The organism is Xanthomonas sp. CFBP 8151, from assembly GCF_011761885.1.
Taxonomy (GTDB): domain Bacteria; phylum Pseudomonadota; class Gammaproteobacteria; order Xanthomonadales; family Xanthomonadaceae; genus Xanthomonas; species Xanthomonas arboricola_B.
Genome location: NZ_JAASQZ010000001.1, coordinates 516,918 through 632,260, shown reverse-complemented (window position 1 = coordinate 632,260; position 115,343 = coordinate 516,918). Strand labels below are relative to the sequence as shown.

The 115,343-nt window shown below is 66.2% G+C and carries 96 protein-coding genes, 2 other RNA genes and 1 pseudogene (2 of these 99 cut by a window edge); 42 read left to right on the top strand and 57 right to left on the bottom strand.

What is annotated here, in order from left to right; genetic code table 11:
* The 6 genes and pseudogenes from FHT08_RS02715 to cysD form a co-directional block, all read right to left on the bottom strand.
* Nucleotides 1-26, bottom strand: a pseudogene (locus tag FHT08_RS02715) (GNAT family N-acetyltransferase); its annotated part reaches 112 nt to the left of the window's first position; the annotation flags it as partial.
* 109 nt (nt 27-135) lie between these two features.
* Nucleotides 136-2,811 carry a M1 family metallopeptidase gene (locus FHT08_RS02710; protein ID WP_166774211.1) on the bottom strand — a complete coding sequence of 892 codons (2,676 nt, stop codon included), beginning with the start codon at nt 2,809-2,811 and terminating at the stop codon, nt 136-138.
* A gap of 295 nt (nt 2,812-3,106) precedes the next feature.
* Nucleotides 3,107-6,232 carry an efflux RND transporter permease subunit gene (locus FHT08_RS02705; RefSeq protein WP_166774210.1) on the bottom strand — a complete coding sequence of 1,042 codons (3,126 nt, stop codon included), beginning with the start codon at nt 6,230-6,232 and terminating at the stop codon, nt 3,107-3,109.
* The gene (locus FHT08_RS02700) at nt 6,229-7,302 is read right to left on the bottom strand and encodes an efflux RND transporter periplasmic adaptor subunit (protein ID WP_047130381.1); all 1,074 of its coding nucleotides are present in this window, start codon (nt 7,300-7,302) and stop codon (nt 6,229-6,231) included. Before FHT08_RS02700 ends, FHT08_RS02705 begins: the two co-directional genes overlap by 4 nt.
* Before the next feature lie 257 nt (nt 7,303-7,559).
* Nucleotides 7,560-9,476, bottom strand: a complete 1,917-nt coding sequence (gene cysN, locus FHT08_RS02695; protein ID WP_243848929.1) for a sulfate adenylyltransferase subunit CysN — start codon at nt 9,474-9,476, stop codon at nt 7,560-7,562.
* A 59-nt stretch (nt 9,477-9,535) separates the two neighbouring features.
* Nucleotides 9,536-10,444, bottom strand: a complete 909-nt coding sequence (cysD, locus tag FHT08_RS02690; protein WP_166774208.1) for a sulfate adenylyltransferase subunit CysD — start codon at nt 10,442-10,444, stop codon at nt 9,536-9,538.
* Between the two features lie 178 nt (nt 10,445-10,622).
* Here cysD and FHT08_RS02685 point away from each other — a divergent pair, with 178 nt between their 5' ends.
* The 3 genes from FHT08_RS02685 (at nt 10,623) to FHT08_RS02675 (ending at nt 15,007) form a co-directional block, all read left to right on the top strand.
* Nucleotides 10,623-12,470 carry an assimilatory sulfite reductase (NADPH) flavoprotein subunit gene (locus tag FHT08_RS02685; RefSeq protein ID WP_166774207.1) on the top strand — a complete coding sequence of 616 codons (1,848 nt, stop codon included), beginning with the start codon at nt 10,623-10,625 and terminating at the stop codon, nt 12,468-12,470.
* 108 nt (nt 12,471-12,578) lie between these two features.
* Nucleotides 12,579-14,285: an assimilatory sulfite reductase (NADPH) hemoprotein subunit gene (cysI, locus tag FHT08_RS02680; protein WP_166774206.1), complete on the top strand. Its 1,707-nt coding sequence runs from the start codon at nt 12,579-12,581 to the stop codon at nt 14,283-14,285.
* Nucleotides 14,282-15,007 (top strand): phosphoadenylyl-sulfate reductase, encoded by a 726-nt coding sequence (locus FHT08_RS02675; protein WP_166774205.1) that lies wholly within the window; start codon nt 14,282-14,284, stop codon nt 15,005-15,007. Before cysI ends, FHT08_RS02675 begins: the two co-directional genes overlap by 4 nt.
* A gap of 129 nt (nt 15,008-15,136) precedes the next feature.
* Here FHT08_RS02675 and FHT08_RS02670 read toward each other — a convergent pair whose 3' ends face one another.
* The 3 genes from FHT08_RS02670 to FHT08_RS02660 form a co-directional block, all read right to left on the bottom strand.
* A complete protein-coding gene (locus FHT08_RS02670) occupies nt 15,137-16,657 on the bottom strand; it encodes a PepSY domain-containing protein (RefSeq protein WP_166774204.1) in 1,521 nt (506 codons plus the stop codon).
* On the bottom strand, nt 16,657-18,660 hold the full coding sequence (locus FHT08_RS02665; RefSeq protein WP_166774756.1) for a TonB-dependent receptor: 2,004 nt from the start codon (nt 18,658-18,660) through the stop codon (nt 16,657-16,659). Before FHT08_RS02665 ends, FHT08_RS02670 begins: the two co-directional genes overlap by 1 nt.
* Nucleotides 18,661-18,854: 194 nt before the next feature.
* Nucleotides 18,855-19,289 carry a DUF2946 family protein gene (locus tag FHT08_RS02660; RefSeq protein WP_166774755.1) on the bottom strand — a complete coding sequence of 145 codons (435 nt, stop codon included), beginning with the start codon at nt 19,287-19,289 and terminating at the stop codon, nt 18,855-18,857.
* 282 nt (nt 19,290-19,571) lie between these two features.
* Between FHT08_RS02660 and FHT08_RS02655 the strand changes: the two genes are divergently transcribed.
* A complete protein-coding gene (locus tag FHT08_RS02655; protein ID WP_104536149.1) occupies nt 19,572-20,768 on the top strand; it encodes a GAF domain-containing sensor histidine kinase in 1,197 nt (398 codons plus the stop codon).
* A 239-nt stretch (nt 20,769-21,007) separates the two neighbouring features.
* Here the strand turns inward: FHT08_RS02655 and FHT08_RS02650 are convergent, their stop codons facing one another.
* On the bottom strand, nt 21,008-21,289 hold the full coding sequence (locus FHT08_RS02650) for a hypothetical protein (RefSeq protein ID WP_104536150.1): 282 nt from the start codon (nt 21,287-21,289) through the stop codon (nt 21,008-21,010).
* 199 nt (nt 21,290-21,488) lie between these two features.
* On the bottom strand, nt 21,489-22,472 hold the full coding sequence (locus tag FHT08_RS02645) for a LysR family transcriptional regulator (RefSeq protein ID WP_104536151.1): 984 nt from the start codon (nt 22,470-22,472) through the stop codon (nt 21,489-21,491).
* A 162-nt stretch (nt 22,473-22,634) separates the two neighbouring features.
* On the opposite strand from FHT08_RS02645, the gene cobA reads away from it, so the two are divergent.
* From cobA to FHT08_RS02625, 4 genes are all read left to right on the top strand, one after another.
* Nucleotides 22,635-23,840: a uroporphyrinogen-III C-methyltransferase gene (gene cobA, locus FHT08_RS02640; RefSeq protein ID WP_104536152.1), complete on the top strand. Its 1,206-nt coding sequence runs from the start codon at nt 22,635-22,637 to the stop codon at nt 23,838-23,840.
* A gap of 16 nt (nt 23,841-23,856) precedes the next feature.
* Nucleotides 23,857-24,816: a cysteine synthase A gene (gene cysK, locus FHT08_RS02635; protein ID WP_166774203.1), complete on the top strand. Its 960-nt coding sequence runs from the start codon at nt 23,857-23,859 to the stop codon at nt 24,814-24,816.
* A gap of 225 nt (nt 24,817-25,041) precedes the next feature.
* Nucleotides 25,042-25,548, top strand: coding sequence for an isoprenylcysteine carboxylmethyltransferase family protein (locus tag FHT08_RS02630; protein WP_104536154.1), 507 nt, complete (start codon nt 25,042-25,044; stop codon nt 25,546-25,548).
* Between the two features lie 196 nt (nt 25,549-25,744).
* Nucleotides 25,745-26,284: an O-acetyl-ADP-ribose deacetylase gene (locus FHT08_RS02625; protein WP_166774202.1), complete on the top strand. Its 540-nt coding sequence runs from the start codon at nt 25,745-25,747 to the stop codon at nt 26,282-26,284.
* A 162-nt stretch (nt 26,285-26,446) separates the two neighbouring features.
* On the opposite strand, the gene FHT08_RS02620 is transcribed toward FHT08_RS02625, so the two are convergent.
* The 8 genes from FHT08_RS02620 to gap all read right to left on the bottom strand — a co-directional run bounded on the left by FHT08_RS02620 (nt 26,447) and on the right by gap (nt 37,693).
* The gene (locus tag FHT08_RS02620; protein ID WP_104536156.1) at nt 26,447-27,451 is read right to left on the bottom strand and encodes a class I fructose-bisphosphate aldolase; all 1,005 of its coding nucleotides are present in this window, start codon (nt 27,449-27,451) and stop codon (nt 26,447-26,449) included.
* A 293-nt stretch (nt 27,452-27,744) separates the two neighbouring features.
* Nucleotides 27,745-29,211 carry a pyruvate kinase gene (pyk, locus tag FHT08_RS02615; RefSeq protein WP_104536158.1) on the bottom strand — a complete coding sequence of 489 codons (1,467 nt, stop codon included), beginning with the start codon at nt 29,209-29,211 and terminating at the stop codon, nt 27,745-27,747.
* A gap of 344 nt (nt 29,212-29,555) precedes the next feature.
* Nucleotides 29,556-30,203, bottom strand: coding sequence for an HAD family hydrolase (locus tag FHT08_RS02610; RefSeq protein WP_104536159.1), 648 nt, complete (start codon nt 30,201-30,203; stop codon nt 29,556-29,558).
* On the bottom strand, nt 30,200-31,375 hold the full coding sequence (locus FHT08_RS02605; protein WP_104536160.1) for a phosphoglycerate kinase: 1,176 nt from the start codon (nt 31,373-31,375) through the stop codon (nt 30,200-30,202). The genes FHT08_RS02610 and FHT08_RS02605 overlap by 4 nt, the downstream gene beginning before the upstream one ends.
* 309 nt (nt 31,376-31,684) lie before the next feature.
* Nucleotides 31,685-33,043, bottom strand: coding sequence for a DUF3999 domain-containing protein (locus FHT08_RS02600; protein WP_166774201.1), 1,359 nt, complete (start codon nt 33,041-33,043; stop codon nt 31,685-31,687).
* Complete coding sequence (locus FHT08_RS02595) at nt 33,040-35,820, bottom strand: DUF2339 domain-containing protein (protein ID WP_166774200.1); 2,781 nt, start codon at nt 35,818-35,820, stop codon at nt 33,040-33,042. The genes FHT08_RS02600 and FHT08_RS02595 overlap by 4 nt, the downstream gene beginning before the upstream one ends.
* 183 nt (nt 35,821-36,003) lie before the next feature.
* Nucleotides 36,004-36,474 (bottom strand): hypothetical protein, encoded by a 471-nt coding sequence (locus tag FHT08_RS02590; protein WP_104536163.1) that lies wholly within the window; start codon nt 36,472-36,474, stop codon nt 36,004-36,006.
* A 217-nt stretch (nt 36,475-36,691) separates the two neighbouring features.
* Nucleotides 36,692-37,693 carry a type I glyceraldehyde-3-phosphate dehydrogenase gene (gene gap, locus FHT08_RS02585; protein ID WP_166774199.1) on the bottom strand — a complete coding sequence of 334 codons (1,002 nt, stop codon included), beginning with the start codon at nt 37,691-37,693 and terminating at the stop codon, nt 36,692-36,694.
* A gap of 234 nt (nt 37,694-37,927) precedes the next feature.
* Between gap and FHT08_RS02580 the strand changes: the two genes are divergently transcribed.
* The 9 genes from FHT08_RS02580 to FHT08_RS02540 all read left to right on the top strand — a co-directional run bounded on the left by FHT08_RS02580 (nt 37,928) and on the right by FHT08_RS02540 (nt 44,316).
* Nucleotides 37,928-38,344, top strand: a complete 417-nt coding sequence (locus FHT08_RS02580; RefSeq protein ID WP_166774198.1) for a hypothetical protein — start codon at nt 37,928-37,930, stop codon at nt 38,342-38,344.
* A gap of 99 nt (nt 38,345-38,443) precedes the next feature.
* Nucleotides 38,444-39,067, top strand: a complete 624-nt coding sequence (locus FHT08_RS02575) for an OmpW family outer membrane protein (RefSeq protein WP_104536165.1) — start codon at nt 38,444-38,446, stop codon at nt 39,065-39,067.
* A 119-nt stretch (nt 39,068-39,186) separates the two neighbouring features.
* Nucleotides 39,187-39,801: an OmpW family outer membrane protein gene (locus FHT08_RS02570; protein ID WP_166774197.1), complete on the top strand. Its 615-nt coding sequence runs from the start codon at nt 39,187-39,189 to the stop codon at nt 39,799-39,801.
* A gap of 89 nt (nt 39,802-39,890) precedes the next feature.
* The gene (locus tag FHT08_RS02565) at nt 39,891-40,706 is read left to right on the top strand and encodes a S1/P1 nuclease (protein ID WP_166774196.1); all 816 of its coding nucleotides are present in this window, start codon (nt 39,891-39,893) and stop codon (nt 40,704-40,706) included.
* Between the two features lie 13 nt (nt 40,707-40,719).
* Nucleotides 40,720-41,544 (top strand): MBL fold metallo-hydrolase, encoded by an 825-nt coding sequence (locus FHT08_RS02560; RefSeq protein WP_104536726.1) that lies wholly within the window; start codon nt 40,720-40,722, stop codon nt 41,542-41,544.
* Between the two features lie 75 nt (nt 41,545-41,619).
* Entirely contained in the window at nt 41,620-42,396 is a 777-nt protein-coding gene (gene modA / locus FHT08_RS02555; protein WP_104536168.1) for a molybdate ABC transporter substrate-binding protein, read from the top strand.
* A gap of 15 nt (nt 42,397-42,411) precedes the next feature.
* Entirely contained in the window at nt 42,412-43,098 is a 687-nt protein-coding gene (gene modB / locus FHT08_RS02550) for a molybdate ABC transporter permease subunit (protein WP_181126213.1), read from the top strand.
* Nucleotides 43,098-43,712 carry a molybdenum ABC transporter ATP-binding protein gene (gene modC, locus FHT08_RS02545; protein ID WP_104536170.1) on the top strand — a complete coding sequence of 205 codons (615 nt, stop codon included), beginning with the start codon at nt 43,098-43,100 and terminating at the stop codon, nt 43,710-43,712. Before modB ends, modC begins: the two co-directional genes overlap by 1 nt.
* Nucleotides 43,713-43,758: 46 nt before the next feature.
* Nucleotides 43,759-44,316, top strand: a complete 558-nt coding sequence (locus tag FHT08_RS02540; RefSeq protein ID WP_104536171.1) for a flavin reductase family protein — start codon at nt 43,759-43,761, stop codon at nt 44,314-44,316.
* An 18-nt stretch (nt 44,317-44,334) separates the two neighbouring features.
* Here the strand turns inward: FHT08_RS02540 and FHT08_RS02535 are convergent, their stop codons facing one another.
* The 4 genes from FHT08_RS02535 to FHT08_RS02520 all read right to left on the bottom strand — a co-directional run bounded on the left by FHT08_RS02535 (nt 44,335) and on the right by FHT08_RS02520 (nt 46,719).
* On the bottom strand, nt 44,335-44,889 hold the full coding sequence (locus FHT08_RS02535) for a hypothetical protein (protein WP_243848928.1): 555 nt from the start codon (nt 44,887-44,889) through the stop codon (nt 44,335-44,337).
* A gap of 27 nt (nt 44,890-44,916) precedes the next feature.
* A non-coding RNA gene (locus FHT08_RS02530) (sX9 sRNA) lies at nt 44,917-44,992 on the bottom strand.
* A gap of 70 nt (nt 44,993-45,062) precedes the next feature.
* Nucleotides 45,063-46,361 (bottom strand): TonB family protein, encoded by a 1,299-nt coding sequence (locus tag FHT08_RS02525; RefSeq protein WP_166774194.1) that lies wholly within the window; start codon nt 46,359-46,361, stop codon nt 45,063-45,065.
* The gene (locus FHT08_RS02520) at nt 46,351-46,719 is read right to left on the bottom strand and encodes a BlaI/MecI/CopY family transcriptional regulator (protein ID WP_104536174.1); all 369 of its coding nucleotides are present in this window, start codon (nt 46,717-46,719) and stop codon (nt 46,351-46,353) included. Before FHT08_RS02520 ends, FHT08_RS02525 begins: the two co-directional genes overlap by 11 nt.
* Before the next feature lie 151 nt (nt 46,720-46,870).
* On the opposite strand from FHT08_RS02520, the gene FHT08_RS02515 reads away from it, so the two are divergent.
* The 3 genes from FHT08_RS02515 to FHT08_RS02505 all read left to right on the top strand — a co-directional run bounded on the left by FHT08_RS02515 (nt 46,871) and on the right by FHT08_RS02505 (nt 51,038).
* Nucleotides 46,871-48,829 carry an acetyl-CoA hydrolase/transferase C-terminal domain-containing protein gene (locus FHT08_RS02515; RefSeq protein WP_166774193.1) on the top strand — a complete coding sequence of 653 codons (1,959 nt, stop codon included), beginning with the start codon at nt 46,871-46,873 and terminating at the stop codon, nt 48,827-48,829.
* Between the two features lie 509 nt (nt 48,830-49,338).
* A complete protein-coding gene (locus FHT08_RS02510; RefSeq protein ID WP_166774192.1) occupies nt 49,339-50,319 on the top strand; it encodes a L,D-transpeptidase in 981 nt (326 codons plus the stop codon).
* 2 nt (nt 50,320-50,321) lie between these two features.
* Nucleotides 50,322-51,038 carry a M23 family metallopeptidase gene (locus FHT08_RS02505; protein ID WP_166774191.1) on the top strand — a complete coding sequence of 239 codons (717 nt, stop codon included), beginning with the start codon at nt 50,322-50,324 and terminating at the stop codon, nt 51,036-51,038.
* Nucleotides 51,039-51,093: 55 nt separating this feature from the next.
* On the opposite strand, the gene FHT08_RS02500 is transcribed toward FHT08_RS02505, so the two are convergent.
* Entirely contained in the window at nt 51,094-51,855 is a 762-nt protein-coding gene (locus tag FHT08_RS02500; protein ID WP_166774190.1) for an SDR family oxidoreductase, read from the bottom strand.
* 101 nt (nt 51,856-51,956) lie between these two features.
* Here FHT08_RS02500 and FHT08_RS02495 point away from each other — a divergent pair, with 101 nt between their 5' ends.
* On the top strand, nt 51,957-52,928 hold the full coding sequence (locus FHT08_RS02495) for a LysR family transcriptional regulator (RefSeq protein ID WP_166774189.1): 972 nt from the start codon (nt 51,957-51,959) through the stop codon (nt 52,926-52,928).
* A 285-nt stretch (nt 52,929-53,213) separates the two neighbouring features.
* Here the strand turns inward: FHT08_RS02495 and fhuE are convergent, their stop codons facing one another.
* From fhuE to FHT08_RS02425, 14 genes are all read right to left on the bottom strand, one after another.
* Nucleotides 53,214-55,406, bottom strand: a complete 2,193-nt coding sequence (fhuE, locus tag FHT08_RS02490) for a ferric-rhodotorulic acid/ferric-coprogen receptor FhuE (protein ID WP_166774188.1) — start codon at nt 55,404-55,406, stop codon at nt 53,214-53,216.
* Nucleotides 55,407-55,848: 442 nt separating this feature from the next.
* On the bottom strand, nt 55,849-57,849 hold the full coding sequence (gene tkt, locus FHT08_RS02485) for a transketolase (RefSeq protein ID WP_166774187.1): 2,001 nt from the start codon (nt 57,847-57,849) through the stop codon (nt 55,849-55,851).
* Nucleotides 57,850-58,107: 258 nt separating this feature from the next.
* The gene (locus FHT08_RS02480) at nt 58,108-59,388 is read right to left on the bottom strand and encodes a dicarboxylate/amino acid:cation symporter (RefSeq protein WP_208408809.1); all 1,281 of its coding nucleotides are present in this window, start codon (nt 59,386-59,388) and stop codon (nt 58,108-58,110) included.
* Nucleotides 59,389-59,927: 539 nt separating this feature from the next.
* Nucleotides 59,928-61,661, bottom strand: a complete 1,734-nt coding sequence (locus tag FHT08_RS02475; protein ID WP_166774186.1) for a BatD family protein — start codon at nt 61,659-61,661, stop codon at nt 59,928-59,930.
* Complete coding sequence (locus FHT08_RS02470) at nt 61,658-63,511, bottom strand: tetratricopeptide repeat protein (protein WP_166774185.1); 1,854 nt, start codon at nt 63,509-63,511, stop codon at nt 61,658-61,660. Before FHT08_RS02470 ends, FHT08_RS02475 begins: the two co-directional genes overlap by 4 nt.
* On the bottom strand, nt 63,508-64,515 hold the full coding sequence (locus FHT08_RS02465) for a VWA domain-containing protein (protein WP_046344106.1): 1,008 nt from the start codon (nt 64,513-64,515) through the stop codon (nt 63,508-63,510). The genes FHT08_RS02470 and FHT08_RS02465 overlap by 4 nt, the downstream gene beginning before the upstream one ends.
* On the bottom strand, nt 64,512-64,973 hold the full coding sequence (locus FHT08_RS02460; RefSeq protein WP_104536728.1) for a DUF4381 domain-containing protein: 462 nt from the start codon (nt 64,971-64,973) through the stop codon (nt 64,512-64,514). Before FHT08_RS02460 ends, FHT08_RS02465 begins: the two co-directional genes overlap by 4 nt.
* 2 nt (nt 64,974-64,975) lie before the next feature.
* Entirely contained in the window at nt 64,976-65,938 is a 963-nt protein-coding gene (locus FHT08_RS02455; protein ID WP_166774184.1) for a DUF58 domain-containing protein, read from the bottom strand.
* A gap of 22 nt (nt 65,939-65,960) precedes the next feature.
* Nucleotides 65,961-66,980 (bottom strand): MoxR family ATPase, encoded by a 1,020-nt coding sequence (locus FHT08_RS02450; RefSeq protein ID WP_046344109.1) that lies wholly within the window; start codon nt 66,978-66,980, stop codon nt 65,961-65,963.
* 313 nt (nt 66,981-67,293) lie between these two features.
* The gene (locus FHT08_RS02445; protein WP_046344111.1) at nt 67,294-69,240 is read right to left on the bottom strand and encodes a type IV pilus secretin PilQ family protein; all 1,947 of its coding nucleotides are present in this window, start codon (nt 69,238-69,240) and stop codon (nt 67,294-67,296) included.
* 19 nt (nt 69,241-69,259) lie between these two features.
* Nucleotides 69,260-69,793 (bottom strand): pilus assembly protein PilP, encoded by a 534-nt coding sequence (locus FHT08_RS02440; RefSeq protein ID WP_104536187.1) that lies wholly within the window; start codon nt 69,791-69,793, stop codon nt 69,260-69,262.
* A complete protein-coding gene (locus tag FHT08_RS02435; protein ID WP_104605025.1) occupies nt 69,790-70,455 on the bottom strand; it encodes a type 4a pilus biogenesis protein PilO in 666 nt (221 codons plus the stop codon). Before FHT08_RS02435 ends, FHT08_RS02440 begins: the two co-directional genes overlap by 4 nt.
* A complete protein-coding gene (locus FHT08_RS02430; protein WP_166774183.1) occupies nt 70,452-71,210 on the bottom strand; it encodes a PilN domain-containing protein in 759 nt (252 codons plus the stop codon). Before FHT08_RS02430 ends, FHT08_RS02435 begins: the two co-directional genes overlap by 4 nt.
* Entirely contained in the window at nt 71,210-72,268 is a 1,059-nt protein-coding gene (locus tag FHT08_RS02425) for a pilus assembly protein PilM (protein ID WP_104536190.1), read from the bottom strand. Before FHT08_RS02425 ends, FHT08_RS02430 begins: the two co-directional genes overlap by 1 nt.
* Nucleotides 72,269-72,485: 217 nt before the next feature.
* Here FHT08_RS02425 and FHT08_RS02420 point away from each other — a divergent pair, with 217 nt between their 5' ends.
* Both FHT08_RS02420 and FHT08_RS02415 read left to right on the top strand, forming a co-directional pair.
* Nucleotides 72,486-74,912 carry a penicillin-binding protein 1A gene (locus FHT08_RS02420; protein ID WP_166774182.1) on the top strand — a complete coding sequence of 809 codons (2,427 nt, stop codon included), beginning with the start codon at nt 72,486-72,488 and terminating at the stop codon, nt 74,910-74,912.
* A 215-nt stretch (nt 74,913-75,127) separates the two neighbouring features.
* On the top strand, nt 75,128-75,778 hold the full coding sequence (locus FHT08_RS02415) for a hypothetical protein (protein ID WP_166774181.1): 651 nt from the start codon (nt 75,128-75,130) through the stop codon (nt 75,776-75,778).
* A gap of 102 nt (nt 75,779-75,880) precedes the next feature.
* On the opposite strand, the gene FHT08_RS02410 is transcribed toward FHT08_RS02415, so the two are convergent.
* The 9 genes from FHT08_RS02410 to FHT08_RS02370 all read right to left on the bottom strand — a co-directional run bounded on the left by FHT08_RS02410 (nt 75,881) and on the right by FHT08_RS02370 (nt 85,900).
* Nucleotides 75,881-77,170 carry a citrate synthase gene (locus FHT08_RS02410; protein ID WP_024938127.1) on the bottom strand — a complete coding sequence of 430 codons (1,290 nt, stop codon included), beginning with the start codon at nt 77,168-77,170 and terminating at the stop codon, nt 75,881-75,883.
* A gap of 230 nt (nt 77,171-77,400) precedes the next feature.
* Nucleotides 77,401-77,643 (bottom strand): type B 50S ribosomal protein L31, encoded by a 243-nt coding sequence (locus FHT08_RS02405; protein WP_024938126.1) that lies wholly within the window; start codon nt 77,641-77,643, stop codon nt 77,401-77,403.
* A 71-nt stretch (nt 77,644-77,714) separates the two neighbouring features.
* Nucleotides 77,715-78,653, bottom strand: a complete 939-nt coding sequence (locus FHT08_RS02400) for a nucleoside hydrolase (RefSeq protein ID WP_166774180.1) — start codon at nt 78,651-78,653, stop codon at nt 77,715-77,717.
* A gap of 111 nt (nt 78,654-78,764) precedes the next feature.
* Nucleotides 78,765-80,909 carry an ATP-dependent DNA helicase RecG gene (gene recG, locus FHT08_RS02395; RefSeq protein ID WP_166774179.1) on the bottom strand — a complete coding sequence of 715 codons (2,145 nt, stop codon included), beginning with the start codon at nt 80,907-80,909 and terminating at the stop codon, nt 78,765-78,767.
* 29 nt (nt 80,910-80,938) lie between these two features.
* Nucleotides 80,939-81,319, bottom strand: coding sequence for a RidA family protein (locus FHT08_RS02390; protein WP_024938123.1), 381 nt, complete (start codon nt 81,317-81,319; stop codon nt 80,939-80,941).
* Between the two features lie 270 nt (nt 81,320-81,589).
* Complete coding sequence (locus tag FHT08_RS02385) at nt 81,590-83,761, bottom strand: bifunctional (p)ppGpp synthetase/guanosine-3',5'-bis(diphosphate) 3'-pyrophosphohydrolase (RefSeq protein WP_104536195.1); 2,172 nt, start codon at nt 83,759-83,761, stop codon at nt 81,590-81,592.
* A gap of 127 nt (nt 83,762-83,888) precedes the next feature.
* Nucleotides 83,889-84,188, bottom strand: coding sequence for a DNA-directed RNA polymerase subunit omega (gene rpoZ / locus FHT08_RS02380; RefSeq protein WP_002812428.1), 300 nt, complete (start codon nt 84,186-84,188; stop codon nt 83,889-83,891).
* Between the two features lie 127 nt (nt 84,189-84,315).
* Complete coding sequence (gmk, locus tag FHT08_RS02375) at nt 84,316-84,927, bottom strand: guanylate kinase (protein WP_104536196.1); 612 nt, start codon at nt 84,925-84,927, stop codon at nt 84,316-84,318.
* 112 nt (nt 84,928-85,039) lie between these two features.
* A complete protein-coding gene (locus FHT08_RS02370; RefSeq protein ID WP_024938120.1) occupies nt 85,040-85,900 on the bottom strand; it encodes a YicC/YloC family endoribonuclease in 861 nt (286 codons plus the stop codon).
* A gap of 109 nt (nt 85,901-86,009) precedes the next feature.
* On the opposite strand from FHT08_RS02370, the gene rph reads away from it, so the two are divergent.
* From rph to FHT08_RS02330, 8 genes are all read left to right on the top strand, one after another.
* The gene (gene rph / locus FHT08_RS02365) at nt 86,010-86,735 is read left to right on the top strand and encodes a ribonuclease PH (protein WP_166774178.1); all 726 of its coding nucleotides are present in this window, start codon (nt 86,010-86,012) and stop codon (nt 86,733-86,735) included.
* Nucleotides 86,732-87,124: a VOC family protein gene (locus tag FHT08_RS02360; protein ID WP_166774177.1), complete on the top strand. Its 393-nt coding sequence runs from the start codon at nt 86,732-86,734 to the stop codon at nt 87,122-87,124. The genes rph and FHT08_RS02360 overlap by 4 nt, the downstream gene beginning before the upstream one ends.
* Nucleotides 87,121-87,720, top strand: a complete 600-nt coding sequence (gene rdgB / locus FHT08_RS02355) for an RdgB/HAM1 family non-canonical purine NTP pyrophosphatase (protein WP_166774176.1) — start codon at nt 87,121-87,123, stop codon at nt 87,718-87,720. The genes FHT08_RS02360 and rdgB overlap by 4 nt, the downstream gene beginning before the upstream one ends.
* A 16-nt stretch (nt 87,721-87,736) precedes the next feature.
* On the top strand, nt 87,737-88,894 hold the full coding sequence (gene hemW / locus FHT08_RS02350) for a radical SAM family heme chaperone HemW (RefSeq protein ID WP_166774175.1): 1,158 nt from the start codon (nt 87,737-87,739) through the stop codon (nt 88,892-88,894).
* A gap of 224 nt (nt 88,895-89,118) precedes the next feature.
* Nucleotides 89,119-91,542, top strand: coding sequence for a DUF1631 domain-containing protein (locus tag FHT08_RS02345; protein WP_166774174.1), 2,424 nt, complete (start codon nt 89,119-89,121; stop codon nt 91,540-91,542).
* On the top strand, nt 91,539-91,886 hold the full coding sequence (locus tag FHT08_RS02340; RefSeq protein WP_104536201.1) for a PilZ domain-containing protein: 348 nt from the start codon (nt 91,539-91,541) through the stop codon (nt 91,884-91,886). The genes FHT08_RS02345 and FHT08_RS02340 overlap by 4 nt, the downstream gene beginning before the upstream one ends.
* A gap of 67 nt (nt 91,887-91,953) precedes the next feature.
* Nucleotides 91,954-93,279: a Xaa-Pro dipeptidase gene (gene pepQ, locus FHT08_RS02335; RefSeq protein WP_166774173.1), complete on the top strand. Its 1,326-nt coding sequence runs from the start codon at nt 91,954-91,956 to the stop codon at nt 93,277-93,279.
* Between the two features lie 28 nt (nt 93,280-93,307).
* Nucleotides 93,308-93,706 (top strand): XVIPCD domain-containing protein, encoded by a 399-nt coding sequence (locus FHT08_RS02330; RefSeq protein WP_104536203.1) that lies wholly within the window; start codon nt 93,308-93,310, stop codon nt 93,704-93,706.
* Between the two features lie 175 nt (nt 93,707-93,881).
* On the opposite strand, the gene FHT08_RS02325 is transcribed toward FHT08_RS02330, so the two are convergent.
* Together FHT08_RS02325 and FHT08_RS02320 are read right to left on the bottom strand one after the other, a co-directional pair.
* Complete coding sequence (locus tag FHT08_RS02325) at nt 93,882-95,222, bottom strand: aminopeptidase P N-terminal domain-containing protein (RefSeq protein WP_166774172.1); 1,341 nt, start codon at nt 95,220-95,222, stop codon at nt 93,882-93,884.
* 13 nt (nt 95,223-95,235) lie between these two features.
* Nucleotides 95,236-95,778 (bottom strand): YecA family protein, encoded by a 543-nt coding sequence (locus FHT08_RS02320; protein WP_104605045.1) that lies wholly within the window; start codon nt 95,776-95,778, stop codon nt 95,236-95,238.
* 236 nt (nt 95,779-96,014) lie between these two features.
* Here FHT08_RS02320 and FHT08_RS02315 point away from each other — a divergent pair, with 236 nt between their 5' ends.
* The 8 genes from FHT08_RS02315 to FHT08_RS02280 all read left to right on the top strand — a co-directional run bounded on the left by FHT08_RS02315 (nt 96,015) and on the right by FHT08_RS02280 (nt 100,436).
* Nucleotides 96,015-96,236 (top strand): TIGR02449 family protein, encoded by a 222-nt coding sequence (locus FHT08_RS02315; RefSeq protein ID WP_024938110.1) that lies wholly within the window; start codon nt 96,015-96,017, stop codon nt 96,234-96,236.
* The gene (locus FHT08_RS02310; RefSeq protein WP_016903560.1) at nt 96,233-96,532 is read left to right on the top strand and encodes a cell division protein ZapA; all 300 of its coding nucleotides are present in this window, start codon (nt 96,233-96,235) and stop codon (nt 96,530-96,532) included. Before FHT08_RS02315 ends, FHT08_RS02310 begins: the two co-directional genes overlap by 4 nt.
* A gap of 96 nt (nt 96,533-96,628) precedes the next feature.
* Nucleotides 96,629-96,813: non-coding RNA, 6S RNA (ssrS, locus tag FHT08_RS02305), on the top strand.
* 276 nt (nt 96,814-97,089) lie between these two features.
* Nucleotides 97,090-97,680 carry a 5-formyltetrahydrofolate cyclo-ligase gene (locus FHT08_RS02300; protein WP_166774171.1) on the top strand — a complete coding sequence of 197 codons (591 nt, stop codon included), beginning with the start codon at nt 97,090-97,092 and terminating at the stop codon, nt 97,678-97,680.
* On the top strand, nt 97,677-98,147 hold the full coding sequence (locus tag FHT08_RS02295; RefSeq protein WP_104536207.1) for an EVE domain-containing protein: 471 nt from the start codon (nt 97,677-97,679) through the stop codon (nt 98,145-98,147). The genes FHT08_RS02300 and FHT08_RS02295 overlap by 4 nt, the downstream gene beginning before the upstream one ends.
* A gap of 106 nt (nt 98,148-98,253) precedes the next feature.
* Complete coding sequence (rpiA, locus tag FHT08_RS02290; RefSeq protein WP_104536208.1) at nt 98,254-98,901, top strand: ribose-5-phosphate isomerase RpiA; 648 nt, start codon at nt 98,254-98,256, stop codon at nt 98,899-98,901.
* Nucleotides 98,902-99,064: 163 nt separating this feature from the next.
* Nucleotides 99,065-99,514 carry a DUF192 domain-containing protein gene (locus FHT08_RS02285; RefSeq protein ID WP_166774170.1) on the top strand — a complete coding sequence of 150 codons (450 nt, stop codon included), beginning with the start codon at nt 99,065-99,067 and terminating at the stop codon, nt 99,512-99,514.
* A 40-nt stretch (nt 99,515-99,554) separates the two neighbouring features.
* Nucleotides 99,555-100,436, top strand: coding sequence for a SirB1 family protein (locus FHT08_RS02280; protein ID WP_046344164.1), 882 nt, complete (start codon nt 99,555-99,557; stop codon nt 100,434-100,436).
* Nucleotides 100,437-100,527: 91 nt separating this feature from the next.
* Here FHT08_RS02280 and FHT08_RS02275 read toward each other — a convergent pair whose 3' ends face one another.
* Nucleotides 100,528-100,767 (bottom strand): rubredoxin, encoded by a 240-nt coding sequence (locus tag FHT08_RS02275; RefSeq protein ID WP_104536211.1) that lies wholly within the window; start codon nt 100,765-100,767, stop codon nt 100,528-100,530.
* 23 nt (nt 100,768-100,790) lie between these two features.
* Here FHT08_RS02275 and thiE point away from each other — a divergent pair, with 23 nt between their 5' ends.
* The gene (gene thiE, locus FHT08_RS02270; protein WP_166774169.1) at nt 100,791-101,414 is read left to right on the top strand and encodes a thiamine phosphate synthase; all 624 of its coding nucleotides are present in this window, start codon (nt 100,791-100,793) and stop codon (nt 101,412-101,414) included.
* A 900-nt stretch (nt 101,415-102,314) separates the two neighbouring features.
* Here the strand turns inward: thiE and FHT08_RS02265 are convergent.
* Nucleotides 102,315-105,491: a TonB-dependent receptor gene (locus tag FHT08_RS02265; protein WP_166774168.1), complete on the bottom strand. Its 3,177-nt coding sequence runs from the start codon at nt 105,489-105,491 to the stop codon at nt 102,315-102,317.
* Nucleotides 105,492-105,799: 308 nt separating this feature from the next.
* Here FHT08_RS02265 and hemL point away from each other — a divergent pair, with 308 nt between their 5' ends.
* Together hemL and FHT08_RS02255 are read left to right on the top strand one after the other, a co-directional pair.
* Nucleotides 105,800-107,089, top strand: a complete 1,290-nt coding sequence (gene hemL, locus FHT08_RS02260; protein ID WP_166774167.1) for a glutamate-1-semialdehyde 2,1-aminomutase — start codon at nt 105,800-105,802, stop codon at nt 107,087-107,089.
* Nucleotides 107,090-107,554: 465 nt separating this feature from the next.
* The gene (locus FHT08_RS02255; protein ID WP_166774166.1) at nt 107,555-110,329 is read left to right on the top strand and encodes a LuxR C-terminal-related transcriptional regulator; all 2,775 of its coding nucleotides are present in this window, start codon (nt 107,555-107,557) and stop codon (nt 110,327-110,329) included.
* 344 nt (nt 110,330-110,673) lie between these two features.
* Here the strand turns inward: FHT08_RS02255 and azu are convergent, their stop codons facing one another.
* The 6 genes from azu to FHT08_RS02220 all read right to left on the bottom strand — a co-directional run.
* On the bottom strand, nt 110,674-111,123 hold the full coding sequence (gene azu, locus FHT08_RS02245) for an azurin (protein ID WP_166774165.1): 450 nt from the start codon (nt 111,121-111,123) through the stop codon (nt 110,674-110,676).
* 91 nt (nt 111,124-111,214) lie between these two features.
* The gene (locus FHT08_RS02240; RefSeq protein WP_104536215.1) at nt 111,215-112,417 is read right to left on the bottom strand and encodes a pyridoxal phosphate-dependent aminotransferase; all 1,203 of its coding nucleotides are present in this window, start codon (nt 112,415-112,417) and stop codon (nt 111,215-111,217) included.
* 30 nt (nt 112,418-112,447) lie between these two features.
* Entirely contained in the window at nt 112,448-112,951 is a 504-nt protein-coding gene (locus FHT08_RS02235; protein ID WP_039519172.1) for a RidA family protein, read from the bottom strand.
* 31 nt (nt 112,952-112,982) lie between these two features.
* A complete protein-coding gene (locus tag FHT08_RS02230) occupies nt 112,983-113,408 on the bottom strand; it encodes a cytochrome c (RefSeq protein WP_024938098.1) in 426 nt (141 codons plus the stop codon).
* A complete protein-coding gene (locus FHT08_RS02225; protein ID WP_166774164.1) occupies nt 113,405-115,012 on the bottom strand; it encodes a flavin monoamine oxidase family protein in 1,608 nt (535 codons plus the stop codon). The genes FHT08_RS02230 and FHT08_RS02225 overlap by 4 nt, the downstream gene beginning before the upstream one ends.
* Before the next feature lie 87 nt (nt 115,013-115,099).
* On the bottom strand, nt 115,100-115,343 hold the 3' end of the coding sequence (locus FHT08_RS02220; RefSeq protein ID WP_180969623.1) for a TonB-dependent receptor. Its footprint extends 2,039 nt past the window's final position; 244 of the gene's 2,283 nt are visible here — the last part of the coding sequence; its start codon lies off the right edge, out of view; its stop codon occupies nt 115,100-115,102.

Sequence of the window (115,343 nt, the reverse complement as noted above, 5' to 3'; positions counted from 1 at the left end):
AGCAGCACCTTGGCCGATGCCGGATGGTCCCGCCGCGCCCGCTGGCGGAACATGCAGTTGCTTGTCGCCGTTCTTGATGTGATGTGCGCGGTATCGACACTGCCGATACCGCACACCCGGGCCGCAGGCCGCGGCTCAGCGCCTGGCGGTTTGTGCCTGCTTGAGCGCGGCGCACAGGCGGATGGTCTCGCCGGTCTGCGCCATGCCGCGGTCGGCGCCGCTGAGCGTGGCCAGGCGCGGCTTGAAGAACGCATCCAGGCGGTCGGCTTCTTCCACGCTGCAGCCGCCGGACGCACCCAGCGCCGGCAATCCGCCGCCGTCGAACGAGCCGCTGCGCTGCACGATACGGTCGAAGTTGGCGGTGAACCACGGCCACATCGACGCATGCGAGGCCTCGTCACTATGACCGCGCATCAGCAGGCTCTTCATCTCGCCCACCTTGATCGCATCGGTCAGCGCGAAATCACGCACCTGCTTGAGCAGCGCCGGGTCCTGCAGCGTGCCCAAGGCGGCGATCATGGCGTTGCGCTGCGCCGGGTCGGCATGCGTGCGCAGTGCACCGATCAGGCTCTGCACCGCCGGTGCGCCGCGCTCCTGCGCGGTCACCGCCAGTGCGGTGCCGAGCAGATCCGGATTGGCTTTGGAGAAGTCCAGTGTGCCGTTGCCGCCGGCCAGCACCGCATCGCCCTGCGCCAGCAGTGCCTTGCGCACTTCCGCATTCTGCAGACGCAGCGCCATCAGCCCGGCCAGCGCCGAGCGCAAGCTGGTGTCGTCGATCGACTCGCCGCTACGCCGCGTGTAACCCAGCTGACGCAGACGCGGCAGATACGCCTGTTCGGCCGCCTTGCGCAGCGCGCCGCGCTGGGCCTCGCTGGTGGCCTGGTAGCGCCAGATCCACACGAAACGGTCCAGCAGCGCCGTGGACACATCTGAAGATTCGGACGGCGCCAACTGCTGGAGCGCTGCCAGCACGGCGTCGCCGTCGGTATCGCCGTGGCGGTAGGCCGCATCGATCGCATCGGCGTAGGCCAGCCGTTCGTTGTCGTCGAGCTGGCCGACCTGCTTGCCCAGTTCAGCCAGCTGCTTCTTGGGCAGGCTGAAACGGTAGTAGCCGGCGCCACGCGCGTTCGGGAACACCCAGGTGTTCTTGCCGGCGCCGTCCAGCACGATGCTGCCGCTGCCGTCTGCAAGCATCTGGCAGGCGGTGCCGACCTGGTTCTTGCCCTTGCCGTACTTGACGCACACCGGCACACCCCATTGCTGCGCAGTGGAACCGGTGGAGCCCAGCGGCAGGTAGCGTTGCTGCTGCAGCTTGACCACGGTCTTGCCGCCTTCGCGGGCGAGCTGGGTCTGCAGATACGGTACGCCCGGCTGATTGAGGAAGCTGCGGAATGCGGCCTTGAATTCCTCGCCCTTACCGGCGGCATCGGCGATCGCATCGACCAGATCGTCGGCAGTGGCGCTGCCGAAGGTGTGCTTGGCGATATAGGCGCGCATGCCTTGGCGGAACACGTCTTCGCCGACGAAGGCCTCGAACATCGCCAGCACCGCCGCACCCTTCTGGTAGGTGATGCCGTCGAAGGCAGTCTCGATATCGCCGTTGCCGGTGATCGGCTGGCGGATCTTACGCGCGCTGACCAGGCTGTCGTTGTCCATCGCATGCTGCGCGCCGCCGATGCGGTCCAGATTGGCGCGGTATTCCGGGTGCAGCTGCATGGTGATCTTCTGCTGCATCCAGGTGGCGAACGCCTCGTTCAACCACAGGTCGTCCCACCATTCCATGGTGACGGCGTCGCCGGTCCACTGGTGGGCCAGCTCATGTGCGTTGGTGTTGAAGGAGCGCTGCACGTTCTCGGCCGGCGAGTCCTTGTCCAGCAACAGCAGCCAGTCGCGGAAGGTGACAAACCCCGGGTTTTCCATCGCACCGGCGCTGAAGTCCGGGGCGGCGACCAGATCGAGCTTGTCGAACGGATAACCGAAAGCGTAATAGTCCTCCAGCGCGGCGATGATCGCCGGGGTCTGGTCCAGCGCCGGGGTGATGCGCGGGCCCTGGCCCTTGGCGGCAATGCCGCGCAACGGGGTCGGGTTGGGGCGCTGCGGGGTGGCCGGCATGGCCGGCACGTCCACCACATCCCAGGGTCCGGCGGCGTAGGCGACCAGATAGGTCGGCAGCGGCACGGTCGGGGCGAAGGTCACCATCTTCCAGCCCTTGCCGGCCGGCTTGGTCGAGGTGGCAATGGTATTGGCCAGTGCCTGGTCGTCGGTGGGCACGGTCAGGCTGAGGTCGAACGGGGTCTTGAATGCGGGTTCGTCGAAACCGGGGAACGCGTAGCGCGCGCTGATCGGCTCCATCTGCGTCATCGCATAGGCCTGGCCCTGGTACTTCACCTGATACAGACCCTGCAGCTGCTGGTTGAGCGGTGCGCTGTAGACGATGTCCACGGTGAGCGTCTGCGGCTGCAGCGTACGGCCGAAATCCAGTCGCACCACACCGGCCTGCGCATCGGCTTCCACATAGCGGGCGGTCAGCGCCTTGCCCTTGACCGGCTTGACCGTGACCTTGCTGACCTTCAGCTCCTTGCCGTGCAGCCAGAGGTGATCGGAGGCCTGCTTGAGCTGCACGCGGATGCTGGTGCGCCCGCTGAACTCGCTCTGGTCCGGATCGATCTTGAACGACAGGCTGTAGCGCTCGGGCACCGCCCAGGTCGGCAGGCGGCCATTGGGCACCGGCTCGCCGGAGGACTGCGCCAGCGCGGTGCCGCAGCACAGCGCAAGGAGAGAGGGTGCAAGCAGGCAGGCGAGACGACGCATTGGCGATTCCGGGCAGGGTAACCGCCGAAGTCGACCACAGCCGGGCATGCCTGTCATGTGACCTTAGTCATTGCGCTGCCGACGCGGTGGGCGCGCCGCCCGCAAGGGCAACCGGCCGCGCTGCGGCGTCGCATCAATCGCGCTGGCCTGGCGCTGCCGCGCCCGCTGGGCACAGCCTGCGCCCCGCTGTTGGATTTTGTTCGCAATGCAGCCGCATGCAAACGCCGCGATCAAGGCCGGCCGCAGCATCCCGCGTCGCCGACAACCGGCAGCAGCGCACCGCTGCCGGTATCACTCAGGCGTGCCCACCCACCGACGGCGTCTGCGCCTCTAGGGTCTCCAGTTCGCGCGCCACCGCTTCGGGCGACTTGGTGAATGGCGCGATCAGGCTGTAGAACGCCGGCACCACGTACAGCGACAGCAACGTGGACAGCGACACGCCGAAGATCACCACCACGCCGATCGTGGCGCGACTGGCCGAGCCGGGCCCGCCGGCCACCACCAGCGGAATCGCGCCGACCACGGTGGCGATCGAGGTCATCAGGATCGGACGCAGGCGCACCGATGCCGATTCCACGATCGCCTCATGCACGCTGCGGCCTTCGTCGCGCAACTGATTGGCGAACTCCACGATCAGGATGCCGTTCTTGGCCGCCAGCCCCACCAGCATCACGATGCCGATCTGACTGAACAGATTGAGCGTACCGCCGGTGACCCACAACCCGACCAGTGCACCCAGCACTGCCAACGGGACCGTGAGCATGATCACCAACGGATGGGCGAAGCTTTCGAACTGCGCGGCCAGCACCAGATACACCACCAGCAAGGCCATGCCGAAGGTCAGCAGCACCGCGCTGCCGGATTGCTGGTATTCGCGTGATTCGCCCTTCCAGTCCACCTGCGCATACTCGGGCAATTCCTCGCGTGCGGTCTGCTGCGCCCAGTCGATCGCCTCGCCGAGCGGGTAGCCAGGCGCCAGGCCGGCACTGATGGTGATCGCACGCAGGCGGTTGAAGCGATTCAGGGTGCCGGCCTCGGCCACTTCGCTGAGCGTGACCAGGTTGGACAGCGGAATCAGCTCGCCACGCGTGGAACGCACGCGGATGGCGGTGAGGTCTTCCGGCGCCATGCGGCCTTCGCGGCCGGCCTGCAGCATCACGTCGTACTCCTCGCCGTTGTCCACGAACGTGGTCACGCGACGCGAGCCCATCATCGCCTCCAGCGCGCCACCGATCGCGGTCACCGGCACGCCCAGATCGGCCGCACGCAGGCGGTCGATGTTGACGCGCATCTGCGGGCGGGTTTCCTTGTAGTCCGAGTCCGGGCCGACCAGGCCGGGATTGGCTTCCATGCGCTGCAGGATGCGGTCGCGCCACTGCGCGATCTCCGCATAATCCGGCCCGCCCAGCACCAGCTGGAACGGCTGCCCGCGGCTGCGCACCAGCCCGCCGCTCACCTGCGTGCGTGCGCGCACGCCGCTGAGCACGTTGAGCTTCTGCTGCAGTTCGTCGGCCACCTCGGTGGTCGGGCGGGTGCGTTTCTCCCAGTCCTGCAGGAACACGCTGACCCGGCCGGTGTGCATTTCCTCGCTGCTGCCGAAGCCGCCCGGCACGCGCGGGTTGGCGCGCACGATGGGCTTGTCCGGGCCCACATAGGGGCCGAGCATCGCCTCGACCTGATGCATCTGCCCGACCGTGTAATCGAAGCCGGCGCCTTCGGGCCCGTCGATCATGATCTGGAAATTGCCGCGGTCTTCGGCCGGTGCCAGCTCGGAGGGAATCCGGCTCATCAACCATGCGCTGGCACCCAGTGCCAACAGCATCAACAGCGCGAAGATCCAGCTGCGATGCACGTGCCGCTCCAGCGAGCGACCGTACGCACCGGACACCGCCTGCATGCGGCCATCGAACCAGCGATGGAAGCGATTGGGTCTGGCCTGCCCATGCGAGCGCAACAGCTTGGACGACATCATCGGCGTCAGCGTCAGCGCCACGAAGGCGGAGATCGCCACCGCTGCCGCCAGTGCCACCGCCAGCTCGCGGAACAGGCGCCCGGTATTGCCTTCCAGAAAGCCCACCGGCAGGAACACCGCCACCAGCACCGCGGTGGTGGCGATCACTGCGAAGGCGACCTGGCCGGTACCGCGCTTGGCGGCCACCAAGGGCGGCTCGCCCAGGTCGATGCGGCGCTGGATGTTTTCCACCACCACGATGGCATCGTCCACCACCAGACCGATACACAGCACCAGCGCGAGCAAGGTCAGCAGGTTGATCGAAAAATCGAACGCGTACAGCGCGATGAACGCGGCGATCAGACACACCGGCACCGTCACTGCAGGAATCAGGGCCGCACGTGCGCTGCCCAGAAACACCCAGATCACCACCAGCACCAGCACCACCGCTTCGATCAGCGTGTGATAGACGCGCTCCACCGCCGCATCGATGAAGGTCGTGGTGTCGAAGGCGACGAAGATGTTGGTGCCCTGCGGCAGCGATTTCTGCACCTCCTCGGCCTGCGCGCGCGCCTCGCGTGCAACGTCCAGCGCGTTGGCAGTGGAGTTGCGCACGATGCCCAGGCCCACATTGGGCACGCCGTTGCTCTGGAAGTAGGCGCGGCGCTCGGCCGAGGTCAGCTCGACCCTGGCCACGTCGCCCAGGCGCACCACATAGCCGCCCTCGCCCTTGCTGAGCGGCAGCTTGGCGAAGTCCTCGGGCTTGAGATAACTGCGCTCCACGCGCAAGGTGAAATCGCGCTGTGCCGATTCGATGCTGCCGGCCGGCAGCTCCACGTTCTCGTTCTGCAGCGCCGCTTCCACGTCTGCCACGGTGAGTTCGCGCGCGGCCAGTTGATCGCGGTCCAGCCAGATCCGCATCGCATAGCGCTGGCGCCCGCCGATACGTACCTGCGCCACGCCATCCAGGCTGGAGAAGCGGTCCACCACGTAGCGCTCGGCGTAGTCGGACAGCTGCAGCGTATCCATCGTGCTGGAGCTCATGTTGAGCCACAGGATGGGGTCGGCGTCGGCCTCGACCTTGGAAATCTCCGGCGGACGCGCCTGGTCGGGCATGCGGTCGGAGACGCGGCTGACCGCATCGCGCACATCGTTGGCGGCGGCTTCCACATCGCGCGACTGCACGAATTCGATACTGATATCGGAAGCGCCATTGCGGCTGCGCGCTTCGATGGTCTCGATGCCTTCGATGCCGGCCAGTGCGTCTTCCAGCACCTGGGTGATGCGGCTTTCCACCACCGCCGCCGAGGCGCCGGTGTATTCCACATCCACCGACACGATCGGCGGGTCGATCGCCGGCAACTCGCGCAAGGTCAGCCGGGTGAACGACATCACCCCCAGCACGATCAGCAGCAGGCTCATCACCACCGCCATCACCGGGCGGGTAATGGACAGGTCGGAGAGCTTCATCGTGCTGCCTGCGGGTGCGCCGCTGCAGATGCGGGGGCGGCCTGATCGACCACCTTCAGGCCCGGACGCAGCTTGCCGGTGCCGTCCACCACGATGCGCTCACCGGCCTTGACCCCGTCGAGAATCTCCACCTTGCCGTCGCGGCGCTCGCCCAGGCGCACGTCGGCGCGCTCCACGCTGCTGTCGGGCTTGACCCGGAACACGTAGGACTCGCGCCCCACCTGCACCACCGCAATTTCCGGGATCACCACCGCCTGCCGCGCCGGCTGGAACAGGCGCACATCCAGCAGCATGCCCGGGCGCAGGCGGCGATCGCCGTTGGGGAAATCCGCGCGCACCGTCACCGAGCGGGTGGTCTCGTCGATGCGCGAATCGATCGCCGCCACCACGCCTTCGAACTGCTGGCCCGGATACGCCGCCGCGGTGCCATTGACGGGGTTGCCGAGCTGCACCAGGCCGAACTGCGACTCCGGCACCTGGAAGTCCACGTACATGCGCGCCACATCGTCCAGCGTGGCGATCACCGTGCTGGAGGTGATCAACGAGCCCGGGCTGATCTGACGGATGCCGAGCACGCCGGAGAACGGCGCACGCACCTCGCGGTCGGTGATCTCCGCGCGCATCTGCTGCACGCGTGCCTGCGCCGCATCGCGCAGCGCGCGTTGCGTATCCACGGTGGATTTGGCCACCAGCTGCTGGCCAACCAGACTCAACTGGCGCCGGTACAGCTGATCGGTTTCTTCGAAGGTGGCCTGGGCGGCCGTCAGCGCCGCCTGCTGCGAATTGCCGCGCAGCCGCAGCAGCAACTGCCCGGCCTTGACCTCGTCGCCGCTGTCGAAATTGACCTGCTCCACCACATCGCTCACCGCCGCGGTCAGCGCCACCGATTCGCGCGCACGCACGGTGGCGATCGACTGCACGGTCGAGTTCCAGGGCTGGGTGGTCACCGCCTGCACAGAGACCGGGATGGGTTTTGCGGCGGCCGGCGCGGCGGCCTGACGGCTGCAACCGGCCAGCGCGACGGCCAACAAGAGCGCTGCGCCGAAACGCGCGCTGGGTCGAACAAGCATCGGAACATCCTGGCGGGGTACGTCGAAAGTTTAACGACCTAGCCGCCATGGAGTTGACAGAAAGGGCGTGCTTTGCACCATGACCAAAGACCCTTGCTGTCGTCGGCGCGATGCGCTGGCCAGCGCAGCCACAAACATGGCGGCGTGGTGCCGGACGGGGTGTGGCCGCCGCTTCGGCGCTGCATGCACGCATTCATGCGTGGCTTTGCGTTGCCCACACCCACCTGACCCCTGCCGCTATGTCCTGTCAGCCACGCTCAGCGTTCCAGGCCGAGAAACGCGAGCACATGACGCGCCAGCGCCTCTACGTTCTCACCATCGGCGTGAAGATGGACCTCCGGCGCCTCCGGGGCCTCGTAGGGCGAATCGATGCCGGTGAAGTTGGGAATCTGCCCGGCCCGCGCCTTGCGGTACAGCCCCTTCACATCGCGCGCCTCGGCGACCGCCAGCGGCACATCCACGAACACCTCGACGAAGTCTCCGGCGTCGAAGCGCTCGCGCGCCAGCTGCCGCTCGGCGCGGAACGGCGAAATGAAGCTCACCAGCACGATCAGGCCGGCATCGGCCATCAGCCGCGCCACCTCGGCCACGCGGCGGATGTTTTCCACGCGGTCTTCGTCGGTGAAGCCCAGATCGCGGTTGAGCCCATGGCGCACGTTGTCGCCGTCCAGGATGAAGGTGTGATAGCCCAGCGCATGCAACCGCTTGTCGACCAGATTGGCGACAGTGGACTTGCCCGCACCCGACAAGCCGGTGAACCACAGCACGCGCGGGGCCTGGCCCTTGATGCGCGCGCGCGCGGCGCGATCCACGTCCAGATGCTGCCAGTGCACGTTGCCGGCGCGCCTCAACGCAAACTCCAGCGTGCCTGCGGCCACCGTGGCATTGCTTTGCCGGTCGATCAGGATAAAGCCGCCCAACACGCGGTTGCGCGCATACGGCGAGAACGCGATCGGCTCGTCCAGCGCCAGATTGCAGTAGCCCACCTCGTTGAGCTCCAGCCGCTTGGCGGCCAGCCGCTCCTGCGTGTTCACATCGACCTTGTGCTTGATCTCGCTGATGCTCGCGGTGACCGTACGCGTGCCGATCTTGAGCCAGTACGGGCGGCCCGGCAGCAAGGCGGCATCGTCCATCCACAGCAGATGCGCGGCGAACTGGTCGGCCACTTCCGGCGGGTCGTCGACGGCGGCGATGATGTCGCCGCGGCTGATATCGATCTCGTCGCGCAAGGTCAGCGTGACCGCCTGGCCGACACGTGCGCTGTCCACCTCGCCGTCGGCATTCAGCACCGATGCCACCTGTGTGCGCCGCCCGGACGGCACCACCACCACGGCATCGCCCACGCGCACCTGCCCGGCCGCGATGGTGCCGGCGTAGCCACGGAAGTGCTGATGGGGGCGATTGACCCACTGCACCGGCAACCGGAAGCCGCTGCCGGCTTCCGGCGTCTCCACGTGCACGGTGTCGAGATGCTGCAGCAGATGCGGGCCGCGGTACCACGGCATCCGCGGCGATGGGCTGGACAGATTTTCGCCAGCCAGTGCCGACAACGGAATGCACTGCACATCGGCAATGCCCAGCTGCGCGGCCAGCGCGCGATAGCCCTCGGCGATGTCGGCGAAGACCTGTGCGTCGTAGTCCACCAGGTCCATCTTGTTGACCGCCAGCACCACGTGGCCGATGCCCAGCAACGACACGATGTAACTGTGCCGGCGCGTCTGCGCCAGCAACCCCTTGCGCGCATCCACCAGCACCACCGCAACATCGGCAGTGGATGCGCCGGTGGCCATGTTCCGCGTGTACTGCTCATGCCCGGGGCAGTCGGCGACGATGAACTTGCGCCGCTCGGTATCGAAATAGCGGTACGCCACATCGATGGTGATGCCCTGCTCGCGCTCGGCGGCCAGCCCATCCATCAACAACGCATAGTCGATACCCTCGCCCTGCGTGCCATGCCGACGGCTATCGCCCTCCAGCGCGGCAAGCTGATCGTCGAACAGGCGCTTGCTGTCGTACAGCAAGCGCCCGATCAACGTGCTCTTGCCATCGTCCACGCTGCCGCAGGTGATGAAGCGCAGCAGCGGCTTGGCTTCGTGTTGATGCAGGTAAGCGCTGATGGCGCCGGGAATCGGGAGTGGGGAATCGGGAATCGCAAAGGCGACCTCTTCCCTCATCACGTTTGCGGCGAACTGCTGTTTCGATTCTCCATTCCCGATTCCCGATTCCCTGCCCATCAAAAATACCCCTCAAGCTTCTTCTGCTCCATCGACGCACCTGGCGCATGATCGATCATGCGGCCCTGGCGTTCGGAGCTGGTGCTGACCAGCATTTCGGCGATCACCGCTTCCAGCGTGTCTGCGGTCGATTCGATCGCGCCGGTCAGCGGATAGCAGCCCAGGGTGCGGAAGCGCACCGAGCGCAGTTGCGGCATCTCGCCGTCGTGCAATGGCAGGCGCTCGTCGTCGACCATGATCCAGGCGCCGTCGCGCTGCACCACCGGGCGCGGCGCGGCGAAGTACAGCGGCACCACCGGTATCCGCTCGCGGTAGATGTACAGCCAGATATCCAGCTCGGTCCAGTTGGACAGCGGAAACACGCGCACGCTTTCGCCGGGTTTGGTGCGCGCGTTGTAGAGATTCCACAGTTCCGGGCGCTGGTTCTTGGGGTCCCAGCGATGACGCGCGTTGCGGAACGAGAACACGCGCTCCTTGGCGCGCGACTTCTCCTCGTCGCGGCGCGCCCCGCCGATCGCCGCATCGAAACCGCCCTGCTCCAGCGCCTGCTTCAGGCCCTGGGTCTTCATGATGTCGGTATGCACCGCCGCGCCATGGCTGATCGGGCCGACGTCCTGGGCGATGCCATCGGGGTTGATGTGCACGCGCAGGTCCACGCCGGTTTCGGCTGCGCGGCGGTCGCGGAAGGCGATCATCTCGCCGAACTTCCAGCGCGTGTCCACGTGCAGCAACGGGATCGGTGGCGGCGACGGCGCGAACGCCTTGAGCAGCAGATGCAGCAGCACCGAGCTGTCCTTGCCCACCGAATACAGCATCACCGGAACCCGGAATTCGGCGGCGACCTCGCGCAGGATGTGGATGCTTTCGGCCTCGAGCCGATCCAGGTGTGACAGGGGCAGCAGGGTCATCGGGGTTTGTGGGCGTCGGCGGGCGGACCAGCCGATGGTAGGGCAAGGCGCCGCAGTGTGTGGCGCGGGCAGCCCGCACCCAAATAAGCGGCCGGCATAACGCGATAACGGCTCATCCTTTCTGGACGCGGCGGCGCTTCCATAACCTCACTGGTCTCATCAACCGCCCTGGATCCGAATGACCGCCGCCAGTTCCGCGCTACCGCCCAGCCCCTTGCCCGACGAGCGCAAGGCGCTGCTGGAACGGTTGGTCGACGGCCTGGATGCCGCGTCACTGTGGTGGCTGTCCGGTTACACCGCCGGCCTGGCACAAGGCCAACTGCCGCGGCCGCTGGCGGTGTTGCCGGGCGGCCAGCCGCATGTGCAGTCGCAGGAAAGCCGGCGCCTGACCGTGCTGTACGGCAGCCAGACCGGCAACGCACGTCGGGAAGCCGAGCAGCTGGCAGCCGAGGCCGGGGCCGCCGGCCTGAGCGTGCGTCTGCTGCGCGCCGACCAGTACCCCACCCGCGAACTGGCCAGCGAGCGGTTGCTCTACGTGGTCATCAGCACCCAGGGCGAAGGCGACCCGCCGGACGATGCGATCGGGCTGGTGGAATTTCTGGCCGGCCGCCGCGCGCCCAAGCTGCCCGAGCTCAAGTACGCGGTGCTCGGCCTGGGCGACTCCAGTTACGCGGATTTCTGCGGCATCGCACGCCGCATCGACGACCGCCTGGCCGAACTTGGCGGCAGCCGCGTGCAGCCGCGCGGCGAAGCCGATCTGGAGATCGACAGCGTCGCTGCGCCCTGGCGCGCGCAGGCGCTCAAGCACGCACGCGAGCAGCTCGGCAGCGGCCCGCCATCGGCCACCATCACGCCGTTGCGCAGCAGTGCAGCCGCACCGGCGTGGTCGCATCAGCAGCCCTTCCCTGCCGAACTGCTGGCCAACCAGATCGTCAGCGGGCGCGACTTCAAGGGCCCGCAGTTCCGCGTGTATGCATTGCCGAGCAAGCGCGTGCGCCATCTGGAATTTTCGCTGGAAGGCAGCGGGCTGAGCTACGAGCCCGGCGATGCGCTGGGCATCCGCCATCGCAATCCGCCCGCGCTGGTGGATGCGGTGCTGGAGACGCTGCGCCTGGATGGTCGTGCCGCGGTCACCGTCGGCGCCGAGACGCTGGCCCTGCACGAGTGGTTGGCCACCCGGCGCGAATTGACCAAGCTGTCGCGGCCGCTGCTGGCCGCCCATGCAGAGCGTGCGCGCGCCGACGAGCTGCAAGCGCTGCTCACCCCGACCCAGACCGCCGGCCTGGCGTCGTTGCTCACCGATCACCAGCTGATCGACGTGCTGCGGCGCTGGCCGGCGGATTGGGACCATGCCGGCCTGCTGGCCGCGCTGCGTCCGCTCACCCCGCGCCTGTACTCGATCGCCTCCAGCCGCAAGCGCGTGGGCGAGGAAGTGCATCTGGTGGTGGACGAACTCACCTACCAGGCGCACGGGCATGCGCACCTGGGCTCGGCCAGCGGGTTTCTTGCCGCCCTGCACGAGGGCGATACCGCACCGGTCTACATCGAGCCGAACGAACGCTTCCGGGTGCCGGCCGATACCGACCGCGACATCCTGATGATCGGCCCGGGCACCGGCGTGGCGCCATTCCGCGGCTTCGTGCAGGAACGTGCCGAAACCGGCGCCAAAGGCCGCAACTGGCTGTTCTTCGGCGCCCAGCATTTCAACACCGATTTCCTGTATCAGGCCGAATGGCAACAGGCCTTGCAGCGCGGCGAACTGCACGCGCTGGAGCTGGCGTTCTCGCGCGACCAGGCCGAAAAGATCTACGTGCAGCATCGCCTGCGCGCGCGCGGCGCCGAGGTCTACGCCTGGCTGCAAGGCGGTGCGCATCTGTACGTGTGCGGCGCCATCGGCATGGGCAAGGACGTGCACGCCGCCCTGCTCGACATCGTCGCCACCCACGGCGCCCTGGATGCGGAAGCCGCCGCGGCGTATCTCACCCAGCTGCAGGTGGAGGGGCGGTATGCGCGCGATGTCTATTAGTGCTGGGAATCGGGATTGGGGAATCGGGAATCGGTACAGCCCGCAACTGACCTCACCTGGCAGACCAAGCAGCTTTTTACGTTTCCCTATTCCCCATTCCCGATTCCCATGAGCCACTCCGTCGAAGACATCAAATCCGAAAGTCGCCGTCTGCGCGGGTCGCTGCAACAGAGCCTGGCCGATGCGGTGACCGGTGCGCTGCGCGAGGACGATCAGACCCTGATCAAGTACCACGGCAGCTATCAGCAGGACGATCGCGATATCCGCGATGAGCGGCGTCGGCAGAAGCTCGAACCGGCGTATCAGTTCATGATCCGCACCCGTACGCCGGGCGGAGTGATCTCGCCCACGCAGTGGCTGGCACTGGATGGCATCGCCACGCGGTACGCCAATCATTCGCTGCGCATCACCACGCGCCAGGCGTTCCAGTTTCATGGCGTGATCAAGCGCGAACTCAAGGCGACCATGCAGGCGATCAATGCCACCCTGATCGATACGCTCGCCGCCTGCGGCGATGTGAATCGCAACGTGCAGGTCGCCGCCAATCCGCTGCTGTCGCAGGCGCATGCCACGCTGTATGCCGATGCCGCGCGGGTGTCCGAGCATCTGTTGCCCAACACCCGTGCGTATTACGAGATCTGGCTGGACGAAGAGCGCGTGTCCGGCTCCGGCAACGAAGAGGAGCCGATCTACGGCGACCGTTACCTGCCGCGCAAGTTCAAGATCGGCTTTGCCGCGCCGCCGCTCAACGATGTGGACGTGTTTGCCAACGATCTGGGCTTCATCGCGATCCTGCACGAGGGCGAATTGCGCGGCTACAACGTCAGCATCGGCGGCGGCATGGGCGCCAGCCATGGCGATGCGGAAACCTGGCCGCGCGTGGCCAATGTGGTCGGGTTTGTCACCCGCGATCAGTTGCTGGAGGTGGCCACCGCCGTGGTCACCACCCAGCGCGACTTCGGCAACCGTACGGTGCGCAAGCGCGCGCGCTTCAAGTACACCATCGACGATCACGGCCTGGACACCATCGTGGCCGAGATCGAGCGGCGTGCCGGCTTTGCGCTGCAACCTGCCAGGCAGTTTGCGTTCGAGCACAACGGCGACCGCTACGGCTGGGTCGAGGGCGGCGACGGGCTGTCGCATCTGACCCTGGCCCTGCCTGCCGGGCGCATCGCCGATACCGACACCGCTGCGCACCTGAGCGGCCTGCGCGCGATCGCGCAATTGAACGTCGGCCAGTTCCGCATGACGCCCAACCAGAACCTGGTCATCGCCGGCGTGCCGGCCAACGAGCGCGCGCGCGTCGATGCCCTGGTCGCGCAGTACGGCCTGGATGCCGGCAACCGCGCCCCCACCGCGCTGGCACGCGGCGCAATGGCCTGCGTGTCGTTGCCGACCTGCGGGCTGGCGATGGCCGAGGCCGAACGCTACCTGCCCGACTTCAGCGCGGCCCTGCAGCCGGTGCTGGAGCAACACGGGCTGGCCGACACCCCGATCGTGCTGCGTCTGTCCGGCTGCCCGAATGGTTGCTCGCGCCCGTATCTGGCCGAGATCGCGCTGGTCGGCAAGGCGCCCGGCCGCTACAACCTGATGCTGGGCGGCGACCGCCGTGGCCAGCGCCTGAACACGCTGTACCGCGAAAACATCACCGAAGCGGACATCCTCGCCGCACTGGAACCGCTGCTGGCGCGCTATGCGGCCGAACGCGATCAGGCCGGCGACGAAGGCTTCGGCGATTTCCTGCATCGCAGCGGCCTGATCGCCCTGCCGCCCTACCCCACACACCGTCACCTCGACCTGGAATTGCTCGCATGACCGCGCTGCCCGCAACACCGATCACCGCTTCGGCGCCGGACGATCTGGAGGCGCTCAACGCGCAACTGGAAGGACTGCGCGCCGACGAGCGCGTGGCCTGGGCACTGCAACACGGCCCGCAGGAGGCGGCGCTGTCGTCCAGTTTCGGCGCGCAGTCGGCGGTCACGTTGCACCTGCTCACCCAGCAGCGCCCGGACATTCCGGTGATCCTGATCGATACCGGCTACCTGTTTCCGGAAACCTACCGGTTCGCCGACGCGCTGGCCGACCGGCTCAAGCTCAACCTCAGGGTCTACCGCCCGCTGGTCAGCCGTGCCTGGATGGAGGCGCGCCACGGCCGCCTGTGGGAACAGGGCATGGTCGGCATCGACCAGTACAACAACCTGCGCAAGGTCGAGCCGATGCGGCGCGCATTGGACGAGCTCAACGTGGGCACCTGGTTCACCGGCCTGCGCCGCAGCCAGTCGGGCGGCCGCGCGCAGACGCCGATCGTGCAAAAGCGCGGCGAGCGCTACAAGGTCAGCCCGATTGCCGACTGGACCGATCGCGACGTGTGGCAATACCTGCAGGCGCACGACCTGCCCTATCACCCGCTATGGGAACAAGGCTACGTGTCCATCGGCGACTTTCACACCACGCGGCGCTGGGAACCTGGCATGCGCGAAGAGGACACCCGCTTCTTCGGGTTGAAGCGCGAGTGCGGCATCCACGAGGACATCTGAGCGCGGCGCAGTGCGCGCTCGTTACGAAGCTGGCATGCACCACGACGCGTCGAGTTTGCCGGTAGGCACACCGCCGAGCGCGTCCCTGACTCGGCGGGTCTGCAGCGCATTGAGGTGACGCGCACGTAGTCATGGCGCGAGAACGCGTGCCTGACTGCGCTGCATCCAGTAGCGGTCAAACAGCCACATCAGCAACAACGACACCCCGACCAGCGGGAAGATCAGCCCGCAGATCACCAGCAGCGCCAGCAGACCGCGCAGCGTGCGCGGATTGGCCGGCAACGGCGGCACGCCCAGGCCGCCGACCGGGCGACGCTTCCACCACATCACCGCCGCGCTCACGCACAGCAGCACGATCGCCACGCACGCCAGCAACAGGATCACCTGATTGGCAGTGCCGTATTGCTGGCCCAGATGGACGTTGATGCCCCATTCCAGCGCGCGCCCCACTGGCCCGTAATCCCGATAACGCATGTCCAGCAGCACCGCGCCGCTATACTGGTCCAGATGGATCACGCGCTGGCGCTGCAGGTCGGCCGGATAGACCGAGGCGGTGTACACCCCGGTGGCGCCACGCGGTGGCGAGACGCTGTAGCCCGGCACGATGCCGAGCGCCTCGAACCGCGCCATCGCCGCATCCAGCCCGATCGCACCGTGCCCGGGCGCAGCGCCACTGCCGGTGTCGCCGTGGGCGGCATGTTCCGATGTGCTTGGTTGTTCCGCATGTTCCGCGTGTTCCGCGTGTTCCGCATCCGCCAGCGTCACACCCACCCGCCCGTCATGCAGACCCTCATCCACCCCCGCGGCTCCACGCCCAGGCACCACAGACGCCGGCACCCGCGCCTGCCGCAACGACCACGCCGGATCGGTCGTCTCGGACAAGCGCTGTTGCGACATCGGCTGCTGTACCCGCAGCCCGGCCGGATACCCGAAATCCTGCCCATTGACCCAGCGGTTGACCTGCGCGCCCCATAGCCACGACCACGGCATCCCGGTCAGCGCCAGGAACAGCAACACCGCACCGACGCTGGCACCGGTGAGCGCATGCAGGTCGCGCCAGAACAGCCGCTGCCCCGGCTTGCCGCGCACGCTGACCACCCCGCCGCGGCGCCCGCGCGGCCACCACAGATACACGCCGGTCAACACCAGCACGATCGCCCAGCCCGCCGCCATTTCGATCAAGCCGCGCGCAAACGGCCCGATCAACGCGAGACTGTGCAGCCGGCGAATCGTCCAGGCCAGGGTGCCGTGCTCGGCAAGCGCGCCGAGCACGCGTGTGCGATACGGGTCGACATACACCACCTGCCGCACAGCATGCGTGTCGACCAGCCCGATCTCGGCACTGGCATCGGCGCGTGCCGGCGTGGTGTAACGAAACAAGCTGCCGCCGTACCTGCGCTGCGCTGCATCGACCAGGCGTTGCGCAGACACCCGCACCTCGCCCACCGGCACGACCTTCAACCCATGGTGCACGCTGCGGTCGATCGCGTCCTGATACAGGAACGCCGCACCGGTCAGCGCCAGCCAGACGACGAAGGGCAGCACCAGCAACCCGGCATAGAAATGCCAGCGCCACACCGCGCGATAGAAGTGCCAGCGGCCGTCGCGGTGCGGATCGGTGACGCGGCCATCGCCCATGATTGTGCGCATCAGAAGCTCCAGTCCCACGACAGCGACAACGCACGTCCATCGCCCGGCGAATAGCCGGAACTGCCGGTGTCGTACCACGCATACACATACGCGCGATCGGTGACATTGCGCAGCTGCAAGCTGAGCGCATTGCGTGCATCCACGTTCCAGCGCGCGCCCAGATTGAGCAGGGCGTAACCACCGGTGCGGCCCAGCGTATTGCTGCGCTCCAGATAGTAATCGCCTTGCGCATTGCCCCAGGCGCTCAGCTGCACGGCCGCAGTGAGCTGCCATTCCAGCCCGGCAGTGGCCAGCCAGTGCGGTACGTTCTCGATCTCCTTGCCGCGCGTGGCCGGCGCACTCGGGTCCGGCGTGGCGATGCTGGCCTTTTGCCGCGAATACGCCATCCAGGCCCGCCAGTGTTCGGCCGGCTGCAGATTCAGTTGCGCATCCCAGCCGCGCCGCAGCGTGCGCCCGACATTGGCCACATCGCCGACACCGGCCACGCCATTGACGCCCAGGATGGTGGCAACTTCCCCAGAAGCGCGTTGCTCCCAATACGCCAGGCGGCCGTCCATCACCGCCGATGGCGCGAACTTGAAACCGGCCTCCCAGCCGTCATTGATCGACGGGCCGAGATTTGCCGGCTGGCGCCGGTACGCACCGTCGCCGCTGCCGATCTGGAAGCTGCGCCCCCAGTTCGCGTACACGCTGCTTTGCCCGGCCAGCCGATAGCTGGCACTGAACTTGGGCTGCTTGATGGTGCCGTAGTCGTAAGTGGGTGCGTGGATGCCGGCACGCACATCGTGCAGCTGCCCATCGACACGGTCGATGCGATTGCCCGGCACCAGCTGCAGCCGCTCGATCGGGGTCAGCACCGCCTGCACGTAGGCCCCGCGCGTGCGCAGGTCGTAATCCCAATCGCGCAATTGCGCGCCGCGCACCCGTACCACCGTGCGGTAACGCTGCGACTGATTGTCCTGCCACTGCGCATCCACGCCGGCTTCCAGATTGGCCGCCAGCGCGCCCCAATCCGGCTGCCAGTTGCCGCGCAACAGCAGGCCGCGATGGGTCTCGTCGGTATCGCGTTCCTGCTGCAGGCCGGCTGCGGAAAAGCGCACCCAGCGCCGATTGCGGTAGTCGTTCTGGTAGGCCTTGGCGCTCCACTGCGCAGCGGCGCCCAGCGTGCCGTCCGCATGCAATGCGGTCTGCCGCAACTGGCGTTCGCTGCGATCGTCCTGCGCATAAGCCGGCGAACTGCGTGGCGCCGCGCGTGCGCTCGCCGCATCCAGATAACCGGGTTCCAGTGCGTGATTGTCGTAGTAACGCGTGGTGAGCCCGGCACGCAAGCCGCCATCGGAGTCGGTATAGAACCACTTGCCGGCCACGCTGCGTTTGCGCGCGTCGGCGTGCTCGCGATAACCATCGGAATCGCGCCAGGCCAGCACATAGTTCTGGCTCCATGCGCCATGTTCGAAGCCCTTGCCCAACTGCACCTCGCGCGCACCGAAACTGCCGGCCGTCACGCTCAGGCGGCCATCGTTGCCACCGGTGCGGGTCAGCACATCCACGCTGCCGGCGATCGCATGCAGACCGTAGCGCGCATCGTTGGTGCCGCGCACGATCTCGATCGCGCTGATGTCCTGCGCAAACACCGCATCCAGATACGGCATGCCGCCGGCGTTGTCGTTGCTGGGGATGCCGTCGATCAGCAGCTTCACCGCATTGATGCGCCCCTCGCCATTGAAACCACGGAACGAAAACCGCCCCGCGTCGGTGCCCATGCGGAACTGGATGACCTGCACCCCCGGCGCGCGCATCAGCAGCTCCCAGCTGTAGTCCACGTGTTGATCGTGCAGCAGCTCGCCACCGATCACATCCACCGAACTCAGCACGCGTGCGGTGCTCGGGCTGCGCCGGGGCTGCGCGTTCACCTGCACCTTGCCCAGGGTCAATGCCGCATCCTGCGCCTGTACATTGCAGGCAGGTCCCCACACCAGCGCCAACGATGGCGCGTACCACAGCGTTTTCAATAATCGCAACCGCATGACCAACCCTTCGCCGTGCCGGCACGGCAGCACCGCCGTGCGCCGCGGCAACACAGCGGGCACAGGCATCACTTCAGAAAAACGGGTCGTCCATGCAGCTGCGTGCAGGCGCGCCGGAAGATCGGCATGCAATCGCTACGACGCAGCGGACGCCCGCGATGGGGCCAGACTCACGCGTGCAGCGGCGGCCCACGCGCCCCGAGTGCGGCCCAGCGCACCATCGATGCTGCGCGCACCTGCCTGTGCAGCAGCGCCGGCGCCGGCCGCCCTTGCAGCAGGCACAGCACCAGCAGCGCCAGCCATGGCAGCAGCCGCGCGGCCAGCACGCAGTAGTCGCAGGCCTCGCCATGCGCGCCTGCGTGGTCGCCGGTGTGCGGCTTGAAGGGCAATACAGCGACGTCATGCTGGTGCGCGGCCGTCTGCGTCATAAGGCCCGGGTGGCCCGCATGCAGCGAACCGCCCGCGTCCGGCGCCGGCCCGCTCGTGCACATCGGCTCGACCGCCTGTGACTGGCTCCAACGACTGATCAGTGGCGCCACCAGCATCAACAGCACCGCCAGGCAGGCAAGCAGGTGCAGGCAAGGGTGGCAGCGGAGCGAACGCATCGCGCGAGTGTAAGCCGCCACATGCCGCAGGGGCGACAATGGCGGCCGGTGCGCGACCGCATGTCGCACCCGTCAACAGCGGCCCTTGCCAGCCGCGACAACGGGCGGCGGAATTTGCCGACACGATCCGAACCCCGCCGACGCACAGGTGCCGCCCTGCACGGTCAATGCACCTCACTGCCGAGGTCGGTAGTCACGGTTCCGGCAGTGGGCGTGACGGCGCGCACATGGCGGCCCCTGGCATGCCCTATGCTTATACGTCATCCCATTCACTGCGCGCGCATGAGCACCGTCCTGTCCGATCCAGCGGCCGAGCCCCTTCCCTGCGCTGCCAAGCCGCCGAGCGAGGCATTGCGCCTTCAGGCGTTGCGCAGTTACGGCATTCTCGATACGCCGCGCGAGGCCGCTTTTGAAGACATCACCAGGTTGGCCTCGATCATCTGCCAGACCCCGATCGCGCTGATCAGCCTGGTGGATGCCGATCGTCAGTGGTTCAAGAGCGAACTCGGCATGGGCGAGCGCGAAACGCCGCTGTTCAAGTCGATGTGCGCGCACGCGCTGCTCGACAGCGACGTGCTGGTGGTTCCAGACACACGCAAGGACGTCCGCTTCGCACGCAATCCGCTGGTGACCGGCGAGACGCCGCTGCATTTCTATGCCGGTGCCGTACTCAAGACCAGCGAAGGCCTGCCGCTGGGCACAGTTTGTGTGCTCGACCGCCAGCCGCGCCAGCTCAGCGCCGAACAGGTCGATGCCCTGCGCGCACTTGCGCGCCAGACCATGGCGCAGCTGGAACTTCGCCGCGCACTGCAGGTGGCCGAGGAATCCGACCGCTACCGCAGTCGCCTGATGGCCATCGCCGGGCACGACCTGAAGACCCCGCTGCGCACCGCCGCCTACGCCATCGACAAGATGCGCCGGCATGCCAATGTCGATTCCATCCCGACCCTGGTCACCGCGCGCGATGCGATCAATCTGGTGGCGCGCAACCTCGACGAGCTGGCCACCCTGGCCGCCGCCAGCGAGACCGCCACGCCGGACCTGCAGCCGCTGGCGCTGGAAGACGTGCTGCATGCGGTGCTTGGCGTATGGCGGCAACCGGCGATCGACAAGTGTCTGGCCTTGCGCCATGTGGCCACCTCGTTACGCGTGCGCAGCCATCCCACGCTGCTGACCACCTTGCTCGGCAATCTGATCGGCAATGCGGTCAAGTACACCGAACGCGGGCGCGTGCTGGTCGGCGTCCGGCGTCGCCCCGGCCATGCGGTGGTGGAAATCATCGACAGCGGCATCGGCCTGAACCTGGATCACCCCGAACAGGTATTCCAGGCCTTCCGCCAGGCCGACCCGCGCAGCGACGGGTTGGGCATCGGTCTGTGGATCGTGCGCCGCACCGCCGAGACCCTGGGCTGCGAAGTGAATGTGCGCCCACGCCCGGGCGGCGGCACCTGCTTTTCGGTACGCATCCCGCTGGCCTGACGATGGCTCTACGGCGCCGCGTCAAGGTGCGGTTGCGCCAAGGATTTACGACAGCGCAGCGTGCCACTGGATGCGCGCAGACCACCCCACCGGCGCGGCGGCAGCAGGGAGAATCACTGACAGCGCGCGCTCGGGCCAGCGCGGGCGGCCGCGCAGGCCATTGGTACCCGACGATTTTCGGTAAAGCGGACAATGCAGCACCGCATTTGATAGGCCGTCGCAGACCACCATCGACCGTCTCAGACCTGTGGATCGCCCGCATCCTGGCGTGCGAACCAGTCCGCCGAATGCACCTCTTCCGCCGCAACCTCCAGCAGCTGGTGCAGCACCGCCAGCGGAATCTGCACCTGGGTACCGTCGGCCAGCAGTTCTACCCACAACGATTCGTCCTGGGGATCGGCCAACACCGTCAGCACTGCGTGCTCATGTCCCTCGACACTGGCCGACAATTGCAACGACATGCCGCCGTCCTGGTCGGGCGACCACAGCCGGCTGAGGGGCGGACGCAGTGGCTCGGTCATCGCTTGCAGCACCTCACAGTGGCGAACGGGGGCGCGCGTGCAGTCAACCGAATCGGTATATCGCGCAGACCGCAGTGTAATCACAGTCGCCATCGGTACGCGGGCAAGCAGCCCTCAGCAGACCGGAGCGCTCTCACAGGCACCGCAGACGTCGTGAGCAGGTGTGGGGCCAGGCGCGCGGCAGGCTTCGACAGGCAGCTCAGCTGGTAATGGTCTGGGTCAGCGATTCCCAGGTCGGCGGCAGTGGCCAGGCCGGGGCCTGGTTGCCGTCCAGCACGCGGCGCAGGTCGCGCTTGTCGATCTGCGGCGCCAGCACGTGCACCAGATCCAGGGCGTAGTCGCGCAGCACGCGGTCGCGCGGCAGCACCGCCCAGGCGATGCACTCGGCGATCGGCGCCGGTGCCGGCCAGGCGCGCAGGTCCTCGTCGCTGGCGCTGACCGCCATCTCCGCCACCAGCCCGACGCCCAGCCCGGCACGCACATAGGTCTTGATCAGGTCCGCATCCAGGGCCGTCAGCGCAATGCTCGGCTCCAGCCCGACCTGGGCGAACGCGCGCTGCAGCGACGAGCCCGGCCGCGTGGAGGATTCGTAGCTGATCAACGGGTGCTGCGACAAGGCCTGCATGTCCGGCGCGGTGCGTGCCTGATCCAGCGGATGGTCGCGCGGCACGATCACCAGCCGGCGCCAGCGATAAAGCGGCACCGCGATGCCGGCGCTCGGTTCGCCACCGGCAGTGCTGACCACCGCAATGTCCGCATCGCCCTGGCTGAGCAGATCCAGCGCCGCACTTTCGGCCGCCTGCTGCAGATGCACGCTGACCTGCGGATAGGCGTGCTTGATCTGCGCCACCGCCGGCGGCAGCACGAAGCGCGCCTGAGTGTGGGTGGTGGTCAGGGTCAGCTGGCCCTGGCTCTCGCGGCGCTGGTTGGCCGCGTAGGTGCGGATGTTGTTGGCTTCCGACAGCACCGAGCGCGCGCGCTCGATCACTTCCACCCCGGCCGGCGTCACCGCATCCAGGCTGCGCCCCTTGCGCACGAACAGCAGAAAGCCCAGTTCGTCCTCCAGCTGCTTGAGCTGTTTGGACAGACCGGGCTGGGTCGCATGCACACGCGCGGCGGCGAGCGTGATGTTGAGCTCGGCATCGGCGATGGCGACCAGATAGCGAAGTTGGGTCAGCGTCATGGGCTTATATCCAAAAAAGCGCGAGGCGCCACGAAGGACTCGACTGTAGAGGAGTTCTGCGTGCGAGCTTATAACCGAACGCTATTTTCAGGGTGTATGAAGTCATTTCCGACGGCTATATGCCGGCGTTACGGTCTGCCCTCCCCTCTCGATGCGCTGGCCGTGCCCTCTGTGTTCCCGCTTCTTGCCGACCTGCGTGGCCGTGCCGTCCTGGTGATCGGCGGCGACGCCGCGGCCGAGCGCGCCACTGCCGCCCTGCTGCAAGCCGGCGCACTGCCATTGTTGGGTGCGCCGGAACTCAGCCCGCAACTGCGCGACTGGGCGCAGACCGGGCAGCTGCGTTGGCTGGTGGGGCAGTTCGAGCCGGCATGGCTGGAACTACCCGATCAACCGGTCTGGCTCACAATCGCCGCCAGCACTGCGCCTGACCTCAACGACGCCCTGCGTGCCGCGGCCAGCGCGCGCCGCCTGCTCACCCACGACGCCACGCCCGCCATTTCGGCGGCGACACCTGCACCGCCCGCGGCGCCCCGCACCACGGTCGGCCGGCTCTCTCCCGGCAGCGTGGCCCTGGTCGGTGCCGGTCCCGGCGATCCCGGTCTGCTCACCCGGCATGCCTTGCGCGCGCTGCGTCAGGCCGATGTGCTGCTCTACGATCGCCTGGTCAGCCCGCAGATCCTGCAACTGGCACGTCGCGACGCGCTGCGCGTGGAAGTCGGCAAGGCCGCCCAGGGCCACAGCACGCGCCAGGAGCAGATCCACGCACTGATGCGCGAGCACGCGCGCGCCGGTCGCCGCGTGGTGCGGCTCAAGGGCGGCGACCCGTTCGTGTTCGGCCGCGGCGGCGAAGAGCTGGAATTCCTGCGCGCGCACGGCATCGGCTTCCAGGTCATTCCCGGCATCACCGCCGCGATCGCCTGCGCCGCCTATGCCGGCATACCGCTGACCCATCGCGACCATGCGCAATCGCTGCGGCTGATCACCGCGCACTGCAAGGATTCATTGGACACGCTGGACTGGCAGGCGCTCGGCCAGGAACGCCAGACCCTGGCGTTCTACATGGGCGTGGCCGGCCTGGACGGCATCCAGCAACGCCTGCTGCAGGCCGGCCGCGCGCCCGCCACCCCGTTCGCGCTGGTGGAAAACGGCTCGCGCCCGCAGCAACGCGTGATCACCGGCTCCCTCGCCAGCCTGGCCGCCACCGCGCAGCGGCATGCCGTGCGCGCCCCGGCCCTGCTGCTCCTGGGCGAGGTCGCCGGGCTGGCCGCCAGCCTGCACTGGTTCGGGGCGGCGCCGTTGACCGGGCAGTCGCCTGCGCGCTCACCCATCGCAACGCCCGACACGCCCACACTCGCCCACGCAGCCTGATTCCGACGGAGACCCCATGGCCCTGTACGACAACATCCTCGACACCATCGGCCGCACTCCGGTGGTCAAACTCCACCGGCTTGCGCCGGATCACGTGACCTTGTATGTCAAGGTCGAGTCGTTCAATCCCGGCGGCTCGGTCAAGGACCGTCTGGCGCTGGCCATCATCCTCGATGCCGAACAGCGCGGCCTGCTCAAGCCCGGCGACACCATTGTCGAAGCCACCTCCGGCAATACCGGCGTGGCGCTGGCGATGGTGGCCGCCGCGCGCGGCTACAAGTTCGTCGCCACCATGGTGGAAACCTTCTCCATCGAGCGCCGCAAGCTGATGCGCGCCTATGGCGCCAAGGTCATCCTGACCCCGGCGGCCGAACGCGGCAGCGGCATGGTGCGCAAGGCCAAGGAGCTGGCCGAGCAGCATGGCTGGTTCCTGGCCAGCCAGTTCGCCAACCCGGCCAATCCGGCCTACCACCGCAACACCACTGCAGCCGAAATCCTGCGCGACTTCGCCGGCCACCGGCTGGACCATTTCGTCACCGGCTGGGGCACCGGCGGCACGCTCACCGGCGTGGGCGAAGTGCTGCGCGTGGCCCGCCCGGAAGTACGCATCACCGCCACCGAGCCGGCCGGCGCTGCCCTGTTGCAAGGCCAGGACTGGAAGCCGCACAAGATCCAGGGCTGGACCCCGGACTTCGTGCCGGAGGTGCTCAACCGCGAGGTCGCCCACGAAGTGCTGAGCGTGGAAGACACCGACGCGATCAGCGTGGCGCGCCGTCTGGCCGCCGAAGAAGGCATCTTCACCGGCATCTCCGGCGGCGCCACCGTCGCCACCGCATTGCGCGTGGCCGAAAGCGCGGTGCCCGGCGCGGTGGTGCTGGCGATGCTGCCCGATACCGGCGAGCGCTATTTCTCCACGCCGCTGTTTGCCGACATCAACGAAGGCTCCGACGACGATTGGTTGGCCGGTCTGCCCTGACGCTCGTGCATCGTTTGCTTGCACGCACAGACCGCGCCCACGGCGCGGCCTGTGTGCCCATGGTCGATCCAGCCATTGCCCCGGCCTCCTCGACGCGTAACCCCCTATTGCCGCACAGACGCCCGATGGCAGTTCGCATTTGCAGATCTGCGTATGCAGTGCAGTGTGCACTCCCGCCCATGTCAAGGAAACGTTAAGATAACGGCGGATGCAAGGAGAACCGTCGTGAGCAACCAGCCGTATGGACACAGCGACACCCGCGTTTGGCGGGCGCCATGGCTGGTCAAGATCACCTCGCCTGCGCACTTCGCGTTGGCCATGGGCCTGGGCGCCTGGCTACAGAGCGCACTGGAGCTGCCATTGCCTGCGCCAACGCCGTTGGCCTGGATCGAACTTGTCGGCGGCGTGATCGCCTGTCTCGGGCTGGCGCTGGCGGTGCGCTGCTTCATCCTGTTCGCGCGTCGGCGCACCACCATCATGCCCAGCGGCCATCCCTCGCTGCTGGTGCTGGATGGCCCGTATCGCTTCACCCGCAACCCGATGTACGTGGCGCTGGTGCTCAGCTATGTCGGCCTGTGCCTGCAGCTCGGCCTGCTGTGGGCAGTCGCCTTGTTGCCGCTGCCATGGCTGGCCCTGCAGCTGTACGTGATTCCGTTCGAAGAAGCGCGTCTGCGCAACGAATTCGGCCGCCAATACAGCGCCTACTGCGCGCGCGTGCGACGCTGGTTGTAAGCGCCCGACCTCGGAAGATCGCGGAGCGGCGATTGAGCCGATCAATCGCATCTGCGGGTTAGGCGCTTGCCGTATCGCCACCGCTGTAGCCATTTTTGGCAATCTCAGCCGATGAGATGAATGGGCGATAGCGTGCCTATTCCGCAACGCGCGCCCCATCACGCGTTCCTCATGCAAATCCCCTAATTATCGCGCCATGAAGATCGAAGTCTGGCAAGGCGACATCACCGAACTCGACGTTGACGTCATTGTCAACGCCGCCAACGAATCGTTGCTGGGCGGTGGCGGTGTCGATGGCGCCATCCACCGCGCTGCCGGCCCGCGCCTGCTGCAGGCCTGCGAGGCGTTGCCGCAAGTGCGTCCGGGTGTGCGCTGCCCCACCGGCGAAATCCGCATCACCGACGGTTTCGATCTCAAGGCACGCCATATCTTTCATACCGTCGGCCCGGTCTGGCGCGACGGCAAGCACAACGAGCCGGAACAACTGGCCAACTGCTACTGGCAGTCGTTGAAACTGGCCGAGCGGATGATGCTGCATTCGATCGCCTTCCCGGCCATCAGCTGTGGCATCTACGGCTATCCGCTGTATCAGGCCGCGCGCATCGCCGTAACCGAAACCCGCGATTGGCAGCGCTCGCACAAGGTGCCCAAGCACATCGTGCTGGTGGCCTACAACGAGGCAACATACAAGGCCTACCAACAAGCGCTGGCGGCGCAGGAAACCGCTGCCGCCTGACACCTGTGCGAGGTAGAGGTTGAGATGACGAGCGCCGCAAGGCGCTCGTTGCGTTTGGGAAGTCGTTCGGGCGCAGGGCAATCCACACAGACAAAAACGCCGGCATCGCTGCCGGCGTTTCTTGCTAGGTGTGATGCGGCCCTAGAACGGCCGGCACGCCGATCAACCCTTCCACTTGCCCAGCGCGGCCAGGCCGTTTTCCTTGGCACGCTCATAGATGATCTGCTGCGCCTTGGCGAAGTTGCCGCTCATGTCCTTGGCCCACAGCTTCAGTGCCGCCTGCTGCATCGCGCGGCCATACGAGAAGCTCAGCGGCCACGGCAGATTGCCGAGCTGGTGCATCTCGTTGAGATGCGCGGTGGACTGCTCGTCGGTCTGGCCACCGGACAGGAACACGATGCCCGGCAGAATCGCCGGCACGGTCGACTTCAGGCACATCACGGTGGACTCGGCCACTTCCTCGACGCCGGCCTGTTCATCGCAGCCCTTGCCGGAAATGACCATCGAGGCCTTCAGGATGGTGCCTTCGAGCACGACATTCTGCTCGTACAGCGCACCGAACAGCGAACGCAGCGTGGCTTCGGTGACCTCGTAGCAGGTCTCGATGTCGTGGTTGCCGTCCATGATCACTTCCGGCTCGACCATCGGCACCAGGCCCTGCTCCTGACACAGCGCGGCATAACGCGCCAGCGCATGCGAGTTGGCCTCGATGCAGGTGCCGGACGGGATGTCTTCGCCGATGTTGATGACCGCACGCCACTTGGCGAAGCGGGCGCCCAGCGTGTAGTACTCCTCCAGCCGCGCGCGAAGACCGTCCAGACCTTCGGTCACCAGCTCGCCCGGCATGCCAGCCAGCGGCTGCGCGCCCTTGTCGACCTTGATGCCCGGGATGATGCCGTGGGCAGTCATGTACTCGGCGAACGGCACACCGTCCTTGGTCTTCTGACGGATGGTCTCGTCGAACAGGATCGCGCCGGAGATGTAGTCGCTCAGCTTGGGCGTGGTCAGCAGCAGTTCGCGGTAAGCGCGGCGGTTTTCTTCGATGTTCTCGATGCCGACGCTGGCAAAACGCTTGGCGATCGTGCTGGTCGATTCGTCTATGGCGATGATGCCCTTGCCCGGGGCGACCATGGCCTGGGCGGTTTCGGCAAGCTGTTCGATGCTCATGTGGTTCCTGTGGCAGCTGCGGGGGAGAACGAAAGTATAGCGACGAAAGTCGCAGACATTCCTTCACGGAATGTCTGCAACCGATTACACCTGTCCTGCATGACAGGATGCGTGGCGCGGCGCGCAGCGTGATGTACACGCTGCGCGCTGCGTGCTCCTGCAGGCGCATTCGCACGACAGACCATCCGCCGCACAGCACAACGGCGACCCGCAGGCCGCCGCTGTGCTTGCACGCAACGATTTGATTCACCGCGTGCGTCGACCTGCGACGCACGGGCTGCTCAGGCCAGGCGTTACAGCTCGCCCAGGCCGCTGGCGCGGCCGTCTTCGCCCACTTCCAGCAGACGCAGCGTGTTGGTGGCGCCATGGGTTTCCATATGCTCGCCGCTGGTGAACACCACGCGGTCGCCCGGTCCCATGCGCTCGTTCTCCACCAGCAGACGGATCGCCGCACGTGCGGCTTCGCGCGGGGTCAGGCCGCGGCTGTCGAAGCTGATCGGGAACACGCCACGCATCATCGCCATGTGGCGGCGTGCGCCATCGTGACGGGTGAAGGCGTAGATCGGCATGTTGGAACGGAAGCGCGACAGATACCGCGGCGTGCCGCCAGACTCGGTCAGTGCAACGACACCAGCCAGACCGATGTGCTCGGACAGGAACATGGTCGCCATCGCGATCGCCTGGTCGGCGCGCTGCAGGTTGCGTTGCGCCGCTTCGAAATCGGTGTCGAACTCGAACTGGCGCTCGGCCCCCAGACAGATGCGTGCCATCGCTTCCACCGCACGCACCGGATAGGCGCCAGCAGCGGTTTCGGCCGAGAGCATCACTGCATCGGTGCCATCGATGACCGCATTGGCCACGTCGAGCACTTCGGCGCGGGTCGGGATCGGACTTTCCACCATCGACTGCAGCATCTGCGTGGCGGTGATCACCACTTTGTTCTGCGCCAGCGATTCGCGGATGATCTTCTTCTGCAGGCCCGGCAATTCGGCATCGCCGATTTCCACGCCCAGATCGCCACGCGCCACCATCACCACGTCGGACGCTTCGACGATCTCGACCAGGTTCTCGATCGCTTCGGTGCGCTCGATCTTGGACACCAGCGCGGCATCGCAGCCGTGCTGACGGGCGATACGGCGCGCGTCGTTCATGTCTTCGGCGTTACGGCAGAACGACACCGCGATGAAGTCCACACCGATCTTTGCGACGATGCCGATCAGTTCCTTGTCGCGCTCGGTCAGCGCGCCCAGCGACAGGCCGCCGCCCTGCTTGTTCAGGCCCTTGCGATCGGACAGCACGCCATCGTTGAGCACGGTGGTGACGATGCGTTGACCCTGCACTTCGGTTACCTGCAACTGCACCAGACCATCGTCCAGCAGCAACACGTCGCCGGGGGCTACGTCCTGCGGCAGGCCGAGGTAGCTGACGCCGACCTGGTGCTGGTCGCCCGCAGGCGCGTTGGGGTCGGCCACCAGGTCGAAACGCTCGCCGGTGGTCAGCTTGATCTTGCCTTCGGCAAAGCGCTCGACGCGGATCTTCGGACCCGGCAGGTCGGCCAGGATGCCGACTTCGGCACCGACGCGCACGGCCGCGGCGCGCACTTCGGCAGCGCGCTTGGCCTGGCCGGACGGGTCGCCATGGCTGAAGTTGAGGCGCACCACGTTGACGCCCGCCTTGAACAAGGCTTCCAGCACACCGGGCGGATCCGTCGCCGGTCCGAGCGTGGCGAGGATCTTGGTGCGGCGTTGACGTTCTTTCATGAGGGCCTCCCTGTAAAAGCCGCGAAACTTAACACACGCGTCACCTACCAACGATGGCATTGCGGCATAGCCATCCTCGTATTCCGGCATGTCCTGTAGACAGTGCGGGACAGTACGTACGCCTTCCGCAGCGCGTTGGCACGCGGCGGGATGTGATGGGTGGGCTGCCACCCTAACGCGGCAGCGGTGAAGGTCGCACGGGGCGCAGCGGCGATCGGACGGCGGCGAACGGCCAGCGTGGCGCGGATGCTGCACCCCTCTCGCAACGTGCGCGTAGCGCCATCCACCGACGAGCGCCGGCCGCGCTCGCCTGGCGATGGGCGCAACTGCGTTGTCCGTCAGTCCTATGCATTGATCAAGGCGCGCAACCCGGCGGGCGTCCGTGCGATCGCACCGGCACCTGCGGCACGCAGCTCGGCTTCGTCGCCGAAGCCCCACAATACGCCGATGCTATGAATGCCGTGGTGGTTGGCACCATCGATATCCATCCGACGGTCGCCGATCATCACGCAGCCGGTCTTGGCGATGTCCAGGCGCCGCAGCGCTTCGGCGATCAGGTCCGGCTTGAAGCGGCGCTCGCCGTCTTCGCTGGCCCCGATCACGTCCTCGAAGCACGCACCGAACGGCAGATGCTCGACGATGCGGCGCGCGTAGCGCTCGTTCTTCGAGGTCACCACCGCCAGGCGATGGCCGGCGCGGTGCAGGTCGGTGACGACCTCGCCGATACCGTCGAACACGCTCAGTTCGGTCCAGCCCACCGCGTCGTACCGCCCGCGGTACGCCGCCAGTGCGCGCTGCACCAGCTCCGGATCTTCGGGAAAACAGTCGGTGAAGCTGTCGCGCAGCGGCGGGCCGATCCACGCGCGCAGGGTCTGCGGCGACGGACGCGGCTGGCCGACCTCGTCGAAGGCATGCACGATGCTGGCGACGATGCCCGGCTCCGAATCGACCAGGGTGCCGTCCAGATCGAAGAACAGCGTGGCTGCACTCACTTGCCGCGCGCCTGCAGCGCTGCCACCGCCGGCAAGGTCTTGCCTTCCAGAAATTCCAGGAAGGCGCCGCCGCCGGTGGAGATGTAGGTGACGTCCTTGGCGATGTCGTACTTGTCCACGGCCGCCAGGGTGTCGCCGCCACCGGCGATCGAGAACGCCTTGGAGCCGGCGATCGCACGCGCCAGCGTCTCGGTGCCGTGACTGAAGGGCTCGAACTCGAACACGCCGACCGGCCCGTTCCACACCACGGTGCCGGCGCTGGCGATCAGCTCGGCGTAGCGCGCGGCGGTCTGCGGGCCGATGTCCAGAATCAGGTCGTCGGCCTCCACGGCCTCGAGCGACTTCACCGTCGCCTCCGCATCGGGCAGGAACTGCTTGGCGACGACGACATCGGTCGGCAACGGAATCTCCGCACCGCGCACCTTCGCATCGGCGACGATCTGGTTGGCGGTGGGAATCAGATCCGGCTCGCTCAGGGACTTGCCGACGTCATGCCCGGCCGCAGCAATGAAGGTGTTGGCGATACCACCGCCGACGATCAGCTGGTCGACCTTGTTGACCAGGTTGGACAGCAGCTCCAGCTTGGTGGACACCTTGCTGCCGGCCACGATCGCCAGCAGCGGCTTGGCCGGGTTGTCCAGCGCCTTGGCCAGCGCGTCGAGTTCGGCCATCAACAGCGGACCACCGGCAGCCACTGGCGCGAAGCGGATCACCCCATGCGTGGAGGCCTGCGCGCGATGCGCGGTGCCGAAGGCATCCATGACGAACACATCGCACAGCGCGGCGTACTTGCGCGCCAGCGCCTCGTCGTCCTTGCCCTCGCCGACATTCATGCGGCAGTTCTCCAGCAGCACCACCTGGCCCGGCGCCACCTCCACGCCGTCGACCCAGTCGCGCACCAGCGGCACGTCCACGCCCAGCAGCGCAGTCAGGCGCGCGGCCACCGGCGCCAGCGAATCTTCTTCGGTCCAGCTGCCTTCCTTGGGGCGGCCCAGGTGCGAGGTGACCATGACCGCAGCGCCCTTTTCCAGCGCCAGCTTGATGGTGGGCACCGAGGCGGTGATGCGCTGCTCGGAGGTGATCTGGCCGTTGTCGATCGGCACGTTGAGATCCTGGCGGATCAGCACGCGCTTGCCGGAGAGATCGAGGTCGGTCATGCGGATGATGGACATGGGGTCAGCTCGCTAGGTCTGGGGAATGGAGAATGGGGAATCGAAAAAGCAGCCGGTACACGTGGCGCCAGTGTCTGGGCGCTGCGCGGATGGATGGCTTGGGACAGCCGTGGCACGCTGGCGTTGCGCCCGCATGCAGGTCGCTGAGATTGCAGCTTGCCTGCCGCGCATGTCGCTGCCCATACGGCTGGCGATGCGGGAGATGGTCGGTCGAAGACGACGGGCAATGCGGCTGCCTTGGCGACGGGGGGTGCCCATTGTCGGACCTTCGCGCCGCAGCGGCAAACCGCGGTGCGGCGCGCGCGTGCGTCAGGGGCTGCGATCGGTCGCCGAGCTGCGCAGCAGGCTCGCTGCGAAACCACCGACCAGCAGGGCGCCACCGATCAGCAGCGCCCATAGCAACCAGCGCTTCCAGTCGCGCGGCGAAGCGGCCGGCTGCAGTGCGGCGTCGCCGGCCAGCGGCTGTGCCTGCGCAGCGACGCTGGCCTGCGCCGGTTGCCATTGCGCTCCGCGTTCGCGGCGCAGTGCCTGCAGCATCGAGGCCAGCGGCGCGGCGCCACGGTGCAGCCGCGCGCTGCCGGCGACCACCGCATACGGCGGCTGCCCCTGTGCGAGGAACATCATCCGCTCCGGCTGGTAGCCCAGACGCAGCGTCGGCAGCGCAGTGCTGCGCCCCTGTGCGGCGAACAATCGCCACTGGCGATCACGCACCGGGGCCGACAGCTGTTGCGGTGGCGACGCGGCGGCGGTGCCAGTACCCAGGCGATACGCCAACCACGGCCCGGCACGTTGCAGCCACGGCGCGTCATCGGCATCGCGGCTTGCCACGGTCCATTCGACCGCCTCGGCCTGGCCGCCGCTGACATCGACCTGGCTGATCGGAAAGCGCCCAGGCAAGGCATACACCACTGCCTTGTCCTGCGCAGTGCCCGGCAATTCCAGCCACTGCGATTGCAGTGGCGCCGAGACGCCATCCAGTTCCGCATCGACCACGCGCAAGGCCGGCAGTTCGCCGGACACCGGCACGATGCGCAGATAGCGCGCGCCATCGTCCAACGCGATCCGGCGCTGCTGCAGACGCTGCGCCTGGTTGTCCAGCGCCATCACGGTGGCATCTGCGGCGAGCAGGTGCCAGTCGCGCAGATCGTCGCTGCCTTCCACGCGCAGCCGGGCCTGCACCGGCGTGTTGCCGTCCCAGTCCAGCCAGAGCGCGCGCGGACGATCGCGCAACGCGCTGGCATCGATCAGCCAGCTGCCCCCGGCGCCCGCAACGGCAGCGGTGCCGGTGGCGAAGCGGCCTTCCAGCCGACGCACCGCGCCACTGGCATCGCGTTCGGCGATCAGCTGCAGATCGCCGTTGGCAGGCGCCGCACCGGCCGGCAGCGCGAACAAGGGCAGGCGTTGCCGGCGCGGCGCGGCGGCCGGCGCGGCATCCACCGGCAAGAGCGCGGCCGGCATTTCCTCGCCACGCGCATCGATCACGGTGACATCGCCCAGCCCCGCGTCATGGGCGCTGCGATAGATCGCCGCGTTCAAGCGCAGCTGATACATGCCGGCGTCCGCGCCGGTTACCTGCAGCGGCCACTGTTGACGATAGTCCTGGCGCACATCGGCTGCCTGCGCCAGCAGCGGCACCAGCAGCAGCCATCCCCATTGCCTCGATTTCATGCCTGATCCTTGTCCACGCCATCGTCTCCGCCAGCCTGCTCTTCGGCCACCGGCTGGCGCGGCGGCGCCGGTGCCAGATAGCCCACCACGGTGCACAACAGGCCATAGGCCACGAACGAGCCGATGCCGAGCAGATCGCCCAGATGCTGGCGGTCGACCAGCACCAGCTTGGCCAGCACCAGGCCCATCAACAACGCACCACCCAGCCACAGTCCACGCTGACCGCGCCGCGAGCCGATCACCCAGCCCAGCACGCCCAGCACGCTCCAGACGATGGTCAGGCTGGTCTGCGACAGGGTCGCGCCGATCAACCCGGCATCCCACTCCACGCCACCCCAGTGATGCACGCTGTGCAAGGTGCTGCCGGTGATCAAGGCCCAGCCCGACACGCCCAGCGCAGTCACCCGCCACCGTTGCACGGCCAACGGCGCCTGCGCAGACCAGGCCCAACGCGCCAGCAAGGCCAGCACCGCCAGCTGCGCCAGCTCGGCCGGGTTGAGCACGGGCAGCCATGGCAATGGCGCCGCGCTCACCGGGTCCAGCAGCACGATCAACCAGCCGATGCCCAGCACCGCGAACACACAGCCCAGCAAGGCATTGCGTGCCCGATCGAAACCCGCACCCTGCGGCCACGCCAGCCACGGCCAGCGCAACAGACCCACTGCCGCCACGATCAGCCAGGGCGCGGCCAGCAAGGCGCACCGCCAGCCATTTGCCAGCATGAACGTATCGGCCAGCCAGGCCACGCCCAACGAGGCCACCAGCGGCCACAGCAGCCACCAAATGAACTGTGCGGCCACCGCGCCGGCACCGTGCTGCATGCGCAGGCACCACAGCGCGCGCGTGCCTGCCACGGCGAACGCCAGCCAGGCCAGCGCCCCCCAATGCGCGAACGGTTGCGTATGCGCATGGCTCTGCCACAGCGCCAACGGCGCGGCCAGCGCCAGCCCGAACATCGCCGTCCACACCAGCGCCGTTGCCGGGCGACGGCGGTGCACCTCGGCTGCCAGCCACACGCTGAGCGCGACAAAGCCCAACAGCAGATCCGGCTCGCTGCGCAGATCGCCGGCAAAGCGCAGGATCTCGTGCACACCGCACAGCGCCCACCAGCCCAGCCCCCACAGATACGCCACCAGCGCGCGGCGCGGCTGCCCCGCAGTGCGCAGGAACCAGGCACTGGCCCAGCCGGCCAGCGCAAGCAGCAAGCTGCTCATGCAGGTGGCGTTGGCAACGGCCACCGCGTCGTAGCGCCATGCATCCACGCCGAACGCGACGCCGACCGCCGCCAGCAACTGCAACGCCACCCCGCTGAACTGCGAGATCCGACGCTGCTGCCGCAGCCCCAGCCACAACAAACCGACGCCTTCGAGTGCGAAGACGCTGGCAGTGGCGCGCGCCGACAATGCCAGCGGCACCGCCAATGTCGCAAAACCGACCGCCAGCATCGCATGCGCCTGGCCCAGCAGGCGCGTGGAGGCACGCCGCAGCAACCAGCTGGCCAGGCCTGCGTACAGCGCAGCCACCGCCAGCGCACACAGCGCCAGCGGCAAGCGCTCGCCATCCAGCAGGCGCGCCTGCAATGCGAAGGCCACCAGCGGGGTGCCGAACACCAGGCTACCGTCGATGAGCTTGCCCGCACTGCCATCGCCGCGACGCGCGTGCAGTACCGGAATCGCCACATACATGACGAAGAACAACAGCAGGAAAGGTTCGGTCGTGGCGAATTTCGCCGGGGTGTACTGCAGCGCGCCCCATAGCGTGCCGATGCCGAAGGTGAAGGCGAATCCGAGCAGGTTCAGCACCCGCCACGGACGTGTCCAGGCGATCGCCACGATGCCGGCATTGAGCACTGCGTAGTACGAAAACAGCGCAACATGATTGCCGCTGCCGGTGGACAGCCAGATCGGCGCAAGGAAGCCGGCCAGCACGCCCAGTACCGCCAGCGTGCGCGAATCCTGCATCACCGCCAGCACGCACATGCCGGCAATCAGCACCACGCTGATGCCCATCGCCAGACCCGCGCCGAGCAGCCCGTACAACTTGAACGCGGCAAACACCGTCAGCAGCAAGCCGCCGATGGCCCCGCCCTGCAACGCCAACGCGAAGCCCGGCCGCTGCAGCCGTTGCTTCCAGCCGAAAACCAGGCCGGCGAGCGCCAGCACACTGATGCCGGCCAGCCGCAGCTCGATCGGCATGCGCATCCAGCCCTGGTCGCTGGCGTATTTCAACAACGATGCCACACCGGCCAGCAACACCAGCATGCCGACCTTGACCGGCACATTGCCTTCGGTGAACCAGCGCTTCACTGCGCTGGCCACGCGCGTCAGCGGGCCTGGCCCGGATGGGACGGCGTGCGCTGGCTGTGCGAACTCGGCAGGCGCAGCGGTCAGCGGCGGTGCTTGGGCTGCGCTGCGCGCCGGCGACGATGCGGGAGCTTCTGCCGGCAATGATGGCGGCACTGGCAGTGGTGCGACCGAGGCCGGCGTCGGCGCGGCTTGCAGATCTGCTGCGCGAGGCAGCTCAGGCTCGCCAGACGCAGACATGCCGACGTCGGACGTCGCGTGCGGCTCCCACGCCCCGGCAGGCGGTGGCGTGGGCGCTGACCTGTGCACCGCCGCCGCGTCCGCGCCTCCGGTGTCGCTGGCCTGCCATTGCGCAAGCCGCTGTTCCAGCGCATCCACGCGCCGCCGCAGCCCGGCGATCCACACCAGGGCGATCACCAACCCTACCGGCACCGCAAGCAACAACAGCACCACCAACACAATCATCGTTTCCAACGCACAACCCCTGGGTCGGCATCCGGCCGAATGCGCGAACCATACAGGCTCAGGACGCATCTGGCAGCCAATCACTGCTTGAAGCGCAGCGACGCGATGCCGTTAGCGGCACCCGCACATGCTGGCCACATGCACGCACATCCACCCAAAAAAAAACGCCCGGAACAACCGGGCGTCTGACGCTTATTCGCGGTAGCCGCTGTCGTTCTTGTTATGGATGATCCAGATCAGGTTGCCGCCGGTGTCCATCGACTTGCCGGCAAACACCAGGCGCCCCTGGCCCTTGTAGGCCATCTCATAACGGTAGCGGTCGCCACCGAAGAAGAACGGGATGAACGCCTTGCCGGTCACGTAAGAACCCTGGTCGTTCGGTTGACCAATCAGGTCGGTGACCTGCTTCATCGGCATGCCGATCTTCAGCTGGGTGAACTTGCTGTCAGGCGCCGGCTTGCCGGTGATCTCGCCTTCGTAATCGTTGACGCCCTTGACCGTTTCGCCGTAGCCCGCCTCGACGTCGGACGACTTGATCACCTCGCCATCGGCGTTCATCCAGGCCGGCGTACCGGCTTGCTTCTTCGCCGCCCAACTGGTCGACGGAGCCGACACCGCAAACACCACACCGAGCGCCAGTACGCCCGCCAGAAATTTACTCATGAGTTTTGTTCTCTCGATCCATGGAGTTCCCCGATCCTTCGTACACGACACGGGAACGACCGCCGTGCCCGCAAATTAGCGCACGTAGGCCTCCCAAAGTCCACTTCCCGTACTGACGACGACGCGGCGACGGTAGATGCACGCATCACATTCCGGCAGACACAAAACGAAAGGCCCCGGCATGCCGGGGCCTCTACGCATCGCCTGAGCGCGAGGTTTACTTCGCGACAACCCGCACCATTTCCAGGCACTTGTTGGAATAGCCCCACTCGTTGTCGTACCAGGACACCAGCTTGACGAAGGTCGAGTCCAGCGCGATGCCGGCGTCGGCGTCGAACACCGAGGTGCAGGTTTCGCCGCGGAAGTCGGTGGCCACGACTTTGTCTTCGGTGTAACCCAGCACGCCCTTCAAGGCGCCTTCGCTCTGCGCCTTCACTTCGGCGCAGATCTCGGCGTAGGTGGCCGGCTTTTCCAGTTCGACGGTGAGGTCGACCACCGACACGTCCGAGGTCGGCACGCGGAAGCTCATGCCGGTCAGTTTCTTGTTGAGCTCGGGGATCACCACGCCCACGGCCTTGGCGGCACCGGTGGAGGAGGGAATGATGTTCTCCAGGATGCCGCGCCCACCGCGCCAATCCTTGTTCGACGGGCCGTCCACGGTCTTCTGCGTCGCAGTGGCCGCGTGCACGGTGGTCATCAGGCCGCGCTTGATGCCCCACTTGTCGTTGATCACCTTGGCCAACGGCGCCAGGCAGTTGGTGGTGCACGAGGCGTTGGAGACGATCGCTTCGCCTTTGTAGGTCTTGTCGTTGACGCCGAACACGAACATCGGAGTGTCGTCCTTGGACGGTGCCGACAGGATCACCTTCCTGGCACCCGCGTCGAGGTGCTTCTGCGCGGTTTCCTTGGTCAGGAACAGGCCGGTGGACTCGATCACCACATCGGCGCCGACCGCGTCCCACTTGAGGTTGGCCGGGTCGCGTTCCTGCGTGAGGCGGATCTTGTTGCCGTTGACGATCAACGTGTTGCCGTCGACCGACACATCGGCCTTGAAGCGGCCATGCACCGAGTCGTACTGCAGCATGTAGGCGAGGTAATCGGGCTCGAGCAGGTCATTGATGGCCACGATCTCGATGTCATTGGCGAAGTTCTGCACCGCAGAGCGCAGCACGTTGCGGCCGATGCGACCGAACCCGTTGATGCCAACCTTGATTGCCATGTTCACTAGCTCCTGCGGCCGCGATGGCGCGGCGGATGGAAAGGGACGCCCATTCTAGCAGCGTCGCACTCGCACGGCCGTGCTGCAGCCGGCGTTGCAGCATGTGGCGCGAGGACGTTGTGCCACGGTGCATGCGTGGTGGGAAATCGGAAACTGCACAAACCTGCGTGGCTTTGCCGTCAACCGGCGATGCGATGCGCGCGCGGCAGCGCAGGCGCGGCACTGCGCGCCGATATGTTTTCTGATTCGGCGACCCATGACGATCTGGCCCACTGCATGGAAGCGACGATCGGCACAGCGCCTGATTTTCGATATATCCAGTTATTTCAACAACTTGATATTTACGCCGATAGGCTGAAAGGCGTATTCATGCATCTGCCGAACCGCGGCATGTCGGCGTGCCGCGAATGTCGCTGCTGGCCCTGCCTGCCGAGGCACCCATCGATCACAACCGAGATTCTCCACGCGGCGCACCCTGACTGTTCCACCGCGCATGCAGGCATCGCGTTACTCCTCGGGTGCCCCTCGCGCCAAGCGCATGGCATGACAGATCCGACGCAATGCGCCGGTGCGATCACCGGCACGGCGCGGATTGCTGGTGTCGGTGCCGGCCCCTTGCTCGCATCCACGCTTGCTCGCATCCACGCATGACCTGCAGCGTCGTTGCGCGGACGGATTGATCAGGATCAAGGCATCCATCGGGCAAAGCCCCAAGACTTCCTCCATCCTCTGCACACAACGAGAGTTTCCATGCGCATGCGCTCTACCCTTCTGCTCGCCGGCCTGGCCGCCACCTTCGCCAGCGTTCCCGCACTGGCTCAATCCAAAGGCGACTGGACCGTTGCCGTCGGTGCCCACCAGGTCGCTCCCAAGTCCGATAACGGCCGTCTGGTCGGCGGCACGCTGGAGGCGGACGTCGGCAAGGACATCAAGCCGACCTTCACCGCGGAATACTTCATCGCCGACAACCTGGGCATCGAAGTACTGGCTGCGCTGCCGTTCGAGCACGACATCGCGCTGCGCGGCCTGGGACGTGTCGGCAGCACCAAGCATCTGCCGCCGGTGATTTCGCTGCAGTACCACTTCAACAGCCAGGGCAGGCTTTCGCCGTTCGTTGGCGCGGGCATCAACTACACCCGTTTCTTCAGTACCGACACGCGCGGCGCGCTGGCCGGCAGCGAGCTGGAACTGGACGATTCCTGGGGCCTGGCGCTGCACGCGGGCTTGGACTACAAGCTCAGCGACCGCGGCGCGCTGCGGGTGAATCTGCGCTGGATCGACATCGACACCGAAGCGCGCCTCGACGGCAACCGCATAGGCACGGTCAACATCGACCCGCTGGTCTACGGCGTGGCCTACGTGCACCGGTTCTGACCCAGCCAGCGTGCGCGATGCATCTCTGGCACACTTGGCGTCCAGGGACGTGAATCCACCGCCGGAGCTGCGGACAGGTTGGTCACGTCGACCGCCTGTCCGACCTATCCGGGGATTCCATGAGCATGCTGATCCGTACCGCCCTCGCCATCGCACTGGCCGCCTCGGCCGCGCCCGCCCTTGCACAATCGGCCGGCCACTGGACCACGGGCTACGGCGCCGGCTATGTCGCGCCCAAGTCCGACAGCGGCAGCTTCGGCGGCACGCGTGCGGAGATCAAGGGCGCACCGACGCTCTCGTTCACCTACGAATACTTCCTGCGCAACAATCTCGGCATCGAGGTGCATGCCGCGGTGTCGGGCAAGCACGATCTGGAGCTTGAAGGCGTCGGCAAGGTGGGCAGCTATTGGTCGGTGCCGCCGAGCGTGCTGTTGCAGTACCACATCAACGGCTACGGCACGGTGTCGCCGTTCGTGGGCGTCGGCATCAACTACACCACGTTTGTCGGTGAAGACGTCGATGACGCCTTCGGCAATGGCGATCTGCGCTTCGACGATTCGGTGGGCGCCACCGCGCATGTCGGTGTGGACTTCATCTTCAACGATCGCAGCGGCCTGCGGGTGGATGCGCGCTGGACCGATTCGCGCAGCAACGTCGACTTCAATGGCAGCCGGCTGGGCAAGGCACGGATCGATCCATTGACCTACGGCGTGTCGTACCTGGTGTACTTCTGAGCATGCCGCAGACGCCACGCTGAGCCGAGGCTGTGCTTCGACAGGAAACGGCCATCGAACCGTCCCGGGCCGATGCGTACAATTGCCGGATGAAGACCTTCTCCCCTCGCATCATCGTTCTTGCCGCGACCGTTGTCGCGGCACTGCAACCCATCAGCGCCGTCGCCTGGGGGCCGCAAGGCCACCGTCTGGTGGCGCGCATTGCCGAGACCGAACTGAGCCCGCAGGCGCAAGCGCAGGTGGCGCAATTGCTCAAGGGCGAAGCCAATCCGACCTTGGCCGGTGTCGCCAGCTGGGCCGACGAGCTGCGCGAACACGACCCCGAGCTGGGCAAGCGCTCCGGGCCCTGGCATTACGTCAATCTTGGCGAACACGACTGTACGTATGCGCCGCCGCGCGACTGCCCGGACGGCAACTGCGTGATCGCCGCCCTCGACCGACAGATTGGGCTGCTTGCCGACCGCAGCCAGCCCCTGGAGGTGCGCCGGCAGGCCCTGAAGTTCGTGGTGCATTTTGTCGGCGACATCCATCAGCCGATGCATGCCGGCTACGCGCACGACAAGGGCGGCAATGAGTTCCAGCTGCAGGTCGCTGGCAAGGGCAGCAACCTGCATGCGCTGTGGGACAGCGGCATGCTCAACGACCGTCATCTTGGTGACGATTCGTATCTGCAACGCCTGCTGGCGTTGCCGGCGACCGCTGCGACATCGTCGGTGCTGCCACCGCCGGCCGCGGCATGGGCGCAGGCTTCCTGCAAGATCGCAATCACGCCTGGCGTCTATCCAGACAAACATTTGTTGCCGGACGACTATATCGCGACCTATCGTCCGCTCGCCGAGACCCAATTGCGCGAGGCCGGCGACCGACTGGCCGCCGTGCTCAACGCGGCGCTGGCCGCGCCCTGAGATGGAGACGCCGATGCAGCCCGAGGTGCTTGCGTTCTTTCACGCCGACAGCAACACCTTCACCTATGTGGTCGCCGACGCGGCAACCGGGGCGGCAGCGGTGATCGACCCGGCGCTGGACTATGCGGCAGACACAGGCGAGGTCGGCACGCACGCCGCGCAAGCCATCGTCGATGCCATCGCCCAGCATGGCTGGCAGGTGCAGTGGCTGCTGGAAACCCATGCGCATGCCGATCACCTGTCTGCCGCGCAATGGCTGAAACGGCACTGGCCACAGGCGCGCATCGGCATCGGCGACGGCATCCGGGATGTGCAGCAGACGCTCGCGCCACGCTATGCGTTGCCGGATGACTTCTGTGCCGACGGCTCGCAGTTCGATCACCTGTTTGCCGATGACGAGCGCTTGGAACTCGGCAAGCTGCAGGTGCGTGTCATCGCGGTGCCTGGACATACCAGTGACAGCATCGCGTACCTGATCGGCGATGCGCTGTTCCCCGGTGATTCATTGTTCATGCCGGACGCCGGCACTGCGCGCTGCGATTTCCCCGGTGGCGATGCACGGCAACTGTTCGCCTCGATACAGCGCATGTACGCGCTCCCCGAGGACACGCGCGTGTTCGTCTGCCACGACTACGGCCCGGGCGGCCGTGAGGTGGCGTACCAGACCAGTATCGGCGAGCAGCGGCGCAGCAATATCCACGTGCGCGATGGGGTGGAGATTGATGCATTCGTGGCGCAGCGTCAGGCACGCGATGCCACGCTGCCCGAGCCCAAGCTGATCCGGCCCGCATTGCAGGCCAATCTGCAGGCCGGCCGCTGTGGCGGAGTATCTGCGTAGCGTTGGTTGTGCTCGCTACGCGGGATGCATGGCACAGCCGCTATGATCGGCGCCTTATCCCGTTGGAGCTTCCCTATGCGCACGATCGGTTTCTGGCAGCGCGCGTTCTGCGTGCTGATGCTTGCCCTGCCCGCCCTGGCCATTGCGCAGACCGCGCCGGTGACGGTGTTTGCTGCAGCCAGCCTGAAGGAATCCATGGACGAGGCCGCGGCCGCTTACGAGAAGGCGACCGGCACGCCCGTGCGCGTCTCCTACGCTGCCAGCTCTGCACTGGCACGCCAGATCGAGCAAGGCGCACCGGCTGACGTATTCTTTTCGGCCGACCTGGAATGGATGGACTATCTGCAGCAGCGTGGCCTGGTCGTGCCGGCGCAGCGTCACAACCTGCTCGGCAATACCCTGGTACTGGTCGCTCCGGCCACCAGCAAGCTGCGCGTGGATCCGCGCCAGCCGGGCGCGATCGTCAAGGCGCTCGGCGACAGCGGCCGGCTGGCGGTCGGCCAGACCAACAGCGTGCCGGCCGGAAAGTATGCCGCCGCAGCGCTGCGCAAGCTCGGCCAGTGGGATGGCGTGAGCAATCGCCTGGCCGAGTCGGAAAGCGTGCGTGCCGCATTGATGCTGGTCTCGCGCGGCGAGGCGCCGCTGGGCATCGTGTACGGCTCGGATGCACGCGCCGAACCCAAGGTGCGCGTGGTCGCGACCTTCCCCGACGATAGCCACGATGCCATCGTGTATCCGGTTGCTGCATTGAAGAACAGCAGCAATGCCGGCACGACCGCGTTCGTGCAATGGCTGGGCAGCAAACCGGCCAAGGCGATCTTCGTCCGCCGTGGTTTTTCGCTGAAGGATTGAGGCGCACCGTTGTCGATGTTCACCCCGCAGGAGCTGACCGCGATCGGCCTGAGTCTCAAGGTCGCCATCGTTGCGGCCATCGCCAGCCTGCCACCGGGCATCGCCTGCGGCTGGCTGCTGGCGCGTCGGCGCTTTCCGGGCAAGGCGCTGCTGGATGCCTTGCTGCATCTGCCGCTGGTGATGCCGCCGGTGGTGACCGGCTACGCGCTGCTGGTGGTGCTGGGCACGCAGGGGCCGGTCGGTCGCTGGTTGCTGGAACATCTCGGCATCCAGTTCGCGTTCCGCTGGACCGGGGCAGCGCTGGCGTGCGCGGTGATGGGATTTCCGTTGATGGTGCGCGCGATCCGCTTGTCCATCGAAGCGACCGACCGTCGCCTGGAAGCGGCTGCCGCCACGCTTGGTGCGGGTCCGCTGCGGGTGTTCTTCAGCATCACCTTGCCGCTGGCCTGGCCGGGCCTGGTGGCCGGCATGGTGCTGGCGTTTGCCAAGGCCTTGGGCGAATTCGGTGCGACCATTACCTTCGTGTCCAATATCCCTGGCGAAACCCAGACCCTGTCGTCGGCCATCTACGGGCTGATGCAGGTGCCGGGCATGGAATCGGGCGTGTGGCGACTGGCCGGCGTTGCGCTGGCGATCTCGCTGGCGGCGCTGCTGCTGTCCGAGTGGCTGGTGCGCAGACCGCATCCGCGCGAGGACAGCTGATGCTCGATATCGATCTGCAGCTGCAGCGCGGCAATTTTCAACGGCATCTCCATATCCAGGACCAGGCGCGCGTGGTGGCCCTGGTCGGGCCTTCCGGCGCGGGCAAGACCACGGTGCTCAATGCGATCGCCGGGCTGGTGCGGCCGCAGGCCGGGCATATCCGCATCGACGGGCGCTGCCTGTACGACGCCCGGCAAGGCGTCAACCTGCCCACGCACAAACGCAGGATCGGCTACGTGTTTCAGGATGCGCGGCTGTTTCCGCATCTGGATGTGCGTCGCAATCTGCGTTACGGCCGGCACGCCGGGGGCACGGCGCCATTCGGCTTCGACGACGTGGTGACGCTGCTGGGTATCGCGCCGTTGCTGCAACGCCGGCCGCGCAATCTGTCCGGGGGAGAGGCGCAGCGGGTGGCGATCGGCCGCGCCTTGTTGTCGCAACCGGCGATCCTGCTGTTCGACGAGCCCTTGTCGGCACTGGATCAGGCGCGCCGCGAAGAACTGATTCCCTACCTGCAACGCGTGCGCGACGAGATCCGCCTGCCGATGTTGTATGTCAGCCACAATCCCGATGAAGTACAGCGCATCGCAGATAGCGTGCATGTGCTGGAATGAGCGCATCGGCACAGTCCACCACCGCATCCAATCTACTGGTGTGTCCATGAAACAGTACCGAAAGCATGCATTCCCGGTGGAGCAGGCGCGCCGCTTCCTCGAACCCGGGCCGGTGGTACTGGTGAGCTCGGCCCACAAGGGCCAGCGCGACATCATGACGATGGGGTGGCATATGGTGCTGGAGTTTTCGCCCTCGCTGATCGCATGCTGCATCGCTCGCGGCAACCACAGTTTCGAACTGGTCCGGCGCAGCAAGCAATGCGTGATCAACCTGCCGACAGCCGAGCTGCTCGACACCGTGATCGGCATCGGCAACAGCAGCGGTGCACAGATCGACAAGTTCGACCACTTCGGACTGACTGCCGTCCCCGGCCAACGGGTCGCAGCGCCAGCCATCGCCGAGTGCTACGCCAGTTTCGAATGCCGCCTGCACGACGGCCGGCAGATCAACCGCCATGCCCTCTTTGTCTGGGAAGTGGTGAACGCGCAGGTGGCCAGGCGGCCTGCGCTTCCCAGGACGGTGCATTACCGCGGCGATGGCCGCTTCATGCTGTCCGGCGACGAAGTCTCGCGGCGGCGCCTGTTCGCACCCGACATGCTCTGATCGCAGCGATGCGCGCGTTCAATGCGCCACCTTGCCGGTGCGCACGCTGACCTTGCCCTGCCGCACTTCGAAGGTGAACGCGAACGACAGCGTCACCGGTACCGGTACCTGGCTGCTGGCGCCGCTGCAATCGTCCAGCGCGGCTGGCTGCGCCACACCTGCGGCAAACGTGCACAGCGCGGCCGGAACGAACTGCCATTGCTGCACCGTGGTACGCACCGACTGCACCAGATCGGCGTTGTCCGGCAGCAGACCGGCCGCGCATTCGTCGCGATCGGACATGGGGTCGACGCGCTGTACCGCACCTTCAGCGGTCAGGATCACATGCGCGCACACAGTGGTCGGCGACAAACTCTGCCGTGGCGAATCGGCCGGCAGCACCGGCGCGTCGCTGCGCAGCGCGCGCGGCATCCGGAAGCGCTGCGCCGGCGCCAGTGTGTAAGGCTGGATGGAGCCGCCGCCGTCGCCGCCCGACTGCGCGCTCAGCATGCGCTGGTCCACCGAATCTTCGCGCTGGCTGCGCTGCTGTTCCTGCACGCCTTGCGTTGCACATGCGCCAAGCGACAGCGCCATGATTGCGGCGCAGATCGAATTAGGAACGGCTGACAACATGTGGCGAGCAGTCGTCAGGTAGGCGTGGCCGGCGCGCAGGAACCGAACTGTAAGAGTGGTATCTGCCGATTCCAGGCACCGGCCGCGCCTACCTGACAGTTGTGCTGCCGTCTTGCCGGTCGCTCTGAATCGCATCACGGCCCCTCCTGTATCGCGCAGCCCACTGAAGCACAACCTGCAAGGCGGCTGGACGCTGCCGGATCCGATAGCGCAGCGCCTGCATCCGCAACGGTTGACGTTTGCTCCGGCGCATCCAGTGCGAACTTCACCGGCACGCGCACCTTGGAAGCAATCGCCCTGCCATGTGCATAGGCAGGCTTCAGCCGCCACTGGCGCGCTGCCTCCAGCACGGCTTGATCGAACACGCCGGCCGGCGCGCTCCGCACGACAGCGATGTGCTGCGGTACGCCGCCAGGGTTGACCTCAATCTGCAGTTCGACAAAGCCCTCAATACCGCCGTCGAACGCGGCTGCCGGATACCTCGGCGGTTGCATCGTGGCGAAATCCACCGCATTGCCGGCCGCCAGCGTCGGTTGTGCCGCTAACACAATGCGCGCCGGCTGCAGGGCCCAGGCCGTGGTACTGATCGTCGCCGCGAGCAGCAGTACCATCGCCACGCGCCAGCGCGCCTGTCCGGCAGCTACTGGCGAAGCACGCAGCGCCGCGATCCGTTGCGTCAACGGATGCGATGCAGCCCAATGACAGGCGAGCGGCGTAAAGCCGGCACCAAGCTGGGTCTTGAGCATGGCGGTGGCGTAACTGCGGCGCTTGCCCGGATGTTGCGCCAGCACGGCCGCATCGCAGGCCAGTTCCTGATCCAGCCGGAACGCACGCCAGGCCAGATGCATCAGCGGGTTGAACCAGCCGATGCAGAGCATCAATGCCGCCAGCAGATTGGCATGTAGGTCGCCACGGCGCAGATGCAGGCGCTCGTGCGCCAGGATCAGGGCGCGCTCATCGACGTTGTAGCGCTCACCGAAATCCGCCGGCACCACGATGCGCAGACGCCAGAGTCCCAACGATGCAGGAAGACCGACATCGCGCGTGGCAGACCAGAGCCGGTCGTCGAGCCGCTGCAACGGCCCCAGGCTGCGCATGAAACGCCGTTGCCGTATCCACAAACCGATCGCCATCACTACCGCGCCGCCCAGCCACGCTGCTACCAGCCATGTTGCCCACGCCTGACCTTCGCCATGCACGCCGGAGGGCGCTGGCATGGCAATCGGCGCCGGCAGTCCCGGCACTGTGATGCCGAAAGACGGGCCGGGCAACAAGGCCGCCACCAGGGCCAGCGGGACGCAGGGCCAGATCGCATACGCCGCGGCGGCACCCGACAGCTGGCGCAATGGGCGACGCAGGAGCAGGCAGACCAGCAACGCAGCGGTGATGTACAGCGTTGCGCGCGATAACAGGATCCAGGCCTCAGGGTTCATCGTCCAGCTCCTTGATCAGTTGTTTCAGTTCCGCGATATCGGACGCGCTGAGTTTTCCGCGCTCGCTGAAATGCGCCACCAGTGGCGCCACCCGCCCGCCGAACAGGCGCTGCAGCAATCCCTCGCTCTGTTGCTGCACCCACTGCTCGCGCGCCAGCACCGGCGAATAGAGATAACGTCGCCCTTGTTTGACCGCGCGGATTGCGCCCTTGCCGAGCAGGCGGTTGAGCAAGGTCTTGACGGTGGGCTCGGCCCAGTCGCTGTGCCCTGCCAGCGCGGCGACCACGTCGTCTGCGCTGCGCGGCGCCGCATCCCAGAGCACCTGCATCACCACCGCTTCGGCGTCACTGATCGGCATGCGATTACATCCGTAATTTTTATCGATTACGCATGTAAAACTTGCGTCTGTCAAGCCCTTCCCGCTTGCCTTGCAGGAGACGCATGCATCGACCCGGCCTTGTCGGCGATCCAGATACCTGCCCCACCATCGCCTCGGCTACCCTGCACCGATGACTGAACACCTCACCGACCTGCCCAGCGCGGTTGCGCATATCCTGCAACGTCTCGATGGCCCGCTGCGCGTCGGCGCGCCGTTGGGCATCGGCAAGCCGCACCGGTTGTTGAACGCCTTGTATGCGCAGCTTAAGCACACGCCGACGTGGCCGCTGGCGCTGTATACGGCGCTGTCGCTCAATCCGCCCAAGCCCGGCGCGGGACTGCAAGCGCGCTTTGCTGCGCCCTTCCTTGCGCGCCATTTCGGTGCGGATTTCCCGCGTCTTGCCTACGTCGATGACATGTTGCGCGATGCGCTGCCGGCGCATGTGCAGGTGGAAGAGTTCTACATGCAGTCCGGCGGGCTGCTGCACTCCACCCAGGCGCAGGCCGACTACACCAGCCTCAACTACACCCACGCTGCCGCAGCCGTGGCGCAACGCGCGCCGAACCTGATCGTGCAGAAGGTGGCACGCGAGCCCGGCGGCACCCGCTTGTCGTTGTCGTGCAACAACGACATCACCCAGGACACGCTGGATGCGGTGCAGGCACTGGGCCTGCCGCGCCCCATGCTGGTGGCGGAAGTCGACACGCAACTGCCGTGGATCGGCGGAACCGCGGCAGTGGAGGAAACCTTCTTCGACCTGGTGATCGACCTGCCAGGCCAGTCGCCGCGCCTGTTCGGGTTGCCCAGGCAACCGGTGAACACCGTCGACTACGCCATCGGTCTGTATGCCAGCGCGCTGGTCCGCGATGGCGGCACCTTGCAGATCGGCATTGGCACCCTGGCCGATGCGCTGAGCCATGCGCTGGTGTTGCGACATACCGACAACACGAGTTATCGACGCGTGCTGCAGGCGCTGGACCCGGAACTGGAACAGCATCCTGCCGTGCGCGCCAGCGGTGGCCTGGCGCCGTTCCAGATCGGCCTGTACGGCTGCAGCGAAATGCTCAACGAAGGGTTCAAGCAGTTGGTGGACAGCGGTGTGATCCGCCGCAAGGTGCACGACGATCTGGCGCTGATGCAGCGCATCGCCGACAGCAGTGCCGACGCGGCCGATCATGCGCGCCTGGCACGCGAAGGCGAGTTTCTGCATGGCGCGTTCTATCTCGGCTCGCCGGACTTCTACCGATGGCTACGCGATCTGGATGCGGGCACGCGCGATGCCATCGGCATGCGCCGCATCAGCGAGATCAACCAGCTGTACGGCGGCAACGAAGCACTGGAGCGCCTGCAACGCCGCGATGCGCGCTTCTTCAACTCCTGCATGATGGCCACTGCACTCGGCGCGGCGGTGTCCGATGGGCTGGAAGACGGCCGTGTGGTTTCTGGTGTCGGCGGCCAATACAACTTCGTGGCGATGGCACATGCCTTGCCGCAGGCCCGCAGCGCGTTGATGCTGCGGGCCACGCGTGACGCCGGTGCACACGCAGCGAGCAATGTGCGCTGGAACTACGGGCACACCACCATCCCGCGCCATCTGCGCGATCTGTACATCACCGAGTACGGCATCGCCGACCTGCGCCACCAGACCGATCAGGACTGCGTACTGGCGATGGCCGGCATCTGCGATGCACGCTTCCAGAACGCATTGCTGGCGGCCGCCAAGGCATCGCGCAAGTTGCGTGGCGACCCTGCACTGCCCGCGCGTGCACAACGCAACACGCCGCAGGCGCTGGAACAGGCGCTGGCGCCGTTCCGTCGCGATGGCAGCCTGCCCGACTACCCACTCGGTAGCGACTTCACCGAGGTCGAGCAACGTGTGCTGCGTGCCCTGACCTGGCTCAAACGCGCGACTGCCGGCAACAGCGCGAAGCTGACGACCGTCTGGCGCGCACTGCTGTCACGCGATACCGGCGATGCAAGCCACGGCGCCTGTCTGCAACGGATGGCATTGGATGCGCCGCGCAGCATCGCCGAACACGTGCAGGCCCGGCTGCTGGCGTACGCCTTGCGGAAAACCGGAGTGCATTGAAACATCCGTACCGCAAGAAGCGATGCCGGGGTGCGCGAAGCGAACAACCCACGGGGTGCCGCAGTCTTTGGCCCGTTGTGATGACCGGCATGACCGCGCATGCCGCTCCTCGCCTCACCGATCTGCACTGCAAGGGCATGCATGTGCAGGATGGCCCAGCGCGGATCGGAGCCGGCAGCGAGCAAGCGCTTGCAAGGATTGCCGGGGCCGTGAAGCGCCTTTGGCGTTAGACGTTACCGCCAACCTCACGCTCAACACAGCGCAGTGGACAGCACACGCAGCGCGATCGACTGAGAAAGAACTTGCTGCAGCGCATCTACACCCTGCGCCGCCGCCCGGGTAGAAGCATCAGCAGCAGGCGATCGGAAACTGGGCGGCGATGAGATCGCAGATACCCGCTCCCGACTCGTATCGCTACAGCATCCTCAGTCAGTCTCGGTGCAGCCATTTCACGCAGACCACGCAGGCGGCTCGGGCAAGGTGCGCGCATGTCTCCTCCGGACCTGCTCATGCCATCACGTATTTACGCTCGCGTTTGCTTGCTCTCCCTTGCCCTGGGCACCTCCCTGTCCGCACAGGCGCAAGCGCCGCTGCCCCCTGCGGCACCTGCGCCGACAGCAACCCCGGCTGCGACGGTCTTGCCGACTGGCCCGCGTTCGGATCTGCATGCACAGGTGCTGCTGGATCGCGCGCATTTCTCGCCGGGGCAGATCGACGGCGAGCGTGGTTCCAATCAGAAGCGTGCGGTGTCGGGGTTTCAGGCAGCGCACAAGATCAAGGTCACCGGTGAGCTGGATGACGCCACCTGGCAGGCCTTGCAGGCCGACACCACGCCGGCGCTGGTGCAGTACACGCTCACCGATGCCGATGTGGCCGGACCGTTCCAGCCGATTCCGAAGGGACCGGCCGAACAAGCCAAGCTGACGTCGCTGGGCTATACCTCGGTGGACGAGGCGCTGGGCGAGCGTTTCCATGCCGATCCGGAACTGCTGCGCCAACTCAACCCCGGCGTGGATTTGAGCAAGGCCGGCGGCGTGATCCAGGTACCGAACATCGACGGCGCCTCCCCCTTGGCCAAGCCGGCCAAGCTGGTGGTCGACAAGTCCGAGTCGACGCTGCGCCTGTTCGACGCCGACGGCAAGGTGTATGCGCAGTTCCCGGTGTCCTCCGGCAGCAAGCACGATCCGCTGCCGATCGGCCGCTGGAAGGTGCTGGGCGTCGCGCGCGACCCGGTGTTCAAGTACAACCCCAAGCTGTTCTGGGATGCCAAGAAGGGTGATCAAAAAGCCACCCTGCCCTCCGGCCCGAACAATCCGGTCGGACGCGTGTGGATCGATCTGTCCAAGCCGCATTACGGCCTGCACGGCACGCCGGAGCCGGGTCATGTCGGCAAGACCGAATCGCATGGTTGCGTGCGTCTGACCAACTGGGACGTGGTCAATCTGGCAGGCGTGGTCGGTCCATCCATGCCGGTGGTGATGCAGGAGTAAGCATGAGACTGCTGATGATGCTGGTGGTCGGTGTGTTGCTCGGTGCGGCCGGCTATTGGTGGCTGGAACGCCAGGCGCCGCAGGCAACGGTGGCCGCAGCGTCCAACGCTGCACCCGCTGTAACAGCGCAACCCGACGCGGCAGGGGCTGGAATGGCAGCCTCTTCCGCCGCTGCGCCGCCCATTGCCGCGTCGGCGCCATCCAGCCAGATGACGCCTGCTGCAGACACGCCAACCGCACCGGCATCCGCACCCTCTCCTGGGGCTGCAATTTCAGGCAGCGGCCTGCTGATTCCGGTACAAGGCATCGGCAGCGGCCAGCTGCAGGACACCTTTACCGACGCACGCAGCGAAGGCCGCGTACACGATGCCATCGACATTCTTGCACCGACCGGCACACCGGTGCTTGCAGTTGCAGATGGCACGGTCGAGAAAATGTTCAACAGCGAGCGCGGTGGCCTGACCGTGTACCAGTTCGACCCGAACGGGACGTACTGCTACTACTACGCCCACCTGGAGCGTTATGCCGACGGCCTGGCAGAAAAGCAGCAGATCACGCGCGGCCAGGTCATCGGCTACGTCGGCAGTACCGGCAATGCCGATCCTGCAGCACCGCATCTGCACTTCGAGATCCATCGCCTGGGGCCGGAAAAACAATGGTGGAAGGGCGAGGTCTTGAATCCTTACCCGGTATTGCATGGCGATCAAACCCTGCAGTGATGCACCGAGCAGCGATGCACGCACAGGCCTGCGTGTAATGGGCAGGCCTGTGCATTCAGATCAACATCCCGCCCGATACTTCGATGCGCTGCGCATTGATCCACCCCGTCCCCGGCGCGAGTAACGCGGCAACTACCGGCCCGATATCGTCCGGCAGTCCTGGGCGTCCCAGCGCCGTGACCGACGACACCATCGCATTGACCTGTGCGTTATCGCGCACGCTGCCGCCGTTGAAATCCGTTTCGATCGCACCCGGTGCCAGTGTGTTGGCACGAATGCCCCGCGCGCCCAGTTCCTTGGCCAGATAGCGGGTGAACACCTCCACCCCGCCTTTCATCATCGCGTAAGCCGATGCGCCGGGCAGCGCGAAGCGTGCCAGGCCACTGGACACGTTGAGGATGCGTCCGCCATCGGCGATCAGCGGCAGCAACGCCTGGGTCAGGAAATACGGCCCCTTGAGATGAATGTTGACCAGGGCGTCGAACTGCGCCGGCGTGGTGTCGGCGATGGCCGCATGCAGCCCGCTACCGGCGTTGTTGACCAGCGCATCGACATGCGTGCGGTCCCAACCGGCCAGCACCTGCTTCAACTGCGCGGCGAATGCCGCGAACGACCCGGCGTCGGCGATATCCAGCGGCAGGGCGTGCGCGCGGCGGCCGAGCGCGTGGATCTCAGCGACCACGGAGGCCGCCTCCTCTGCCTGGCTGCGATACGTCAGCACGATGTCGCTGCCATCGGCAGCGAGCGCAAGCGCGGCGTTGCGGCCCAGGCCGCGGCTGCCGCCAGTAATCAGAGTGATCGGTGTGGTGGTCGACATGGATGGACTCCGTTGTGTGGTGGGATGCGATTTGAAGCGATCAACACAGCTGGCGCGTGACCGCTGGGCGGGCGTGACAACGCCCGACGGTGCCAAGACTATTGCGCTTGCCGCGCCGCATAAATCGGTCCAACCTGATAGCACCGTTCAAGAACGTCGACCAATCGATGGACACCCTGCAATCGCTGCGCGCCTTCCTGCGCGTCGCCGAGCTCGGCAGCTTCACCCGTGCCGCCGAAACGCTGGGGCTGCCCAAAGCCAGCGTCTCTACCGCCGTGCAGCGACTCGAGGCTTCGCTGGGTACGCAGCTTTTGCATCGCACGACGCGTCGCGTACAACTCACCGGCGACGGCGCCGCGTTCTATCAGCGCAGCCGCGATCTGCTCGACGACATGGACGAGTTGCAGAGCATGTTTCAACGCGAACGCAGCCAGCTACGCGGGCGCTTGCGGGTGGACATGTCTTCCGGCATCGCGCGCAATTTCGTGATTCCCGCACTGCCCGGGTTCCTGGCGCAGCACCCCCAGCTGGAAGTGGAGATCAGCGGCACCGACCGCCGCGTCGATGTGGTGCGCGAAGGCTTCGACTGCGTGTTGCGCGTGGGCACGCTCGAAGACACCAACCTGGTCGCGCGACCGCTCGGCGCGTTTCGCATCATCAATTGCGCCAGTGCCGCCTACCTCGCACGACGGGGCACGCCGCAGCGCCTGGACGATCTGGCACACCACGACCTGGTGCATTACGTGCCGACGCTGGGCCAGCGATCGCCCGGCTTCGAGTACCGCGACGGACACGCCTACCAGCTACTGCCCATGCACGGCCCGGTGACGGTCAACAACGGCGATGCCTATCTTGCTGCGGCATTGGCAGGCCTGGGCATCATTCAGGCGCCGGCCAGTCCGTTACGCCAGCACCTGGACAGCGGTGCCTTGATCGAGCTGCTGCCCGCCATCGCGCCGGAACCGATGCCGGTTACGCTGCTCTACGCGCAGCGTCGCCATCTGCCGCAACGCGTGCGAGCGTTCATGGACTGGGTTGCAGAGGTGATGGCGCCGCATCTGGAACCACTGTAGCCCGGGGCCGCCTCGATGCGACTGATGGCACGTCAGCACGCATGCGTACGCAGGAAGTGTCTCTATCGCTTGGCGCCATTGGCGGGAGGCATCTGCTTGCGCGCCACGTCGACACCACTCAAGCAAAGCGATACCAGCACGCAGTTACGGCATTGCGGTAAGCGCAGCAGATCTACGCTCTGCCCCGCGGATGCAGACACAAAAAAACAGGCACCTGTTGCAAGGTGCCTGTGCATGTAGCGGCAACAGACCGGGCGCTGAAATCGCGCCCAGCCCGGTCTGCGATCAGAACGTGTAGTTGAAGGTCAGCATGCCGTTGCGCGATGCGCCCCACGCGCCATAGCCACCATTGAACTGCGAGTAGTAGCGCTTGTCGAGCAGGTTGTCGACATTGAGCTGCACCGAGAACTGCGGCGACAACCGATAGCGCGCAAACGCGCTGACCAGTGCGTAAGCGCTCTGCTGAAAGGCGCCGTAGACCGGGTCCACATAGTACGAGCGGTTCTGCCAGTTGACGCCACCACCCACGGTCAGATCGCTCCACGCGCCTTGCGGGGTGTAGCTGTTGAACAGTTTGAGGGTGGTGCGCGGCAGATGCGTATTGATCGAGGAGCCGTTGTCATCGCGGGCGGTGTAATGCGAAGCGCCGAAGGTGGTGCTCCAGCTCTCGGTCACCCGCCCGGACACCTCGAAATCGAAGCCTTCGCTGACCACGCCGCTGGCGGCCTCATACGCCGACTCGGTGCTACCGGGGACGAAGCCGCCGGTGGCCACGCCCAGGTTGTCCTGCTCGATGCGGAACACCGCAAGCGAGGCGTTGAGCCTGTCGTCGAACCAAGCTGCCTTGACGCCGGCTTCGTAGCCCTTGCCGCTCAACGGATCCAGGTAGCCGCCATTGGCATCGCGCAGGGTCTGCGGGTTGAAGATTTCGGTGTAGCTGGCGTATGCCGACCACACGTCGTTGATGTCGTAGACCAGACCGGCGTACGGCGTGACTTCGTTCTGGGTGTCAGAAAACGGCAGCAATTGCTGCGTGGTGAAGTCTAGGTTGCGGCCGTCGATCTGCCAGTCGGTATAGCGTGCGCCCACCAGCAGCGTCAGCGGCTCGGCCAGCGAGAAACGCGCAGCCACATAAGCGGCCTTCTGCTTGATCGTGCCGTCGCTCTGCACCAGCAGCGGACTCCAGTTGGGCTCCGGATACGCGCCGTTCCAGCCGAGGTAGCTATCCAGCGGCGCCGGGAAATCGAAGGTGCCGTTATTGACGTACTCGCGGCGGTTGTAGCTGGCGCCGGCGACCAAATGATGCTCGCGGCCAAACAGCTGGAACGGGCCTTCCGCATAGACGTCGGCGCCATCGGCCTTGCGCTCGGTCTGGTAGTTGCCCGAATACGGCACCACGCCACCACCGGTGGTGCGATCGAGTCCGAAGATCGTGTAGTACGGATAGAACAGGTGATTGGCCGCTTCGGTCTTCTCGTGGCTCAGATTGGCCTTGAGATTCCAACCGTTGTCGAAACTCTGCTGCAGGCTGGCGAAGGTGCGCTGCAGGCGCGTGTCCCAGAAGGTCCAGTCGGCCGCCGGATTGAACGAACGGTCATAGTTCGTACGGGTGCCATCGCTGAAGAACAGCGGGAAGCCGCCCCAGGTGACGTCGTTCGATTCCTTCTTCTGGTACTCGTAACCCACGCTCAGCAAGGTGCTGTCGGTGAGGTCGGCATCGATGATCGCCGAGCCGATCTTCTTGCGCAGGCCGTAGCGGTCCATGTCCGATTCGCCATCCTGGTACACGCCGATCACGCGCGCACGGACGGTGCCTTCGGGGCTCAGCGGCACGGTGACATCGGCCACGCTGCGGGTCTTGTTGAAATCGCCACCGCCCACCGACACGGTGCCGGTGAAGTCGCGGCTGAGCGCATGCTTGCGCACCAGGTTGATCGAGGCCGACGGATTGCCCGAGCCGGTCAGCAGGCCGGTGGCGCCACGCACCACTTCGACACGGTCGTACAGCGCCACGTCCAGCGCCGAATCGCCATAGCTCCAGGCCTGTTCCATGTAGGCCGGGATGCCGTCGAACTGGTAGTTGTCGATGTAGAAACCGCGTGCGAAGAATTCCAGCCGCTCGCTGTCGCTCTGCGCCACCGAAATGCCGGTGACGTTGTTGAGCACGTCGGTGATGCTCTGCAGGTTCTGGTCGTCCATGCGGTCGCGGGTGATCACGGTGACCGATTGCGGAATCTCCCGCAACGACAGGTCCATGCGCGTGCCGGCGGTGGTCTTCTCCACCGTATAGCCCTTGGCCTGTTCGCCCTGCACGATCAACCGGTCCAGGGTGGTGACCTGGGCATCGGCGACGGCCACGGGCGTCTCGGCCAGCACCTGGCCGGCGGCCATGGTGCACAGCGCGGCACACAGCGCACGCGGCAGGACATGGCGACGCGCGCCCACGGAAGCAAGACGCAATTCGGTACTACGGATCATCGGAGACTCCAACGCAGACGGATCAGACCACGCGCTGCGAAGACGCCGCGCCGGCAACAAGGGGAGGAAGCGTGTGCCTTACCACCGGCAGCGCACCATTTTAATGGGAATGATTCACATTTTAAATAGTGGATTGACAAATTTTTAGCATCCGTTCAAGCCAAGCGAACGCTACAGAAATGCCGCCGCATGCTGCCGGCGGGCGCATTGCGTAGCCGGCGTATCGAGAGGATCAGCCCGGTTTAACCGAGCCGCCGCAGGGCTTGGCGCACCACACGGCCACGCCAGTTGCTGACCAGGATCCGTGCATCGGCGCTGGTCGACGACGGGCACCGACACGTGCAATGCCCCCGTTGCACGGTGCCGCATCGCGCAGCGCGCACGAGGCCCCACAAAAAAGCCGGCTTTCGCCGGCTTTTTCTTCCAGGCGCCGCGTCAGGCGTTACAGCGCCTTGGCCGCAGCAACCACATGCTCGGCGGTGATCTTGAAGTACGCGTACAGCTGATCGGCCGGTGCCGAGGCGCCGAAGGTATCGATGCCGACCACATCGCCATCCAGACCCACATATTTGCGCCAGAAGCCGGTCACGCCCGCTTCCACCGCCACGCGCTTGCGCACCGCATTCGGCAGCACCGACTCGCGATAGGCCGCATCCTGGCGATCGAACACGTCGGTCGACGGCATCGACACCACGCGTGTCTTCAGCCCGGCCGCGTCCAGGGTCTGCTTGGCTTCCACCGCCAGCCCGACTTCCGAACCGGTGGCGATAAGGATCACGTCGGGCGTACCACCTTCGGCATCGGCCAGCACATAACCGCCGCGCTCGATCAGTTTGAGCTGCTCGTCACTGCGCGGCTGGTGCTGCAGGTTCTGGCGACTGAACACCAGGCAGCTGGGGCCGTCCTTGCGGGTGATGGCGGCCTTCCAGCTCACCGCCGATTCCACCGCATCGCCCGGGCGCCACACATCGTTGTTGGGGATGTAGCGCAGCGAGGCCAGGTGTTCCACCGGCTGATGGGTCGGGCCGTCTTCGCCCAGGCCGATCGAGTCGTGCGTATACACGTGGATGGCGTGGGCCGGATTCAACGCGCTCATGCGCACGCCGTTGCGCGCGTAATCGCTGAACACCAGGAAGGTGGCGTCGAACGGAATGAAGCCGCCATGCAGCGCCAGGCCGTTGGCGATGGCGGTCATGCCGAACTCGCGCACGCCGTAATAGACGTAGTTGGCGTTCGGGTCATCGGTGGCGACCGACTTGCTGGCCTTCCACAAGGTCAGGTTGGAATGCGCCAGGTCGGCCGAACCGCCGATCAGTTCCGGCAGCAGCGGCGCGAACGCTTCGATCGCCAGCTGCGAGGCCTTGCGCGAGGCGATGGTCTGGCCGTCCTGCTGCGCCTTGGCGATGTAGGCATCGGCCTGGGCGATGAAGTCGGCCGGCAGCTCGGCGTGCGAGCGGCGGGTCAGCTCGGCGGCTTCGGCCGGATACTGCTTGCCGTACTTGTCGAACAGCTGCTCCCACTCGGCCTGACGCAAGGTGCCGGTGCCACCTGCGCGCCAGCCGGCGTAGATCTCCTCGGGGATTTCGAACGGGCCGTACGGCCACTCCAGCGCCTTGCGGGCGCCTTCGAGTTCTTCCTTGCCCAGCGGGGCGCCGTGCGAGGATTCCTTGCCGGCCTTGCTGGGCGCGCCGAAGCCGATCTTGGTGCGGCAGCAGATCAGCGTGGGCTTGTCGGTGTTGTCCAGCGCGGTCTCGATGGCGGCCTTGATCTTTTCGGCGTCGTGTCCGTCCACATCGCGGATCACATGCCAGCCATAGGCCTCGAAGCGCTCCGGGGTGTTGTCGCTGAACCAGCCGGCGGTGTTGCCGTCGATGGAGATCTGGTTGTTGTCCCAGAACGCGACCAGCTTGCCCAGGCCCCAGGTGCCGGCCAACGAGGCGGCTTCATGGGAAATGCCTTCCATCATGCAGCCATCGCCCATGAACACCCAGGTACGGTGGTCGACGATTTCCAGCTCCGGGCGATTGTAGCGCTGCGCCAGCAGCTTCTCGGCCAGCGCGAACCCGACCGCATTGGCGAAACCCTGCCCGAGCGGGCCGGTGGTGGTCTCCACGCCGGGGGTTTCGCTGCGCTCGGGGTGACCGGCGGTCTTGCTGTGCAGCTGACGGAACTGCTTGAGCTGCTCGATCGGCAGGTCGTAGCCGGACAGGTGCAGCAGCGCGTACTGCAGCATCGAGCCGTGGCCGTTGGACAGCACAAAACGGTCGCGGTTGAACCACTGCGGGTTGTTCGGGTTGTGCCGGAAGAAATCGTTCCACAGCACTTCGGCGATATCGGCCATGCCCATCGGCATGCCGGGATGGCCGGATTTGGCGGCTTCGACCGCATCGGCGGCGAGAAAACGGATGGCGTTGGCCAGCTGGCGGCGGGTGGGCTGGGTCATGAGCGTCTATGGAAGCGGAGGGAACACCGCTGGAAGCGGAGCCGCTTATTCTCCCACAGAGCGCGTTAGGGGGCTGGGATTGGGGAGTCGGGAATGGAGAATCGGGAATGGAGAATCGGGAATTGGGAATCGGGTGCAATGCTGCAGGTTGGTCGCTGACGCAGCTCTCGCCAAGGCTACCGCTGCGGTACAGCGGACCTCACATCACCCGTACCGATCGCTACAGCCCGCTCTTACCCATTCCCGATTCCCGACTCCCTATTCCTCGCCCTTGGCAACCAAGGTCGTCAGCGCCAGATCGCCGGTCACATTCAGCGCTGTCCGGCACATGTCCAGGAAGTGATTGACGCCCAGGATCATGCCGATGCCGACCGGGTTGACCCCAACCATCGCGCAGATCAGCGCCACCACCGGCAGCGAGCCGGACGGCACGCCGGCGGTGCCGATACCGCCCAGGATGCAGACCAACATCACCATGAACTGCTGGCCGATGCTCAGGTCGACGTTGAAGAACTGCGCCAGGAAGATCACCGTCACCCCTTCGAACAAGGCGGTGCCGTTCTGATTGGCGGTGGCGCCCACGGTCAGCACGAAGCGCGACACCCGCGGCGGCAGGCCCATCTCGTCGGCCACGCGCAGGGCGGTCGGCAGGGTAGCGTTACTGGACGCGGTGGAGAACGCCATCATCGTGGCCGCCTGGGTCTGCCGGAAGAAGCCGACCGGCGAGCGCCCGGCGAACTTCACCGCCAGCCCGTAACTCACCACCATGTGCAGGCCCAGCGCCAGCACCACCACGCCCACGTAAGCGCCCAGGCGGATCAACAGATCGAAGCCGAACAGCGCGGCCAGATTGAACATGAAACAGGCCACCGCGTACGGCGCCAGGCGGATCACCAAGCCGATCAGGGTCATCGAAATTTCGAAGATGCCTTCGATGCCGCGCTTGAGCGTGGCCACTTTTTCGTCGGCGGTGAGCACCATGCCTACGCCGAACATCACCGCAAAGAACATCAGCGACAGGATCGCGCCGTTGCTGGACGCTGCCGCGATGACGTTGCTGGGCACGATCGACAGCAGCATGTCCATGCCCTGCGGCTGGGTGCCGGAGCTGGAGATGATCTCGCGGGTGCGCTCGGCGTTCTGCTGGATCAACTGGTTGGCCAGTCGCGGGTCCACGCCGGCACCGGGCTTGAGCACATTCACCAGCACCAGCCCCAGCAACACCGCCACGCCGGACAGCACGACGGTGTAGCCCAGGGTGCGCCACCCCACGCGCCCGAGCGCACGGATGTCGCCCATCTCGGAAATGCCCATCACCAATGCCGAAAACAGCAACGGCACGATCAGCATGAAGATCAGGTTGAGGAAGATCTGCGAGAACGGGATGGTGACGTACCTGGTGACCACGCGCACCCAGTCGGCATCGCTGCCGGCAAGATAGTAGACAGCCAGTCCCAGCAGCAGACCGACGGCGAAGCCAATGCCCATCTTCCAATGCAGGGGCAGGCCCGGGCGGCGTGCGGCGGGGGATGCAGTCATCTGGTCGGGCCTTGATCTGGACACAAGCCCCGGAGCTTAACAAACGCCATCGACGCGGCCACCTACCCGGCCTCCCGCGGTGCGCCTGCCCGAGGGTAGGTGCAGCTCCCCACGTCAGCCGATACGGGCGCTGGAGCGTTCGACAAACCTGGCGCGCCCACCGTGGGGCATGCACAGCCGCTACTTGGAACTGCGTGTACCGGGCCGCGATGCCCAATCGCTTTTGGGACGCGGTGGGATCCGGCCATGAGCTCTTGCTTGCAAGCATGCACGCCGACCATCCCGACGGGTCCTTGCCCGCTCACCGTCGCGGGCGCTTACGCGGCATGGATGCCGCGTAAGCGCCTACATGGACGTACTTGCGGCGTGTCCCGCGAGGGTGGGCGGGCAAGGGCCCTGCAGCCAGGTCGCAGACCCAACGCCTTGTTTTAAGCAGCACAGGTGAAGAACCAGGTGCAACCGGAATCAATGCGTCAGAGCGGGACTGGACATGGTGACCATCTAGACCCAGTCAGCAACTTCCGATGCAGCGAAACCGATCAAGGCGCCGGCGGATACAGCGGCGCCAATACTTCCGGCTCCGCCGCCGTGGCATGCCGCCAACGCGGGCCCTTGGCAAAGGCCTCGCGCAATGCCGAACGTGCACTGGTCACGTCGCCATCGCCGCCCCAGCGGGCACGCTGCATCTGTGCCACCGCTGCCCGCTGCGCCGGGTCGCTCAACGCTGCCAGCACGCTGTCGATATCGGCAACGCCGGCCATGCCGCACAGCACCGCGGCCACGTCGTCCATGCCGCCGGTATCGAGCGCGCGTCGCAGCTCGGCCACACCGTGCGTCACACGCCGACAGGGCGCAGCTGCATCGCTGGCGTCGATCACCGACGCGCCGTGCGAACCGCCGCGACGCCGTAACAAGGCCCACACCAGGGTGGCAATCCACAACAGCCCAAAGCCGATCGCCGCAGCGATCCAGCCCCATGGCCGTTGCGTGGCCGCGGGTTGCTGCAGGCTCAGCGTGCCGCCCGCAGCAGTTGTCGCAGCGTTATCCGGTAATGGATTGGCTGCAGGCGTTGGCGCCGGCGCCGCAAACGCGCCGCTGCCTGCCGCCACATCCAGCGTCAGGTCCGGCAATGCCGCGGTCTTGGCCGCCGCCGCGCCCACATCCCACCACGCCACCTGCAAGCCGGGCACCACCAACGGACCGGCGCGGTTGGGCACGATCGAATAGCGGCGGGTCAGCCGCAACTGCGGCGAACCATCCACAAAGCGCTCTTCGTACTGCGCGGGCTCGGCGAACACTTGCGCGTCGGGCACGCTCGGGGTCGGCAATTCCGGGAATTGCGCCTGGGTGGCGCCGCGTGCGCTAGCTTCCACCACCAGTTGCGCCGCTTCACCGGCGGTGGCACGCTGCGGCGTGGTCGTATACCGCAACTGCAGGCTGCGCAACGGTAGCCACGGCTGCGGCGCGTTGGCCGGTTGCGCGCGCACCTGCAGCGGGATGCTGGCGCTACGTGCGCTCAGCTCGCCATTGCCGCGACCGAAGTAGTCGTCGAAGAAGCCACCGACCGAACGGCCATTGAAACGCGCCGACGGCAACACCAGGCGGCCGCTGCGCTCGGGCACCAGCAGATAGCGCCGCTCGACCACGTTGTATTGACGGTTATTGAGTACCTTGACCGAACTGACGTCGTCGCCGATACGCTGCAGCGATGCACCCTCGGGCGCTTCCAGGTCCAACTCGCCGGACGCCAGTTGCGTGGCGAAATACAACCGCACCACCACGCCCACACTTTGCTGCACATAGGGCTGCGGATCGTCCACCTGCGTCTGGACAAAGGCATCCTCGTCGCCCTGCGCCGCCGCTGTTGCGCTGGGCGCGCCGCTGCCGGCATCGTTTGCCGAAGCCCCCACCTGCAGCCGCAACGGCTCGGTGCGCTCGTTGCCCACGCGGATCGCCGGCACGATCAGCTCGCCGCTCCTGCGCGGCGTCAGCACCACACCGAACAACGCGCGCATCGCCACCGACCCATTGCTCACCTGCATCTGCTGGTTGGCACTCTTGGCCCCCAGCGCGAAGTCGTTGCGCAACGGCGTGTAATCAGGATCGACACCACGTTGATCGGTTTCGATATTCAGCATCACCACGTCGCCGGCATTGGCGCTGTCGCGGTCCAGCCACGCGCGCGTGACGGCACCCACCGGTGCACAGGTGAGCAACATCACGCCGGTCAACATGCCGATCGCCGCGCGGCGCAAATGGTGTGTGCCGATCATCGTCCGTCCCGTTGCCTGCGTTCGTGTTCCAACCTGAATTTGGTGCGCAGCAAGCTGCCCGGATCGTCCGGCACCCGCCGCAGCCAGGCATCCACCGCCTGACGCTGCTCGCGTTGCTCCGGCGTTTCGTTCGCCGTCGCCGCGGCGGCCTGCTTGCCGTTTGCATCGGCGCTCCTGTCGCCAGCCTGCGCCATCGCCTGCTGCATCTTTTGCCGCTGCGCGGCATCGGCCTGCTGCTGCGCCTTGGCGTCGGCCGACTGCGGCGCTGCGTCCTGCTTGCTCTGCTCGCCCTGGCCGGTTTTGGACTGCTGGTCCTGCGAGGCTGCGTCCTGCGGCGTCTGCGCAGACGACTGATCCTTGCCGTCCTGTTTGCCTCGCGAATCCTGCTGGCCTTGCCCGTCCTGGCCAGCGTTTGGAGCGCTCTGCTTGTTCTGCCCGGACTGATTCTGGCCGGAGCTGTTCTGACCGGATCGCTTCTGGTCGTCGGACTGGCCTTTGCCGTCCTGGCCCTTACCGTCTTTGTTGTTCTGCTGCTGACGCTTGCGCGCCGCATCCACTGCCGCACGATTGGCGATGGCGTCGGGCTGATCCGGATGGTGCTTGAGCGCCCGGTCGTAGGCCGCAATCGCTTGATCGTACTGGCCCTGCCTGGCCAGCGCGTTGCCAAGGTTGTACAACCCCTCATCGGTGGGCACATTTTCGAAGGCTTTTTGTGCCGCGGTAAAATCGCCCTTGCGATACGCCTGCACGCCGGCATCCAGGTGTTGCTGCTGCACCTGGTCGGCGCGTTGCCACAAGGTGCCCTCGGCAGCATGCGCAGGCTGGGCCAACGGCAACACGCACACCAGGGCCAATACCGCCACAACCGCACGCCGCCGGAACGCCAGCAGCGCCAACAGCATCACCGGCAGCAGCAGCCAGTAACCCTCGTCCAGCCAGGTCTTACCACCGCTGGACTCGACGGTTTCATCGGCCAGCGGCTGTTGCGCCGGATCGAGCATGCCCAGCGCACGCAGGTCCGCATCGTCGGCGGTGATGCGCGCATAGCGACCACCGCCCTGCCCGGCAAGATCGCGCAGGCTGCCTTCATCCAGCCGTGTCTGCGCGATCTCACCGGTCGTGGTGCGATACGCCGCGCCGCGCGCGCTCCCCACGCCGAGCGCGGACACGCTGAATCCACGCGAGCGCGCCAGCCGTGCGGAACTCCCGGCCGCACGATCGGCGCTGTCGCTGACCAGCAGGATGTCGCCTTGCTTGAAACCCGCCTGCAGCAGCAACTGCGTAGCCGCGTCGATCGCTGCATCGGCGCGCTTGCCCTCCACCGGCATCACCGATGGCGACAGCGCATCCAGGAACAACGCCACATTGGCAGTGTCTTCGGTCAACGGGGCAACCGTGAAACTCTCGCCCGCATAGACCAGCAGTGCGACTTCGCCACCGGCGCGCTTGCGCAACAACGTGGCCAACTTGGCCCGCGCCTGCAGCAGACGCGATGGCGGCAGATCGTTGGCCGTGATGCTGGAGGACAGGTCCAGCGCCACCACCAGCGGCATGCTGGAGTGATACACCGGCCGCTCGGTCTGCCGCCAGCTCGGACCGGTCATCGCCACCACCGCCAGCGCATAGGCCAGCGCAGCCAGCACGAATCCCAGCCATCCACGCCGACTGCCGGACACCAGCAAGGTCGGCAACAGATGCGCATCCACGCTTTGCCGCCACACCTCCGCATCGCGTCGACGCAACTGCCACAGCACTGCCGCCGGCACGATCGCCAGCAGCGCCCAGAGCAAACCCGGACGCAGCAGATGCAGCGACTGCAGCCAGCTTGCCAGTTCGGTCAGCGCGTTCATCGCCATCTCCGCGGCAACACATAGGTCAGCAGCGCAATCACGATGGCAGCGCCCAACGGCCAGTAGTAGCGTTCCACGCGCGGCTGCATCGACGGGCCGGGCGCCTTGACCGGCTCCAGCCGGTCCAGCTCGGCATAGATGCCGGCCAGTTCTTCCGTATCGCGGGCGCGGAAAAAGCGCCCACCGGTTTGCGCGGCGATCTTGCGCAAGCCGTCTTCGTCGATATCGTCATTGCCCGCGGCAGGAATCGGCACGCCGAACAACGAATAACCGCCATTGCCGCCGAAGGCGATCGTATGCACGCGCACGCCTTCGGACTTGGCAAGTTCGGCAGCCTTGAGCGGATTGAGCACGCCTGCGGTATTGACGCCATCGGTGAGCAACACCACCACGCGCTGGCCCTGCTTCTGCTCGCGCAGCCGTTTGACCGACAACGCGATCGCATCGCCGATCGCCGTTTCTCGCCCGGCCAGTCCCACCACACTGTCGGCCAGCTGGTCGCGCACGGAGGTCAGGTCGGCGGTCAACGGCGTCAACGCGTAGGCGCGCTGACCGAATACCAGCAGGCCAACGCGATCGCCGTCGCGACGATCCAGAAAGTCCGACAACACCGCCTTGGCGGCGGTCAGGCGATCCACCACATTGCCGCCGAGCACCATGTCCGGCTCGCTCATGCTGCCGGACAGATCCACCGCCAGCATCATCTGTCGCGCCTCACGCGGCGGCTGGATCACATCGCCCAATTGCTGCGGGCGCGCAAGCGCCGCGCACAGGAAGAACCAACCCAACCAGGCAAGCCAGCGCGGCACCCGCAGTACCGGCGCGCTCTTCGCCTGCGCAACCGCATGCAGTTGGTCGGCGTAGGGCACGCGCAGCGCGGCCGTATCGGCGCGGCGCTGCGGCCAGAACCACATCAGCAACGGCAGCGGCATCAACCACCATGCCCACGGCCATGCGCAGTGCGCCAGCGCATCCTGCCATTGCGACCACTGCAGCCAGTTCATCGCCGGCCTCGCATCAAACTCAGAAACCGCTGCCGCGCCAATGCCTGCACCGCATCCAGGTCGGACACCGCCGGCGCGCGTTGAAAGCCGCCGTCCAGCAGCGCGCGCCCCGGTCCTTGCGAAAAGGCCTGCGTCTTGCTCTTGCGCCCGTCCAGAAACTGCAGCCATGCCTCGCCGTGCAGCCGGTCGGCCTGCGCATCGACGCTGCGCGCTGCGCGCCGCAACAACACCGACAACGCAGCCAGGCGCTGCGCGGGGGTCGTTGCGCGCTGCAACTCGGCATCGAATGCCGCCAGCCAGCGCCGCTGCTGACGACGGCGACGCCACCACACCCATCCTGAGGTGCCCAGCACCAGGACCACTGCCGCGATCACCAGCCACCAGCCCAGCGCCAGCGGCCACCACGACGGCGACGGCGGCAGATGGACATCGCGCAACGGCAGCGTTTGCGGCGACACCGTCACCGGCTCCGCACGGCGGCGCTGCTGCCCAACCAGGCATCGCTGGCATCGTCGGTGGACAGGCGATGCAGGCGCACACCGCGTGCCTGCAGGACCGCGGTCAATTGTTCCAGCGGCGCCACGAATTCGGCCTGCCAACGCGCACGTCCGGCCTGCGTGGTCAGGTCGATCGCAATGCGCTCACCCCGTACATCGAAGCTGAGTGCGCGGGCCGGTGGCGCCAGCTCCAGGGGGTCGACCAGCACGATCACCACCACCTCGTGATGCAAGGCCAGACCCGACCAGCGTGTGGCAGAAATCCTGCTGGCGCTGCGCGCATCGGCCAGCACGGTCAGCCGCGCACCCGGGCGCAACAGCCGTGCGGCATGGTCCAGTGCCACCTCCAGGCCCGCATCGCCGGACGGCGGCTGCGCGTACCAGCGCGCCAACGCATCCAACACCGGCAATACCCCGCGTTGACCCGAGCGCGGCGCAATCGGCGCCTCGCTGGCAGTGCCACGCAGCGCAGCGATCCGGTCGCCCTGCCGCTGCGCCAGCCACGCCGCAACGGCGCCGGCACGTGCGGCCTGCACCGATTTGTAGCGCACCCGCGTGCCGAAGAAGAGCGCTGGCGAGGTATCGGCCACAATCAGACTCAAGCGTTCGCGCTCGGCCTGAAATAATTTGGTGTGCGCACGTCCGGTACGCGCGGTGACGCGCCAGTCGATATGCCGCGCATCGTCGCCGGCCACGTACTCGCGCGACTCGGCGTATTCCATTCCGCGCCCGCGCGTCGCCGCCGGCACCGGCCCGACCAGCCCATGGCGACCACGACCTGACTGCCCGCGGTGGGTCGTGGTGCCGCGCAGCGCGATCAGCTCCGTCAGCGTCGGCCGCAGTCCATCGCCGACGATCGACGCAGGAGCGGTGACAGGAGAAGAAGACGGCATCGAAGACATCGGATTCTGGTCAGAGGACGGCATACCTCAGCAACACGCTACCCGATCAGGGCAGCGGAATCTTTTCCAGCAAGGCGGCGACCAGACGTTCGCCATCCCAGCCTTCGGCAGTGGCTTCGTAGCTGGGCAGCACGCGATGACGCAGCACGTCCGGGGCAATCGCGCGAATATCGTCCGGGGTCACGTAGTCGCGCCCGGCCAGCCATGCACGCGCACGTGCACAGCGCTCCAGCGCGATCGACCCACGCGGGCTCGCGCCCCAGGCAATCCGCCGCGCCAATGCCGGGTCGTAGCGCTGGGCATCGCGCGACGCGAGCACAATCTCGATCAGATAGCGTTCCAGTTGCGGCGCCAGATGCACGTCCAGGACCACCCGACGCGCGGCAAAGACATCTTCCAGCGGAATCTTGTCGGGCACCGTCTCGTGCTTTTCCAGGGTATCGCGTGCGGCGTCACGTGCCAGACGCAGGATCTCCGCCTCGGCGTCGGCCTGCGGATAACCGATGCGCACGTGCATCAGGAAGCGGTCCAGCTGCGCCTCGGGCAACGGGAACGTACCTTCCTGCTCGATCGGGTTCTGCGTGGCCATCACCAGGAACAGCTGCGGCAGCGCATAGGTGTGCCGCCCGACAGTGACCTGGCGCTCGCCCATGGCTTCCAGCAATGCCGACTGCACCTTGGCCGGCGCGCGGTTGATCTCATCGGCCAGCAGGATCGGATGGAAGATCGGCCCGGGCATGAACTCGAACCGGCTGTCCTGCGGCCGCCAGATCTCGGTGCCGGTCAGATCGGAGGGCAACAGGTCAGGGGTGAACTGCACCCGCGCGAAATCCGCTTCCAGGCGCGAGGCCAGTGCGCGGATCGCGGTGGTCTTGGCCAGCCCGGGCGCGCCTTCGACCAACAGATGACCATCGGCCAGCAAGGCGATCAGCAACCGTTCGACCAGCGCAGACTGGCCCACGATGCGCTGCGCCAGTGACTCGCGCAGCAAGGTGAATTGACGGTGCAACCGGTCCTCGGCGGGCGCGGCAGCGGCTTCTGGGGGCAACAGCGGCGGTGCGTTCATAGGCCCAGTGTGACCGATTCGAGCACGATTGGTTCACTCGATGGCTCTAGAGCATTCAGTCAGTGACTCCCGGCATGAAGCGCGTCACACAAGCAGGAACCTTTGTATCCATCGCGTTTTGGCAACCCGATCAGGCTAACCCGATCAAAGCCAAGACGGGCAACGGCTCCGGAAGTTCTAGCAGTCGCTGACAACAAGACACAGACAACTGCTTGCGGTCGCGCCGTAGGGCCAACAGCCGGTCTGCGTTACTCACACGCTTCACCATGAAAGAAAGGCCGCTTTCGCGGCCTCTCTTTGATATGCCTTCTCCTTACGGAGTGGCACTTGCAACGCGTAACACCTTTGGGGTAACGAAGACAAGCAACTCGGCTTTTTCCTTGCTGCGTCCACGTTTCTTGAACAAATTTCCGAGAAAGGGGATGTCGCCTAGGAAGGGAACCTTGGAGACGCTCTCACGGTCCGTAAATTCATAAACGCCACCGATTACCACCGTCTCGCCATCACCCACCAACACAGCGGTATTGACTTCACGACGATTGATTTCCGGCACAGTGCCATAGCCTTCCAGAATGATAAACCGCGCGACTTCGTCTTTCTTAACATTCATGTTCAGAAAAACGCGATTGTCATTCGTAATGGTCGGAGTGACTTTCAGCTCAAGCAGCACTTCCTTGAATTGCACGTTGGCTTGCGCGGCCGAACCTGCAGCACCGCCACCGCTGATGGTCACATAACCAATTTCCCGCCCCTGCTTGATGACACCCTCACGCTGATTGGCAGTGACAATTCTGGGATTTGAAACGACTTCGCCACGCCCTTCCTCCTGCATCGCCGAGAGCTCGATGTCGAGATTGAAATTGGAACCAAGCAGCGTATATGCGAGACCTGCCGCCCTGCTGTTGGTAAACCCGCTTGCACCAAGGTCCACATTCAACCCAGATGGGAATAGATGCGAAGGTAGCGTTGTGCTTGTGCCTGTGTTAGCAAGTTCATTGGCACGCTGAGCGGAGGTATTCTGGAAATTGACATTACTATCCAATGAGCCACTCAAAATACCGCGACCGGTTGAACCAGTAATGCCAAACCGCGCACCGAGGTCACGCGCAAACGTATCGGTTGCGATCACGATACGGCTTTCGATCAACACCTGATCAACCGGCCGATCGATATGCGAAATCAGCTCGCGCATCTGCGCGACCTTCTTCGGAATATCGCTGATCATCAGGGTGTTGGTGCGTTCGTCGGCAACCAGACGGCCACGCGGCGACAAAAACCCGTTGTCCTGCTGCCCTGCGCCGCCTTGTCCACCTTGACCGCCGCCCTGACCACCGCCACCAATGCCCTTGGCCTCCGTCAGCGCTTTGAAGATCACGGCCGCGTTATGGTAATTGATCTGCACGTAATCGGTGATCAGATCCTCGCGGTTCTCGATCGCGATGCGGGCGTCTTCCTTGTCCTGCTCGAACTTGGCCAGCTCCGGCTGCGGGGCGACCCATACCACACCGCCGTCGCGGCGCTTGTCCAGGCCCTTGGCGCGCAACACGATGTCCAGCGCCTGGTCCCACGGCACATTCATCAGTCGCAGCGTGACATTGCCCTGCACGGTGTCGGAGGCGACGATATTGAGGTTGGATTCCTCGGCGATCAGCTGCAGCACGGTGCGTACCGGCACGTCCTGAAAGTTGAATGTCACCGGACGGCCGCTGTACCCGCGCGCAGCGATCTGCGCGGCGGCCTGGGTGACTGCCGCGGCGCTGACGCCGCCGACCGCAGGCTGTCCCTTGCGCGGCGTGATTTCGACCACGTACTCGTTGCCGGTCTGGTAGGCCAGCGAATCGAACGCGCCCTTGGTCGACAGCACCAGCTGCGAACCCGAGCCGGACGGCTTGACCTCGACACGCTGCACCGGCGTTGCGAAGTCGGTGACGTTGAGCGGCCGCTGCAGTTCGGCAGGCAACCGTGCGTTGCTGATGTCGACCAGCACGTTATCGCCCTGCGTGCGCAGATCCGGACTGGCACCCTGGCCATCGAACTGCAGGATCAGACGGCCAGCGCCATCCTCGCCACGTTTGAAATCGATCTTGGACACCGCCAGGCTCGCCGGAGCGGTCTTGGCCGGATCCTGCACAGGTTGCTTCAGTGCCGCCGCCGCGAACGCGCCGCCACTCGCCAGCGCCAGCGCGAACCCCAACGCGCAGGCCTGGAGTACCGCGTGGCGCCGAACCGGACGCAGCCGCTGGGCATTGGAAAACGTCATCGTGCTATCCCCTATCACTTTATTGATCATCCAATGCGAGCGCGGCCGGCCGTTCAAGCCATCCACCCGCACCGTCCGGCACAAGTTCAATCAGCTCGATGCGGTCTTCGTAGACCCCGGTGACCCGGCCATCGCTCTGTCCCAGATACACGCCCGGCCGCACCCGGTAAGTCACCTTGTCAGGTGCCATGACCAGGGCGATCAGGCCCGAGCCGCCGCCAATGGTCCCCACCATGTCGAGGGCGTCGAGCGGGTAGGCCTCCAACGGCTCCTTGCGCCGGTTTGGATCCGGACGCGTGCCGTTGCCGCCTTCCGCACTGACCCAGGCATCGCTGAACGGGTCGCGCATCGACTGCGCCGCATATTCGAACGTCTCGAACTGCTGCATCACCGGCAATGGCTCCAACGGCGGTGCCGGACGTGCACGCACTTCGGCAACCCAGGCTTCCAGATTCGGCGCGTCGCCCGGTGTGCTGGTGACACCGCGTGTACACGCCGGCAATACAGCAATTAGCGCCACGCAGGACAGGATCTTGAGCAGTTTCATGGTCATTGGCCGCCCTTCTTCGCAGCGTCGGCCGCAGCTTTCTCCTGCTCGGCCATTTCCTCATCGTCCAGATAACGATAGGTCTTGACCGTGCCGGACAGTTCCAGCGCCCCGCGCGGGGTGATACCGGCCTTGGGATCCTTCGGCTTGAGGTTGATGTCGTGCATGGTCAGGATCACCACGCGCGGCAGCGACGCCACACCGCTGACGAAGGCACCGAACTGGTGGTAACTGCCCACCATGCGCAAGGCGATCGGCTTTTCGGCGTAGAACTCCTTCGGCGACTCAGGGCCCGGCTGGAACAACTCGTTGGACAGGCCGCTGGACAGCGCAGTCTGCGAGATGTCGATGATCAGATCCGGCATTTCGGTCTTGCTGGGCAGCTGGCGCAGCATCTGCTGCAGCACCTGCTCCATCTGCGCGAGCTGCTGCTTGAGCGGCTCCAGATTCACCGCGCGGCCCTGCTGGGTCTCGAACTCGGTACGCAGCTGCGTTTCGGCGCCTTCCAGGCCTTCGAGTTCATCGCGCTTGCCGCTGATCAACAGGAACCAGGCCAGCACCAGGATGAACAGACCGACCACCACGCAGAACACGATGCGTGCCTGCTGCGGCCAACCGCCGATGTTGTTGAAATCCAGATCGCTGAGTTTGAATGATTTCTTACTCATGACGCCGCCCCCTCCTGCGGCCGAGTGGCTGACGCCGGCGCTGGCTGCACGGGTGCAGGAGCAGCGGCCGGCGACGCGGCAGGCGCAGGTACTGCAGGTGTCGCCGCTGGCGTACCGGCCGGCGCTGCACCCGGCGCTTGCGCATCGGCCGGTGCGGTGCCGTCCTTGTCGGCCTCGTTCGGATTGGCCAGCTTGACCTTGAGCGTGAACACGTACGGCAGCGTCTTGGTGTCCATCGGCGATCCTGCAGGCTGCCCGGCCTTGTCCTGGCTCTTGGCCTCGATGATCGACAGGTCCGGGTTGGTCATCCAGCCCGATCCTTCCAGGTTGCGCATATAGGTACTGACGCGCGCGTTGGACTGCGAACGCCCTTCCAGGGTCAGGATGTCGCCGTCCTGCTTGATGTTGGTCAGGGCCACGCCATCGGGAATGGTCCGCACCAGCGAATCGAACAGATGCACCATCTGCGAGCGATTGGCCTGCAGCTCCTCGATCACCTTCTTGCGGGCAAGCAGGCGGTCCTTCTTCTTGTCGAGCTCCTTGATCTCTTCGTTCTGCGCCTTGACCTTGTCGATTTCGGCGGTCAGGAACGCATTGCGCTCGGCCTGGCCGCTGATCTGCGCGTCGTAGTAGAACCAGATCAGGACCGACAGCAGCACGCCGCCCAACGCGGCGAAGCCCAGCATCGAATAGAACTCACGCTCGCGCGCCTTCCGGCGCTCGGCGCGCCAGGGCAAAAGATTGATTCTTGCCATCAGTCAAAGCTCCTCAGGGCCAGGCCGGTGGCGATCATCAATGCAGGTGCATCCAGCGCCAGCGCATGCGCCTGGACCTTCGGGCCCAGCGTCATCTGCGCGAGCGGGTTGGCGACCACGGTGGTCACGCCGAGCTGCTCTTCCACCATCTCCGGCAGGCGCGACAGCGCAGCGCAGCCGCCGGCCAGCACGATGCAGTCGACGCGATTGAATTCGCTGCCCGCGTAGAAGAACTGCAGCAAGCGGCTGATCTGCTGCACCGTCGCCTCCTTGAACGGCTCCAGCACCTCGACCTCGTAGCTCTCCGGCAAACCGCCCTGACGCTTGGCCAGGCCAGCCTCTTCGTAGGTCAGCCCGTAACGGCGCATCACCTCGTCGGTGAGCTGCTTGCCGCCGAAGACCTGCTCGCGGCTATACAGGCTGCGACCGGAGCGCAGCACGCTCAGCGTGGTCATGGTCGCGCCGATGTCCACCAGCGCAACCACCGCATCGGCAGCCACCGGCAACTCGCTGGCGACCAGGGCAAAGGCGTTCTCGACCGCGAAGGCCTCCACGTCCATCACCTTGGCAGTCAAACCGCCGAGTTCCAGCGCGGACTGGCGCAGTTCCACATTCTCCGAACGCGAGGCGGCCAGCAGCACCTGGACCATGTCCGGGCTGTTCGGCATCGGACCGAGCACCTCGAAGTCGAGATTCACTTCCTCGATCGGGTACGGAATGTAATTGGTGGCTTCCAGTTCGACCTGCGCTTCCAGATCGCTCTCGTCCAGATCGGCCGGCATCGGAATCAGCTTGGTGATCACTGCCGACCCGGCCACCGCAGCCGCCGCGCTCTTGGCCTTGCTGCCGGAACGGTTGATGGCGCGGCGAATGGCTTCGCCCACCGCCTCGACCTCGACGATGTTCTTTTCCACGACCGCATTGGGCGGCAACGGTTCTACCGCGTAATGTTCCACGCGAAAGCGGTTCCCGCTGCGCGACAGCTGCAAGAGCTTGACCGCAGTGGAACTGATATCGACACCAATCAGTGGCGATTGACTCTTGGGTAGAAGCCCCACGGAAACTCCCCTGCCGATGGGCACTTGGACGCTTGTCTGCGCCCTCGTATTAATAATCAAATTTTAACAGTTGACAAGCCCTTCACGAGCGAGGCGATGGCCCACGCGCCGTGACCCCCAGTGCTGTCTTCTGCGATCCCCAGAGTTCGGCCCCAGCCAAACCCGGCGTCATCTATACTCTGTGACCAAGAAATCTGCAATCGGAATCTCTCTCAACATGCCCCGTATTCGCCGTTGGCTGGGCTGGATCCTGGCCGCGTTCGTGGTGCTCGCTTTGCTTGGCGCTATTGCTGCCAGCGGCCTGTATTACGCCATTTCCTCCAAGTTGCCGGATGTGCAGTCACTCAAGCAGGTCCAGTTGCAGGAGCCGATGTACGTCTATTCCAACGATGGCCGCCTGATGGCCGTCTATGGCGAGACCCGGCGCTACCCCATCCAGATGAAGGACGTGCCGCTGCGCCTGAAGCAGGCCTTCCTGGCGACCGAGGATGCGCGCTTCTACGAGCACGGCGGCGTGGATTACAAGGGCATCGCCCGCGCGGTATGGCTGCTGGCCAGCACCGACGCCAAGCGCGTGCCGGGTGGCTCGACCATCACCCAGCAGGTGGCACGGCAGTTCTTCCTCAGTTCCGAATACAGCTATACCCGCAAGCTCGCCGAAATCCTGCTGGCGCGCAAGATCGAGAGTGAGCTGAGCAAGGACGAGATCTTCGAGCTGTATCTCAACAAGAGCTTCTTCGGCAATCGCGCCTACGGCGTGGGTGCTGCGGCCGAGTACTACTACGGCAAGAAGATGAGCGAGTTGAGCCTGGACGAGATGGCCTCGCTGGCCGGCATCCCCAAGTTCCCGTCCAGCGGCAACCCGATCAGCAACCCGGAGCGCGCGCAGGAACGTCGCGATTACTACGTGTTGCAACGCATGGCCGACCTGGGCTTTGTCAGCCAGGCCGAAGCCGACGCCGCAAAGGCGGTGCCGATGCACGCCAAGCCGCACGAGCCGCCGGTCGAGGTCTACGCCCCGTACGTGGCCGAACTGGTGCGTCAGGAAATGATCGCCAAGTACGGCGGCGATGTGCTCAACAAGGGTTACCACGTCACCACCACCATCGATGCCACGCTGCAGACCGGCGCCGACGCGGCGGTTGCCGAAGGCCTGCGCCTGTACGACCACCGGCATGGCTGGCATGGGGTGGAGCAGCATTTCGATGTCGCCGCCGATGCGGATGCGCCGGCATTGGCCAAGCATCTGTCGGGCGTGTTCACCCAGGGCGGCCTGCGCGCGGTGATCGTGGCACGCACTAATGCCGATGGCGGCGTGACCGTCGTGCAGAGCGACAAGACCGAGCTGACCCTGCCGGCCAGCGCCAGCCGCTGGACCAGCAAGACGCCGGCCAAGCTGCTGACGCGTGGCGACCTGACCCGCATCCGTGCGGGTGAAAAAGACGGCGAATGGATCATCGACCAGCTGCCGCGCGGCCAGGCCGCGCTGGTGTCGCTGGATGCCAACAGCGGTGCGCTGCGTGCGCTGGTCGGCGGTTTCAGCTTCGCCGGCAACAAGTTCAATCGCGCCACCCAGGCGCGCCGCCAGCCGGGCTCCAGCTTCAAGCCATTCGTGTATGCGGCCGCGTTCGAGAAGGGCTTCAACCCGGCCTCGATCGTGCTCGATGCACCGGTGGTGTTCCGCGACCGCCGCGGCAAGACCTGGTCGCCGCAGAACGACGGCGGCGGCTTCCGCGGCCCGATGCGCTTGCGCGAGGCGTTGGTGCAATCGCGCAATCTGGTGTCGGTCCGCTTGCTGGACGCGATCAGCGTCGATTTTGCGCGTAAATACATTAGCCAGTTCGGCTTCCAGGAAGCCGAGCTGCCGCCCAACCTGTCGATGTCGCTGGGCACCGCGTCGCTGACGCCGTTGTCGGTGGCGCGTGGCTATGCGGTGTTCGCCAATGGCGGCTCGCGGGTGGAGACCTGGATCGTGGACGAGGTCAAGGACCGCGACGGCAATGTCGTCTTCAAGGAAGTGCCGGCGGTGGCCTGCCGTACCTGCGCATTGCAGGGCGGCAATGTCGCGCCGGTGAGCCAGGTGGTGGACGGCTTCAACTTCGGGGCCCCCGCGCTGCCCAAGTCGATCGAGCCGACCACGGCGACGCCGGCCACGCCGGCGGAGACCGCCCCGGCTGCCACCACCGAAACCAAGATCGCGCCGCGTGCCATCGACGAGCGTACCGCCTACCAGCTGGTGTCGATGATGCGCGACGTGGTCCAGCGCGGCACCGGCACTGCGGCCAAGGTGCTCGGGCGCGAGGACGTCGGCGGCAAGACCGGCTCGACCAACGATCACCGCGACGCCTGGTTCTCCGGTTTCGGCGGTCCCTATGCCACCACGGTGTGGGTGGGTCGCGACGATTTCCGTTCGCTCGGTTATCGCGAGTACGGCGGCAAGGCGGCACTGCCGATCTGGATCGACTACATGCGCGTGGCGCTGAAGGACAAGCCGATCGCTACCAATGACCCGCCCGATGGCATGACCCAGGCCACAATCAACGGCGCGGTGGAATGGGTGAAGAACGAGGATCTGGATCGTCTGCAGGACTATGACTACGGCCTGCGGGAACAGCAGGACGAGAAGGCGTTCGATATCTTTTGAGGGCTGGGATTGGGGAATCGGGATTGGGGAATCGGAACGGCTTCGTCCGCTCGGTTCCCCGAACGGGTTCGTGGCATCGACTGTTTCCGGTTGCAGCAGAAGGGACCGGGCAATCGCCATTGCGTGATTGCCCTTGCAGGGAGACACGGGGGCATTCGCCACCTCTTCATGCCGCTGTTGTAGAGTCGAACCAGGTTCATTAGGGGAGCCCGGTCATGCATCACGCGCGCGAACACGCCGATACGCGAACCCGAGAACGGCGCCACCGTCTGGCGCACGAAGCGGCCCGGCTGATGGCCGAAGGCGGCATCCGCGATTTTCATCAGGCCAAGCTCAAGGCGGCCAGCCGGTTGGGCATCCACGACGACGCATCGCTGCCCCGCAATCGCGAGATCGAAGATGCATTGCGCGAGCACCAACGCCTGTTCGCCGGGCCTGGGCACGGGATGCGGCTGCGCCAACGCCGCGAGGCCGCATTGCGCGCGCTGGAGTTCCTCAGCCCGTTCCAGCCGCGCCTGGCCGGCCCGGTGCTCGATGGCACGGCCGACGCCAATGCGCCGGTACAGCTGCAGCTACACAGCGACGATGCCGACGCCGTGCAGCGATTTTTGGAAGAACATCGCATTCCGGCCGAACTGCGTACGCGCCGGCTGCGACTGGACCGCGAGCGCACTGCCGAGTTTCCGGTTTGGTTGTTCAGCGCCGAAGAGCTGACCTTCGACCTGACCGTGCTGCCGTATGACGCCCTGCGCCAGGCGCCGTTGTCGCCGCTGGACGAAAAACCGATGCAGCGCGCCTCCGCCGCCCAGCTGCGTCAGCTCTTGGCAGAAGACGACAGCGGCGACGCCCTGCCGCGCGCGCGCTGATCGCAGCGCGTCATCACGCGCGCGCACCGACCACATCGCTACCCCGTAAAAGCAAACGCCCCGCGATGCGGGGCGTTCGTTCAAGCAGACAACCGCAAGCGCTCAGCGCTGACCGGCGTCGGTGTAGTCGCGCTTGTCGTAGCCGGTGTAGATCTGGCGCGGACGGCCGATCTTCATTTCCGGATCGACCTGCTGCTCCAGCCAATGCGACACCCAGCCGGCGGTGCGTGCGATGGCGAACATCACGGTGAACATTTCCACCGGAATGTTCAGCGCCTTGTAGATCAGGCCCGAGTAGAAGTCGACGTTCGGGTACAGCTTGCGCTGCACGAAGTAGTCGTCCTTCAGCGCCGCTTCTTCCAGCTTCAGCGCCACTTCCAGCAGCGGATCGTTGACACCCAACTCGCCCAGCACCTTGTGGGTCATCTCGCGGATGATCTTGGCGCGCGGGTCGAAGTTCTTGTAGACGCGGTGACCGAAGCCCATCAGACGGAACGAGGAGTTCTTGTCCTTGGCCTTGGCCACGGCGGACTCGACGTTGTCGGCGGTGCCGATCTCTTCCAGCATCTTCAACACGGCTTCGTTGGCGCCACCGTGTGCCGGGCCCCACAGCGCGGTGATGCCCGCTGCGACCGAAGCGTACGGATTGGCACCGGTCGAACCGACCAGACGCACGGTCGAGGTCGAGGCATTCTGCTCGTGATCGGCGTGCAGGATGAACAGCAGATCCAGCGCCTTGGCGACCACCGGATTGATCTCCAGCGGCTCGCTCGGCACTTCGAACATCATGTGCAGGAAGCGGTCGACGTAGTTGAGGTTGTTGCGCGGGTAGCGGATCGGCCAGCCGATCGAATAACGGTACGCGGCAGCAGCCAGGGTCGGCACCTTGGCGATCAGACGGATGGCGGCCTGGCGGCGCTGCTCCGGATCGTTGAGGTCCAGCGTGTCGTGGTAGAACGCCGACAGGGAGGCAACCGAACCGGCCAGCATGGCCATCGGGTGGGCGTCATGACGGAAGCCACCGAGGAAGTTCTTCAGCGACTCGTGCATCATCGTGTGATGCGTGACTTCGTGGTCGAACTTCTTGAATTCGTCCGCGGTCGGCAGCTCGCCGTTCATCAGCAGGTACGAGACTTCGAGGAAGCTGGACTTCTCGGCCAACTGTTCGATCGGGTAGCCGCGATACAGCAACACGCCGTTGTCGCCATCGATATAGGTGATGGCCGACTTGCAGCTGGCGGTGGCGGTAAAGCCCGAGTCGTAGGTAAACAGACCGGTTTCTTTGGTCAGCTTTGAAATATCGACGCAATCATTGCCAAGCGTGGGCTTGAGAACCGGCAGAACGACCGACTTGTCGCCGGCGTTGAGCGTGACCTGATCAAGATCGGACACTGTGTACGCTCCTTCAGTGGAAGGCACCTGTCACCAAGCGGGCAGGCACGTGATGGAAGTCCAGGGCATCGCCCCGGATCACGTCATTATCGCACAGCAACATTTTGGCCGTCGCTTGGACAGAAGTCGTAGACGCCCCCGTCGAAGGCGTGAAAGCGAAGTTGCCAACGCCCCAAAAAACAACGGCCGCGCAATGCGCGGCCGCTGCCGGTACAGCCCGTCCTGCAAGCTCAGCGCGCGTAGCGCTTCTGGAACTTGTCGATCCGGCCGCCGGTGTCGATCACCTTGTGCTTGCCGGTATAGAACGGGTGCGAGGCCGAGGAGATATCCACCTTGATCAGCGGGTATTCCTGGCCGTCTTCCCACTTCACGGTCTCTTTCGAGCTCATGGTGGAACGGGTCAGAATCTTGAAATCGGACGTCACGTCGTGGAAGACGACGTCGTTGTAGCTGGGATGAACGTTATCTTTCATGGACTTGGCGCCGGGCTGCCTGGATAAGCCGGGCATTATAGCGGCCACCAGGCGCCCGGCGCAAGATCGCCCTAGCCCGCCGCCAGGGCCCCTGCGACCAGGCCGAAGAATCGCTGGCGATCGTAGTCCAGCAACAGGTTGGCGTTGTCGGGGGTGCCATCCCGGCGATCCCAGTCCACCAGGGTCATGCCGCGGGTGTGGGTGCCGGTCAGCTCGATATGCACCGGCCGCTGCTCCAGCCGCTGCGCGCCCTCCGGGTGCAGCGCGAACGCCATCGCCAGCGCGTCGGCGGCGTACCAGTACTCGCCGCGGCTGTCTTCGGACCACAGGCGGGTCTTGCGCGAGATCTCCTCATAGAAACGCGCCTGCGCGGAGTCGGCCGTCAGCCATTGCTCGACATCGCGATGCAGCAGACCGTGCGCGACGGTGGCTTCCCAGTCGGCCACGTCGAACTGCGGAAAGCCGCGGAACACGATATGCGCCGCTTCCGGGTCGAAGCCGATATTGAATTCGGCCGCGGCGGTGATGTTGCCGTGCCCGGTCAGCGCACCGCCCATCACCACCAGCCGCGCCACGCGCTGCGGCAGGGTCGGATCCAGCGTCAGGGCCAGGGCCAGATTGGTCAGCGGGCCGAGCGCGACCAGCAACAGCTCGCCGGCGTATTCGTGCGACAGGCGCAGGATGGCCAGCGCGGCGTGCTCGGTCTCGGCAGTGCGTTTGGCCGGCGCCAGGCCGACATCACCGAAGCCGTCGATGCCATGCACATGCGCCGCGTCCACCGAGGGGTGCAGCAACGGCTGCGGGCAGCCCGCATAGACCGGCACATCCTCACGCCCGGCAATCTCGCAGACCTTCAAGGCGTTGCGCACGGTGTGCTCCAGGCCCACGTTGCCGGCGGCGATGGTCAGGCCAACGACGTCATGCCGGGTATCGTTGAAGGCCATCAGCAAGGCCAGCGCGTCGTCCACGCCCGGGTCGGTGTCGATCAGCAGCGGTATCTTGTTTGTCATGGGATTGGGAATTGGTCATTCGGGATTCGTTGCCGCATCTTCGCAAGGATCGGTCGGTCACGCGAACCTACAGGCCGCAGCTAGCTCTGACCAATCCCCAATCCCCGCCGCTCAAGCGGCGGCGTAACGCACCGCGCTGCCGATCCAGCGCGCGACCACGCGGTCGGCAATCTCCGGCGCTTCGGCCAACAGCCGATCGGCGAGCACCTGCACGCGCGGCAACAATCCGGCATCGCGGGTGAGATCGGCGATGCGGAAACTGGCCAGGCCGGTCTGCCGCGTACCCAGCAATTCGCCGGGGCCGCGCAGCTCCAGATCCTTTTCCGCAATCACGAAGCCGTCGCTGGTCTGGCGCATGGTTTCCAGGCGTTGCCGCGCCATCATCGACAACGGGGCCTGATACAGCAGCACGCAGCTGGACGCGGCCGCGCCGCGCCCGACCCGGCCGCGCAACTGGTGCAACTGCGCCAGACCCAGGCGCTCGGCATTCTCGATGATCATCAGCGAGGCATTGGGCACGTCCACGCCGACCTCGATCACCGTGGTGGCGACCAGCAGATCGGTATGGCCCTGCTTGAAATCCAGCATGGCCTTCTGTTTTTCCGCCGCTTTCATGCGCCCGTGCACCAGCGCCACGCGCACGCCGGGCAATTGTGCGGACAGGGCTTCGAAGGTGGCCTCCGCCGCCTGGGCTTCAATCCTTGGCGGGCCACTGGGCGCGCCCTTGCCGGGCTCTTCGCTTTCTTCGATCAAGGTGCAGACCCAATACGCCTGGCGCCCCTCGGCGCAGGCGGCGCGGATGCGCTCGACCAGGTCCGGCCGACGCTCGGCACTGAGCACGATGGTCTGCACCGGCGTGCGCCCGGGTGGTAGTTCGTCGATGGCCGAGACATCCAGATCCGCATAGGTGGACATCGCCAGGGTGCGCGGGATCGGCGTGGCGGTCATCACCAATTGATGCGGCACGCTGCCGGCGGCCGCACCCTTGTCGCGCAAGGCCAGGCGCTGGTGCACGCCGAAGCGGTGCTGCTCGTCGATGATGGCCAGCGCCAGATCGTGGAAGACCACCGCCTCCTGCATCAGGGCATGCGTGCCGACTACCACCTGCGCCTGGCCGGAGGCCACCTCGGCCATCGCCGCGGCGCGTGCCTTGCCGGTGACCTTGCCGGCCAGCCAGACGATGCGCACGCCCAGCGGTTCCAGCCAGCCACGCAGGTTGGTGAGGTGCTGCTCGGCCAGCAGCTCGGTCGGCGCGGCCAGTGCGACCTGCTTGCCCTGCTCCACCGCCAGCATCGCCGCCAATGCGGCGACCACGGTCTTGCCGCTGCCGACATCGCCCTGCACCAGCCGCAGCATCGGCGACGGTCTTGCCAGGTCGTGGGCAATCTGCGCGAACACGCGCTGCTGGGCACCGGTGAGCTGGAACGGCAATGCCGCGCGCAGTTGCCGCACCAGGGTGCCGTTGCCAGGCAGTAGCGGCGCGTGGAAGCGCTGCAAGGCGATACGCTGGCGACGCAGGCTGAGTTGATGCGCCAGCAGTTCTTCGATCGCCAGACGCTGCTGGGCCGGATGCCCGCCTGCGAGCAGCTGCTGCGGGTCGGTGTTCACCGGCGGGCGATGCATGGTCAGCAGCGCGGCGCGCAGCGAGGGCAGTTGTTCGTCCTGCAGCCAGTGCGGCGGCAGCAGTTCCAGCGCGGCCTCGGCCGGCAACCGCTCCAGTGCCTGGCCGATGAGTTTGCGCAACGTGGCCGGGCCTACACCGTCCAGCACCGGATAGACCGGATCCAGGCTGTCACCCAGCCCGGCATCCTCGCCCGGTGCCAGCACGCGGTAACTGGGGTGCACGATTTCCCAACCGTTCTGTCCCGGCTTGGGCGTGCCGAACACCCGCAGCCGCGTGCCCGGTGCGAACTGCGCGACCTGCGCCGCGCGGAAATGGAAGAAGCGCAGCACCACGCTGCCGTGCGACGCGTCCGAAACCGCCACCCGCAACACCGGCCGGTAACGGAAGCCGCGCTCCACCGCATCCACACGCCCTTCGATCTGCGCAGGCACACCGCTCTGCAACTGCGCGATCGTGGTCAGCCGCGTGCGGTCTTCGTAGCGCAACGGCAGATGCAGCCACAGATCCTGCAGCGTCAAGATGCCGCGCGCAGCGAATTTCTCGGCCACCTTGGGGCCGACGCCGGGCAGACTGGCAAGCGAGGCCTGGCCTGCAGCGGCCAGGCGCGGGGTGGCGGTCGCTGCGCGCGGCACGACAAGGCGCTCGGATCAGCCGCGCTGGATCAGTCGAGCACCATCACCGCATCGACCTCGAAGCCGGCGCCCTTGGGCAGGCCGGAGACCTCGATGGTCGAACGTGCGGGGAACGGGGCCTGGAAGTACTCCTGCATCACTGCGTTGACGGCGGCGAACTGGCCGAGATCGGTGAGGTACAGGCCCAGCCGCACGATCTTGTCGAGCGAGCCGCCGGCCGCTTCGGCCACCGCCTTGAGGTTGTCGAACGCGCGGCGTGCCTGCACGCCGACATCGCCCGGCACGATTTCGCCGGTGGCCGGATCCAGCGGGATCTGCCCGGAGAAATACACGGTGTTGCCGGCACGCACGGCCTGCGAATACGGGCCGATGGCGGCAGGCGCCTGGTCGGTATGGATGATCTGGGACATGGAAGCTCCACTGCAAAGGTGTGTGCAGCAGTTTAGGCGTTTGTGCGGATTTGCTCGACTGTTGCGCACGGTCTTGTTGCGACGATGCTTGCGACGATCGCCGGATACCGTCCCGTCGTACCGAACAGATCGCGCTGCAATGGCGGCGTGGAGCTTGACCGCGCACCTGCACGACGACGCATGCTACCTGCCGCCGCACCATGCCTGAGACACGGTGCACGCTGTCGGCAGTGGGCCGCAGCGCTGCCTAACGGCAGGACATGCAATCCTTTACTGCCGCCCCACGCTCTGCACCACATGCAGCCGCCGCAGCCGGCGCATCACCTCGGCCAGATGGCGGCGGTCGCGGACCTGGATGTTAAAGCGCAGCACCGCGGCGTTGAAATCGCGGTCCAGGTAATCCACGCGTTCGATATTGGACTGGCTCTGCGCGATCGCCGCGGCCAGCTGGGCCAGCACGCCGGTGCGGTTTTCCACCTCGACCACCAGTGCGGTGTCGTAGTCGCCGGTCACGCCGGAGTCCCAGTCGATCGGCACCCAGCGTTCGGGCGATTTGCGCAGCTCGGCCAGGTTGGGGCAGTCCAGACGGTGTACCACGATGCCCTTGCCGGCGGTGTGGTAACCCATGATTTCGTCGCCGGGAATCGGCTGGCAACAATTGGCGAAGCTGATCACGCCGCGCTCGCTGCCGTCGATCAGGATCTTTTCGTGCGAATGCTTGGAATGGCCGCCACCGCGCAGTTCGGCGTAGGCCATCAGCGCCTGCGCGGCCTGGGTCGGCATCCAGTTGCCCAGCGCCACATCGGCCAGCAAGGCTTCCAGGCGTGGATAGCGATGCTCGGTGAGGAAAGCGTCCAGGCGGCCCTTGGGCAGCCGCTCCAGCGAGCTGTCCATCGCTTCCAGCGCGCGATCGAGCATGCGGTGGCCGAGCTGCACGGCATCCTCGTGCTCGAGCTGCTTGAGCTGGTGACGGATCGCGGTACGCGCCTTGCTGCTGACCACGAACTCCAGCCACTGCGGCTTGGGCGTGGCCGAGCGCGCGGTGATGATTTCCACCGCCTGGCCGCTGGCCAGCTTGGTGCGCAGCGGCACCAGCTTCTTGTCCACCCGCGAAGCGACCGCGCGGTTGCCCACGTCGGTATGCACCGCATAGGCAAAGTCCAGCGCGGTGGAGTTGCGCGGCAGCGCCAGGATCTTGCCCTTGGGCGTGAACAGATAAACCTCGTCCGGGAACAGGTCGACCTTGACGTTGTCCAGGAACTCCAGCGACGAGCCTGCCGCGCGCTGCGAATCGATCAACTCCACGATCCAGTCGTGCGCACGGCTCTGCGCGCTGTTGGGCGAGGCCGAGCCGACCTTGTAGGTCCAGTGCGCGGCGACGCCACGTTCGGCGATCAGGTCCATCTCTTCGGTGCGGATCTGCACTTCGATCGGCGAGCCGTACGGGCCGAACAGCACGGTGTGCAGCGATTGGTAGCCGTTGGCCTTGGGGATGGCGATGAAATCGCGGAAGCGCCCGTCCAGCGGCTTGAAGGTGGCATGCACCGCGCCCAGCGCGTGATAGCAATCGGCGACCGAGCGCACCACCAGGCGGAAGCCGAACACGTCCATCACCTGGTCGAAGGTCTTGTTCTCTTCGTGCATCTTGGAATAGATGCTCCAGGGCGTCTTGATGCGGCTGACCAGACGATGCTCCAGCCCTTCCTTGGCCAGCCGCTGCGACAACTGCACCTCCACCTGCGCCATCGATTCGCGCCGCACGACCGGCTGGCTGCGGATATGTTTTTCGATGATGGCGTGACGCCAGGGATACAGCGCGCGGAACCCCAGGTTCTGCAGCTCGGACTTGATCAGGCTCATGCCCAGGCGCTGGGCGATCGGCGCGTAGATCTCGAGCGTTTCGCGCGCAATGCGGCTGCGCGCCTCGCTGCTCTGCGCGCCCAGGGTGCGCATGTTGTGCAGGCGGTCGGCCAGCTTGATCATGATCACGCGCAGGTCGCGCGACATCGCCAGCAGCATCTTGCGGAAGCTCTCCGCCGCCGCTTCCTGGCGGTCGCGGAACTTGAGCTTGTCCAGCTTGGTGACGCCATCGACCAGCTCGGCCACCGCTTCGCCGAATTCCGACGCCAGCTCTTCGCGGGTCAGCGGGGTGTCTTCGATGGTGTCGTGCAGGATCGCGGCGATCAGCGATTCCATGTCCAGACCGAGCTCGGCGAGCACGCCGGCCACCGCGACCGGATGGGTGATGTAAGGCTCGCCCGACTTGCGGGTCTGGCCGGCATGCGCGGTGGCGCCCACTTCCCAGGCACGCCGCAGGATCGGCAGCTGCTCCTTGGGAAGGTAGCTGGCCGCGCGTTCGAGGTGCAGGACGTAGTCGGGGATGGCCTGGTCGGAAGACGGAGACGTCACGACGGTCGCCTGGGCAGTGGGGCCTGGGTTCATGCCGGAAGACTATGCCAGCAACGCAGTCACGGCAAACGTTTGCACACTGCACACGCCGAAGCGGGCCTGAAACGAAAACAGCCCGCACGTGGCGGGCTGTTCAGATCGATCGCAGCGATGCGAACGATCAATCGTCGTTCTTGGACATGTCTTCGTCGGCGACGACTTCGGCAGCGGCCCATTCCAGCGCTTCGCGCTCGGCGCGCTCGCGCTCGGCCTTCTCGACTTCGTCGATCAGCGCATTGTCGATCCGGCGTGCGGCGATTTCGCGCAGCGCCATCACGGTGGGCTTGTCGCTGGCGTCGGCATTTTCGATCAACGGCTGCACGCCGTTGGCGAGCTGACGGGCGCGCTTGGACGCCATCATGACCAGCTCGAAACGGTTGTTCACGACTTCCAGGCAATCTTCTACGGTAATGCGGGCCATGCGGGCTCCCGGCGACCGGTAACGGCCGCGCATCGAATGAGGGAAAGGGGGCGGATTGTACGCCCGAGCCGCCGTCACGGCAACCTGGGCCTATTCAGTTTCCTTTGGAATCAGGGATTTGACCCACTCAGTCCAGCAAGGCCTGGATCAACTCCGCGTGCCGCTGCTGTTGCGCCTGCCGGCGCAGCCGGCTGGCGGTGAAGATCGCGCACATCTCCGAGACAGCGGTGTCGAAGGTCTCGTTGATGATCACGTAATCGAACTCCTCGAAATGCAGCATCTCTTCGCGGGCGGCAGCCAGACGCTGCGCCATCACGTCCTCGCTGTCCTGGCCGCGCTTGCGCATGCGCTCGTCCAGCGCCTGGCGCGACGGCGGCAGGATGAACACGCTGACCGCATCGGGCACCTTCTGGCGCACCTGGCGTGCGCCCTGCCAGTCGATCTCCAGCAGCACGTCGTGACCGGCCGCCAGCTGCGGCTCCACCGACTGCCGCGCGGTGCCCTTCCAGTCGCCGTGCACCAGCGCATATTCGAAGAAGTCGCCCGCTTCGATCATGCCCTGGAACTCGTCGGCGGAGACGAAATGGTAGTGCTCGGCATGCCGTTCGCCCGGCCGCGGCGCGCGCGAGGTGAACGAGATCGACAGGGCGATCTTGGGATCGCGCGCCAGGGTGGCGTTGACGATGCTGCTCTTGCCGGCGCCGGAAGGGGCCGCAACGATATAGAGGGTGCCGCGCATTTTAGGGAATAGAGAGTCGGGAATGGGGAATGGGGCACCGCGCCAAGCAAGCAGGCCAAGGGTGAATCGTACCTGCTTTGACGATTCCCCATTCCCGATTGCCTATTCCCGGCTATTCGATGTTCTGCACCTGCTCGCGGATCTGGTCGATCAGCACCTTCAGATCCACCGCGGCGTTGGAGGTGCGGCTGTCCACCGACTTGGAGCCGAGCGTGTTGGCTTCACGGTTGAACTCCTGCAGCAGGAAGTCCAGGCGGCGGCCGACCGGCTCGCGCTGCCTGAGCACGCGGCGGATCTCGGCGATGTGGCTGGACAGGCGGTCGAGCTCTTCGTCCACGTCCAGTTTCTGCAGCCACAGCACCAGTTCCTGCTCGGCGCGCCCCGGGTCCACCGGATGCGGCAGATCGGCCAGGCGTGCGGCCAGCTTGGCGCGCTGACCTTCGCGGATGACGGGAATCAGCGTGCGCACCTCGGCGGCGATGCGTTCGATCGCATCGACCCGTTCGCTGATCGCATCGGCCAGCTTGCCGCCTTCGCGCTCGCGCGCGGCAACGAAACTGTCCACCACCTCGTCCAGCAATGCCAGGGCCTGCGCCTGCAATGCCGGCGCGTCCACGTCCTGCACCTGCAGCACGCCGGGCAGCTGCAGTAGATCGGTGAAGCCGACCTGCAGCTTGGGGAACATCCCGTCGAGACGCGTGGCCAGTGCACCCAGTTCCTGCAGCAGCGATTCGTTCACCGCCAGGGTCTGCGCGTTGTCCGGCGCGCGCAGGCGCAGCGCCAGATCCAGCTTGCCGCGGCTGTTTTTCGCCGCCACGCGCTCGCGCAGCAGCGGCTCCAGCGCACGCAGTTCTTCGGGCAGGCGCACGCCCACTTCCAGAAACCGATGGTTGACCGAGCGCAGCTCGCAACCGAGCGTGCCCCAGGGCGTGATGCGTTCGCCACCAGCAAACGCGGTCATGCTTCGAATCATCGTCAGTCCCGTGCCTTCAAAGCGCGAATGGTACCCTAGCGGCCCGCGCTGGCTGACCGCCCCGCCACGCGCCGACCCAGACCCACCTCCCGACTTCCGGACTCATCGCATGACCTTTTCCCGTCCCAGCGGCCGCACGGCCGACCAGCTGCGCCCGGTGCGCATCGAACGCGCCTTCACCCGTCACGCCGAAGGCTCGGTGCTGGTCAGCTTTGGCGACACCCGCGTGCTGTGCACCGCCAGCGTGGAAAACCGCGTGCCGGGGTTCCTGCGCGGCAAGGGCGAAGGCTGGGTGACCGCCGAATACGGCATGCTGCCGCGCTCCACCCACACCCGTTCCGATCGCGAAGCCGCGCGTGGCAAGCAGGGCGGGCGTACGCTGGAAATCCAGCGTCTGATCGGCCGCGCACTGCGCGCCTGTGTGGATCGCAATGCCCTGGGCGAGCGCACCATCACCCTGGACTGCGACGTGCTGCAGGCCGATGGCGGCACCCGCACCGCCGCGATCACCGGTGCCTACGTGGCGCTGGCCGATGCAGTGAACCTGCTGCTCAAGCGCGGCGACATCAAGAAGTACCCGCTGATCGGCGCCGTGGCCGCGGTGTCGGTGGGCATCTATCGCGGCGAGCCGGTGCTGGATCTGGACTACCCCGAAGACAGCGACTGCGACACCGACATGAATGTGGTGATGAATGATGGCGGTGGCTTCATCGAGCTGCAGGGCACCGCCGAAGGCCACGCCTTCCGTCGTGACGAACTCAACGCGCTGCTCGCACTTGCCGAACAAGGCATGAGCGAATTGTTCGCCCTGCAACGCGCTGCGCTGGCCGGATGAGCCGGCGCATCGCCCTGACCACCCTGCTGGTCGCCGATTACGACGCGGCAGTCGCCTGGTATACCGGCGCGCTGGGTTTCCAGGTGCTGGAGGATCGCGCACTTGGCGACGGCAAGCGTTGGGTCGTGATCGGCCCAGGCGGCGCGCAGGAGGCCGCCTTGCTGCTCGCGCAGCCGGCCGACGACGCCCAGCGCGCGCGCATCGGCGACCAAACCGGTGGGCGGGTGGATCATTTTCTCTACACCGACGACTTCTGGCGCGACCACGCGGCGATGCGGGCGTTCGGCGTGGAATTTCTGGAAACCCCGCGCGAGGAGCCGTACGGCACGGTCGTGGTGTTCCGCGATCTGTACGGCACCAAGTGGGACCTGCTGGAGCCCAAGCAATGAAACAACTGGTCCTGGCCAGCGGCAACGCCGGCAAGCTGGAAGAACTGCGCGCCATGCTCGCCGGCCTGCCGCTGCGCATCGTGGCGCAAGGCGAGCTCGGCGTGGACGATGTGCCGGAAACCGGCCTGACCTTCGTCGAGAACGCCTTGATCAAGGCGCGCCATGCCAGCGCGGTCACCGGCCTGCCGGCACTGGCCGACGACTCTGGCCTGATCGTCGATGCCCTCGGCGGCGCACCCGGCCTGTACAGCGCGCGCTACGCCGGCAGCCCGACTGATGCGAACGCCAACAACGCCAAACTGCTCGATGCCATGCGCGCCGTGCCGGCCGAGCGCCGCAGCGCGCGGTTCTACGCGGTGATCGTGCTGCTGCGTCACCCGGAAGACCCGCAGCCGCTGATCGCCGAAGGCAGCTGGGAAGGGGTGATCGCCACCGAGCCGCGCGGCGATGGCGGCTTCGGCTACAACCCGGTGTTTCTGGACCCGGTGCATGGCCTGACCGCGGCGCAGATGGATAGTGCGTTGAAGAACCGGCTGAGTCACCGTGCGGTGGCGCTGGCCACGCTGCAGCACAAGCTGCACGCCCTGTCGCTGTGACCGATGGCCTGATGCAGTGCCCGACCTGATCCCACCGCCGCTGTCGCTCTACGTGCACCTGCCCTGGTGCGTGCGCAAATGTCCGTACTGCGATTTCAATTCGCATGCGGCCAAGGGCGCACTCCCGTTCGAGGAATACGTGGATGCGTTGATCCGCGACCTTGATGCGGACCTGCCGCTGGTGTGGGGACGCGTGGTGCATTCGGTGTTCTTCGGCGGTGGCACGCCGAGCCTGTTTCCGCCGCAGGCCATCGACCGCTTCCTGCAGGCGGCTGCCGCGCGGCTGCGCTTTGCACCGAATCTGGAGATCACCCTGGAAACCAATCCAGGCACCGCCGAGCATGGCCGCTTCGACGGCTACCGCGCCGCCGGCGTGAACCGGCTGAGCTTCGGTGTGCAGACCTTCGACGATGTGGCGCTGCAGCGGCTCGGTCGCATCCACGACAGTGCCGAGGCCGAGCGTGCGATCAAGCTGGCGCAGGATGCCGGCTACGACAATTTCAATATCGACCTGATGTACGCGCTGCCCGAGCAGACCCTGGCGCAGGCCGAACGCGATCTCGAACGCGCCTTTGCGTTGCAGCCCACCCACCTGTCGCATTACCAGCTCACGCTGGAGCCGAACACGGTGTTCTTCGCGCGGCCGCCCAAGGGCATTCCCGACGACGATGCGGCCTGGGACATCCAGGAGCATTGCCAGCGCCTGCTGGCCGAGGCCGGCTACGCGCAGTACGAAGTGAGCGCCTACGCCAGGCCCGGGCGGCAATGCGCCCACAACCTCAATTACTGGCGCTTCGGCGATTACCTGGGCATCGGCGCCGGGGCGCACGGCAAGATCAGTTCCGGCGCCGAACAGCATGTGCTGCGACGCTGGAAGCACAAGCACCCGCAGAGTTACCTGGCCAGCGCCGGCAGTGCGGCGTCGATCGGTGGCGACGAGATCGTGCCGCGCGAACGGCTGCCGTTCGAATACATGCTCAACCTGCTGCGCCTGCACGAGGGCTTCGCCCTGCGCGACTTCGAAGTCTCCACCGGTCTGGCGGCGTCGGTCATCGAGTTGCCTGTGGCCCGTGCGATCGCGCAAGGCTGGATGACCGCGCAGGACGGACACGTGGTGCCGACCGAGCTGGGCCGCCGATTCACCAATGACGTGGTCGAGCTGTTTCTTGCCTGACCGCGGCGATCGCGTGGCGGCACTACACAGCCATCACACCGCACCGTGGTCGTTAGCGCACGCGACGGCAGCGGCGCGCAGATCCGCCGACTTCGCGCCACGCGCGCCTTCCGCACCAGGGCGGCGACCGCATCTGGCAAGGCGCGTCGTGCGCCCGCGCGGTCGCTGACCAATGGAAAAACATGCTACATAGCTCACGCCTCGCACCGAGCCCGCCTCCCCGGATGTCCACTCCCGCCTCTTCCCTGCAGCACACTCTCAGCGGCCCGATCGCCGATGCGCCGGTTTCCGTGCGCGGGCGGCGCCTGCTCGCCGCGCTGCACGCGCACTGCGTGCAGGCGCTCGACGGGCCGCTGCGGCTGACCATCGTCGAACTGGAACGCGAGCTGCTGCATCAGGCCGAGCATGCACGCAACAGCCAGATCCAGGCCGAAACCTACGCACAGATGCGCGGCCTGCGCGATCACATCGATCGGTTTCCGCAGGCGTTCCTGCAGCAGCTGGCGCAGGACCTGGCCACGCTGCGCGATCGCCCGTCGCTGACGCCAGCAGCCGATGCTTCAGCGCATCCGCAGATGCTCACCCTGGTGGAAGACACCGATATCGATCGCGATATCGTGCTCAGCGAGATTGCGCGTCGCGAGACTTCCCGCAGGGCCGCTGCGCTGCAATTGCTGGCGCAGCGAGTGGCGGTGATCGGCGCGGTGGCCGAATTCGAACTGGAAGCATTGCCACTGGGGCCTTACGCCCTGTGCCGCGTGCTGCGCCAGTGCGGCCAGATGCTGCTACTGAGCCTGGATGGGCAGCTGACGCTCTACCGCGTGTTCGAGCGTCAGGTGATCGAGCGTTTGAACGATCTGTACGAGCGCGCCAACGGCACGCTCGCGCAGGAAGGCATCCTGCCGGGGCTGATCTATCACCCGTACCTGATCAAACCCACACAGGAGCAGACGCGACGCGCACCGCCTGCATCAGCCACCGCACCGAAGGATGCTGCGGCCGGCCGCGCGCGCGCGCTGCCGCCGCGCAACGGGCGACCTGCAACCGGCTGGAGCGGGCAATCGGCGCCGACACCATGGCAGAGCGCCCTGCTGGATCCGCCGGCTATGCCGATGACACTGGCAGGGGCGACATACGGTGAGCAGGCAGCCCCTGCCCTGAGCGATGCAGTGCAGGCGCTCGGCGGCCTGATGTCGTCGGCGCGTCAGTCGCAGGCGGCCGGCGAGGGAAGCACAGCTGCGCATCACCGTTCTGCAAATCACGGCGCAGCGCCTGCGACAGGCGCGCAGGCAACACCTGAAAGATCACCTCCCCAGCTTGCCTCCACGGCCGTGCCCAAAGCCGCGCTCAGCGACGCGCTGGCCAGCCTGCAGGGCACGCTGGCGGAACAGGTAGCGGCAGCGCAGCCCACCGGCATCGATGCGGTGCAGCGGCAGGTACTGGCGTTGCTGCGGACGCAACACGGCTCCGACGCCACGCTGTCGCCGCAGGACACCGACACCTTCGATCTGCTCGGCCTGCTCTACGCGCAGATGCAGCGCGAAGTGCGCGAGCAGACCCCGGCGCAGGCCCTGCTCGCCAAATTGCAGGTCCCGGTGGTGCGGGCGGCCTTGGCCGATACGCATTTCTTCGTGCGCGACCAGCACCCGGTACGCGAATTGCTCAACACCGTGGCCGAGTCCGGCGCGGTATGGCTGGGCGACGACGACGTCGACCCGCAGCTGCTGCACAAGCTGGGAAGCGCAGTCGACAGGATCCTCAACGACTACCAGGGCGACGAGGCCGTGTTCGCCGCGGCCAACGACGATATCCAGGCGCATCTGCGCGCATTGGCGCGCAAGGCCGACCTCGCCGAGCGGCGCCATGTGGATGCGGCGCGTGGCAAGGAGCGGCTGGAGTCGGCCAAGCAGCAGTCCGAGGCGCGCATCGAGCAGCTGTGCGAGCAGAGCGCCCCGCCGCGTTTCGTGCAGTCGCTGCTGCGTCAGGCGTGGTCGGACGTACTGACGCTGACGCTGCTGCGCCAGGGCGAGCAATCGCCCGAATGGGACGAGCGCCAGGCACTGACCGCGCGCATCGCCGAAGTCACCTGCCGCAGCAAGGAGCAACCTACCGACATCGCGCTCGGCGCCGATATCGAAACCGCGCTGCTGCAGGTCGGCTATCACCAGGATGAAGCCGCAGCGATCGCGCGGCGCCTGTCCACGCCGGGCGGCGAGGACGAGACGACCTCGCGCACCGAGCTCACCGCCAGGCTCAGGGCGCGCACACGGCTGGGAGACCAGGGCGACAGCGCATCGCACCAAGAAACAAACACCCCGCGTTCGCCGGCCGAAGAGGCGTGGTACACGCAGCTGCGCAGCCTGCCGTTCGGCAGCTGGTTCGAGTTCGTGATCAACCAACAGGGCGACCTGCGCCGGCAACGGCTGTCCTGGTACAGCCCGATGACCGGCAACGCGCTGTTCGTCAATCAGCGTGGGCAAAAGGTTGCCGAGCACTCGCTGGATGGACTGTCGCGGCTGATGGCCGGCGGCCAGGCGCGCCTGCTGGTCGAAGAGAAATCGCGCCTGATCGACCGTGCCTGGCATGCCACCGTGCGCACGCTGCGCAGCCTGGCCGGCCGGGCGCCCGCTGCAGAGGTCAACCCATGATCCAGGACACCCGCCGCGCACCGCGCCGCCAGCCTTCGGACCTGGTACCGGTCACCGACATGCTCAGCGAGGCGCAGATCGGCCGGGTCGGCAATATCTCGGAAACCGGCATGCTGCTGCTGGCCTCGGTTCCGCTGCATGAGGATGCCTTGTATCAATTGCGCTTCAACCTGCCCGAGCGCAGCGGCCGTGCCACCGAGATCGATGTCGGCGTGCATCTGTTGTGGACCGAAGCCGCGCACGCACCCGGGCAGGCCTGGGCCGGCTTCCGCTTCCTGACCATGTCCGGGCCGCATCGCCAGCGCCTGCGCGCCTGGATTGCCGAAGAACACATGCTGGGCTGAAGGACAGCATCACCACGATTGCGGCAAAATCACGTCCTGCCTTTAGCATTGCCGATCGAGCCCCCGCATGCCCCAGCCGTCCTTGAGCCCTTTGTATTCCGATCACCTGCGCACGCTGATCGCGCGCGCAGACGAGGCGCTGCAGCGCGGCGGCTTCGACCACCTGGTGGTGCCAAGCGGCAGCTTGCATTACCAGGTATTCGACGACCGCGACTATCCCTATGCGGTCAATCCGCACTTCAAGGCCTGGGTGCCACTGACGCGGGTGCCCAACAGCTGGCTGGTCTATACCCCCGGCAAGCGCCCGACGGTGATCTTCTGCCAGCCGTTCGACTATTGGCATGTCGTGCCCGACGCACCGAGCGGCTGGTGGGTGGAGCACTGCGACATCCACATCATCCGCACCCCGGAACAGGCCTTGGCGTTGCTGCCCAGGCAGATCGACCGTTGCGCCATCCTGGGCGAGGCGCAGAGCGCGCTCGGTGCGTATGTGCCCAACAATCCGCAGCCGGTGCTCGATTACCTTGACTACCAGCGCGCCTTCAAGACGCCATACGAACTGGCATTGCTGCGCATCGCCCAGCAGTTGGCAGTGCGCGGCCATCGCGCCGCCGAAGCGGCCTTTCGCGCCGGCCAGAGCGAGTTCGGCATCCATATGGCCTATTGCGCCGCTGTCGGTCAGGACGCCAACGAACTGCCCTACGGCAACATCATCGCGCTCAACGAGCACGGCGCGGTGCTGCACTACACCGAACTCGGCCAGCGGCCGCCACAACCGCTGCGCAGCTTCCTGATCGATGCCGGCGCTTCGGCCTACGGCTATGCCAGCGACATCACCCGCACCTACGCCGCCGACCCAGGCAGCGAATTCCAGGCCCTGATCGATGCGGTGGATGCCGCACAGATCCGCATGGGCCAGGGCGTGCGCAGCGGTGTGGATTACAAGCAGTTGCACGTGGATGCGCATCTGGCCTTGATGGGCATCCTCAAGGACTTCGGCATCCTCACCGTATCGCCGGAAGCTGCGCTCGCCACCGGCGTCAGCGCCGCATTCTTCCCGCACGGGCTGGGCCATCTGATCGGCCTGCAGGTACACGACGTGGCGGGCTTTGCGGCCAGCGACCGCGGCGGCCGCATCGAACGCCCCGCCGGCCACCCGTATCTGCGCCTGACCCGCGTGCTGGAAGCGGGCATGGTTGTCACCATCGAACCGGGGGTGTACTTCATCGACATGTTGCTGGACGACGTGAAGAAGAACGGCTACGCCGCCAGCGTCGACTGGGCGCGCGTTGCGCAGTTCAAACCTTACGGCGGCATCCGCATCGAAGACGAGGTGGTGTGCACCGATGGCGCCCCCGAAAACCTGACCCGCCCGGTGTTTGCCGCCCCTTGAATCATTCCGCACAGCACGGAGCACTGCCATGAACGATCCACGCCAGTCCTCGCACCCCGACCATCCGATGTACCAACAGATCCAGCGCGGCGTGCATGCAATCGATGCGGCACATGGACGCACACCCGACCAGACCAGCGACCGGCTCAGCGCGGCCCTGTTGCCGCTGGCCAAGGAAGGCGGCCTGTCGCGCGTGGATCATGTGCTGATGAGCGAGGCCAATAATCGCGGCGTGCACGGCGGCGAGAACGTGTTCGTGGTGCAGGGCGACCCGGCCAACCCGGCGCATCTGCGCGCGCACATGAAGACCGAACAGGCATTGAGCACGCCGGAAGCGCAATCGTTCGCGCGTGCGCAGCAACTGGCTGCGCCAGGCGAACAGATCCAGCAGCCCGAGCGCACCCAGGCGCCACAACTCGGTCAGTAGAACGGCTCGCAGCAAAAAAGGCCGGGCGCCTCTTGCCCGCGAGGCGCCCAGCAGAGCGCAGCCCGAACGATGCCGCCGGCCTCAGCCAGATGCGCCGGGCATCCGGAACCACACCTTCAGCGCGCGGGTTGCTGCTCCGACCTACCTCACGACCGCTCACAACGGCATTACCGCGTTATGCGCGCACTGCGTCGCGGTTGGCCATCTCCGCTTCGATCTCGTCGGCGCTGCGCGCCAAGGCATCGGTCAGCACCCGATGGCCTTCGGCAGTGATCAGCACATTGTCTTCGGTGCGGATGCCGATGCCGCGCCACTTGGCTTCCACCGTGGTGTCGTCGGCAGAGATGTAGAGCCCCGGCTCGATGGTGAACACCATGCCGGGCTCGAGCAGACGCGAGTCGCCCGCCAATCGATAGTCGCCCACATCGTGTACATCCAGCCCCAGCCAATGGCCGGTCTTGTGCCGGTAGAAGCGCTTGTAATGGCCGTCGGCGATATTGCGCTCCAGCTTGCCCTTGAGCAGACCCAGCTGCAGCAGCCCTTCGGTTAGGGTCTGCACCGCGGCCAGATGGCCGGCTTCGTAAGCCGCGCCGGGGCGCGCCTGCGCCAGCGCGGCGGCCTGCGCAGCGCCGACCAGATCGTGCAGCGCGCGCTGCGCCGGGGTGAAACGGCCGTTGACCGGAAAGGTGCGGGTGATATCGGCCGCATACCCGCGGTACTCGGCGCCGGCATCGATCAGCACCAGCTCGCCATCGCGGCTGCGCGCGTTGTTGGCGCGGTAGTGCAGCACGCAGGCATTGCTGCCGGTGCCGACGATGCTGCCGTACGCCGGCCACGCATCGGCGGCGCGGAACGCGCACTCCACCTCGGCCTGCAGTTCGTACTCGTGCACCCCCGGCCGCGCCAGCCGCATGGCGGCGCGATGCGCGCGGACGCTGATGTCGGCGGCGTGCTGCATCAACGCGACCTCGTCGCGCGACTTGAACAGCCGCTGCTCGTGCAGCAGATGCCCGAGCTCGAGGAATTCGTGCGGCGGCTGCGCGCCGTGGCGCACCTGCTCGCGCACGCGCTTGAGCCAGCCGATCAGCTTGAGGTCGAAGTCGACATCGCGCCCGAAGTGGTAATAGACGCGGCTGCGCCCTTCCAGCAGGCCCGGCAGGATCTCGTCGACATCGTCGATGGGATACGCATCGTCCATGCCGTAGCGCTGCACCGCGCCGTCCTGGCCCTCGCGCGGGCCATCCCAGGCTTCGCGCTCGGCGTCGCGTTCGCGGCAGAACAGGATCGCCTCGCCATGCTTGCGTCCGGGTACCAGCACCAGCACCGCTTCCGGCTCGGGGAAGCCGCTCAGATACCAGACATCCGAATCCTGCCGGTACGGGTAGTGGGTGTCGTGGCTGCGCACGCGCTCGGGCGCGGCCGGCAGGATCAGGATGGCCTGATCGCCGGCCATCTGCATCAGCTGCTTGCGCCGCCGCGCGTACTCGGCCGCGCCGATCCCGGTGAGCTTTTTCATGGCGGTCGTGCGGTCAGTTCAGACGTTGGCGGAAGCGCGGCCCCATCACGCAGTCGCCATGCAGCAACAGCACCGCCACGCGCACGAACTCCTCGATCTCCGCCAGGGCGGTGTCGTCTTCGTCGGCCGCATCGAAATCGTCGCTGGACGCCTGCGCCAGCCGCGCCAGGTCCTGCAGCGCCTCTTCGCCTTCTTCGGTCAGCGCCGGGCGCTGCTGCGCCGCCAGGCCGAAGCCGCCCAGAAAGGCGCGACACCAGTCGAACAAGGCATCGGTACGCGCCGCCAGCGGTGCGCCGTCGTCGATCAGCAGCAGTTCGAAGGCGAAATCGCGGTCTTCCAGTTGCGCCACCGTGGCCTGACGCATCCGGTCCAGCGCCCCGCCCTGCCTGGGTGCCACCTGCGCGGTATCGGCCAGAATGCGCGCCAGCCAGTCGCCGCTGTCGGCACCCCCACCGGAGAGCCACCCGCACAGCCCGCCGTGCAACTCCGCTGCGGAGGAAGCCAACTCGAGCTGGCGACTTTCGTTTTGCACAGCGGTTACATCGGGCAGGTCCATCGGGTCTTCCAGGCTGGGAACAGGAGATGCCGGCGCATGGGCCGGCGATTCGACTTCCCAGTGTATCAAGGCACCCGGCGTCGGCCGCTAGCGGCGCGTTCCATGCAGCGTTCCACGCGCATGACGCCTGCCGGATCAGGCATCGCGCAAGGCCTTGTCGGAATTGGCCCGACGGCGGGTACGCAGGCTGCGCTGGGGCGCTTGACCGCCGCGCGCACGCGCCCCTATCGTGGGGGATGGACAATGCTGCTGCCCTCGCCCAGATCCGCGCACTTGCCGCCCGTGTGGAGGCCCTGGTCGAACGCAGCCAGCGGCTGACCGACGAGAACCGCAGCCTGCGTCACCAGCAGGAGCAGTTGATCGGCGAGCGCGCGCAACTGTTGACCAAGAACGAACAGGCGCGCTCGCGCGTGGAAGCGATGATCGTGCGGTTGAAATCCCTGGAGCAGCACACGTGAGTAACAACGAGCCGGTCAGCGTGCGTATTCTGGATCGTGAATATACGGTTGGCGTCACCGCCGACGAACGCGAGAGCCTCACCGCTGCGGCGCGCCTGCTGGATCTGCGCATGCGCGAGATCCGCGGCAGCAATCGCATGGCAGCGGTGGATCGCGTCGCGGTGCTGGCCGCACTCAACCTGGCGCACGAATTGCAGCAGCTGCGCGATCAGCAAGCGCTCTACGACCGTGAATTGGCCAACACGCTGGATAGCTTGAATCGCCGCCTGGACAGCGTGTCCGACACACCGCGTTGAGGTGCAGTTCGCACTGTCGTCGCAAATATGAACTTTCAATTGCGCCGGCCGACGAATGGGCTAGCCATCGCGCAGCAGAGGTCTATACTTCACCTGCGTTCTCTGCTGTAAACGACAGCGTGCAAAACATTCGCCTTGTCCCTTAATTACGACCACGGGGGCGCGACGAAGCCGGGAGTGCAAGTCCGCCTTGTAGCGGGAAGCCCGATGGCCTCACAACGTCCCCACTTGAACCCCGGGTTCAAGGTCGTTTCGCCCGCATCGTTCACGGCGGAGAATGCAAATCTGAAACGGCGCCTTCGGGCGTCGTTTCTTTTTGTGTGTCTGCAGCGCACGGCACGCGCACGCACAGCCCGGTCGCGCCATTGCCGCAACGACTGCGCCAACAAGACCTCATGCATGCGTGCGCAAAGCACAACGTCGCCAGCGCTGCATGCGCATGCGCTCAGCGACCGGCGGGAGATTTGCCGGAGCGGGCGATCCGTCGGCACACGCGCCGCTAGGCAGGGGCGTCCACGCCATCGACAATATCCCTCTGCCTATCGCTGCGAGACACCATGACCGACGACCGAGACGCCTTGCGCCAGCAGTTGCGCGCACTGCGCCGTAGCCTGCCGGCAGCGCAGCGACTGGCCGCCGCCGATGCGCTGGCCGAGCGCCTGCTGGCGCTGCCGTTCGCGCCGCAGACCGGTGCGGTGGCCGGGTACTGGGCGATGGATGGCGAAATCGCGCTGCACCGTTGGCAACTGAGCCTGCCGGCCGGAGTACGGTATTGCCTGCCGGTGCTGGACGGGCGCGTCCTGCGCTTTGCGCCGTGGCGGCCGGGCCAGGGGCTGGTCAGCAACCGCTACGGCATCCCCGAGCCGGACGTGGCGCGCACCGAGCTGCTCGCACCCGAGGAGATGGCGCTGGTGGTCACGCCGTTGACCGGCTTCGACGCGCAGTGCCGGCGGCTGGGCATGGGGGGCGGCTGGTATGATCGCAGCTTCGCGTTCCGGCACCGCCACACGCCGCCGCCCTGGCTGGTCGGCGTCGGCTTCGCCGCGCAGCAACTGCCCGCCCTGCCCGCCGAGTCGTGGGACGTGGCGGTGGATGCGATCTGCACCGAACACGCCACCTTCCTGAAAGACGACGCCGTTTCCGTATGACTGCCCGCAAGCGCTACTGGTTGATGAAGTCCGAGCCGGACACGTTTTCCATCGATGATCTGGAGCGCGTCGGCACCGAGCCGTGGAACGGCGTGCGCAACTACCAGGCGCGCAACTTCATGCGCGACGGCATGCATGTCGGCGACGGGGTGTTGTTCTACCACTCCAACTGCAAGGTGCCGGGCATTGTCGGCATCGCCAAGGTCGCCAGCGCAGCGTATCCGGACGACACCCAGTTCGATCCCAGATCCGACTACCACGACCCCAAGGCCACCCGCGAAGATCCGCGCTGGATGCTGGTGGACGTGGCCTTCGAGCGCAAACTCAAGCGCACGATCGCACTGGACGAAATCAAGCAGCAGGCCGACGCACTGGGCGAAGGATTCCCGCTGATCGCCCGCGGCAACCGCCTGTCGATCCTGCCGGTCACCGCCGCGCAATGGAAATTGTTGCTGGCGATGGAGTAGCCGGGAGGAGAGATTCGGGATTTGCGATTTGTAAATCCCGGCTCAGCCCAGCCGCTCTTGCGATTCCCCAATCCCGATTCCCGATTCCCCAATCCCGAGCCCCCAAATGTCCGAAGCAAAACGCCTGGCCGCCGAAAAAGCGATCGATTACGTGGAAGACGGCATGATCGTCGGGGTCGGTACCGGTTCTACGGTGGCCTACTTCATCGATGCCTTGGGCCGCATCAGCCATCGCATCAAGGGGGCGGTGTCCAGCTCCGAGCAGAGCAGCGCGCAGCTCAGGCGCCATGGCATCGAGGTGCTGGATCTCAACCACACCGGCAATCTGTCGCTGTACGTGGATGGCGCCGACGAGTGCGACCCGAACCGTTGCCTGATCAAGGGTGGCGGCGCGGCATTGACGCGCGAGAAGATCATCGCCGAGGCCAGCGAGCGTTTCATCTGCATCGTCGACCCGAGCAAGCAGGTGCCGGTGCTGGGCAAATTTCCGCTGCCGGTGGAAGTGATTCCGATGGCGCGCAGCCTGGTGGCCCGCCAGATCCTGGGGCTCACCGGCGGTCAGCCGGTATGGCGCGATGGTGTGGTCACCGACAACGGCAACGTGGTGCTGGACGTACACAACCTGCAGATCACCGACCCGGTGGCGCTGGAGCGCAGCCTGAACCAGATTCCCGGCGTGGTCTGCGTGGGCCTGTTCGCGCGTCGCCCGGCCGATGTGGTGATCGTCGGTGGCGAGCCGCCGCGGGTGATCTGAGCGACCGCGCGCGTGCACGCGCATGCGCAGTTGCGGCCCGCGTTGCGAAGCGACAGCGGGCCGAACGCCTGTCACATGCGATGACGGGACGACGCACCACAGCAGCTTGACGCACGCAGCCGCTTGGCAGATGGTGCGGCATCCCTGTCCACTGGTATGCCGCATGCGCCGTCTTTGTCTCCTCGCCCTTGCGTTGTTGATCCTGCTCAGCGGTTGCGCCAGCAGCGGCGACACCTGGGTGGAACTGGCCGGCGCGCGCTACCAGGTGGAGCTGGCGCAGAACGATGCCGACCGCGCCAAAGGCCTGATGTTTCGCGATGCCATGGCGGACGATCACGGCATGCTGTTCGTCCACGACCGCCAGGAACCGCTGGCGTACTGGATGAAGAACACCAAGATCGCGCTGGATATCCTGTATTTCGACAATGAGCGCCGGCTGGTGTCGCAGCAACGCGACGTGCCGCCGTGTTCGGCCGGCGACGCCTGCCCGCCCTACCCCAGCAAGCGCCCGGCCCGTTACGTGCTGGAACTCAACGCCGGCCAGGCCGCCAAACTCAGCCTGCAGGACGGCGCCAGCCTGACCCTGAGCCCGGACATCCCAAAGCTCAAGTGAATCTCACGCGACAGGCCTTTCCTGTCAGGAAGTACCGGACTTGAACCACGCGCCGCTTGCCGACACTCTTGGCAGCATGGTCGACATGCTCCCACTTCCCCATTGGACCGCGCTCGCCAGCCTGGACGACGACGCAGTGCCGTTGATGTCCACCGCGCTGCTGATCGCGCGTGACGAGTATCCGCAGCTGGACGCCGAGCTGTACGACACGCTGGTGCAAAGCCACGTCGAGCATCTGCGCCGCGAGGTGGAGGCGATCGACCTGTGGCCGCTGAAGATGGCCGCGGTCAATCGCTATCTGTTCGACGAGCTGGGCTACTCGGGCAATCACGACGAGTACTACGACCCGCGCAACAGCTACCTCAACCAGGTCTTCGAGCGCCGCCTGGGCAACCCGATCTCGCTGGCGATGGTGCAGATCGAAGTCGCGCGCCGGCTGGGCATTCCGCTGGCGGGCGTGTCGTTTCCCGGGCATTTCCTCGTGCGTTTGCCGGTGGACGACGGCGTGCTGGTCATGGACCCGTTCAACGGCGGCCGCCCGCTGGGCGTGGACGAGCTGCGCGAGCGTGCGCGCCCGCACCTGGGTGGCGAGATTCCCGACGACCGCGCCCTGGCACAGATCCTCGACCCCGCGCCGCACCGCGCGATCCTGATCCGCATCCTGCGCAATCTGCACGGCGTGTATGCCGATGCCGAACACTGGGACCGCGCCGCGCGCAGTGCCGACCGCATCCTGAAGCTGGTACCGGACCAGCCCGAGGCGCTACGCGACCGCGGCATGGCCTATCTGCATCTGGGCCACCGCAACGGCGCACGCCACGATCTGTCGCGTTATCTGCAGCTCAATCCCAGTGCGCAGGACGCGGCCAATCTGCACGAACATCTGGTCGAGCTGAACAGTCAGCGCGCGCGCGCGCACTGAAGAGGCACAGCCCGCCAGGTCTTCAACAGCGCCATGCAAACGTGCGCAGACGCCGTTGGGGCATGAAAAACGCAGCAACCCAGCCAGGACCTCAGTCGATCTCGACCATCTCGAAGTCGTCCTTGGTCACGCCGCAATCGGGGCAGGTCCAGGTGTCGGGAACGTCCTGCCAGGCAGTGCCCGGAGCGATGCCTTCTTCGGGAATGCCGTCGGCCTCGTGGTAGAGAAACCCGCAGACGACGCACATCCAGGTGCGGTAGGTGGTCGTGGATGTGTCGCTCATCGGATAATCGCGGTTACGCAACGGTGGGGCTGCATTGTCCCATCCCACCCACCGCTTCCGGAAGCGCTGCCATGCCCGACCTGCACAACGCCCGCGGCGTCTACCTCATCACGCCCGACGAACCCGACACCGCGCGTCTGCTCGCGCGCACCTTGCCGCTGCTGCCCGCTGTCACCTGGCTGCAGTACCGCAACAAGCAGGCCACCGCGGCGCTGCGCCTGGAGCAGGCCAGCGCGCTGCGCCAGGCCTGCGCTGCGCACGCCGTGCCGTTGATCATCAACGACGATGCGCAGCTGGCACGACAGGTGGGCGCGCAGGGCGTGCACCTGGGCGAAGACGATGGCGAGGCGGCGGCCGCACGTGCGCTGTTGGGCGAACAGGCCATCATCGGGGTGTCGTGCTACGACGAGATCGCGCGCGCGCGCGCAGCGGTCGCGGCCGGTGCCAGCTATGTGGCCTTCGGTGCGTTCTTCCCGACCACCACCAAGGTAACGACACGTCGCGCAACGCCTGCGTTGCTGCAACAAGCTGCAGCGCTGGGAGTGCCGCGCGTGGCGATCGGTGGCATCGCAGCTGCACAGGTGCCCGAGTTGGTGAGTGCAGGTGCCGAGTTGATTGCGGTGGTCAGCGGCGTGTACGCCGCGCCGGACCCGCTCGCAGCAGTACAGGCATATCGGGCCGGGTTTGCACGATAGCGTGGCTGGCAGACGACAAATGACAGAAGTTACCGGCGACACGCGCAAGCGAAGACACAAGACACCGAGACTCGAGTCGAAGCGTTGTTTGTTAGATGCAGTCAAAAGCTCAGTGGGTCGGGGGCGCAGTGCCCTCACCGCTCGCAGGACACGCCGTGAATCCGTCCGTGGAGGGCCCTTGGCGGCATCCATGCCGCCAAGAGGCTCGCAATCGGCAAGGACACCGCACCAGGAAATTTGCCGGCTGTTTTCTTGAGAGCTTGTTGCTCGGCTTACGGTGGCAGATGAGACGTTTGCAGGTCGCGTGTTGAAAGCCTGTCCACTGCCCGGCTTGCGATAGGAAGGTGACGGGAAGCTGGTTGACGCATAGTGATTCGACCAGCGCACGCCATGCCCTGCTTGCAACCACGCACACCGACCATCTCGACTGGTCCTTGCCCGGCGACCGTCGCGGGACCTTACGCGGCATGGATGCCGCGTAAGAGCCTACAAGGACGTACTTGCGGCGTGTCCCGCGATGGTGGGCGGGCAAGGACCCCGCAGCAAACTCACAGCGTAGAGGGCGCGGCGAGGACCCCCACCAGAAAGTCAGTCGGTTGCTTTATCCAAAACCATGCACACCCACTATCTCGACTGGTCCTTGCCCGCTCACCGTCGCGGGACCTTACGCGGCATGGATGCTGCGTAAGAGCCTACAAGGACGTACTTGCGGCATGTCCCGCGATGGTGGGCGGGCAAGGGCCCCGCAGCCAAGCTGCAGATCAACCGCTCTAAAACCAATCCATTCGCGCGACCAATCCTCCAACAGCACATACGAAGGGCGGCGTACGTACACACAACCCGGCAGCGACGCGTGCCATCACGCGTCGCTGCCGGGACCGCCCTTGTTATCTGGCGCGATCAGAAGTCGTAGCTCAATGTCACCCGGCCCGAGCGCGGCGCCTGGTAGGCCACCACCTGATCCCAGAGCGGGTTGGTGGTGTTGTCGGGCAGCTGCGAGAAGGGGTAGATGTTGGTTGCGGTCTGCTCGTTGGTGATGTTGAACACGTCAAAGCGCAGTGCCAGCTTGCCTGCGGCGAATGCCGGCTTGTAGGTCACGCCCATGTCGAGCTGCGCGATCCAGCCCAGCCGCCCCTGCGAGCCGGGAGGCGACGCCACGCCGGTGCCGGTCTCCGGGTTGTAGCAGTAGTGGTAGGGACCGCCGGTGATCGCGCTGCCACCGTAGCCAGCCGGGTCGGTGCCGGTGTAGTTGTCGCCGTAGTAGTTGCCCAGGCAATTGTGCGGCGCGCCCGAGATCAGGCTGAAGTTGGCCGACGCACCCCATTGCGGAGTGAACTGGTAGAAACCGAACAACTTGAGCTGATGGCGGTGATCATTGGATTGATCGCCGTTGAAGTGTTCCATCAGCGCCGCGTGGTCCCAGCTCTGCGTGGTGGAGACCGAGGCCTGGCCCTGGTAGCTGCCCAAAGCGCCGCCGGTGCGCCACAGGTCCGAACGCACCTGACCTTCGGTGGTGCCGTAGCTATGCGACCAGACGTAGTTGACCTTGGCGTACCACTTGCCGTCGAACGGACGTTCCAGATTGAATTCGACCGCCGAGTAATTGCGCTTGAACTTCGGGAAACCGGCCGCCTCGCGGCTCACCGACACTTCATGGAACTGGCCATCGGTGCCGATCACGCCCCAGGTGTTGGTCTGGCCCGGATTGATCAGCGATGCACCGGCAACCTGCGAGAAATCGATGGTCACGCCCTGGGCGGCCGCAGCGGCAATCAACGCCGTATTGGAAACGTCGTAGTTCTGATCGTCGATCCCCGCATTGAGGCGGCGATGCGTGCCGCGCACGCCCAGCACCCAGCCGGTGTCCAGCTGCTTGGTGAAACCGAGGATGACTTCGTCCTGGTTCTCGCCCTCGATGTCCTTGACCACCGCGGTGCGCACGTCGGCGATGCGGCCGAAACGCGAGTTGGCCGACACGGCCGACCCCAGCTGCTGCGCCAGGATCGGCGTGCCATCGGCATTGATGCCGCTGTAGGTGAAGTAGGTATCGGTGGTGGTGGCCGGGGTGAACAGGCTCACTGCCGACAACGGCAGGCCGAGGTAATAACGGCCCACGTTGCCGAACACCTTCAGGCTGGAATCGCCGTTGACGTCCCAGCTGAAGCCCAGCCGCGGCGCCCAGGCGTTATCCACTTCGATGTATGGGTCGCCGAACGGGGTGTAGTTGGTGAACTCGTCCTTGCGCAGGCCGATGCTCAGCAGCAGGTTGTCGGTGACCTGCCATTTGTCTTCGATGTAATAGGCGCGTTGCTTGGCCTCGTAGGAATACAGGCTGGTGTTGATGTTGCGGACCACGTAATAGCCGCTGGACCCGTTGACCGGATCGACCAGGCCCGGGCTAGGTGCGCCGATGCCGCCGGCTTCGTTGGCCGACTGGCTGACCAGCCCGCCCGTCTGCAGGCCATTGGGATCGTTGGTCTGGCCATAGGTCCATGCAAAGCCCGGGCCGGACAGCACCGAGCCCACATCGATACCCTCGGACTTCTGGTTATCGATACCGAAGTTGAGCGTGTGGTGGCCGATGCGCCATTCCAGATTCAGGCGTTGATTGTCTTTCTTGTATTCGCGATCCGGTGAACTGACCGAGGTGACCAGCTGATTGCCGATGCGCGGTGTGCCGCCAGTGTAGGTCGGATTCTGCAGCGCGGCACTGTTGATGACCGGCCCGCCGGCCGCGTTGTAATTGAAGGGCGTCAGCTCATCGGGCGTTTTCATCTTGCCGTACAGCGCGGTCACGGTGAGGTTGTCGCTGAGGTAGCCGGTGTACTTACCGGTGAACAGGGTCGGGCCGGTCTTCCAGGTGGACTCGTCGGTGAAATAGCTGCCACGCTGGCGATTGACGTAGTCGTAGCGGTAGATCGACCCATTGGTCTCTGCCTCGTCGCTGGCGCCGGTCACCTCGATCAGGTGATTGTCGGTGATGTTCCAGTCCACCTTGGCGTACCAGCGCTTCTGCTTGTAGTCGTAATCGGTGAGACCGCCGGTGCGGCCGTTGTCGGTGTCGCGATTGGTGCCGACGCGTACGCCGTCCGAATCCACCTGTTCGGCAGCCAGGAAGAAGAACAGCTTGTCCTGGATGATCGGCCCGCCGACATAGGCGCTGTAGGTGGTCTGGTTGGCTTCGGCCTCGCTCGCCGGCTGATACAGGCCATTGGCCGAGCGCGCGTAGCGGTAGGCGGCGTTGTTGATCGTGCTGCCCTGGCTGTCCGGGCGCCAATAGATGTCGCGCTGATTGGCCTTGAGACCGTTCGGCTCCCAGATCACCGCCGCGCCAAACTTCCACTCATTGGTGCCGCGCTTGCCGATCTGGTTGATCACGCCGCCATTGGCGCGGCCGTACTGCGCGCCGTAGCCGCCGGTGAAGATTTCCTGCTGGTCGATGGCGCCGTACGGCAGGGTCAGGCCGCCCAGGTTGTTGCTGATGGTGGTGGTGTTGAAGCCGTTGAGGTAATAGGCGTTTTCGCTGGCGGCCGAGCCGCCAAAGCTGGGCAGCGAGCCGCCGAGCGGGCCATTGTCGAAACCGCCGCTGTTGACCACCACGCCCGGTGCGAGCAGCGCGATTGCCTCGGCGGTGCGGCCCAGCGGCAGTTGCTGCAGCTGCTCGGCGGTGACCACGGTGCGGGTGTCCACGCTGCTGACGTCGATGGTGGTCAGGCCTGCGGCGGTGACGGTCACGCTGTCCAGGGTCTGCATGCCGCTCCCCGACGCGGCAGCGAACGAGACGTCGGTGTTGGCGCCGACGGTGATCGCGACGTTCTCGCGCGTCTCCACCACCGCGCCGTCGCGCTTGACGGTGACCTTGTAGGTGCCCAGCGGCAGGTTGCCGGCGGTGTAACGGCCGCGCGCATCCACCGGTACTTCGCGGCTGAACCCGCTGTTGTTTTCCACCAGCACGCTGGTGCCGCTGCTCTGCCCCACGCTGCCGACGATGCTGCCGCTGGTGGACTGCGCGTGGACGCTCCCCATGGCCATGACCAGCGCCAACGCCAAGGCACGCTTCTGGATACTACGGTTCATGCTGTCTCCCCCAAGTCTGGAACTGTCGGCAACGCGACAAAAATGAACGGCGCCAATGGCTACCGGAATCACACTCTCTGAACATCCGCCGCAGGAGGCCAATGACCGCGGGTCATCTGCTCATGCCAAACCGTCGATACCGTCCCGTTCGATCATAGGCAGCCGGGTTGCCCTACCCGTCCGCTCCGACGGGTAGGCAGGCACCTGGTGGGTAGGCGGACGGGGGCCGCAAGCCTGACAATGGCGAGTGCGCTGCCCGCGGTCGGGCCGCGCCGCCCCCACTCGGTACCACTCAAGGATCTGCGCGCATGAACCACACCCGCTCCCACGCTCTGTTCGCCCAGGCGCAGACGCTGCTGCCCGGCGGCGTCAACTCACCGGTGCGTGCATTCAAGTCGGTCGGCGGCGAGCCGTTCTTCGTGGCGCGCGCCGATGGCCCGTATCTGTACGACGTGGACGACAACCGCTACATCGACTACGTGGGCTCGTGGGGGCCGATGATTGCCGGCCACAATCACCCGGCGGTGCGCGAAGCGGTGGAGCGCGCGATCCGCGACGGCCTGTCCTTCGGTGCGCCGTGTGCGGCCGAAGTCACCATGGCCGAGACGATCCACCGGCTGGTGCCGTCCTGCGAGATGGTGCGCATGGTCAATTCGGGCACCGAAGCCACGCTGTCGGCGGTGCGCCTGGCGCGCGGCGCCACCGGGCGCAACCGCATCGTCAAGTTCGAAGGCTGCTATCACGGCCATGGCGACTCGTTCCTGGTCAAGGCCGGCAGCGGCATGCTGACCCTGGGCGTGCCGACCTCGCCGGGCGTGCCGTCCGGCCTCAGCGAGTTGACCGCCACCCTCAGCTTCAACGACTTCGAAGGCGCCACCGCCCTGTTCGACGAGATCGGCGCCGACGTGGCGGCAGTGATCATCGAACCGGTGGTCGGCAACGCCAACTGCATTCCGCCGCAGGCCGGCTACCTGCAGCATCTGCGCACGCTGTGCACCCGGCATGGCGCACTGCTGATCTTCGACGAGGTGATGACCGGTTTCCGCGTCGCGCTCGGTGGCGCGCAGGCGCATTACGGGGTCACGCCGGACCTGAGCACCTTCGGCAAGATCATCGGCGGCGGCATGCCGGTGGGTGCGTACGGCGGCCGGCGCGACTTGATGGAGCAGATCGCTCCGGCCGGCCCGATCTACCAGGCCGGCACCCTGTCGGGTAACCCGGTGGCGATGGCGGCCGGCCTGGCGATGCTGGAACTGGTGCAGGAGCCGGGCTTCCACGCCCGCCTGAGCGAGGCCACCAGCGTGTTGTGCGAGGGACTGGAAGATGCCGCGCGCGCGGCCGGCATTGCCGTCACCACCAATCAGGTCGGCGGCATGTTCGGGTTGTTCTTCACCGACGAGATCGTGGAGAGCTACGCGCAGGCCACTGCCTGCGACATCACCACCTTCAATCGCTTCTTCCACGCGATGCTGCAGCGGGGCGTGTATCTGGCGCCGTCGGCGTACGAGGCCGGCTTCATGTCCAGCGCGCACGACGCGGCAGTGATCGAGGCCACGCTGGCCGTCGCGCGCGAGGCGTTTGCGGAAGTGGCGCACTGAGGCGTCTTCGGACGTCGCGCTGCCTGCAAAGTGGCTCGGGCACGCAGACCTGGTGTTGCGTGAAAGCGAGGCGTGCCGCGCGGTGGTCCGCGAGTCACGCGCCATCGGCGATGCCTGACGTGTATTTTCCAGGTCCGCGCCGACGCTGAACAGGCACGGGGCCGGCATCGCGTCCGGCTCCATGCGTCCGGACGGACTCGGTTGCTGCCCGGCGCCTGCGCACACCCTGCGCCATCGCTTGCTCCATTCAGGCGGCGGCGCGGCGACACGCTTTGCTTTTGTCTTGTGGCTGTCATACCTTTCTGAAAGGTGTCCACGGATGGGCATGGGTGGGGACCCTCGAAGCAGCCGATCTGCCGTCGTCGCCGGTTACGGTGACGCCATCTGCATCGCCGCTGTTTCATCACGATCTGCAGCGTGTCGAGCCGGCGCGCTGCCGACGCTTGCCAGGGCCGCCCTCGCCTCATGCTCAAGCCTGTTGCGTTGCTCACACCGCGCCCCTCACCGTCGCGCGATTCCGCCCTTCCCGATTGGCTGCTTGCCAGCAAGCTGGAGCCACCGCTGCCGCGTGCCGGTGCGGTGGTGCGCGGCGCCTTGCTGGCGGCGCTGGATCACGCCCAGGCCCGGCCACTCACCCTGCTGCTGGCACCGCCCGGATTCGGCAAGACCACGCTGCTGGCGCAGTGGCATGCGCAGCTGCGCGCGCGCGACCACACCGCCGTGGCCTGGCTGTCGCTGGACGAAGAGGACGCCGATGCCGCGCGCTTCCTCGGCCATCTGGCGCTGGCGATCCAGCACGCAGGTGCGGATCCGGCACTGTGCGCGGCGGTGCTGCACAACCGCGACCAGGATCCGCGCGAAGCGGTGACGGTGCTGATCCGCGCGCTGCGCACGGCGCCCCGGCGCATCAGCGTGATTTTCGACGATTACGACCGGCTCGGCAGCGGCATCGTCGACGAGCTGGTGCTGCGCCTGGTCGAACACGGCGGCGGACGCCTGCACCTGCTGCTGGCCACCCGGCGCGTGCCGGCCCTGCCGCTGGCGCGGCTGGACCTGCAGGCGCAGCTCAGCCGTCTCGGCAGTGCGCAACTGGCGCTGGATGAGCACGAGGCGCAGGCAGTGCTGGGCCCCCGGGTGCCGGCCCCGGTCGTGGACGAACTGCTGCGCTACACCGAAGGCTGGCCGGTGGCGCTGCATCTGGCGCGCCTGTGGCTGGAGGGCGGCGGCGCGCAACGTCAACAGGAGGTGGCCGCGCGTTTCTCCGGCCGCAGCGCGCAGATTGCCGCGTACCTGGCCGAACAGGTGATCAACGATCTGGATGCCGACACGCGCGATCTGCTGTTGCGGACCAGTCCGTTGGAGCGCGTCAACGCAGCGCTGGCCGATGCGGTGCGCCAGCGCGACGACAGCGGCCGGCTGCTGGCGCGGCTGGAACATTTCCACGGCCTGCTGGTGCCCATGGATGGCGAGCGCGAGTGGTTCCGCTATCACCCCTTGTTTGCCGACTTCCTGCAGCAGCTGCTCGATCGCGAACATCCTGGTCAGGCCACGCAACTGCAGCAACGGGCCGCTCGCTGGTTTGGCGATCATCGGCATCTGGCCGAAGCGGTGCGGCACGCATCGCGTGCCGAGTGCGGCGACCTGGCCGCCAGCTACATCGCGCGCGCCGGCACCTGGCAGTTGGTGCTGACCCACGGCACGCACGAGGTGCGCGCATTGCTCCGGCATTTCGAACACCGCACCATCCGCGACACCCCGGCGCTGAATCTCACCCAGGCACACCTGCACGCAAGGCTCGGCGAGTTCAGCCATGCGCGCCTGCTGCTGGAACGCTTCCGCGACTTCCCGGCTGCGCTGCGCGAGCCCTTGCAGCGCGACTACACGGTGGTGGTGGCGCTGTTGCGCGACCGCCTCGACGAAATCTGCGGCAATCCGCACGGCCTGACCCAGATCGCGGCGCAAGCATCCGCGCTGGACGAGGACGATCATCTGGGCCGCGGCATGCTGCTGTGCATCTGCGCCACCACCGCCATTGCACAGGGCGCCTTTGCATTGGCCGAACGCTACGCCCTGAACGCACGCGATGCGATGCAGCGCGGTGGCAGCGAACCAGGCGCAAGCCAGGCGCTGTTGGCGTTGGGCCAGAGCTTTTTCTATCGTGGACAACTCGGCGACGCCGAAGCCTGTTACCGGCAGGCCCTGAACTGGTGCGCCTGTACCCCGCAGCTGGATCGCGTCCTGCAGGCCGCCGGCCAGTGCCTGCTCGCGCAACTGCATTACGAACGCGGCCACCACGACGATGCGGCCGACCTGCTGCATCCGGCGCTGGAATTGCTGGAACAGCACGACGGCGGCATGGACGTGCTGGCCGCCGCCTACGACACCGCGCTAGGGCTGGAGCGTGTACGCGACCGCAGCGGGCGCAGCGCATTGGCACTACTCGAACACGTCGAACAGATAGCGCACGGGCGCAAGCTCACGCGCCTGTCGGAGCTGGCCGCAGCGTGGCGCCTAATGCTGTTGCTGGAACATCCGGGCAATGCCGCCATCGATGTAGTGATCGCACGTACCGGCGGCGAATCCGGATTGGCGCATACGCTGCGATCGCCCCACCGCTGGCGCGATCGCGCGGCGATGGGTTTTGCGCTGGCACGCTGGCATCGGCTGGCCGGACGCAGCAGCGCCGCGCTGACCATCCTGGGCCAGATCGAACAGGCCTGCCTGGCCAGCGACAATCTATGCCATCTCGCGCGCACCCGCGCACGCACCGCCTTGGTGCTGCAGCAACGTGGCGAACTGGTCGCGGCGCTGCCGCATCTGTACAGCGCGCTCGATCATGTCGCACTGACGCAAAGTTGGCAGGCGATCGTCGAACTCGGTCTTCCGGCCAAGGCAATGCTGCGCTCGCTGCGTCAACACGACCCGCATACCGTCGGTGGCACCACCCGCGCACTCACCATCCAGGCCCTGCTCGAACGCCTCAGCGGCGACGAGGACCCGGCCGGCGACATCTTCAGCGAGCGCGAGCTGGAAGTGCTCGCGCAACTGGCACGTGGCTATTCCAACAAACAGATCGCACGCTGCCTGCACCTGTCGGAAAACACCGTCAAGTTCCATTTGAAGAACCTCTATCGCAAGCTCGATGCACGCAGCCGCGAAAGCGCGTTGGCGCAGGCCTTGCAACGCGGGTTGTTGCGCGCAACGGCCACGCCAGGCGGGTCGGAGACGGCGCCGGGTTGACCGCCGGTGCCGGCGCTATGCGCCTGTGGTGATGGCCGAAGGCGTTGGCTCGCACACCAGGGAGCTGGCCTTCCACGCAGAGAATCGGCGGTGCTGGATGGAGCTGACGATTGCCGCCTTCAGCATCCCGCAGATCGCCAGCGACCGCGCCTTCGCGCGTCGATACAACGGGCTTGGCGGCCGGGAGCAGTGGTAAACCCTGCATGCGACAGCAAGCTGGGAGTCTAGCTCGTGATCCAGAAGCTGCCCGGCTACGAGAACAGGTGAGCGTGGCGCGACAGCGCGCCTCCATTCCACCACGTCACTCGCGTAGCCGATAGCACGCACCTGCGGCACGTGACACCTCATCCGAAATGCAGCGTACCCTTCATCATCGCCCAGTGGCCGGGGAACGAGCAGAAGAAGGTGTAGTCGCCGCCCTTGCTCAACTTGCTGGTGGGAAAGCTCACCGTGGTGCTGTCGCCGCCGCCGATCACCTTGGTGTGTGCGATCACGCGCGCGTCGGCCTTGGGCAGATAGCTGTCGGCAATGGTGGAGCGTATGCCGGCATTGGCCACTGCCTGGAAGTCGGCGGACTTGGTCAGCACCCAGTTGTGCCCCATCACCGTGGCGGCCATCTTGCCGGAGTGCTTGAGCGTGAGGTCCACCTGCGTGCAGTCGGGCGCCAGCTTGATCGCGCTCTGGTCGAACTTCATCTGATCGTTGCCGGTGATGGTGACGGCGCAGGTACGCGCCCATGCCGAAGGCGCCAGCAGCACCAGACCAAGCACGGCAAATGTCGAAAACACTTTCAAGGGAACACTCCTGCGTTAAGGGATGCGCGACGCCCAGCGCGCCTGGCCACACCAGCGCGTTCGCATGCGCCGGTGGTGCCAGAGTAACGCCTCATGCGTAACGGAAAAAAGCATCCATCGGATCATGCACAGCGGCCGTAGCGTCCGGCAGCGGCAACGGGCCGCGCTTGCCGGCGATCACCTGCACGAAGGCCTGCTTGAAGCGTGCCATCTCCGCGTCGGTTCCGACGGTGATGCGCGACCAGGTCGGCCATACTGGCCAGCTGCGTCCGATGAACACGCCATGGGTGGCCATGTCGTCCTTGAAGCCGGCGGCCGGGCGCTTCACATCGACCATGAAGCAGTTACTCTCCGAGGCGGTGCAGGCGTAGCCCTGTTTGGCGAGAAACTCCATCACGTCCTTGCGTGTGGCCGAGGTGCGCGCGCGTCGCTGCGGCACCAGTGCGGGATCGCGCAGGCTGGCGAGGCCTGCGGCGGCGGCGGTCACTGGCAGGCTGTTGACGCTGTAGAACATCAGCTTGGCCAGCAGGTCCGGGCGCGCGGCCGCATAGCCGAGGCGAATGCCGGCCATGCCGTAGAGCTTGGAGAAGGTGCGCAACACCACCACGTCCTCGCCCGCGGCGACCATGTCGACCACGCTGCTGGTGCTCTGCGCAAAGTGGATATAGGCCTCGTCCACCACCAGCACGCTGCCCTTGGGCTTGTGCGCCAATGCGTAGTCCAGATCCTTGCGTGCGGTGACCGAGCCGGTGGGATTGTTGGGATTGCAGATGTAGATCACGCCGGGGCTGGCGTCGGCGGCGCACATCGCCTGCACATCGTGCGAAAAGTCCTTGCGCAACGGTACCTTGATCAGTTTTGCGCCATTGCGGGTGGCGGCGCGCCAACCGGATTCATAGGTGGGATCGGCAGTGACCAGCGCGGCGCTGGGCGAGGTGAACGCCAGCATCGTGTAGTCCAGCGGCTCGGTGGAGCCGGCGTAGGCCATCAGGTGATCGACCGGCAGCTTGAGCTCGGCGGCCAGGGTATCCATCAGTTCCCTCTGCACATCGCGCAGGTAGCGTCCGCCTTGCGGTGCGATCTGTGCGATGGCCTTGACCGCGGCCGCCGACGGGCCATCGGGAAACTCGTTGGAGCCGATCATCACCGGCGACAGCGCACTGGCCGGTGTCGGCTCGACGGCGGCGGAACGTTCGGCGGCACTGGCCAGCAGCGGCAGCGCACTCGCACCGGCAGCGCCGGCAAACAGCGCGGAATCGCGCAGAAACATGCGGCGCGAAAGAGCAGTTTTCATGACAACCTCCAGCAGGACGGCACGACGGTTTCAGGGACGAACGGCGACCACTTCGATTTCCACCCGATACAGCGGATTGCCGAGCGCGGCGATCTGGAAGGCCGAGCGTGCCGGCAGGTTGGGCTGCTCCTTGGTGCCGAAGAACTGGCGGTAGCCCTCCATGAACCCGTTGAAATCCATCTTGCCGCCCATGGCCGGATCGCCGACCAGAAACACCTGCATCTTCACCACATCGCCCATCCCCAGGCCGAGCGCTGCGAGTTGCTGCTTGATCTGGTTCAACACGCTCACCGTCTGCGCCTTGGTGTCGCCATAGGCGGCAGCCGAATCCTTGGGCGCACTGGCATCCACCACCGCCGGCACCTTGCCGCTGACATAGACAGTGGCCTTGCCGGCAGGAATTTCCACGGCGGCAGCGATGGGGAAATCGCTGTTGGGAATCTTGTGGCGGATCACCTCGGCGGCGTGCGCAGCGGTGAGACCCGCAGACCACAACAGGGCGGCAGTGAGGACGGCTGTCACTGGACGGGACATGGCAACTCCTTGCATGAGAGAGAAGGGGGAATCAGTGGCGCAGCGATTTGACGTCGTCGACGGTGACGCGCTCGGCGTAATCGTTGCCGAAGTGCGTGCGCACATAACTTGCCACTTCGGCCACCTGGCGGTCGTTGAGCATCTCGCCGAAGCCGGGCATGCCGGCGTGGCCGTCGAGCACCATCATGGTGACGTAGGGTCCGGCGGCCAGCTTGGGATTGCCGGCAAGCGCCGGGTATTCGCCGGCACCTTGCGCGCCGCGCCCGGCCGGCATGTGGCAGCCCTGGCAGATCGCCTGGTAGACATCCTGGCCGGATGCCTTGGCAAAGCCCTGCTGCGGGAACAGCTGGGTGGCATCGGAACTCTGCGCCTGCGCATCGTATACGCCCGGCGGCACCAGCAAGGCAGCCATCGCAACGACGAAGCTGGCCGCGGCCAATCGTGGTAACAGACTCATGCGCGACCTCCTCCGGCCAGCACTTTGCGATGCAGACGGCCGACGACATCGTGCGCGGACAAGATCGCGCCCTCCTGCCAGGCCGGAATATAGGAGACGTGTTCACCGGCCAGCGCCAGGCGCCCGTCGATCTGGCACAGCGGCGTGTAGTGCTCGGCACGCGCCTGCTCGCTCCACATGCCGAAACAGCCATGCGTGAACGGCACACGGTGCCAGCCGACCGAAATGCCGTTCTCGAACTCGCGTGGATACTGCGGATGCAGCTGCGTGCCGTATTCGACCGCCTTGCGCACACGCTGCTCCGGGGGCATCGAGGTGAACTGGTAGGCGTCCAGTCCCCACACGTAGGCACCGAGCAGCACGCCCTTGCCGGGGCTGTGATAGTTGGTGCTGGGATAGCTGATCAAGGTGATTGGCAGATCGGTATAGCTGATGCCGCCGTAGATGGCCTCGTCCTCTTCCCAGAAGCGGCGCTTGAACTGCAGGCCCACCTTCACCGATGCCGCGTACGGCACCTGGCCGATCGCGGTGGTCATCGCGTCGCCGGCGGTGACCGGAATACGACTGAGCACCGACAGCGGAATCGTGCAGATGCACCAATCGGCGCTGGCGATGCGTTCTTCGCCGCCGTGCGCGGCATCCTGCCAGGACACACGCACGCCGTTGCCGTCCTGATCGATCCTGGTGACCTTGGCGTTGTAGGTGATCGCATCGCCAAGCTGCTTCGCGAACGCCTTGCCGATCTGGTCCATGCCGCCCACCGGCTGGAACATGGTGGTCTGCATCTCGTAGTTGTTGCCGGCCGCCAACGTGGTCCACAGACGCGAGCGCAACACGTCCTCCACGCTGAAGGGATCGGAGAACTCCGGCTTGCCCGACAGGCCGCCGCCGGGATACCGCGCAAAGCCGCGCCGCTCGCTGCTGTCCTTGCCTTTGACGTAGCCGAACTTGTGGTCGAGCGCGCCCCAGGTCCGCAAGGACTCCAACAGCACCTCCTGGTCTTCACGGCTCACGCTCTGGTCCAGCGCCTGCTGCTGCGTGCACTTGGCCAGCAGCTCGGACACGTGGCCCTTGTAATCGGCATCGATGGCGCGGAAGCGCTGCGGTTTGCCGCCAAAGCCTTGCTGGCTGTGCAACAGCGCGTTGTAGTTGACCTGGTTGAATGCCTCCAGGGCCACACCGAATTGCTTGCAGTAACTCAGCACCGCCTTGTGGTGATGCGGAATGCGCCACGGCCCCGGATTGAGGTACAGCCCGTCGTCGAACCGGCAATGCTGGGTCGCCCCGCCGAGTTCGGTGTAACGGTCGCCGCCGCGCAGCGTCCAGTTACGCCCACCGGGGCGGTCGTTGTATTCCAGCACCTGCACGCGGTACCCCGCCTTGCGCAGTTCGAAGGCCGCAGCCATGCCGGCCAGCCCTGCCCCCAGAATCAGCACCGAGGCGCCTTTCGGGTCGCCGTCCAGTTGCAGCGGCCCTTTGAAATTTGATTCGGCGGCCATGCCCAGGCTGCTCATCGCCTGGTACATCATCGCGCCGCCAGCGGTCATGCCGATGCGCGCCAGCAGTTGCCGCCGCGTCATCGCCCCAGAATGATTGCCTTGCATCAACGCGTAGTCCTTGCATGTCATGGAACGAGTGCGACTGACAAAACGCATGACGCGGCCGGCAGTGACGCCGGCCGCATCACCGCCTCAGAACTTGTAGGACAGACTGGCGAACAGCTGGCGCGGTGCGATCAACTGGTACGAGCCGGAACTTTCGTTCGGGAACACCGCACCGATCGCATCGTCCTTGTCGAACAGGTTGTAGACCGACAACTGCAGCCGCCCACCGGCCAGGAACCCGGCATCCTCGCCTTGATAGCCGATGCTGCCGTTGACGATGAAGGTGGCATCCACCTGGTCGGTATTGAGCGTGTCGCCGTAGCGCTTGCCG

Bases quoted from the DNA above. Each gene is read 5' to 3' on its own strand.
- FHT08_RS02525 (WP_166774194.1), bottom strand. From the start codon at position 46,361: ATGAACCCTGAGGCCTGGATCCTGTTATCGCGCGCAACGCTGTACATC.
- FHT08_RS02435 (WP_104605025.1), bottom strand. From the start codon at position 70,455: ATGAGTAAGAAATCATTCAAACTCAGCGATCTGGATTTCAACAACATC.
- FHT08_RS02340 (WP_104536201.1), top strand. From the start codon at position 91,539: ATGATCCAGGACACCCGCCGCGCACCGCGCCGCCAGCCTTCGGACCTG.
- FHT08_RS02605 (WP_104536160.1), bottom strand. From the start codon at position 31,375: ATGTCCATCATCCGCATGACCGACCTCGATCTCTCCGGCAAGCGCGTG.
- FHT08_RS02360 (WP_166774177.1), top strand. From the start codon at position 86,732: ATGAGCCGGCGCATCGCCCTGACCACCCTGCTGGTCGCCGATTACGAC.
- FHT08_RS02330 (WP_104536203.1), top strand. From the start codon at position 93,308: ATGAACGATCCACGCCAGTCCTCGCACCCCGACCATCCGATGTACCAA.
- FHT08_RS02345 (WP_166774174.1), top strand. From the start codon at position 89,119: ATGTCCACTCCCGCCTCTTCCCTGCAGCACACTCTCAGCGGCCCGATC.
- FHT08_RS02620 (WP_104536156.1), bottom strand. From the start codon at position 27,451: ATGAGCATCGAACAGCTTGCCGAAACCGCCCAGGCCATGGTCGCCCCG.
- rdgB (WP_166774176.1), top strand. From the start codon at position 87,121: ATGAAACAACTGGTCCTGGCCAGCGGCAACGCCGGCAAGCTGGAAGAA.
- cysI (WP_166774206.1), top strand. From the start codon at position 12,579: ATGAGCCACTCCGTCGAAGACATCAAATCCGAAAGTCGCCGTCTGCGC.
- rpiA (WP_104536208.1), top strand. From the start codon at position 98,254: ATGTCCGAAGCAAAACGCCTGGCCGCCGAAAAAGCGATCGATTACGTG.
- FHT08_RS02675 (WP_166774205.1), top strand. From the start codon at position 14,282: ATGACCGCGCTGCCCGCAACACCGATCACCGCTTCGGCGCCGGACGAT.
- FHT08_RS02255 (WP_166774166.1), top strand. From the start codon at position 107,555: ATGCTCAAGCCTGTTGCGTTGCTCACACCGCGCCCCTCACCGTCGCGC.
- gmk (WP_104536196.1), bottom strand. From the start codon at position 84,927: ATGCGCGGCACCCTCTATATCGTTGCGGCCCCTTCCGGCGCCGGCAAG.
- FHT08_RS02285 (WP_166774170.1), top strand. From the start codon at position 99,065: ATGCGCCGTCTTTGTCTCCTCGCCCTTGCGTTGTTGATCCTGCTCAGC.
- FHT08_RS02565 (WP_166774196.1), top strand. From the start codon at position 39,891: ATGAAGACCTTCTCCCCTCGCATCATCGTTCTTGCCGCGACCGTTGTC.
- FHT08_RS02400 (WP_166774180.1), bottom strand. From the start codon at position 78,653: ATGACAAACAAGATACCGCTGCTGATCGACACCGACCCGGGCGTGGAC.
- FHT08_RS02420 (WP_166774182.1), top strand. From the start codon at position 72,486: ATGCCCCGTATTCGCCGTTGGCTGGGCTGGATCCTGGCCGCGTTCGTG.
- FHT08_RS02685 (WP_166774207.1), top strand. From the start codon at position 10,623: ATGACCGCCGCCAGTTCCGCGCTACCGCCCAGCCCCTTGCCCGACGAG.
- modB (WP_181126213.1), top strand. From the start codon at position 42,412: ATGTTCACCCCGCAGGAGCTGACCGCGATCGGCCTGAGTCTCAAGGTC.
- FHT08_RS02580 (WP_166774198.1), top strand. From the start codon at position 37,928: ATGTTTTCTGATTCGGCGACCCATGACGATCTGGCCCACTGCATGGAA.
- FHT08_RS02230 (WP_024938098.1), bottom strand. From the start codon at position 113,408: ATGAGTCTGTTACCACGATTGGCCGCGGCCAGCTTCGTCGTTGCGATG.
- FHT08_RS02625 (WP_166774202.1), top strand. From the start codon at position 25,745: ATGAAGATCGAAGTCTGGCAAGGCGACATCACCGAACTCGACGTTGAC.
- FHT08_RS02455 (WP_166774184.1), bottom strand. From the start codon at position 65,938: ATGCCGTCCTCTGACCAGAATCCGATGTCTTCGATGCCGTCTTCTTCT.
- FHT08_RS02515 (WP_166774193.1), top strand. From the start codon at position 46,871: ATGACTGAACACCTCACCGACCTGCCCAGCGCGGTTGCGCATATCCTG.
- FHT08_RS02240 (WP_104536215.1), bottom strand. From the start codon at position 112,417: ATGAAAACTGCTCTTTCGCGCCGCATGTTTCTGCGCGATTCCGCGCTG.
- FHT08_RS02670 (WP_166774204.1), bottom strand. From the start codon at position 16,657: ATGCGCACAATCATGGGCGATGGCCGCGTCACCGATCCGCACCGCGAC.
- FHT08_RS02650 (WP_104536150.1), bottom strand. From the start codon at position 21,289: ATGACCGAGCCACTGCGTCCGCCCCTCAGCCGGCTGTGGTCGCCCGAC.
- FHT08_RS02480 (WP_208408809.1), bottom strand. From the start codon at position 59,388: ATGACTGCATCCCCCGCCGCACGCCGCCCGGGCCTGCCCCTGCATTGG.
- FHT08_RS02500 (WP_166774190.1), bottom strand. From the start codon at position 51,855: ATGTCGACCACCACACCGATCACTCTGATTACTGGCGGCAGCCGCGGC.
- gap (WP_166774199.1), bottom strand. From the start codon at position 37,693: ATGGCAATCAAGGTTGGCATCAACGGGTTCGGTCGCATCGGCCGCAAC.
- FHT08_RS02450 (WP_046344109.1), bottom strand. From the start codon at position 66,980: ATGAACGCACCGCCGCTGTTGCCCCCAGAAGCCGCTGCCGCGCCCGCC.
- pepQ (WP_166774173.1), top strand. From the start codon at position 91,954: ATGCCCCAGCCGTCCTTGAGCCCTTTGTATTCCGATCACCTGCGCACG.
- FHT08_RS02590 (WP_104536163.1), bottom strand. From the start codon at position 36,474: ATGAGTAAATTTCTGGCGGGCGTACTGGCGCTCGGTGTGGTGTTTGCG.
- thiE (WP_166774169.1), top strand. From the start codon at position 100,791: ATGCCCGACCTGCACAACGCCCGCGGCGTCTACCTCATCACGCCCGAC.
- modA (WP_104536168.1), top strand. From the start codon at position 41,620: ATGCGCACGATCGGTTTCTGGCAGCGCGCGTTCTGCGTGCTGATGCTT.
- cysN (WP_243848929.1), bottom strand. From the start codon at position 9,476: ATGAGGGAAGAGGTCGCCTTTGCGATTCCCGATTCCCCACTCCCGATT.
- FHT08_RS02710 (WP_166774211.1), bottom strand. From the start codon at position 2,811: ATGCGTCGTCTCGCCTGCCTGCTTGCACCCTCTCTCCTTGCGCTGTGC.
- modC (WP_104536170.1), top strand. From the start codon at position 43,098: ATGCTCGATATCGATCTGCAGCTGCAGCGCGGCAATTTTCAACGGCAT.
- FHT08_RS02510 (WP_166774192.1), top strand. From the start codon at position 49,339: ATGCCATCACGTATTTACGCTCGCGTTTGCTTGCTCTCCCTTGCCCTG.
- FHT08_RS02415 (WP_166774181.1), top strand. From the start codon at position 75,128: ATGCATCACGCGCGCGAACACGCCGATACGCGAACCCGAGAACGGCGC.
- FHT08_RS02660 (WP_166774755.1), bottom strand. From the start codon at position 19,289: ATGCGTTCGCTCCGCTGCCACCCTTGCCTGCACCTGCTTGCCTGCCTG.
- FHT08_RS02225 (WP_166774164.1), bottom strand. From the start codon at position 115,012: ATGCAAGGCAATCATTCTGGGGCGATGACGCGGCGGCAACTGCTGGCG.
- FHT08_RS02390 (WP_024938123.1), bottom strand. From the start codon at position 81,319: ATGTCCCAGATCATCCATACCGACCAGGCGCCTGCCGCCATCGGCCCG.
- FHT08_RS02470 (WP_166774185.1), bottom strand. From the start codon at position 63,511: ATGAACGCGCTGACCGAACTGGCAAGCTGGCTGCAGTCGCTGCATCTG.
- FHT08_RS02465 (WP_046344106.1), bottom strand. From the start codon at position 64,515: ATGAACTGGCTGCAGTGGTCGCAATGGCAGGATGCGCTGGCGCACTGC.
- rph (WP_166774178.1), top strand. From the start codon at position 86,010: ATGACCTTTTCCCGTCCCAGCGGCCGCACGGCCGACCAGCTGCGCCCG.
- FHT08_RS02600 (WP_166774201.1), bottom strand. From the start codon at position 33,043: ATGAAATCGAGGCAATGGGGATGGCTGCTGCTGGTGCCGCTGCTGGCG.
- FHT08_RS02540 (WP_104536171.1), top strand. From the start codon at position 43,759: ATGAAACAGTACCGAAAGCATGCATTCCCGGTGGAGCAGGCGCGCCGC.
- FHT08_RS02300 (WP_166774171.1), top strand. From the start codon at position 97,090: ATGACCGACGACCGAGACGCCTTGCGCCAGCAGTTGCGCGCACTGCGC.
- FHT08_RS02505 (WP_166774191.1), top strand. From the start codon at position 50,322: ATGAGACTGCTGATGATGCTGGTGGTCGGTGTGTTGCTCGGTGCGGCC.
- FHT08_RS02320 (WP_104605045.1), bottom strand. From the start codon at position 95,778: ATGGACCTGCCCGATGTAACCGCTGTGCAAAACGAAAGTCGCCAGCTC.
- FHT08_RS02440 (WP_104536187.1), bottom strand. From the start codon at position 69,793: ATGACCATGAAACTGCTCAAGATCCTGTCCTGCGTGGCGCTAATTGCT.
- FHT08_RS02475 (WP_166774186.1), bottom strand. From the start codon at position 61,661: ATGATCGGCACACACCATTTGCGCCGCGCGGCGATCGGCATGTTGACC.
- FHT08_RS02535 (WP_243848928.1), bottom strand. From the start codon at position 44,889: ATGGCGCTGTCGCTTGGCGCATGTGCAACGCAAGGCGTGCAGGAACAG.
- FHT08_RS02385 (WP_104536195.1), bottom strand. From the start codon at position 83,761: ATGAACCCAGGCCCCACTGCCCAGGCGACCGTCGTGACGTCTCCGTCT.
- cysD (WP_166774208.1), bottom strand. From the start codon at position 10,444: ATGACCCTGCTGCCCCTGTCACACCTGGATCGGCTCGAGGCCGAAAGC.
- FHT08_RS02315 (WP_024938110.1), top strand. From the start codon at position 96,015: ATGGACAATGCTGCTGCCCTCGCCCAGATCCGCGCACTTGCCGCCCGT.
- FHT08_RS02645 (WP_104536151.1), bottom strand. From the start codon at position 22,472: ATGACGCTGACCCAACTTCGCTATCTGGTCGCCATCGCCGATGCCGAG.
- FHT08_RS02560 (WP_104536726.1), top strand. From the start codon at position 40,720: ATGCAGCCCGAGGTGCTTGCGTTCTTTCACGCCGACAGCAACACCTTC.
- FHT08_RS02705 (WP_166774210.1), bottom strand. From the start codon at position 6,232: ATGAAGCTCTCCGACCTGTCCATTACCCGCCCGGTGATGGCGGTGGTG.
- hemL (WP_166774167.1), top strand. From the start codon at position 105,800: ATGAACCACACCCGCTCCCACGCTCTGTTCGCCCAGGCGCAGACGCTG.
- FHT08_RS02520 (WP_104536174.1), bottom strand. From the start codon at position 46,719: ATGCCGATCAGTGACGCCGAAGCGGTGGTGATGCAGGTGCTCTGGGAT.
- FHT08_RS02655 (WP_104536149.1), top strand. From the start codon at position 19,572: ATGAGCACCGTCCTGTCCGATCCAGCGGCCGAGCCCCTTCCCTGCGCT.
- FHT08_RS02370 (WP_024938120.1), bottom strand. From the start codon at position 85,900: ATGATTCGAAGCATGACCGCGTTTGCTGGTGGCGAACGCATCACGCCC.
- FHT08_RS02405 (WP_024938126.1), bottom strand. From the start codon at position 77,643: ATGAAAGATAACGTTCATCCCAGCTACAACGACGTCGTCTTCCACGAC.
- FHT08_RS02575 (WP_104536165.1), top strand. From the start codon at position 38,444: ATGCGCATGCGCTCTACCCTTCTGCTCGCCGGCCTGGCCGCCACCTTC.
- fhuE (WP_166774188.1), bottom strand. From the start codon at position 55,406: ATGATCCGTAGTACCGAATTGCGTCTTGCTTCCGTGGGCGCGCGTCGC.
- cysK (WP_166774203.1), top strand. From the start codon at position 23,857: ATGGCCCTGTACGACAACATCCTCGACACCATCGGCCGCACTCCGGTG.
- FHT08_RS02445 (WP_046344111.1), bottom strand. From the start codon at position 69,240: ATGACGTTTTCCAATGCCCAGCGGCTGCGTCCGGTTCGGCGCCACGCG.
- FHT08_RS02265 (WP_166774168.1), bottom strand. From the start codon at position 105,491: ATGAACCGTAGTATCCAGAAGCGTGCCTTGGCGTTGGCGCTGGTCATG.
- tkt (WP_166774187.1), bottom strand. From the start codon at position 57,849: ATGACCCAGCCCACCCGCCGCCAGCTGGCCAACGCCATCCGTTTTCTC.
- FHT08_RS02570 (WP_166774197.1), top strand. From the start codon at position 39,187: ATGAGCATGCTGATCCGTACCGCCCTCGCCATCGCACTGGCCGCCTCG.
- FHT08_RS02700 (WP_047130381.1), bottom strand. From the start codon at position 7,302: ATGCTTGTTCGACCCAGCGCGCGTTTCGGCGCAGCGCTCTTGTTGGCC.
- FHT08_RS02325 (WP_166774172.1), bottom strand. From the start codon at position 95,222: ATGAAAAAGCTCACCGGGATCGGCGCGGCCGAGTACGCGCGGCGGCGC.
- FHT08_RS02430 (WP_166774183.1), bottom strand. From the start codon at position 71,210: ATGGCAAGAATCAATCTTTTGCCCTGGCGCGCCGAGCGCCGGAAGGCG.
- rpoZ (WP_002812428.1), bottom strand. From the start codon at position 84,188: ATGGCCCGCATTACCGTAGAAGATTGCCTGGAAGTCGTGAACAACCGT.
- FHT08_RS02295 (WP_104536207.1), top strand. From the start codon at position 97,677: ATGACTGCCCGCAAGCGCTACTGGTTGATGAAGTCCGAGCCGGACACG.
- FHT08_RS02235 (WP_039519172.1), bottom strand. From the start codon at position 112,951: ATGTCCCGTCCAGTGACAGCCGTCCTCACTGCCGCCCTGTTGTGGTCT.
- pyk (WP_104536158.1), bottom strand. From the start codon at position 29,211: ATGAAAGAACGTCAACGCCGCACCAAGATCCTCGCCACGCTCGGACCG.